The following is a 113,450-nucleotide window of genomic DNA, read 5'->3' as shown; positions in this document are numbered from 1 at the left end:
CCGGTGGTGCGCTGAGGGCACGCGTCACGCTCCGAGGAGGCACTCCCGATGACCCGTCGTCCGTCCCGGCTCGTCCGCGTTCTCTCCCCCGCCCTGGCGGCAGGCACGCTGCTGTGCACGGCCGCCTGCTCGGACGACGGCGGCACGGAGGGTACGGACGTCCAGGGCGTCACCGCGTCACAGGTCGCGGGCCGGCGGCAAACCCCCTCTCCGACCGCCACCCTCTCCACGGACGGCGCCCGGACCGCGCTGATCACCGAGGCGGACATCGAGGACGACTGGACGCAGGTGAAGGACACGGAGGCCGAGAACTGGCACGACAGCCTGCTCATCGGCACCGTCGACGTCTCCGACTTCCTCACCGCCAAGGCCCAGGCCTCCGACTGCCAGCGGCTCCTCGACTCGCTGTTCGACGACGATCTGCTGGGCAGGCCGTCGGGCGCGTCCGAGCTGCGCGGCTTCCAGCAGGGCGACTCCCGCCTGCTGTACCAGGTCGCCTCCTACGACCGCACCGGCCTGCAGGACTCCCTGGACTGGATGGGCACCCTGCCGGAGAAGTGCGACCAGTTCACCGTGACCGACGGCGGCCAGAAGCGCACCGTCCAGGTCATCGAGATCTCCCTGCCCAAGGTCGGCGACGCCCGTCAGGGGCTGCGCGTGACGGTGCAGGGCTCGGCGGGCGGCGACGACGCGACGCTGACCCTGGACGTCGCCGCCGTGCGCGTCGGGGACGACGCCATCACCGTCACGGCGGGCGGGCTCGACGGCGACGAGAACGACTCCGCGCAGCAGGCCGTGCAGCAGGGCACCCAGCGGCTCAAGGACGTCCTGGCCGGGAAGTCACCCGCCCCGAGCCCCAACTGAGCCGTCCGGCACGGCGATCGACTCCCTGCGAGCCGCCGGCGCCGACCGCCGTGCCCGCTCCGCCGATTCCCGGGACAGCGTGATCATCGGAGCGGCACAATGGCGGCGACGACCGGTTCGGGTCGGGCGTGCGAGGAGAGGACGAGTCGTGAGTGATGGCCACACCCCTTCGGGAGGGTCGGCGAGGCTGAACACCGGTGTGGCGCACAACGCGCGCGTGTGGAACTTCTGGATCGGCGGCAAGGACAACTACGAGGTCGACCAGCAGGTCGGCGAGCACGTCGCCGGCATGTTCCCGATCATCAGGGACATCGCCCGCGCGGACCGGGACTTCCTCGGCCGGGCCGTGTCGTTCCTGGCCGGTGAGCGCGGGGTGCGGCAGTTCCTCGACATCGGCACGGGACTGCCGACGGCGGACAACACCCATGAGATCGCCCAGCGGCTCGCGCCCGACTCCCGCATCGTCTACGTCGACAACGACCCCATCGTGCTGGTGCACGCCCGCACCCTGCTCACCGGCACCCACGACGGCGTCACCGCCTACATCGACGCCGATGTGCACGAACCGGACGCCATCCTCGAACGGGCGGGGCAGACCCTCGACTTCACGCAGCCCGTCGCCGTGATGATGCTGGGCATCCTCAACTTCGTCCTCGACGTCGGGAAGGCCCGGGACATCGTGCGCCGGGTCATGGCCGCGGTGCCGTCCGGCAGCTTCCTGGTCCTCACCCACCCCACCTTCGACGACGAGCTCGGCGGCGCGGGCCAGATCCCGGCCATGAAGTTCTGGAACGAGAACGCCACTCCCCCGATCACCGCCCGCAGCGGCGCGGACATCGCCGCGTTCTTCGAGGGCCTCGAGGTGCTCGAACCGGGCATGGTGTCGTGCGGGCAGTGGCGTGCGGAGCCCGGATCGTCCGTGCTGGTGCCGCAGTACGGAGCGGTGGCCGTGAAGCCCTGACGGCTCCGCCTGCGCCGGAGAGGAACCAGGAGAACCGCGGAGGACGTATGACCACCCTGGCCGATCCCGTACCCGGCGGCCGTCCCGGCGATGTCGAGCGGGCCACCGCGCTGAGCGGCGAGCTCGCCGGCCGGGGCGTGCACGGTGTGGTGCTGTCCTACGTCGACACCGCGGGCATCGGCCGGGTGAAGACCGTCCCGACGGCCCGGCTCGCCTCCGCGGCGGCCTGGGGCGTCGGCATGTCGCCGGTGTTCGACACGTTCCTGGCGAACGACTCCATCGTCACCACCGACGTCCTCGGCTCCCCCGACGGCGATCTGCGCCTCTACCCGGACCTGGACCGGCTCGTCGTGCTGGCCGGGCAGCCCGGCTGGGCCTGGGCTCCGGTGGACCGCGTCACACAGGACGGGGAACGGCATCCCGGCTGCACCCGCACGTTCCTGCGCCGGATGGTCACGGAGGCGGCCGGGCGGCACGGCCTCACCTTCAGGTCCGCCATCGAGGTCGAGTGGACCGTGGCCCGGGGAGACGCGCCCGGCGACGCGTTCGTGCCCGCGACGACCGGCCCCGCGTACGGGGCGGCCCGGCAGGTCGAGCTCGGTGACTACACCGCCGACGTGCTGGCGGCGTGCGCGGCCCAGGGCATCGACGTCGAGCAGGTCCATCCCGAGTACGCGGCCGGGCAGTTCGAGATCTCGGTCGGTGCGGTCGACCCGGTGGCGGCGGCCGACCGCAGCGTGCTCGTCCGGCAGACCGTGCGGGCGGTGGCCGGGCGGCACGGGCTGAGGGTGTCCTTCGCCCCGGCCGTCGTGGGCCGGGGCGTCGGCAACGGCGGGCACGTCCACCTGTCCGCCTGGCGTGACGGTGTCAGTCTGCACTCCGGGGGCGAGGGCCGGTACGGCATGACGGCCGAGGCGGAGTCGCTCACGGCCGGCATCCTCGCCCACCTGCCCGCCCTCACGGCCGTCACCGCCCCGAGCCCCGCCAGCTATCTGCGGCTCAGGCCCTCCCAGTGGGCCGGGGTGTTCACCGCGTGGGGCCGTGAGACCCGGGAGACCGCGCTGCGCGTCGTCACCGGCACCGCGGGCCTGCGCGACCGGGCGGCCAACCTGGAGATCAAACCCGTCGACCTGGCCGCCAACCCCTACCTCGCGATCGGCTCCCTGATCGCCGCCGGGCTGGACGGCCTGACGTTGTCCGCCGCCCTGCCGGACGAGACCACCGGCGATCCGGCCGGCCTGGGCGAGGCGGAGGCGGCCGCCCGGGGTGTGCGGCGGCTGCCGGTGTCGCTGGAGCGGGCCGTCGAGGAGTTCCGCGCGGACGACGTCCTGCGGGCGGCCCTCGGCCCGGTCCTGGCCGACGCGGTGATCGCCGTGCGGCAGGGAGAAGCGGCGTCCGTCGCCGGGCTGGACGACGACCGGGTGGCGGCGGCGTACCGCTGGAAGTACTGACGTGAGCGCGGTCCGCGAGGCGCTCGACTCCGTGCGGCTGGTCGACCACCACTGCCACGGCACGGTCACGGCCGATCTCGGCCGTGAGGCCTTCGAGTCCCTCATCACGGAGGGCCAGGCGTGGCCGGGCGTCTCGCCCTTCGACAGCCCCGTGGGCGTGGCCGTACGCCGCCACTGCGCTCCCCTGCTCGGCCTGCCCCGGCACGCTCCTCCCGCGCAGTACCTCGCCCGCCGCTCGGAACTGGGCTGGCGCGAGGTGCAGCGCCGCTTCCTGCGCGCCACGGGCACGGACGTCTTCTGCGTCGACACCGGCTACGTCCCCGGGCAGATCACCACGCCGGGTGACATCGCGGAGGCTGCGGGCGGGACGGCGTACGAGGTCGTACGGCTGGAGGGCGTCGCGGAGTCGGTGGGGACCGCCGGGGTCGAAGCGGACGCGTACGCGGACGCCTTCCGCACGGCCGCGCTGGAGGCCGTGCGGCGGCCCGGCGTGGTGGCCGTGAAGTCGGTGGCGGCCTACCGCACCGGCTTCTGCCTGGACCCGGCCCGCCCCTCGGACGCGGAGGTCACCGAGGCGGCCCGGCACTGGCTCGTACGGGGCGGGCGCCTCGACGACCCGGTCCTCGTACGGCACCTGCTGTGGACGGCCGTCGATCTCGGCCTGCCGCTCCAGCTGCACACCGGGTTCGGCGACGACGACATCCGGCTGCACCGCGCCGACCCGGCCCTCCTCACGGACTGGCTGCACCTCACCGCCGGCACGATCCCCGTCCTGCTCCTGCACTGCTGGCCCTACCAGCGGCAGGCCGCCTACCTGGCGGCGGTCTTCCAGCAGGTGTACCTCGACGTCGGCCTCACCCTGCACTACGTGGGCCCCGCCCGGGCCGGTGCGGTCCTCGCGGAGGCCCTGGAGATCACACCGTTCCGCAAACTCCTGTACAGCTCCGACGCCTATGGTGTGCCCGAGTTCCACCACCTCGGGGCGCTCGCCTTCCGGCAGGGCCTGGCGGGTCTGCTCCAGGAGCGGGTGGACGCCGACGAACTGGCCCTGCCGGACGCGCTGCGGATCGCCCGCTGGGCAGGCCGGGACAACGCCCTGCGGGTCTACCGGCTGCAGACCGACGGGCAGGAGGACGATTGAACAGGCGTGTGGCCGGTCACAGATCTCCAGGAGCGGCTACCCAGGAAGTCCGAACGGCTGAAAGTATGATCAAGCAATGTCTGACATGACCGAAACCACGCCCGGCTGGCTGTCCTCCGACGAACTGGAGATGACACGCGCCCGCATGCCGATCCTCTACGTCGAGGCCGTCCCGGTCCGCGTCGACGACAGCGGCGAAGTCACCAGCGTCGGCCTGCTGCTGCGCATCGGCCCCGACGGTACGGTCAGCCGGACACTCGTCTCCGGCCGCGTGCTGCACCACGAACGCGTCCGCGACGCCCTCCTGCGCCATCTGGAGAAGGACCTCGGCCCGGTCGCGCTGCCCCGGGTCCCGGCGTCGCTCCAGCCGTTCACGGTCGCGGAGTACTTCCCGACGCAGGGCATCACCGCGTACCACGACCCGCGCCAGCACGCGGTGTCCCTCGCCTACATCGTGCCGGTGACGGGTGACTGCCGGCCCCGGCAGGACGCCCTCGACCTGGTGTGGTTCAGCCCGCAGGAGGCCGTCTCGGAGGCGGTGCAGAGCGAGATGCCGGGCGGGCACGGGGTGCTGCTGAAGCAGGCGCTGGCGCATGCGGGCTGCGTGATCTGAGGCCTAAGCTCTATCACGTGACCGACCTCCGGCCGGGAGGCGTACGCGATGGCGGCAGAGCAGGACCCGTTCCCGGGGCAGCCACACCTGCCCGAGCTGCACGTACGCCTGCGCAGCGAGCTGGGCCGGATCGACGAGCAACTGCGCGCCCTCCTGGACGCGATGGACCGCATGCAGGGTCTGCTGGACGCCGTGGTGGCCATCAGCCGTGAGGTGGAGCTGCCCGCGGTACTGCACCGCATCGTGACCACCGCCATGGATCTGGTCGGCGCCCATTACGGGGCCCTCGGCGTGCTCAACGAGACCGGTGATCATCTGGAGCAGTTCATCACCGCCGGCCTGTCCGAGCATGAGCGCGCCGATTTGGCGGGTACCGGCCTGCCGACCGGCCGGGGTGTCCTCGGGCACCTGATCAGCCACCCCGAGCCCCTGCGGATCAGTGACATCCCGGCCCATGCCGCGTCCGTCGGCTTCCCGTCCGGGCATCCGCACCTGCGGACCCTGCTCGGCGTCGCCATCAGCGTCCGCGGCGAGATCTACGGCGACCTGTACCTCTCCGAGCGGCGCGACGGGCAGCCCTTCGACGTCCATGACGAGAACGTCGTGATGGCCCTGGCCAGCGCGGCCGGCATCGCGATCGAGAACGTCCGCCTGTTCGAACAGGTGCGCGTCGGTGCCGAGCAGTTCCAGCGGCTCCTGCTGCCCGCGCTGCCCGACCTGGGACCGTTCACCGCCGCGGCCGTCTACCGGCCTGCCGCGGAACCCAGCAAGCTCGGCGGGGACTGGTACGACGCCGTTCCGCTGCCCGACGATGTCGTGGCGGTCGTCATCGGCGACGTGGTCGGGCACGACCTGCACGCCGCTGCCACGATGGCGTCCACCCGCAACATGCTGCGGGCCCTGCTCTTCGACGGGGGCAGTTCACCGGGGGCGGTCCTGACCCGGCTCGACCGCACGCTCCAAGCCCTCACGGACAACCCCGTCACGACCACCGCTCTGGCCCGGATCGAGCGGGAGGCGCCCGGCTGGCGTCTGCGCTGGAGCACCGCGGGGCATGTCCCGCCCCTGCTGATCACCCCGGAGGGCCGGGTCGAGATCCTGACCGCCGAGCCCGGGCTGCCGCTCGGGGTCGACCCCGGGGAACCCCGCCCCGACCACTCCCGCCTGCTGTTCCCCGGGACCACCCTGGTCTTCTTCACCGACGGCCTGATCGAGCATCCCTCCCACTCCCTCGACGAGAGCCTGGACGACTTGACCGAACTCGCCGCGGTTCACAGCACCCTGCCCTTGAGGGACTTCGTGTGTGCCCTGGCCGATCACCACCCCAGCGACGGTCACGACGACATGGCCATCCTCGCTCTGCGCACCCCGCCCGCCTGACGCCCGCACGCCCGTGAGGACTGATCAAGCGGTTCAGCGGTGTTGTGGAGGATCCCGGGGATCCGGCGGATGATGGTCGGGGGGCTGTCGAAGCGGAGGTCCCCGATGGCTGTCGCGCCGCAGACATGGTCCCGGCGCGGCGGCTGGGCCGTCCTGGAGATCTGCGCCGTCGCCGTGCTGTACTACGGATCTGCCGAGCTGGGGCTGCTCCAGCAGTTGGTCCGTGACCAGATCACTCCGCTGTGGCCACCGAGCGGCATCGCGCTGGCGAGTCTGCTGCTGTTCGGGCCGCGGGTCTGGCCGGGGATCGCCCTCGGCGCGTTCCTGGTCAACGTCACCCTGGGGCCTTCGCTGCCGGCCGTCCTCGCGATCGCGGCGGGCAACACGCTCGCGCCGGTCTGTTCGTACGCCCTGCTGCGCCGTGCCGGGTTCCGCAGCGACCTGAACCGGCTGCGGGACGCACTGGCCCTGATCTTCTTCGGCGCCTTCACCGGGATGCTGGTCAGCGCCACGGTCGGCAGCGGAACGCTGGCCCTCACCGGAGTGCTGGATGCCGGAGACTTCGCGTCGGCCTGGTCGGTCTGGTGGACCGGCGACGCGATGGGCGTCCTGGCGGTCACACCCTTGCTGCTCGTGCTCCGCTCGGCCCGATGGCCCCGGGGTATCTCGCTGTCCCGGTGGGCAGAGGTGGTCTTGCTGGTGGCGGCCACGGTGTGTGTCGGTTTCGTCGAGACCGGCGACACACCGCTGTTGTTCCTCGGCTTCCCGCTGCTGATCTGGGCCGGCTTCCGCTTCGGGCTCGCGGGGTCCGCGCCCTGCGCCCTCGCCGTGTCGATCTTCGCGATCGTCGCGGCCGGGCAGGGGTCCGGCCCGTTCGAAGGTCAGGATCTGCTCACCAGCATGCTCACCCTGCAGGCGTTCAACGCTTCCGCTTCGCTGACCGCGCTTCTGCTCGGAGTGGCCGTCGGTGAGCGCACCCAGACCGAGCGGGAGATCGCGCAGGCGTGCAGGCAGCTCGCCGACATGGCGACCAGGATCGCCACCAGCGACAACCGGCCGGCGCTCCCCGCCCGGAGAAATGATCAAAAGGCCGTATCCGTGGAATCGGATACGGCCTCTGACTCACTGCCTCACAGTCGGGACGACAGGATTTGAACCTGCGACCCCTTGACCCCCAGTCAAGTGCGCTACCAAGCTGCGCCACGTCCCGTTGCCCGTCTGACCTGGGGATTCCCCCGGCCGAACGCGCAGGGAAACAATACCGCACTCGCACCGCTGATCGCGCATCCGTTTCCGGGGGCCCCTTGACCTCAAGTTTGATTGAGGTTGCACGCTCGTCGACATGACCGACGCGACACTGACGCACACGTACACCCATGCCGATCTGCCGGGGCTGATGGGCCTGATGACCGGGGACGAGAAGCACGGCCCGGCCGCGACGTCCACGCTGGACGTGCTGTGGGTCCTCTACGACCGGGTGCTGCGGGTGAGCCCGGAGAGCAGGGAGGACCCGGGACGGGACCGGTTCCTGCTGTCGAAGGGGCACGGGCCGATGGCGTACTACGCCGTGCTGGCCGCCAAGGGCTTCCTGCCGGTGGAGTGGCTGCCCGGCTTCGGCTCCTACGACTCCCCGCTCGGCCACCACCCCGACCGGACGCTCGTGCCGGGGGCCGAGATCGGCAGCGGATCGCTGGGGCACGGGCTGCCGATCGCCGTCGGTACGGCGCTGGGGCTGCGCGCCCAGGGGCTCGACGAGCCGCGGGTGTGGACGCTGGTCGGGGACGCGGAGCTGGACGAGGGCAGCAACCACGAGGCGATCGCCTTCGCCGGGCCCGCCGGGCTCGACCGGCTGCACACCGTCGTCGTCGACAACTCCTCCGCCACATACGCCCGCCCCGGCGGGATCGCCGCCCGTTTCGAGGCGGCGGGCTGGTCCGCGCTGACCGTCGACGGCCGTGACCACGAGGCCCTGTACGCCGCCTTCACCGCGCCGCATCCGGGCCGCCCGCACGTGGTCGTGGCCCGGGTCGAGCCGAAGTCCGCTTGATCTTCCGCTATCGAGACCAAGGAGTCTCCCTTCCATGGACACCATGCGTGACCGTTTCGCCCCTGTCGTCTCCCGGCTGCTCGACGAGGACCCCCGGGTGGCCGTGGTCCTCGCCGCGATCGGCACGGACGGCTTCGCGGGGGCCGCCCGCCGCCATCCTCGCCGGGTCGTCGACGTCGGCATCCGCGAGCAGCTCCTGGTCGGGGCGGCGGCGGGGCTGGCGCTGACGGGGCTGCGGCCCGTCGTGCACACCTTCGCCAGCTTCCTCGTGGAGCGGCCCTTCGAGCAGGTCAAGCTGGACCTCGGGCACCAGGACGCGGGGGCGGTGCTGGTGAGCGCCGCCGCCTCCTTCGACTGGCCGGCCGGCGGCTACACGCACATGGCGCCGGGCGATGTGGCGCTGCTCGACACCCTGGACGACTGGACCGTCCATGTGCCGGGACACCCGGACGAGGCCGAGACACTGCTGCGGCACGCGGTCGCCGCGGGCGACGACAAGGTGTACGTCCGGCTGTCCGTGCAGTCCAACGGACGGGCCCTGCCGGTCGACGGGGAGCGCTTCCGTACCGTCCGGGAGGGGCGCTCCGGGGTCGTGGTCGCCGTCGGGCCGATGCTCGACGCCGTCCTCGCCGCCACCGAGGGGCTGGACGTCACCGTCCTGTACGCGACGACCGTCCGTCCCTTCGACGGCGCCGCCCTGCGGTGGGCCACCGAGACGGCCGGGACGGACGTCGTCCTCGTCGAGCCCTACCTGGCGGGCACCTCGACGGCCGCCGCGAACGACGCGCTGGCGGATGTGCCGCACCGGGTCCTCGGACTGGGCGTGGGCCGTCGAGAGCTGCGGCGGTACGGGCAGTTGGAGGAACATGTCGCCGCCCACGGTCTCGACGCCCGGTCGCTGCGGGAGCGCATCGGGGGCTTCTTCGGAGCGGCCGTCAGGCCGTGAGACCGGGCGGACGTCACTGCGCCGGGAGGCCGAGCCGGGGGTGGGCCTCCAGGAGCCGGGGCGGGGCCGCCTGGCGCCAGGAGTCGGCGAGGATGTCCCGCAACTCGCCCTCGTCCTCGATGGCTTCGAGCCTGGCCCGCACCCAGGCGAACTGGGACTCGTGGTCGGCGATCCAGAACTTCCCCGGCTCGGCGAGCACCAGTTCGTTCCGCTCCTCCTTGGGGCAGCGCACGGCGATGGAGGTCTCGTCCTCCGGCAGCGTTGCGAACATCTTTCCCGCGACCCGGAACGTGGGCATGCTCCAGGCGATCTGCTCCGTCGTGTCCGGCAGGGACAGGGCGATCCGTCGTACGTCTTCGGCATCCGGCATGGCAGGCACGGTATCGGCTCCCACTGACAATCACCTGGTGAGAGCGGTTGCCGGTACGCGCTTGTAGTAGATCGTCGTCGGACGCAGCACCCCGCCGGGGTCGGCCGCGTAGTCCGGGATGGCGCCGATGGGGGTCCAGCCGCTGGAGCGGTACAGCCGCTCGGCGGGGCTGCCGGTCTCGGTGTCCAGGTGCAGGAGGGTGATGCCGGCCGCCTCGGCCGCGGCCTCCGCCGTGGTCAGGAGCCCGCGGCCGAGGCCGCGCCCACGGGCGTCCGGGTGCACCATCAGCTTCACGAGCTCGGCGCGGTGGCGGCTGTTGGGCTTGCCCGGGAAGGCCAGGCTCACCGTGCCGAGGACCCGGTCCCCGTCGAGCGCCGCCCAGACGACGAGCCGGCCCGCGGCGACGTCCGCGGCCCTCTCCTGCCACCAGGCCAGGGCCTGCGCGCGGCCCAGCGGGGCCAGGAAGCCGACCGAGGCACCCCCGTTCACAGTGCCGGCCAGCAGATCCGCCAACTCCTCAGCGTGTTGCAGCAGTTGAGGTGCGTCCAGGCGGATCACGGCCGCACCACCGCCAGCAGGTACCGGACGCCCTCGGGAGCGGCGCACCGGAACCGGGTCGGGCCCCACACCCGCATCCGGAGGCAGTCCCCGGTGCGGAGGTGGTGTCCGGTGTCCTGCTCGGTCACGTCGAGAGCCCCTTCCAGGATCCAGATGTGCTGCTCGAGACCGGCCACGGGCGGACGGTCGTAGGTGATGTCGGCGCCGGGCGCGAGGCGGGCCTCGACCAGTTCGCCGCGCAGGGCGGGGTGCGGGGGTGACACGGCCCGCCGGACGAAGCCGGAGGTCCGGTCCTGCCAGACGGGCTGCCCGGCGGAGCGGACCACGGCCTCCGGTTCCGCCTCGACCTCGCTGAGCAGCTGGGACATGGTGCGCCCGTAGACGGCGCACAGGCGGTTCAGGAGCGAGGCCGTGGGGCTGGTCTCCGCCCGCTCGGCCCGGGACAGGGTGGACCGGCTCACCCCGCTGCGGTCGGCCAACTCGCCCAGGGACCAGCCGTGTTCGGCCCGCAGCTCGGCCAGGCGTGCGCCCAGTCGCGCGTCGACGGGGTCCGCCTCGTCGTTTCTCATATCCGGGACGCTATCCCGGATATGAGACGGGCCTGTTAAGGGCCGCTCACACCCGGGCCGCCGCGCCGAGCGCGTCCAGCACCGGGCGGATGAGGGGGTGTTCCTCGGCTCCCCTGCGGACGGCGGCGAAGACCCGGCGCGTGGGGGCCGTTCCGTCGACGGGGCGTACGACCACCCCGGTCAGGTCCATGCCTCGTAGCGCCGAGCGCGGCACCAGGGCGACTCCCGCGTCGGCCGAGGCGAGGGCGACGACCGCACGGAAGTCGTCCGAGCAGTGCTCCATGCGGGGCTGGAAACCGGCGTTCTCGCAGGCCAGGATCACCACGTCGTGGCAGGGGTTGCCGGGGTACTGGCCGATCCACGGGTCCTTGGCCAGGTCCGCGAGCGGCACCTCGGCCGCGTCGGCCAGGCGGTGGGTGACCGGGACGACCGCGTCGAAGGGCTCGGCGTACAGCGGGACGTGGGTGAGGCGCGGGTCGTCCGCGGGCGGGGCCCCGCGGTACTCGACGGCGACGGCGACGTCGACCTGCCGGTCCAGCACCATCGGCAGGCTGGCGTCGCCCTCGGCGTCCTGGACGCGGATGCGGATCCCGGGCGCCGAGCGGGCGAGACCGGCCACGGCGGGCGCGACGACCAGGGCGATGCCGGTGGCGAAGGAGGCGACCGTGACGGTGCCGGCCGCTCCCGAGCTGTACGCGGCGAGCTCGGCCTCGGCCCGCTCCAGCTGGGCGAGGACCGCGTTGGTGTGGTTGAGCAGGATCTCGCCGGCGGGGGTGAGCCGCACGCCCTTGGCGCCGCGCTCGACGAGCCGATGGCCGGTCTCCTGTTCCAGGGCGGCGAGCTGCTGGGAGACGGCCGACGGGGTGAGGTACAGCGCGGCGGCAGCCGCCGTCACCGTACGGTGGTCGGCCACCGCCCGGAGGATGTGGAGCCGCCGCGCTTCGATCATGCGATCGATTGTCTCAAATGCGTCCCTCAGACCTGCTCGGAGTCCAGCTGGGCCCGTGCCGCCACGAACGCGTCGACCGCGCGGTTGACGTCGTCCGTGGAGTGCGCGGCCGACAGCTGGACGCGGATCCGGGCCTGGCCCTGCGGCACCACCGGGTAGGAAAAGCCGATGACGTAGACGCCGCGCTCCAGCAGCAGCTCCGCCATGCGTCCGGCGACCGCCGCGTCACCGATCATCACCGGGGCGATGGCGTGGTCGCCGGGGAGGACCTCGAAGCCCTCCTCGGTCATGCGGCGGCGGAAGAGGGCCGTGTTCTCGGCGAGCCGGACGCGCAGGTCGTCCGCGGCCTCCAGCAGGTCGAGGACCTTCAGGGAGGCCGCCGCGATGACCGGGGCGAGGGTGTTGGAGAAGAGGTACGGCCGGGAGCGCTGGCGCAGCAGAGCGACGATCTCGGCGCGGGCGGCGACGTAGCCTCCGGAGGCGCCGCCGAGGGCCTTGCCGAGGGTGCCGGTGATGATGTCGACGCGGTCCATGACGCCGTGCAGCTCGGGCGTGCCGCGACCGCCGGGGCCGACGAAGCCGACGGCGTGGGAGTCGTCGACCATGACCATCGCGTCGTAGCGGTCGGCGAGGTCGCAGATCTCGCGCAGCGGGGCGACGTAGCCGTCCATGGAGAAGACGCCGTCGGTGACGATCAGGCGGCGGCGCGCGTCGGAGGCCTCCTTGAGCCGGGTCTCCAGTTCGGCCAGGTCGCGGTTGGCGTAGCGCAGGCGGCGGGCCTTGGACAGGCGGATGCCGTCGATGATGGAGGCGTGGTTGAGGGCGTCGGAGATGACCGCGTCCTCAGAGCCGAGCAGCGTCTCGAACACGCCGCCGTTGGCGTCGAAGCACGAGGAGTAGAGGATCGTGTCCTCCTGGCCCAGGAAGGCGGACAGGCGCGCCTCCAGCTCCTTGTGCACCTCCTGGGTGCCGCAGATGAAGCGGACGGAGGCCATGCCGTAGCCCCAGCGGTCCAGGGCCTCGTGGGCGGCGGCGACGACCTCGGGGTGGTCGGCGAGGCCCAGGTAGTTGTTGGCGCAGAAGTTGAGGACCTCGCCGGGACGGCCGCCCGCGGTGACGTTGACGGTGGCGGACTGCGGACTGCCGATCACGCGCTCGGGCTTGTGCAGGCCGGCGGCGCGGATCTCGTCGAGGGTGGCACGCAGGTCGTCGCGCACGGAGTCGAACATGGGGGAAGCTCCTAAGGTGCTTGCGGTGACAGGGAGTTACGCGGTCCAGTCGAGGATGACCTTGCCGCCGCGGCCGCTCGCCGCGTCCTCGAACGCCGCCTCGAAGTCGCGGTGGCCGTAGCGGCCGGTGATGACGGGCGCGAGGTCCAGGCCGGCCTCCAGCAGGACCGACATGGCGTACCAGGTCTCGAACATCTCGCGGCCGTAGATGCCCTTGATGGTGATCATCGAGGTGACGACGCGGGCCCAGTCGACGGGGAACTCCTGCGCGGGCAGGCCGAGCATCGCAATCCGGCCACCGTGCGTCATGTTGGCGATCATGTCGCGCATCGCCTCGGGGCGGCCGGACATCTCCAGGCCGATGTCGAAGCCCTCGCGCAGTCCGAGCGTGCGCTGCCCGTCGGCGATGGTGGAGCCCGAGACGTCGAGCGCGAGGCTGACACCGATCTTGCGGGCCAGCTCCAGCCGCTCCGGGCTGACGTCGGTGATCACGACGTTGCGGGCGCCGGCGTGCCGGGCCACGGCGGCGGCCATCAGACCGATGGGTCCCGCGCCGGTGATCAGCACATCCTCGCCGACGAGCGGGAAGGACAGCGCGGTGTGCACGGCGTTGCCGAACGGGTCGAAGATCGCGGCCACGTCGAGATCGACCGGCACCCGGTGCACCCAGACGTTGGCGGCGGGCAGGGCGACGTACTCGGCGAACGCCCCGTCGCGGCCCACCCCGAGCCCGACGGTCGCCCGGCACAGGTGCCGGCGCCCGGCCAGGCAGTTGCGGCACTTGCCGCACACCAGGTGGCCCTCGCCGCTGACGCGGTCGCCGATCGCGATGTCGGTGACGTCCCGTCCGGTCTCGACGACCTCGCCGACGAACTCGTGTCCGAGCACGAGCGGGGTGCTGATCGCCTGCTGTGCCCAGCCGTCCCAGGCCCGGATGTGCAGGTCGGTGCCGCAGATTCCGGTGCGCAGCACCTTGATGAGGACGTCGCCGGGCCCGACGGTGGGCTCGGGGACGTCCGCGAGCCACAGCCCGGGTTCCGCCTTCTGCTTGACCAGCGCCTTCACCGCTACGGCTCCTGGGGGTGAGTCCCGGCTCCGGGTATGCCGAAGGAACCCCTGGGCCGGGAGAGGAGTGGGATCGCACTGAAATCTGCCGTACGGCGGGCGCACCGGTCCATCGAGGATTTCTTAAGCGCCGCCGCAGCTTTCCTTCACGCCCCCCGGGTCCCGCGCCGGATTTCAGTAGGGCGGCAGGCCGTCCCGGCTCTCCAGCTCCACGACGAGCAGCGCGGCGTGCTCCTTGATCGCCGTCAGGCCGGGCTTCCCCCAGGGGCGCGGCTCGACGTCCGCGACGCTGACCGTGCCCAGCACCAGTCCGGTGCCGTCGATGAGCGGCGCCCCCAGATAGGAGCGGATGCCGAACTCGTCGACCACCGGGTTGCCCGCGAACCGCGGATAGTCGCCGACGTCCTCCAGGACGAGGGCCTTGCGGCGTGCCACCACATGGGGGCAGAAGCCGTGATCGCGGGGCAGGGCACGGCCGAGGCACGGGCTGGTGCCGTCGCTGCGCACCACCGGCGCGACGGCCGGCACGAACAGGCCCGCGTAGAACTGCCCGTGCTCGTCGGGGAGGTTGACCATGGCGTACGGCGCCCCGGTGAGCTCGGCGAGGCGGTGCGCGAAGGTGTCGAGTGCGGGCTCGGGGCGCTCCCCCAGACCGAGTCGACGCAGACGGCGGGTGCGGGCGGGGGCCTCCTTGTCCTCGGGTGTGAGCAGCAGACGACCGGCCGGGCGCGGCGGGTCGTAGGTCATGGGCGAGCTCCTGGGCAGTGGGCTTGCGTCATATATGAACTCCGTGGCGGTGTGAAGGGGTCACATGTGGGCGCCATACTCCGTCGCGGGGGCCGGGGTATGGGCGATGAGATGGCGTACCAGGGTCAGCAGGGTCTGGACCCCGGAGCTGGAGATCCGCGCGTCGCAGCACACGACGGGCACGTCATCGCACAGGTCGAGGGCACCACGCACCTCCTCGGGGTCGTAGCGGTAGGCGCCGTCGAACTCGTTGACGGCGATGATGAAGCCGAGGCCGCGCTGTTCGAAGAAGTCGACGGCAGCGAAGCACTCCTGCAGCCGGCGGGTGTCGGCGAGGATGACCGCGCCGAGCGCGCCCGCGCACAACTCGTCCCACATGAACCAGAACCGCTCCTGCCCGGGCGTGCCGAACAGGTACAGCACGTGTTCCGGGTCGAGGGTGATGCGGCCGAAGTCCATGGCCACGGTCGTCTCGACCTTGTTCTCGATGCCGTCGAGGTTGTCGGTCGCGGCACTGACGGTGGTGAGCAGCTCCTCCGTGCTGAGCGGCGCGATCTCGCTGACCGCGCCGACGAAGGTCGTCTTGCCGACGCCGAACCCGCCCGCCACCAGGATCTTCAGCGCGGTGGGGAACGGATCGGCGCCGTGGCCCGGTCGGTCGGTGTAGTCAGAGCTGTCGTCGTAGTCCATCGAGCACTGCCTCCAGAAGGGCCCGGTCCGTCGGGTTGTGGTGGAACGCGGGGGGCTTGGTGGTCAGCGCCCCGCAGTCGACGAGGTCCGCCAGCAGCACCTTGGTGACGGCCACCGGCAGTGTGAGATGGGCGGCGACCTCCGCGACGGCGACGGGCACCCGGCACCGTTCGAGCGCCTGCGCGTGTTCGGGGCCGAGATAGCCGAGGGGGGTCGCCCCGGTGGCCATCACCTGCGACACGAGGTCGAGCGCGACGGTCGGACGGGTGCGGCCGTTGCTGACCGTGAACGGCCGTACCAGCCGCCCGGCCGCGTCGTCGAGCCAGGGCCCGTCACCGGCCGCCGTCACGCTCAAGGCCTCATCGCCGGGGATTCGACGGACTGCCGGGGAGCGGTCACCAGGTAGGGGCGGACGCTCTTGACCAGCATGGCCATCTCGTAGCCCAGCACGGCCGCGTCGGCGTCACGGCCGGCGAGCACGGCCAGGCAGGTGCCGGAGCCGGCGGTGGTGACGAACAGCAGGGTTGAGGCGAGTTCGACGACGACCTGCCGCACGTCGCCGCCGTCGCCGAAGCGGACTCCGGCGCTGCGGCCGAGGGAGTACAGGCCGGAGGCCAGGGCGGCCATGTGGTCGGCGCTGTCCGGGTCGAGGCCGTGCACGGATTTCACGAGGCCGTCGCAGGACAGCAGCACCGCGGCGCTCGTGTGCGGTACGCGCTGTACGAGGCCGCTCATCAGCCAGTCGAGATCGGAAACATGGGCGGTCGGCGCATCGCTCGCCATGGTGGATCGACTCCTTGGGGTACGAAGGTCTGCGGGAGCGCTGGGGGTGGGGGTGGGAAGGGGGGTGGTCATCCGGCGGGTGCGCTCCCGTCCTGCCGGGTGGTGGTCGTGCGGTGGTCGGAACGGGCCCCGGGCGTCGGCATGTTCGAGGGGGACAGCTCCGAGGGGAGCGCCTCGACGTGGACCGGGCGGACGGGCATCGGGTCCCTGTGGGTGGAGCCCGTGGCTGCCGGGTCCGTGTGGGCGGAGTCCACGTAGGAGGAGTCCATGCGGGCGACCTCCGTGTGCGCGGAGTCCGTGTAGGAGGAGTCCATGTGGGCGACCTCCGTGTGCGCGGAGTCCGTGTAGGAGGAGTCCATGTGGGCGACCTCCGTGTGCGCGGACGCCATGGGGGCGGACTCCGTGTGGACGGACGACGTGTCGCCCCACTCCGTGCTCCCGGCCTCCATGCTCTGCTGGGCCTCCGCAAGGCTGATGCCGCGCTGGAAGGCCGCCATCAGTCCGGGGTCGTGTCCCACGAGGTGCTCGGGATCCTGGCGTGGCGTCGGGCCGTCACGCAGCTGGGGCACGATGTGCTCCTGGGCGCGGCGGCGGGGCAGTTGGGGCTTGCCCATGGTGCCGCGGACGGTGCCGTTGTGGAGGGTGGGCGGCTCGGTGACGCTCTCGGCGAGGACCCGCCGGTCGTCGGGACTGATACCGGGCCGTGCCTCGGCGGGGGTGGGGCGCTCTCGACGGGCCGCGCGCACGGGCAGGGGCGCGGGCCGGCCGCCCTGCACGCTCCCACCCGGGCCGGCTTCGGATTCCCGGTCCTGCCCTCGGTACGCCGCGGGAGCGGGGAGCGGGGCCGCCGAGGGCCATGCTCCGGACGCGGGCAGCGGCACGGAGGAGACCCCGAAGTCAGCGTCCCCGACCGGGGATCGCCCTCTGGACGCGTCCGGACCGGTGCTGCTGCCGGGACCCCTGTCGGCCCCGTTCGGACCAGGCAGCCCGGCCTGCCCGGCCTGCCCGCCCGGCCGCCGCGGTGCGGCTGGATGCCCCGTACCGGCCGCTCCGGTCGCCGGCTGCCCCGCTCCCCCGGGCGTCCCCGCCCCGGGCTCCGCTCCCAGCAGCGCCTGCGGCACGACGAGCACCGCCTGCACTCCGCCGTAGATGTTGCTCTGGAGGCGGACGGTGATGCCGTGCCGCCGGGCGAGCTGGGAGACGACGAACAGGCCGATGCGGCCGTCCGCGAGGAGCCGGGCGACGTTCACCTGGTCGGGGTCGGCGAGCAGCGCGTTCATCCGCGTCTGCTCCTCCAGGGGCATGCCCAGTCCGCGGTCCTCGACCTCGACGGCGAGTCCGGAGGTGACGAGGTTGGCGCGCAGCAGGACCTGGGTGTGCGGGGCGGAGAACACCGTGGCGTTCTCGACGAGTTCGGCCAGGAGGTGGATGACGTCGGCGACGGCGTGGCCGCGCAGCTGCCCGTCGATCGGCGGCACCAGTTTGACCCGCGAGTACTGCTCGACCTCGGCGATGGCCGAGCGCAGCACCTCGGTCATGGAGACCGGGTTGCTCCACTGGCGGCGGGAGACGGCCCCGCCGAGCACGGCGAGGTTCTCGGCGTGGCGGCGGATGCGGGTGGCGAGGTGGTCGACGTGGAAGAGCCCCTTGAGCAGGTCGGGGTCCTCCATCTCGTTCTCCAGCTCGTCGAGAATGGAGATCTCGCGGTGCACCAGCGACTGCAGGCGCCGGGCGAGGTTGACGAACACCTCCAGCTTCTGTTCGCTGCCGGCCTGGCTGGAGAGCTGGGAGGCCTGCACCACGGCGGTGACGGCGCCCTCGTGCGCGCGGGACAGGTCGGCGGAGAGGAGGTCGAAGTCGTCGGCGTCCTCGGCGGTGCCGTCGGGCCGGCTCTGCGGTGCGAGTGGGGGCGGCCCGTCGCCGCGGCGCAGCGTCTCGACGAGGGTGCGCAGATCGGCTTCGCGCCGGGCGGTGCTGCGGCGCAGCACACCGATGCGGTCGTGCACGGACCGGGCGGCCCGGTTGGCGGCGATCGCGGCGACCGCGATGCCGACGAGGGCCACGAAGACCGCGCCGCCGAGCACGGCCCACAGGGTGAGGCCCGGCCGCGCTCCGGTGGACCGGACGGTGAAGAGGACGGCGGCGCAGCCGCTGAGGGCGACGGCGACCGGCGGCAGCACCGCCAGACGCATCAGCTGGGGCCGTATGTCTGTTTCGGGCAACGCGGTTGCGGTGCGGACGGCGGGCCGTCCGTGCCGCCCGCCCTCACGGCGGTCTGCGCGTGCGGCCGGGGCGCGTAGGTGAGACATCGGTGTCCTCGTGCTGGTCCGTCGGGCCTGGGTGCCAGGGGGGCTCGCGGGGGTGCGTCCGGGTTCACGTGGCCGCTTGCGCGCGCCTCGGCCCGTGCGTCCGGCCTCCCCCCGCTTGCGCACACCACCGGCACCACGGGGGCCGGTGTGCCGTCCCGGGCCGGGGACCCCGGCACCCCCTGGGCTCGAAACCCCAACACCCCCCAGGCCGGAGGCCCCGGCGACACCCGGGCCCGAAACCCCAGCGATCTCTGGGCCGGACGCCCCTGCGACCCCCAGGCCCGAAACCCCAACGCCCCCCGGCCCCGAAACCCCAACTCCCTCCGGGCCGGAGCCTCCTGCGACCCCCGGCGCGGACATTCGAGCGCCTCCCCGGCCGGAAACCCCACCGCCTCCTGGGCTCAAAGCCCCCGCGGCTCCCGCAACGCCCCCGGCCCCGCCCGCACCACCCCCGGCCACGCCCGCGCCACCGCCGGCAGCCCCCCGCGCGCCGGCGACTCCGGCACCCGTGTCGCCGACCGCGCCCGGGCCGGCGTCGGTGGCGCGCGGGCAGCGGGGATCCCCGTCGCGCCGACTCCCGCGTCCACCCTGCGCCTGCACGTGCCGGCCCCCGCTCCCTCGATCCGCCCTGTTTCCCGACGGCCACTGACAGTAGTCGCCACCGCATCATGTGCGGTGGGCAGTTGACAAACTCATACGGTGAGCGTCCCGCTCTGGTATGAGGTCTCGTACGACAGACCGATAACGCCGTCCCACATCCGGCCGCGAACGAAGAAAGTTCGATCCGACCTGGTCAGAAGTGGTCACACAGAGACGGCGAGGGCCGGGGAGCCTCTCGCTCCCCGGCCCTCGCCGCTGGTCTGACGTACGCCCCTGGTCAGCCCGCCGGGAGCGTCTCGGGGTCCTCGGAGCCCTTGCCGGACCGACGATCATCGTCACTCAACGTATCGGCCTGGGCCACGGCTGCCGCCTCCGACGCCGTCTTGATGCCGGCTCCGGTGAGAGCCTGCGCGGCCACGCGTCCCCCCGTCGGGTCGAGCGCCACCCCACGCCACCACGGATCGGACGGGACGTCCTCGGCCGCGGGCTCGAAGGGCTCGCCGGGACGGGGCAGGGCGACGGCGGCGCCCACAGCGCGGGCCGCCTCCAGCGTCCCCTCGCCTGGGTCCGCCCACGGGTGCGTCGCCAGATTGAAGGTCGCCCAGTGGATCGGCAGCATCGGGCCGTGCTCCGGCCCGCCCTGGAGGTCGAGGTGGGCGCGCATGCCCTCCTCGGGGGTCATGTGGATGTCGGGCCAGAAGTCGGAGTACGCCCCGATCTGGATCATCGTGGCGTCGAACGGCCCGTGCTCGGCGCCGATCTCCTTGAAGCCGTCGAAGTAGCCGGTGTCGCCGCTGTGGTAGATCCGGTGCTCGTCCCCGGCGACGACCCAGGAGGCCCACAGGGTGTGCTGGGTGTTGCGCAGCCCGCGGCCGCAGAAGTGCCGGGCCGGGGTGGCGGTGAGGCCGAGCCCGCCGATCTTGGTCGTCTCGTGCCAGTCCAGCTCGCGCAGCCGGCCGCCGGACACGCCCCAGTGCTCCAGATGCGCGCCGACGCCGAGGGGCACGGCGAACAGCGTGTCGGTGTCCGCGAGCGCCTTGATGGTGGGCATGTCCAGATGGTCGTAGTGGTCGTGCGAGATGACCACGACGTCGACCGGGCCGAGGGCGGCCAGCGGCAGGGGCACGGGATGCAGCCGCTTGGGGCCGGCGAAGGAGAAGGGGGAGCAGCGCTCCCCCCACACCGGGTCGAACAGGACACGTCGGCCGTCGATCTCCGCGAGGACGCTGGAGTGCCCCATCCAGGTCAGCCGCAGGCCGGTGGCCGGAGGCCTGGCGATGTCGGCGAGGGTGGTGGAGTGCACCGGAACGGTGCCCTTCGGGGTGCGGCGGGGCCGGGTGTCCTTGTCGAAGAAGACCTTCGCGAAGTCCAGGGCCGAGCCCGAGGGCCGGGTCCGCGCTGGGCCGCCGGGGTTCTGGAAGACCCCGTCCCTGAAATGGGGCGATCTGCGGATGCGCGCCATGCGCTCACCACTCGGGTCCGCGCCGAACGCCCCGGGCTGGAGCGCGCGGAGCCCGGAGCTCAGGGTACGGAAACCGGCCACGGTACCTCCAGGTGGAGTCGGTCAGGCTTTCCATTATGGTCGGCCCCTCCGACAACACCGGATCACAGGGGCCCCACGGGAGTGGATACTGACCGGTGATTCAGTATCCCGGCGGCGAAGGAGCCCGTATGGCCACCCCCCTGCTGTCCCTGACCTGGACCGATCACCTCACGGGACGGCAGGGCTTCCTGGTCGTCGACCGGCTGGTGCGCGGGGTCGCCAGCGGCGGTCTGCGGATGCGCGCGGGCTGCACCCTGGACGAGGTCACCGGCCTGGCCCGTGGCATGACCGTGAAGGAGGCCCTGCACTACGACCCCGCGAGCCGCTACGTCCCGCTCGGCGGCGCCAAGGGCGGCATCGACTGCGATCCCCGGGATCCCGGGGCGTACCCGCTGCTGGTGCGCTACCTGCGCGCGATGCGGCCGTACATAGAGGGCTGCTGGACGACGGGCGAGGACCTGGGGCTCACCCAGGACCTGGTGGACCGGGCCGCCGCCGAAGCGGGGCTGGTCTCGTCGATCCAGGCCGTGTATCCGCTGCTGGACGACGAGGCCGAGGCCCGGCGGCGCCTGCTGGACGCGTTCGCGGTCGAGGTGGACGGCATCGGCCTGGACGAGCTGGTCGGCGGCTGCGGGGTGGCCGAGGCGGCCCTGGCCGCCCTGGACCGGGACGGGGTGCCGTACGCGGGGACGCGGGTCGCGCTCCAGGGGCTGGGCACCATGGGCGGGGCCACCGCCCGCTTCCTCACGCGCGCGGGGCTCACGGTCGTGGCCGTCGCCGACCTCAAGGGCACGATCGCCAACCGGGCGGGCCTCGACGTCGAGGCGCTGCTCGCCGCCCGGGACGCCCACGGCACGGTGGACCGCTCCGCGTTGCGCCCCGGCGACCGCGAACTGCCCGGCGACGCCTGGCTGTCGGCCGATGCGGAGGTGCTGGTGCCGGCTGCCGTGTCGTACGTGATCGACGCAGCGAACCAGGAGCGGATCACCGCCCGCTGGATCGTGGAGGCGGCCAACATGCCGGTACGGCCGGAGGCGGAGCTGCTGCTGTCCGCGCGCGGGGTGAGCGTGCTGCCGGACGTCGTGGTCAACTCGGGGACGAACGCCTGGTGGTGGTGGACGCTGTTCGGGGACATCGGCGCCGACGCCGAGGAGGCGTTCGCGTACACCCGCCGCTCGATGCGGGTCCTGGTCGAGCGGATGCTGGACCGCGCGCGGGCCGAGGGGACGACACCGCGCGCCGCCGCCCACGCGATCGCGGCGGACCGGCTGCCGGTGATCGCCGAGCGGTTCGGCTGGTTCCGGTGAGGCGGCCGCCCTCCGCCACGGCAGCCGTCGCGGGGCCGGCCGGACAGGCCGAAACGCCCCGTCGAGGGGCCGCACGCGCGTGGGTAGGGTGACGGCGTGACGAGAGTCCGGTTGAGTGTGGCCCAGCGGCGCGGGGATCTGCTGCGGGCCGCCATCGAGCAGATCGAGGCGCGGGGTGTGGCGGCGGTCAGGATCGCCGACGTGGCCTCGGCGCTGGGCGTGAGCAACGCACTGGTCCTCTATCACTTCTCGACGAAGGAGCAGCTGGTAGCCGCCGCGTTCCGGCACGCGGCGGAGGGCGACCTGGCGCATTTGCGCAAGCTGCTCGGCCGCCGTTCACCGGCGCTGCGCCGGCTGCGGTCGGCCGTGCGGTGGTACGCCCCGACCGGGCAGGCCAAGGGCTGGCGGCTGTGGATCGAGGGCTGGGCGGCGGCGCTGCGCGATCCCGTGCTGCGGGAGGTCGCCCAGGACCTCGACCGGCAGTGGAAGGCGGCCCTCGCCGAGGTCATCGCGGAGGGCGTGGCGGCCGGCGAGTTCCGCTGCCCGGACCCGGCCGGCACTGCCCTGCGGCTCACCGCCCTCCTCGACGGCCTCGCCGTCCAGCTGACGTCCTACGCCGGCGCGGTGCCGCGAGCGCGGGCGCAGGAGTGGGTGGAGGAGGCGCTCACCCGCGAGCTGGGCCTGGCGGAGGAAGCGCGGCTGACGCCCTAGATGTGCTGTCCGGGCAGGTTGGTGACGCGGCGCGCGGCCGGGACGGCGGGGCCGCCGATGAGCTTGCTCCCACCCATGGCTGCGACGCCTGCGGGCCGCGCCGGTTTCCGGCCGGCGCGGCCCGCAGGCGCAGGAGCCGTTCTCACGCCACCGACGCGATCCGCATCCTGATGTCGTCCGGCGACAGCGCCCCCTTGGCCGTCACATGGTCGCCCGACGACTCCCCGCGCAGCCGGCGCCCGATCCACGGCACGAGGAACTCGCGCGCCCAGGCGACGTTGTCCCGCCGCATGTCGAGGGCGCCGCGCGGGGGCAGCGGGGGCCACGCCTGCTCGGGGTCGGCCGGCACCTCGAGGCCGAGCACCTGGCCCGCTCGGAGCGCCACGCGGGTGTGCCCCTCGGGCGACAGGTGCAACCGGTCGGCGTCCCAGGCCCTGCGGTCCCGCACACTGCGCAGGGACCACAGGTCGAGCACCGGGCAGCCGTACCGGTCGGCGATGGCACGGACGTGTCCGTTGTACGTGGCGATCTTGCCGCGCAGGTGCTTGAGCACGGGAACGCCACGGGTGTCGAAGCCGGTCGTCACCATGACGGTGCCGGACACGGCGGTGAGCCGGGCCAGCGCCCGCTCGAAGCGTTCGGCCACCTCGTCAGGGTCGGTGCCGGGCCGGATGATGTCGTTGCCCCCGGCACAGAACGAGACGAGGTCCGGGGCCATGTCGACGGCCCGCGGAACCTGGTCCGCCACGATCTGGTCGAGGAGCTTTCCGCGTACGGCGAGATTGGTGTACCGGAAGTCGCCCTCGGGCCTGCGGTCGGCGAGCAGGACGGCGAACCGGTCGGCCCAGCCGACGAACGCCCCGTCGGGGCCGGGATCGCCGACGCCCTCGGTGAAGCTGTCCCCCACCGCCACGTACGACCCGATCACTGCTCTGCTGTCACTCTTCGAATCGTCAGCCACAGCAGCTCATGATTCACCTTCGAATGTGGCCTACGCGACCGTAGGAAAGGGTTGACGGGCGGTGAGATAAGCCACTCCCAAAGTGTTCGCAAACTCCGGAATACACCGCTTGTCAGGGGTGTTCCGGAGTGAGTCGCCAGACCCGGAATCCGCTGATCCGGAAATGGCTCCAGACGGTCCGGAAGGCGAAGTGGCCGCCCGTGTAGGGCTGCGGGTCGGTGTGGTCGAAGACGAGCCGCCCGTTGTTCCACCACCGGACCGTCGAGCCGTCGGAGACGATCCGGACCCGGTTGGGCTCGTTCGGGACCAGCAGCGGCTCGGTGTAGTCGAACACCAGGGGGCGGACGCCGGGCTCGCCGACGTAACGGCGCAGCCGGGTCGTGGTGTTGTAGTTGGCCCCGTATCCCGCGTAGTACGTCGTGAGGTGGTCGTACTCGTCGAGGGCGCCGCCGCGCGGAGTCGCGAAGAGGTCGTCCGGGGAGCGTACGTCGGTCGCGTTCCAGAAGTTGTTGAGGTCCGAGACCCGGTCGTTGACCCCGCCCTCGGAGACGGCGGTCGCGGTGTATTCGAGGACGTACGGCCCTTCGAGCCGCTGCCTGAACCACACGGTCGCACCGCTCGGTACATCGATCTCCAGGATGCCGCGGGAGGCGGTGACGGTGCCGCCGCCCTGGAGTTCGGTGGCCCACCGACCGAGGCCGTGACAGAAGTCGTCGCGCGCGACGAGGCGGCGGTGACGGGGCGCGGCGTGCGCGGTGGCCGTGGGGGTGAGGGCCGCCAGGGCGGCTCCGGCGGCCAGGGCTCCGAACGCTCTGCGGGTGGTCGGCACGGGACACAGCTCCTCGGGATCCGCCGGGAAGGCTCTGGAAAGCGCTTGCACTCCGGACGGGATCACTCTGTCCCAACGGCCGCCGCCTGTCGATCCCTTGACGCGGCCGACGGCATGCGCGCACACCGAAGGCCGGACCCGGGGATCGGGGTCCGGCCTTCGGCCGCGTGTCAGGCAGGTGGTCGTGCGGTCGGTCAGCCGACGGAGACGCCGTGCGAGCGCAGGAAGGCGACCGGGTCCACGTCCGAGCCGTAGTCCGGCGTCGTGCGGATCTCGAAGTGCAGGTGCGGTCCGGTCACGTTGCCGGTGGCGCCCGACAGGCCGACCTGCTGCCCGGCGGTCACGGTCTGGCCGGCCGAGACGGAGAGCTGGGACAAGTGGGCGTACTGGGCGTAATGGCCGTCGTTCAGCTTGATGACGACCTGGTTGCCGTACGCGCCGCCCCAGCCGGCGGAGACGACCGTGCCCGCGCCGACGGCCTTGAGGGAGGTGCCGGTCGGGACGACGAAGTCGACACCGGTGTGGTAGCCGCTGGACCACATGCTGCCGGACATGCGGTACGGGGTGCCGACGGTGGCCCCGTCCACCGGGAGGGCGTACCCACTGGCGTTGCCCTCGGCGGCGGGCTTGGCGGCGGCCGGCTTCGCGGCGGTCTCCGCCTTCGGGGCCGACTCGGCGGCGGACGGCTTCGCGGCCGAGGGCTTCGGGGCGGAGGCCTTCGGCGCGGACGGGGCCGAGGACTTCGGCGCGCCCGCGGCCTGCTTGCCGATCGACAGCTTCAGGCCCGGGTGGATCAGCGACGGGTCGGAGCCGACGGCGGCGCGGTTGTCCGCGTAGAGCTTCTTCCAGCCGCCGCTGACGTTCTGGTCGTCGGCGATCTTCGCGAGACAGTCGCCGGCCTCCACGGTGTAGGTGCGAGCACCGGTGGCCTTTTCGGCGGCCTTCTTCTCGGCCGCCGGAGCGGACTGGACCGCCTTTTCCGGTGCCGACTGCGGGGTGGCGGCGTGGGCGCCGGCGGCTCCCATGAGCGGCAGCGCGAGAGCGGCTCCGCCGGTTCCGGCGACGGCGATGGAGCGGGTGAAACGCTGGGTCTTGGGACGGCGGTGCTTACCCTTCGCGGGCATGGCGAATTCCTCTCCGTCGCCTGCGAGGTGAGCTGTCGGGTGCGAGCTGGAGATGCCCGGCCGCGCCGGGGCGCGGCTTAACCCCAAGCCGTTCCGGGAACCGGAACAGGCGTCTTACCTGTGGGTCCCCCGCTCCTGCCGTACGTCGGGTCAGTGTGTGCGGGCTCCGGTCGGCGGCAGGATTAGGCGTCCGTCCGGATTGGTGTGGAACGTAAGCGACCAGGACGCAAACGGACAAGCTTGCGGTTGCCCGTGACGGTGTTTCTCTTGACGCGTCGCCACATCTGCGGTCACCGAGCGTGGATTACCGATCTCCTGCTTTCCCCAACCGCCCTGAATAACGCCAGAATTACGTGAACATGGCAACAGCACATCGTCACGAATATGACGATGGTCACGCACCCCGACCTCATCTCCTTTACGATCGGGGCACGTTATCCCTAAGCGCCTTTAGCGGCCTATTCGGACAGAACGGCTACTTCCGCTTAAGGCGGACGACCGTCGCGTCCAGATCCCCCCGCAGACCGACCCGCAGTCCGTGGTGAAGCAGCACCGCCCCCCGGTGAATTTCGCCTGTTTCGAGGCATTCGTACGATGCGGCCGGGTCGAGGGCACGCAGCCGGAGGGCCGGTACGGGCTCGCCGTAGCGCTGCGCCTGGAGCCAGGCGAGGACGACGGTCTCGTCGCCGAGGACGTACTGCACGGCGCTCAGTCCGCCCCCCGGGGGACGCAGCCGGTACTGGTCGCCGCGTTGCACCACGGGCCGGATCTCCTTGTAGAGCCCCACCCACTCCCGCGCCTCGGCGAGCTCCTCCTCCGTCCACCGCGTGAGGTCGCCGCCGACCCCCAGCACCCCGGCCATGGCGCTGACGAAGCGGAACCGCAAGGAGCTGGCCCGCTGGTTGAGCATGACGTTCGGACTGTCGGTGACCCAGGCGGCCATGACCCGGGCCGGATGGATCTGGCTGAAGCCGTGCTGGATGGCGAGCCGGTCGAGCGGGTCGGTGTTGTCGGAGGTCCACACCTGGTCCGTGCGGCTCAGCACACCGAGGTCGATCCGCCCGCCGCCACCCGAGCAGGACTCGAAGGCCACGCCGGGATGGGCGGCCCGCAACCGGTCCAGCAGGGCGTACAGGCCGTGCACGTGGTCGACCCACAGCCGCTGCGGGTAGGGGTCGTCCGGCCAGCCGGCGTCGGTGAAGCAGCGGTTGAAGTCCCACTTGACGTAGTCGACGGGAGCGCCGGCGAGAAGCCCGTGGAGCCGCTCCCAGAGGTACTCCCGGACGTCCTCGCGGGCGAGATTGAGTACGAGCTGATTGCGGAACTCCGTCCGCTTTCGTCCCGGTTGGTACTGCACCCAGTCGGGGTGCGCGCGGTACAGGTCGCTGTCCGGGTTGACCATCTCGGGCTCGACCCAGATCCCGAACTGCATGCCGAGGCCGTGCACGTGGTCGGCGAGGGGCTTCAGCCCGCCCGGGAAGCGGTCGGGGTTCGGGGTCCAGTCGCCGAGCCCGGCCCGGTCGCTGGTGCGCGCCCCGAACCAGCCGTCGTCGACCACGAACAGCTCTACGCCCATGGCGGCGGCCCGCCCGGCGAGCGCCCGCTGCTGCTCCTCGGAGATGTCGAACTCGGTGGCCTCCCAGGAGTTGAACAGCACCGGCCGGTCCCGGCCGGCGTCCGGGATCACATGCGCCCGCTGATAGGCGTGCCAGGCGCGGCTCGCCCCGCCGAAGCCGCCGTCGCTCCAGAGCCCGGCGAAGACCGGGGTCGTGTACGACTCCCCCGTGCCCAGCGTCAGCAGCCCCGAGTCGTCGTGGCCGGCACCGCCGGTGATCTGCACGCGCGCGTCCGGGAGCTGGGCCACGGCGATGCGCCAGGACCCGGACCAGCCCAGGGCGCAGCCGTAGACCTCGCCGCGCTCCTCGGTGGCGTCGGTGTCCAGGGCGACCCACGGCAGGTGCTGGTGGGAGGTGTGGCCGCGGCGGCTGCCGATGACCTTCTCGCCGTGGGTGAGGGCGGAGCGCGTCAGGCGGGACTCGGCTCCCCAGCGGCCGTGCAGCTGGGACAGCCGCCAGGCGTCGCGGTCGGGCAGGGTCCAGGTCGCGGAGTCGGCCCGCAGAAGTTCGACGGCCGGCCCCCGGTTGTCCACGGTCACCCAGCGCTCGACGACGTCCGACGAGGAACGCATCCGGTAGTGCAGCGTGACGGTCAGGTCGCCGTCACGGAATCGCAGCCGCAGCTCGTCGCCCTCCGTGTCGTGTCCCTCGTAGGCCCACTCGGTGCCGCGCCGCCCGGCCGTGCGCACGGACAGGGCGGGGCGCACGAAACGGGGACCGCCCTCGACCGGGTACTCCTCGCGTCCGTCGAGCGGTGACTCGAAGGGCCAGTAGCCGGGCAGCGGCCGGACGGCGAGGGCCTCGGCGTCGGCGAGGCCGAGCCGGGGGCCCCAGTGCAGGTGCAGCAGCTCGTCCCGGTCGGTGACATGGACGGCGTAGCTGCTGGCCGGCCCGGAGAGCACCCACGTACGACCGTCTTCGGAGATCTCCAGCATCATGCCCTCACAGATTCGAACAAGCCCGACCAGGTGCGACCAGGCGGCAACATCATCAAGGGCCACGGGGGCTCCGGGCAACGCCTGTGGACAACTCATTGCCCCAGGCAGGCATGTCGTATCGTCGAGTGACGCCCGGCGACGAGCCGCGTCGGCGGCGCCGAAGGGGAGGAGCCCTCGTGACACAGCAGGTCCCGTCGACCGAGCCCGAGCTGGCCGGAGTGCGCAACTTCCGTGATGTGGGCGGACTTCCGACCGTGGACGGACGGCGGGTGCGCCAGGGTGTGCTGTTCCGCAGCGGCCACCTCGCCCACGCGACCGGGGAGGACGCCGCCTTCCTGACCACGCTGGGCCTGCACACGATCTTCGACTTCCGCAACGCGGCCGACCAGAAGCTCGAAGGGCCGGACGTCGCGCTGCCGGGCGTGCGCAATGTGAACCTGCCGCTGAGCGACCCCGCCGACGGCGCCGAGTTCTGGAAGATGGTCCGCGACGGCGATCTGGACCAGCTGCGCGAGATCCTCTCGGACGGCAAGGGCGCGGGCCGCATGATCGCCTCATACCGCACGATCATCAAGCACCGCACGGACGAGCACTCCCGGGTGCTGCACGCGCTCGCACAGGACAGCGTCCCCGCGCTGATGCACTGCGCCGCGGGCAAGGACCGCGCGGGTCTGTCCGTCGCGGTGACGCTGCTCGCGGTGGGTGTCGAGCGCGAGGCGATCGTCGACGACTACCTGAAGTCGAACGCCAAGCACCGCCGCTACAAGGTGCACCGCAGCAGCTCCGCCGCCTCGGCCTACTCCCCCGAGGTCATGGAGCTGCTCAGCCCCCTCTTCGACGCGCGCGCCGAGTACCTGACGGCGGCCTTCGACACCATCGAGGAGACCTGGGGCGGCGTCGACACCTACCTGGAGGAGGGGCTCAAGCTCGCCCCGGAGACCCGGGCGCGGCTGCGCGAGCGGCTCGTCGACTGAGGCGCCCGGGCGGGCGCTACTTCGCCCCGACCTCGAACAGCAGGTAGATGAACGCGGCGAAGATGTGACCCGCGATGAGGTAGACGAACAGCCTCACCCACAGGGCGCGGGGGAACTTCTCCTCCATGTCCTTCACGACAGGTCTCCAGGGGTGGGGCCCAGGCACAGGGCGGCCGTGGGGCTCTGCAACAGGGTGTGGACGAAGAGCAGCTCGACGCCGTCGTGGTCCTCGGCGGCGATCCGGTGCGGGGTGAGCGAGTCGAAGTGGGCGCTGTCGCCGGCCGCCAGCCGGTGCGTGGTGTCCCCGAGCCGCAGCCGCAGCCGGCCGCGCAGCACGTGGAGCCATTCCTCGCCGGGGTGGACGCGCACGATGTCGCCCTGGGAGCCGTGGGGGACGTGGACGCGCAGGGCCTGCATCCCGCGGCCGGGGGCGCCGGCCTGCCAGTAGGTCCAGCCGCCGGCCGCGGTGGGTTCCATGTCCGCCGCGCGGATCACGGAGTCCCGCTCGGCGACCGTCTCGCCGAGCAGTTCGGAAACCGTCGTACCGTAGACGCGGGCGAGCGCGAGCAGCATCGGCAGCGAGGGCTGGCGCTGCCCGGTCTCCAGCCGCGAGAGGTGTGCGGGCGACAGCCCGGCGGCGCGGGCCGCGGTCTCCAGGGTGAGGGAGGCCTGGCGCCGCAGGGCTCGCAGCTGGGGCGCGACGGCGGGCAGCGCACCGGGCGCGGGGTCGGCCGACGAGTCGGCCCCGGAGGGCCGCTCGGTCTCGGAGGAGCTCATGCCTCCATTCAGCCGGAGCGTTGCCTCAGCGGCAAATTTCTTGCCTCACAGGCAAAATCCCTGCCTATCGGTTGGCCACTGCCTGCTTGACCAGGGTCTTCCCGAAGTCCCACACCAGCCCGCCGTTGTGCGCGTCGTCCATCACGGCCGTGAAGGCGTCGACGAACCGGTCCACCTCCCGCTCGCCGATGATCAGCGGCGGGATCAGCTTGATCACCTCCATGTGGTCGCCGGAGACCTGGGTGAGGATCCGGTGCCGCTGGAGCAGCGGCACGACGACCATCTGCGCGAAGAGCCCCTTGCGCGCGGCCTGGAGCATGGCCCAGCGGCTGCGCAGCTTCAGCGACTTCGGCCGTCCGAACTCGATGCCGATCATCAGGCCCCGGCCGCGGACCTCGGCGAGCATCTCGTACTTGTCCGTGAGCGCGGCGAGCCGGGAGCTGAGCCGCTCCCCGGTGGCCCGGACGTTCGCGACGATCTGCTCGTTCTCCATCACCGACAGCACCGCGAGGCCCGCCGCCATGGCCTGCGCATTGGATCCGAAGCTCGCCGAATGGACCAGCACCCGGTCCATGGACGAGTAGACCTTCTTGAAGATCCAGTCCTTGCCGATCGTGGCCCCCACCGGTACATAGCCGCCGGAGAGCGCCTTGGCCACGCACACCAGGTCCGGTTCCACGCCAAGCTCGTGCTGATAGGCGTAGAAGTCGCCGGTCCGGCCGAGGCCCGTCTGCACCTCGTCGGCGATGAGCAGGGCCTTGTGCCGGTGCAGCAGCTCCTGCGCGGCCCGCAGCCAGCCGGGCGGCCCTTCCAGCACTCCCTTGCCCTGGATCGGTTCGACGATCAGGGCGGCGACATCGCCCTTCCGCAGCTCCCTCTCCAGCGCGTCGAGGTCGCCGAGCGGTACGGCCGTGTCGGGCAGCAGCGGGGCGAAGCCGTCGCGGAAGCCGGATTCACCGTTCACCGAGAGGGAGCCGGTGGTCAGGCCGTGGAAGGCGTGCGCGCAGTACAGGATCCTGGGCCTGCCGGTGACGAACCGGGCGAACTTCAGGGCGCCCTCGACGGCCTCGGTGCCGCTGTTGCCGAAGAACACCCGGTCCAGGTGCGGACTGTGCGCGAGCAGCTTCTCGGCCAGCAGACCGGGCAGCGGCTGGCAGTCGAAGCGGGTGAGGTCGGCCAGGCCGGCGTCCACCACGTCGTGCAGCGCCTTGCGCACCACGGGATGGTGGCGGCCCAGCCCCATCACCCCGAACCCGGCGAGCATGTCCAGGTAGTCGTTGCCGTCCGCGTCCCAGAAGTAGGCGCCCTCGGCGCGCTCGTAGACCTTGTCGAAGCCGATGGTGTGCAGCATGCGCGGGAGCTGGTGGTTGAGGTACCGGGTGTGCAGTTCGTAGCGCTCGGCTCCGCGCTCGGCCAGCAGCTTGCCGAGGTCGAACTCCCCGGCCTGCGACGACTCCGACGCGGACTCGGCGGTTGTCATTCCTGTGGCTCCTTGGACGGCTCTTCCTTGACGGCCAGGCTCGCGCCGATCCGTCCGGCGACCTCGACGGGTGTCAGGCCGATGTCGGCGAGCACCTCGCCGCGCTTGGCGTGTGCGAGGAACTGCTCGGGGATGCCGAACCGCCGTACCGGCACGTCGACGTCGGCGTCGCCCAGGGCCAGCGCCACGGCCGAACCGACCCCCGCCGCGCGGCTGTTGTCCTCGACGACGGCCACCAGGCGGTGCTCGGCGGCGAGCCCCGGCAGCGCCGGGTCGACGGGCTTGACCCAGCGCGGGTCGACGACGGTGCAGCCGATGCCGCGCGCTTCGAGCAGTTCGGCGGCCTGGAGGCAGACCGGTGCCATCACGCCGACGGCCACCAGGAGCACCTGCGGGTCGGAGGAACGGTGCAGCACGTCCAGCCCTCCCACCCGGTCCACGGCCGGGATCGACGGGCCGACGGACTCCTTCGGGAACCGCACCAGCGTCGGCGCGTCGTCCACGGCGACCGCCTCCCGCAGCTGGGCGCGCAGCTGGTCGGCGTCCCGTGGCGCGGCGATCCTGAGCCCGGGCACGACCTGGAGGACGGACATGTCCCACATGCCGTTGTGGGAGGCCCCGTCGACGCCGGTGACCCCGGCCCGGTCCAGGACGAAGGTGACCCCGCAGCGGTGCAGGGCCACGTCCATGAGCAGCTGGTCGAAGGCGCGGTTGAGGAAGGTGGCGTAGACGGCGACGACCGGGTGCAGGCCGCCCGTCGCGAGGCCCGCTGCGGACACGGCCGCGTGCTGCTCGGCGATGCCGACGTCCCACACCCGGTCCGGGAAGCGCTCGGCGAAGGCGCCCAGACCCACGGGGTGCAGCATGGCGGCGGTTATCGCCACCACGTCCTGGCGCTCCTCTCCGATCCGGACGATCTCCTCACCGAACACCGAGGTCCACGAGGGTCCGCCCGACGGGGAGAGCGGTGCGCAGGTCAGCGGGTCCATGACGCCGACGGTGTGGAAGTGGTCCTCCTCGTGGGCGAGGGCGGGCTCGTAGCCGCGGCCCTTCTCCGTGAGGCAGTGGACCAGCACCGGCCCGTGGAAGCGTTTCGCGCGCCGCAGCGCGGACTCCACGGCCCGGGTGTCGTGCCCGTCGATCGGGCCGACGTACTTCAGACCGAGGTCCTCGAAGAGGCCCTGCGGCGCGAACGCGTCCTTGAAGCCCTTCTTGGCGCCGTGCAGGGCCTCGTAGAGGGTGTTGCCGACCAGAGGTGTGCCCTGGAGGACGTCCTTGCCCCAGGCGAGGACCCGTTCGTAGCCGTCCGTCGTGCGCAGCGTGGCGAGGTGGTTGGCGAGGCCGCCGATGGTCGGGGCGTAGGAGCGTTCGTTGTCGTTGACGACGATGATCAGCGGCCGGTCCTTGGCGGCCGCGATGTTGTTCAGGGCCTCCCAGGCCATGCCGCCGGTGAGCGCCCCGTCGCCGATGACCGCGACGACATGGCCCCTCTCACCCTGCACCCGGCGGGCCTTGGCGAGCCCGTCGGCCCAGCCGAGGGCGGTGGAGGCGTGGCTGTTCTCGATGACGTCGTGCTCGGACTCCTCGCGCGAGGGGTAGCCGGACAGGCCGCCCTTGCCGCGCAGCTTGGAGAAGTCCTGGCGGCCGGTCAGCAGTTTGTGGACGTAGCTCTGGTGGCCGGTGTCCCACAGGATGCGGTCGACCGGCGACTCGAAGACCCGGTGCAGGGCGATGGTCAGCTCCACCACGCCCAGGTTGGGTCCCAGATGGCCGCCGGTCCTGGCGACCGCGTGCACCAGGAACTCCCGGATCTCCTCCGCCAGTTCCCCTACTTCCGCCTCGGACAGCGCCTTCAGGTCGTGTGGTCCCCGGATGCTCTCCAGAATCGTCACGCTCGGGCCCCCTTCGCATTCCGTGCTGCTCAGCTCACGGTGACGGCCGGCTCCCCCGACCCCACGCCGTCCTGCTCCATCTGCTCGGCGATCTTCATCGCCTCTTCGATCAGCGTCTCGACGATCTTGGACTCGGGGACGGTCTTGATGACCTCGCCCTTGACGAAGATCTGCCCCTTGCCGTTGCCGGAGGCCACTCCGAGATCGGCCTCCCGTGCCTCGCCGGGCCCGTTGACCACACACCCCATGACGGCGACCCGCAGCGGCACCTCCATGCCGTCGAGCCCGGCCGTGACCTCCTCGGCCAGCTTGTACACGTCGACCTGTGCGCGCCCGCAGGACGGGCACGACACGATCTCCAGCCGCCGCTCCTTGAGCCCCAGGGACTGGAGGATCTGGATGCCGACCTTGACCTCCTCGGCCGGCGGCGCGGACAGCGACACCCGGATCGTGTCGCCGATGCCCCGCGACAGCAGCGCCCCGAACGCCACCGCCGACTTGATCGTGCCCTGGAAGGCCGGGCCCGCCTCCGTGACGCCCAGGTGCAGCGGGTAGTCGCACTGTTCGGCCAACTGGCTGTACGCCTCGATCATCACGACCGGGTCGTTGTGCTTGACGGAGATCTTGATGTCCCGGAAGCCGTGCTCCTCGAACAGGGACGCCTCCCACAGGGCGCTCTCCACGAGCGCCTCCGGGGTGGCCCTGCCGTACTTCTGGAGCAGGCGCCGGTCCAGCGACCCGGCGTTGACGCCGATGCGGATCGGCGTGCCGTGGTCCTGCGCCGCCTGGGCGATCTCCTTGATCCGGTCGTCGAACTGCTTGATGTTGCCGGGGTTGACGCGGACGGCCGCGCAGCCCGCCTCGATGGCCGCGAACACGTACTTCGGCTGGAAGTGGATGTCCGCGATCACGGGGATCTGTGATTTGCGGGCGATGGTCGCGAGCGCGTCCGCGTCGTCCTGCGTGGGGCAGGCGACCCGGACGATCTGGCAGCCGGACGCGGTCAGCTCCGCGATCTGCTGCAGCGTGGCACCGACGTCCGACGTGCGGGTCGTCGTCATCGACTGCACGGACACCGGGGCCCCGCCCCCGACCGCCACCGGACCGACCTGGATCCGGCGCGAGACGCGCCGCTCGGCGATCGGCCGGAGCGGCACCTCGGGGACGCCCAGCTCAATGGCGGTCACGGCCTCACTCCCGGTTCCCGGAGACCGTCTCGCGCATGGCGCGCAGCGACTCCTTCAGCGATCCCATGGTGGCGAGGACGGCGGTGGGCTCGTAGCCGCAGTGCGCCATGCAGTTGGCGCAGCGCGGGTCCTTGCCGCGGCCGTACTTGTCCCAATCGGTGTCCTCGACCAGCTCGCGGTACGTCGGCACGTACCCGTCGCTCATCAGGTAACAGGGGCGCTGCCAGCCGAAGAGCGAGTAGTTCGGGATCGCCCACGCCGTGCACGGGAAGTCGACCTTGCCCTCCAGGAAGTCCAGGAAGAGCGGGGAGTGGTTGAGCCGCCAGCGCCGCCGGTTGCCGCCGGAGAAGGCCTTCTTGAACAGCTCGCGGGTCTGCTCCACGCCGAGGAAGTGCTCCTGGTCGGGAGCCTTCTCGTAGGCGTAGGCGGGCGAGATCATCATCTCGTCGACCTGGAGGTCGTCGTTGAGGAAGTTCAGCACCTCGATGATGGTCTGCGGGGTGTCGGTGTTGAAGAAGGTCGAGTTGGTGGTGACCCGGAAGCCGCGCCGCTTGGCCTCCTTGATCGCCTCCACGGCCTCGTCGAACACGCCCTCCTTGGCGACCGACTCGTCGTGCCGCTCGCGCAGGCCGTCGATGTGCACCGCGAAGGCGAAGTAGGGCGACGGCGTGAACGTGTCCATCTTCTTGCGCAGCAGCATCGCGTTGGTGCAGAGGAAGACGTACTTCCGCTTGGCCACCAGCTGGCGCACGATCTCGTCGATCTGCGGGTGCATCAGCGGCTCGCCACCGGCGATGGACACCATCGGGGCGCCGGACTCCATGACCGCCCCCACGGCCTGGGCGACGGGCATCCGCTGCTTGAGCACCCCGGCCGGATGCTGGATCTTGCCGCACCCCTCGCATTTGAGGTTGCAGGCGAACAGCGGCTCCAGTTCGACGATCAGCGGGAACTTGTCCCGCCGGCGGATCTTCTGTTCAGCCAAGTATGTAGCGACCTTGATGGACTGTCGGAGCGGCATGGCCATCTGGCTCACCTCCTGGGGAGCAGCAAGGAACGGTGCCATTCGAAGAAAGCGGGAAGGACGGAGCGAAGGACACGGAAAGCTGATATTCCACCGCGCACCGTGCCGATCCGGACGAGTTCATGTTCAGGAGCGTCCACGACCACCCGGACGGCCGCAACCGGGCGCTCGCCCGCACGCACGGCGCTCAGGAGCGTGACGGCGGACTCCATGTCGACCGCGATCGAGCCGGTCGCGCGCAGCGCGGACCGTTCGGGGCCGCGCACGACGTGGTCGGAGCCGGTGAGCGGCCCGGTGTGCACGGTCCGGCCGGGCAGGGCGCGGGCCAGCTCCTTCACCAGCAGCTCGGTCCCGACGCAGGGCGTCGTGCCGCGCGCGTCGCGGGTCTCCTCGGCGACGACCAGATCACCGGGGTGCATGCCCGGCGCGAGCCCCGCGCAGAAGCCGGTGGCCAGGACGGCGGCGTCGCGCAGGGCCGGGTCGGCCAGCATGCGGGTGACGGCCCGCTCGGCGGCCACCGGCCCCATGCCCGTCCGCAGCACCGTGACCGGCCCGCCGGCCCCGCCCCGGCCGCCCGCGCGCAGGGCGAACTGCTCGATGCCGAGCGCGCAGGCGATCAGCAGCGGGACCGGGGCGGGCTGCGCGCTCATCAGCTCCCCTTGAGCCGGTCGGCGAAGGGCTCCCCGTGGACGTACCGGCCGAGTGCCGTGAGCGGGAACACCTGCCGGTAGAGGTGGTAGTTGATCGAGAAGTCCCACGGGAAGCCCGTCCCCGTGAAGTACGGCTCGTCCCAGGAGCCGTCCTCCCGCTGGGTGGCGGCGAGCCACTCGACTCCGCGTTCGACGGCCTTGGAGTCACGCTCCCCCGCCGCGAGCAGGGCCATCAGTGCCCAGGCCGTCTGCGAGGCGGTCGAGGCGCCCCGGCCGCTCCACTGCCGGGCGTCCTTGTAGGAGCGCAGGTCCTCGCCCCAGCCGCCGTCGTCGTTCTGGACCGACTCCAGCCAGGCGACGGCCCGCCGGATCGCCGGGTGCGCGGCGGGAAGACCGGCCGCGGTCAGGGCGGGGACGACGGACCCCGTGCCGTAGACGTAGTTGACGCCCCAGCGCCCGAACCACGAGCCGTCCGGTTCCTGCTCGGCCAGCAGCCACTCGATGCCGCGCCGGGTGCGCGGGTCGTGGGCGAGACCCTCGACGGCGAGCATCTCCACGACGTGCGCGGTGACGTCCGCGGAAGGCGGGTCGATGACCTCGCCGAAGTCGCAGAACGGCAGCCGGTTGGGGAAGGGGCTGGTGTTGTCGACGTCGAAGGCCGCCCACGCGCCGTTCTTCGACTGCATGCCGAGCGTCCAGCGCATGCCGCGGACGATGGCCCGGTCGAGGCGCTCCGGGTCGTGGTGGGCGATCCGGCGCAGCGCGAGGATCACCTCCGCGGTGTCGTCGATGTCGGGGTAGTTGTCGTTGTGGAACTCGAACGCCCAGCCCCCGGGCGGCAGTCCGGGCCGCTTCACGGACCAGTCACCGGGCCGGACGATCTCCTCGCCCAGCATCCAGTCGGCCGCCTTCACCAACTGCGGGTGGTCGGGGGGCAGTCCGGCGTCGACGAGGGCGATGGCGGCCAGGCAGGTGTCCCACACGGGTGACTGGCAGGCCTCGATCATCCGGGCCCCGTCCTCGCGCCACACGGCGAACCGGTCCAGGGACGCCAGCCCCTCGCGCATCACGGGGTGTTCGAGGTCGTAGCCGAGCAGGTGCAGGGCGATGACCGAGTACACGGCCGGGGGCTGGATGCCGCCCCAGCAGCCGTCGTTCTCCTGCCGCTCGATGATCCAGCGGGCGGCGCTGTTCATGGCGGCTCTGCGCAGTCTGCGCGGGGCGACCTTCCGCAGGGCGTGCAGGCCCTTGTCCATCCGCTGGAACGCCCCGTCCCAACTGAACGGCGAAGCCAGGGGCCTCGGCGGGTTGGGAAGGTCCGGGTCGGTGTGCAGCTCGTCGAGCGGGAAGGGTGCGGGGCGTACCGGCCGCTTCGCGGAGACGATCGTCAGCGGGACGATGGTCTGCCGCGCCCAGCAGCCGAAGTCGTAGATGTTGAGCGGCACCCACTTCGGGAAGAAGACGAGCTCCGGCGGGAGTTCGGGCAGGTCCTCCCACTTCCACCAGCCGAACAGGGCCAGCCAGATCCGGGTGAAGACCCGGGCGGCGGCGATGCCGCCCTGCGCGCGGATCCAGGCGGAGGCCTTCGCCATGTGCGGGGCGTCGGGGGCGTCACCGGCCAGGCGGAGGGCGACGTACGCCTCGATGGTGGCGGACAGTTCACTCGGCCCGCCGTAGAAGGTGGCCCAGGTGCCGTCCGCGTTCTGCTCGCCGCGGATGAAGAGGGCGGCGGCCTGCGTGGTCTTCTCGTCGCGGATACCGAGGAACTGACGGAGCAGCAGGTCCTCGGCGTCCATCGTGACGTTGGTCTCGAGGTCGCCCTTCCACCAGCCCTCGGCGTCCTGGAGGGAGAGCAGGAAGTCGGTGGCACGCCGGGCGGCGCGTGCGGCGGCTTCCGGTACCCCGGCCGCCCCGGGGATGTGCGTGTCGGTGTCGCTGGCCGCGGCGGCGCGGGGTGGCAGGGCCCCGGTGCTTCCGTCGGTCGTCGCTGTCATGGCTTCCCCTTCGTGCAGTCCTGCATGGCGTGCATCTGCTGTGGGTCCGCCGTCGGCCGGTGCTCGGTGATGAATCACGGCACCGGCCGGCGACTACGCGAGGGCTATTCGGCCGATAGTGATCATCTCTTTCGTACGACGACGAAGTCCGCGAGGGCCGTGAACCGGTCCCGCACCCGGTCGGGCATGTCGACGGCGTCGAGGGCTTCGATGGCGATGGTGTGCTGACGGCGTGCCTCGTCGGCGGTCCATTCGCGGCCGCCGGCCTCCTCGATGAGGGCGGCGCGGGCCGCGAACTCCTCCTCGGAGAAGTTCTCGAAGTCGTGGGCCTTGGCGTCGGCGGCGAGGATCTCGCCGAGCCGCTCCGAGGCGGAGCCGCCCGCCGCGAGGGCGGCCACGACCGGCAGGGACTTCTTGCGCTGGCGCAGATCGCTCCAGGTCTGCTTGCCGGTGGAGACCGGGTCGCCCCAGATGCCGAGGAGGTCGTCGACGGCCTGGAAGGCGAGGCCCAGGTGGTAGCCGTACTTCTCCAGGGTGTCGGCGGTGTGGTCGTCGGCGCCGCCGAGGACCGCGCCGATGGAGCTGGCGCAGGCGAGCAGGGCGCCGGTCTTGTTGCCCTCCATCTCCAGGCACTCCTCGACGCTGACGCGGTCGCGGTGCTCGTAGGAGATGTCCTGGGCCTGGCCGTCGATCAGCGCACGGGTGGCGGTGGTCAGTCGGCGGGTGGCGCGGCCGGCCTCGACGGTGCCGAGTTCGAGGAGGACCTCGTTGGCGAGGGCGAACAGGGCGTCGCCGACCAGGATGGCCTGGGCGGGGCCGTGCACCTTCCAGACCGTGTCGCGGTGACGGCGCTGCTCGTCGCCGTCCATGAGGTCGTCGTGGAGGAGGGAGAAGTTGTGGACGAGCTCCACGGCGACGGCGCCGGGGATGCCGGTCTCGGGGGTGGCGGACATGACCTCGGCGGACAGCACCGCGAGGGCGGGGCGCACGGCCTTGCCGCCGTCGCCCTCGGCGGGCCTGCCCTGGGCGTCGATCCAGCCGAAGTGGTAGGCGGCAACAGTGTCCATGGGAGGTGCCAGGCGGTCGACGGCCGCCCGCAGTACCGGAGTGGCCAGGGTCCGGCCGCGCTCCAGCAGCGCGGTCACGTCCACCGCCTCGGCAGTCCTAGAGGCCGGGGGCACAGTGGGCACAGTCTCTCCTCTTGTTGCGGTACCGGGGGTGCGGGGGCCGCCTGCCGCGCCGGCCTGGGCCGGCATCATGCCGCCTCCTCGAACTCGAAGAGGGCTTGCGGACGGGGCCGGCCCAGGGCGCCCAGCACGGCGTCCGCCGCGCTCACACCACTGCGGACCGCACTCTCCATGGTCGCGGGCCACCCGGTGGCGGTCCACGCTCCGGCCAGGTACAGGCCGGATGCCTTGGTGCGGGCGCCGGGCCTGAGGCGCCCGACGCCGGGGGTGGGAGCGAACGTCGCGGTGCGCTCCCGGGTGACGAAGAAGTCCCTCACCGCGGCGCCGCGGGCCGGCGGCAGCAGCCGCTCCAGCTCGGGCAGGTACCGCTCGCGCAGCACCGCGACGGGCGCGTCGATCTCGCCCTGCGCCGCCGACTGGGACACCGCGAGGTACTGCCCCTCGCGCAGCCCGGACGCCTCGGTCCGGTCGAAGACCCACTGCACGGGGCTGCCGAGGGCGGTGAAGAACGGCCGGCCGAGGACCTTCCGGTCGTACACCACATGGACGTTGAGGATGGGCGCGGTACCGATCTCCAGGAGCCGTTCGGGCGCGTCGAGGGCGCCCGCGGGCAGCAGATCGTGCGCCTCGCGCTGCGGTACGGCGAGGACCACGGCGTCGGCCCGGAGCGTCTCGCCGGGTACCTCGACGGTCCACTGCCCGTCCCCGTCCGGGGAGACGGAGGTGACGCGGGTGCGGAGCTCGGTGCGTACGCCCGCGGAGTCGAGCGCCTTGCGGGCCAGCCGGTCGTGCAGCTCGCCCAGCGGGACGCGCGCCCAGCCGATGTCGGCGGCGCCGGGGTCGGACAGCAGACCGGTCTTGAACACCATCGCGGCGAGCGCCAGGGAGGCGTCGCCCGCGACCGCGTTGAGCGTGGCGACCCCGACCAGGTCCCACAGGGCCTCGATGGCGCGTGCCGACTGGCCGTGCGCGGCGAGCCAGCTGCCGAAGTCCTGGGTGTCCAGCGCGGGGTCGGCGAGGTCGAGTTTCTGGAGCGCGAGCGCGGCCCGGCCGACCCTGGCCCGGTCGGCGAGCGAGAGGTGCGGATAGGCGGCGAGGCTGCGCCCCAGGTGCAGCGGCACGGGCAGGGCGTCGCGCCGGAGCCTGCCCAGCCGGCGTCCCTCGGGCCGGGCGAGGTCCAGGACGGGTACGTCGAGCCGGTCCTGGAGCGGGGCGAGCGCCGCGCCCTCGATGCGGTCGAGGAACCAGCGGTAAGCGGTGCAGCAACGCAGGTACACGTGCTGGCCGTTGTCGACGGTGAGATCGCCGCGCCGGAAGGAGAAGGCCAGGCCGCCCAGTCTCGGCCTGCCCTCCAGCAGGGTGACGCGCACCCCGGCGTCGGCGAGCGCGAGCGCGGTGGTGACGCCGGCGAGCCCGCCGCCGGCCACGACGGCGTGCCGCGGCTGTGCCGCCGGTCCCCCGGACCGTGTGCCGTGGGTCATCGCGCACCCTCCCCCATGGCCGGAGCGTGCTGCTCGAACGGTGCACGACCGGCCGTCTCCGTCAGGGACGCGGCCCCGCACCGGAGGGTTGCCCGCCGGTTGTCTCCGACGGTTCGGCCGGGAGGCGCGTCGCACCCGCGCCCGGCCTCCCGGGCCGCACCGCCGATGGCGGCCTCTGTGCCGTTCACGCACGCCTCCTGACGGTCCGCCGGGTCACGTGCCGGGCGTCCAGGCCGGACAGGCCGCGCACGGCGACGTACGCCTTCTCCCGGCCGGGCAGGGAAACCCGGCCGCGCAGCACGGCCTCCGGGTCGCGTTCGATGCGGTCGAGGAGGCGGCGGTAGATGCCGGCCATGGCGGCGACACAGGCGCCGCTGCGCCGGTCGAGCATGGGGAGCAGCCGGTAGCCCTCGGCGAACAGGGCGCGGGCCCGTCGCACTTCGAAGTGCACGAGGCCCGCGAAGTCGGAGCCCTCCGGTGGTCGCGGCCCGCTGAAGCCGGCCGAGCAGCCGAACTTGGCGAGGTCGTCGGCGGGCAGATAGGTCCGGCCGCCAACGGCGTCCTCGCGGACGTCTCTGAGGATGTTGGTGAGCTGGAGCGCGAGCCCGAGCGTGTCGGCATATTCCGGCGCGCGGTCCACGCCGCGCGCCCCGGGTTCCGTGCCGAAGACGCCGAGGGAGAGACGCCCGATCGCACCTGCCACACAACGGCAGTAGACCTTCAGATCGTCCCAGGTCTCGTACGTCTCGCCGCGGACGTCCATCAGGACGCCGTCGATGAGTTCGTCCAGTCCTCCGAGCGGGATCGGGAAGGCCCCGGCGGCATGCGCGAGGGCGACGGCGACCGGGTCGGTGTCGTCCTCGGCGACCTCGTCCTCGCGGATCCGGGTGAGCAGCGCCCGGGTCTCCTCCAGCCTGGCCACCTTCACGTCGTCGGCGAGCGCGCCGTCGCCGATGTCGTCGACCCGCCGCGAGAACGCGTACAGCGCCGACATGGCCCGGCGCTGGGGCGTCGGCAGCAACCGGATGCCGTAGGCGAAGTTGCGGGCCTGGCGCCCGGTGACGGCCTCGCAGTAGCTGTAGGCGGCGAGTACCGGTGGGGACGCGTGTGGTTCCGACTCCACGGTCCGGATCACCCCTCTCCTCGCAGAGTCACGCCCACCTCACGCAGCAACCGGACCTTGCCGGGCTTGGGCGGGCCGGGAAGTACGTCGTATTCGGCGGCGGCGATCGCGTGGAGGGCCGCCCTTCCCCCCGCCACGAACCCCGCGAGCAGCAGTTTCAGCCTGCCGTGGACGCTACCCACCAGAGGGGCGCCTTCATTCAGGAGGTCCCGGGCCCTTTGCGCTTCGTACGCAATCAGCGCACGGACCGACGCTCCGGCGGATTTCGTGGCGAGATCCGCTTCCTGGACGTGGAAACGCTTCATGTCGGCCGCGGGCAGGTAGACCCGGTCGCGGGCGAGGTCCTCGGCGACGTCCTGGAGGTGCTCGACGATCTGCAGGGCCGTGCAGATCATGTCGGAGCGGCGGATCCGCTCGGGTGTAGAGGTGCCGGTGACGGCGAGGACGAGGCGCCCGACGGGGTTGGCGGACAGCTCGCAGTAGGCGAGCAGGTCCTCGTAGGTCTCGTAGCGGCCGACCAGCTGGTCCTGGCGATTGGCGGCGATCAGGCCGAGGAACGGCTCGGGGGTCAGCGAGCAGCGGCGCACGGTCGGCTGGAGGCGGCGCAGCAGCGGGTGGCGCGGGGTCGCCTCGAAGACCCGGCGCAGGTCGGCCTCGAAGGCGTCCAGCAGGACCAGCCGGTCCTCGGCCGCCTCGGGGGAGACGCCGAGCAGGCGGGCGTCGGCGCCGCCGGGGGCCAGGTCGCCGTCGCCGATGTCGTCGACCAGACGGGCGAAGCCGTAGACGGCCATGAGGTCGGTGCGCCAGGCCCGGGGCAGGAAGAAGGGGGCCACCGGGAAGTTCTCGCCGGCGGCCTTGTCGAGCGTGCCGCGCTCCGGATCGAGGGGGCGCGCCGTGCCGGTTCCCGTCACCGCCGGCTGCCCGGCGCGGGGACGGCACGTGCTGCGTGGAGCTGGGGAGTTTCCGAAGCCATCGCCGTCACATCTCCCGTTCTACACTGCCGACCCAATACACACTATTTCGGACACGCCGCCCAGCCGCCCGCACGGTGGTCCGACGGGCGGTGTCGCGCATTATTGCCCTGATTGCCGTGTTTCGGGACCGGTACAGCTTACGTTGTACAACGCGACACGGTTCGTCAGGGTGTACCGCACATCACGAGAACACACCGATTGGCCCCAAGATTCCCAAGATGGGCCGGAGTTGACGTTTCCTTTGCAGACGCGGGGCCCCGCCGGAGCAGTTCCGTCGGGGCCCTGGCCGAATCGGGCTACTTGCCCGTGAACTTCTCGTACTCCTTGAGCACCTCGTCGGTGGGGCCGTCCATGCGCAGCTCGCCGCGTTCCAGCCACAGGACGCGGTTGCAGGTGTCGCGGATGGACTTGTTGTTGTGGCTGACCAGAAACACCGTGCCCGCTTCCTTGCGCAGCTCCCGGATGCGGTCCTCGGAGCGCTTCTGGAACTTCCGGTCGCCGGTGGCGAGGGCCTCGTCGATCATCAGGACGTCGTGGTCCTTGGCCGCCGCGATGGAGAAGCGGAGCCGGGCCGCCATGCCCGAGGAGTAGGTGCGCATGGGCAGGGTGATGAAGTCGCCCTTCTCGTTGATGCCGGAGAAGTCGACGATGTCCTGGTAGCGCTCCTTGATCTCCTCACGGGACATGCCCATGGCGAGCCCGCCCAATATGACGTTCCGCTCGCCGGTGAGGTCGTTCATCAGGGCCGCGTTGACGCCGAGCAGTGAGGGCTGGCCGTCGGTGTAGACCTTGCCCTGCTCGGCGGGCAGCAGACCGGCGATGGCCCGCAGCAGGGTCGACTTGCCGGAGCCGTTGGAGCCGATCAGGCCGATGGCCTCGCCGCGGTAGGCCACGAAGGAGACGCCGCGCACGGCGTGCACCTTGCGTACGCCTCGCTCCTCGCCCCGCTTGATGATGCGGCTGAGGGCGGCGGTGGCACTGCCCTTGCCGGTCTTGGCGCCGTTGACGCGGTAGACGATGTGCAGGTCGTCCGCGACGACGGTGGGGATGCGTGCGTCCTGCTTCTGCTCAGCCACGGCCGTACCTCTCCTCCGCCTTCCAGAAGTACACGAAGCCGCCGAGGGCGAAGAGCACGGCCCAGGCGCCCGCGGCCGCCCAGACGTGGTCGGGGAGGAACTCCGAGCCGTAGTCGTCGATGAGGGCGAAGCGCATCAGGTCCATGTAGATCGCGGCCGGGTTCCACTGCAGGACGTTCGCGATCCAGGCCGGCTTGTCCGCCAGGAAGATCGGGATGGAGAACATCACGCCGGAGGCGTACATCCACGTCCGCATCACGAACGGCATCAGCTGCGCGAGGTCCGGGGTCTTGGCGCCCGCCCGGGCCATGATCAGCGCGAGGCCGGTGTTGAAGCAGAACTGCAGGACCAGCACCGGCACGATCAGCAGCCAGGACAGGTCCGGGTAGTGGCCGAAGCCGATCGTGACGGCGAACAGCACGATCATCGAGAACAGCAGCTGCTGGAGCTGCTGGAGCGCGAAGGAGACCGGGAGCGAGGCCCGCGGGAAGTGCAGGGCCCGGACCAGGCCGAGGTTGCCGGAGATCGCGCGCACGCCCGCCATCACGGAGCTCTGCGTGAAGGTGAACACGAACACGCCCGTGACCAGGAACGGGATGTACACCTCACGGGACATGCCCCGGTCGGCCTCCAGCAGCAGGCCGAAGATGAAGAAGTACACGGCCGCGTTCAGCAGCGGCGTGGCCACCTGCCACAGCTGGCCGAGCTTGGCCTGGCTGTACTGGGCGGTCAGCTTCGCGCGGGAGAAGGCGAGGATGAAGTGCCGCCGGTCCCACAGCTGACGGACGTACTCGATGAGGGACGGCCGGGCGCCGCTCACGGTCAGCCCGTGCCTGGCGGCGAGTTCTTTCGCCGTGAGGCCCTCGTCGGGCGCCGCGGGCGCGCTCACCGCGACCGTGGCGTCGTGCGTTGTCTCACTCACTAGTGGAAACTTTCGTCTTCGAGATGCTCGGCCTGTGCCGGGGTCTGGCATGAGCCGGGGCCGGGTACGGCCCGGGGGCTCCCGGGTATCGCCGGATACGAGCTTGTCAGATGACGGGGGGCCGGCCCAGCCGGGTCAGCCGCCACACCGTACGCCACTTCATGGGCCGGCGGGGACCGCACGAGGTGGTCCAGCCTTCGCGGAATCCGCCGAACCAGGCCCGCAGCGCGCTGCGGGAGGGACGGCGCAGCAGGGTGAGCAGCAGCCACACGCCGAGGTAGACCGGGACGAGCGGCGCGGGGAGGTTGCGGCGGGCCAGCCAGACGCGGTTGCGGGCGACCATGCGGTGGTAGACCGCGTGCCGCGAGGGAGCGGTGGTCGGGTGGTACAGCACCATGTCGGACCGGTAGTCGATCATCCAGCCCGCGTCGAGGGCCCGCCAGGCCAGGTCGGTCTCCTCGTGGGCGTAGAAGAACGCGTCCGGGAGGCCGCCGACGTCGGCGAAGACGCGGGTGCGGACGGCGTTGGCGCCGCCGAGGAAGGTCGTCACGCGCGAGGAGCGCATCGGGTCGGCGGCGCGCAGCCGGGGGACGTGGCGGCGCTGGGTGACGCCGGTCTCCGGGTCGGCTATGCGGAAACTCACGATGCCGAGCTTCGGGTCGGCCTCGAACGCCTCGCGGCACAGCTCGGCGGTGTCGTGGCTCGCGAGCAGTCCGTCGTCGTCCAGGAAGAGCAGGACGTCGACGTCCCGGCCGGCCGGGCCGAAGGCCTCGATGCCGACGTTGCGGCCGCCGGGGATGCCGAGGTTCTCGGGCAGCTCGATCGTGCGGACGCCCTCAGGGACGTCCGGGACGGGCGAGCCGTTGCCGACGACCACCACCTCGACCCGGTCGCCGTCCTGCTTGGCGACGGAGTCGAGCAGGGCGCGCAGTTCCTCGGGCCGGTTGCCCATGGTGATGATGACGGCGCCGACCTTCATGCCGCTCACTTCAGCCTGCTGGAGGCGAGGATGGACACGAGGTGCAGCAGGGTCTGCACCAGCGCGATGCCGGCGAGCACGGCGACGCCGAGCCGGGAGAAGAACAGGTCGCCGCGGACCTGGTCGACGATCGCCAGCGCGAGGATCAGCAGGGACGCCTCGATGCCGAGGATGAGGCGGTGGAAGTTCAGGGCGGCGGCGGCCTTGCGGGCCAGCGCCATGCCGGAGGAGCGCATCTCGGCGGCGGCCTCCTTGACCGGGGGCTTGCCGGCCTGGTGCCGGGCGACGCCGACGAGGTCGGTCTCCGCCTTGATCAGGATGGCGCCGAGGGCGGCCAGGGTGCCGAGGAAGGCCCACAGCCAGTCGATGCGGCCACTGCCCCACAGGTCGGCGGCGCGCAGGCCGAAGCCGGTGAGCACCGCGGCGTCGGTGAGGTAGGCGCCGACGCGGTCCAGGTAGACGCCGTTGAGGGAGTACTGCTTCCTCCAGCGCGCGATCTCGCCGTCGACGCAGTCCAGCAGCAGGTACATCTGGACGCACACCACGCCGAGGACGGCGCCCGCGATCCCCGGCACGAGCAGTGCCGGGGCCGCGAGGACACCGAAGACGGTCATCAGGTAGGTGAGCTGGTTGGGCGTGACCCTGGTGTTGACCAGGTAACGGTCGACCCGCAGGGACACCTCACGCATGTAGAGGCGTCCCATCCAGTGCTCACCGCTGCGCCGGTCCTTCACCCCCGCGGGGTGAACGACGGGGCGGAGTTCAGCTACCGATGGCCTTGACATAGTCGGTGTAGGTGTCCTTGATCTGTTCGGTGTTCAGGTCGAGGTGTTCGAGGATGGTGTAGCGACCGGGCCTGGTCTCCGGGGCGAACTCGACGGCCTTGACGAACTCGTCCGTCGTGAAGCCGATCTCGTCCGGCAGCACGGGCAGGCCGTGCCGGCGCAGCACCTCGGCCATGTACGCCGACTCGTCGTGCGCACCGCGCAGCCACATCGCGAAGGCCGCGCCGAGACCGCACTGCTCGCCGTGGGACGCGGCGCGCTTGGGGAACAGCAGGTCGAAGGCGTGGTTGATCTCGTGGCACGACCCCGAGGCCGGCCGCGAGTCGCCCGAGATCGACATCGCGACGCCGGTGAGGACGAGCGCCTCGGCGAGCACCTGGAGGAAGCCGTTGTCGCCGACTCCCGCCGGGTGCCGGAGCACGGCCTCGCCCGCCTGGCGGGCCATGGCGGCGGCGAGCCCGTCGATCTTCTCGCCCTTGACGCGGTTGGCCAGTTCCCAGTCGGCGATCGCGTTGATGTTGGAGATCGCGTCACCGATGCCCGCGCGCACGAAACGCACCGGGGCCTCGCGGATGACGTCCAGGTCGATGACGACCGCGATCGGGTTCGGCACACCGTAGGAGCCGCGGCCCGCGTCGTTGTCGAGGGTGGCGACGGGCGAGCACAGGCCGTCGTGCGCGAGGTTCGTCGGCACGGCGACCAGGGGCAGGCCGACGCGCGCCGCGGCGAACTTGGCACAGTCGATGATCTTGCCGCCGCCGAGGCCGACGACCGCGTCGAAGTGGCCGGCCTTTATGTCGCCGGCCAGCCTGACCGCGTCGTCGAGGGTGCCGCCGCCGACCTCGTACCAGGTGGCGCCGGGCATGCTCGGTGAGATGCGTTCGCGCAGCCTGGCGCCGGAGCCGCCGCTGACGGCGACGGCGAGGCGGCCGGAGTGCGAGATGCGCTCGTCCGCGAGGACGCACGCCAGGTCGTCGAGGGCACCCGGGCGGATGTCGACGACGAGCGGCGAGGGGATGAGCCGGGTCAGTACTGGCACGCGATCTCCCGTCCCCGGGCGAGATCGTCGTGGTTGTCGATCTCCACCCACTTGACGTCGCCGATCGGCGCCACGTCGATACGGAAGCCGCGGTTCACCAGCTCCTGGTAGCCGTGCTCGTAGAACTGCTGCGGGTCGGTCTCCCACACGGCCTTGAGGGCGTCGGCCAGCTCGGGAGCGGCGTCGCCCTCGATCAGCGTCACGCCGATGTACTCGCCGGTGGCCTCGGCGGGGTCCATCAGCTTGGTGATCTTCGTCATGCCCTTCTCGGGGTCGACGACGACCTTCATCTCCTCGTCCGCGAGGTCCTTGACCGTGTCGAGGGCGAGGATGATCTTCTTGCCGTCGCCGCGGGCGGCGAGCAGCGTCTTCTCGACGGAGACCGGGTGGACGGTGTCGCCGTTGGCGAGGATCACCCCGTCCTTGAGGGCGTCACGCCCGCACCACAGGGAGTAGGCGTTGTTCCACTCCTCGGCCTTGTCGTTGTCGATGAGGGTGAGCTTGAGGCCGTACTTGGCCTCCAGCGCCTCCTTGCGCGCGTACACGGCTTCCTTGCGGTAGCCGACGATGATCGCGACCTCGGTGAGACCGATCTCGGCGAAGTTGCCGAGGGTCAGGTCGAGGACCGTGGGTTCGCCTTCTATGCCCGCGGGGCCCACCGGCACCAGTGCCTTGGGCAGGGTGTCGGTGTAGGGGCGCAGACGCCGGCCGGCGCCGGCCGCGAGCACGAGGCCGATCATGCGGTTTCTCCTTCATCGTGTACGGCGGGTGCGCCGCCCTTGTGGGCGCCGACCCAGAAGCGGATGCTCTCGACGAGCACCACCAGGGCCACGGCCACGGCCAGTGCCGTGAGCGCGACCGTGAACTGCGAGGCGGTGAGCAGCGCGGCGAGGACGGTGACGAGCAGCGTCCGCCCTTCGTGCCCTCCGATGGAGCGCACCAGCCAGGCGGGAGGCGCTCCGGCGTCGCCGCGGATGCGGTAGACCGTGTCGTAGTGATGGTAGGCGACCGCGGCGACCAGCCCGAAGGCCGCCGGAAGGGCTCCGTCCACGTCGGCTTTGACTGCCAGGACGAGGACGGTGCCGTACTCGGCGGCGCGCAGGAACGGGGGGACCAGCCAGTCGAGGGCGCCCTTGAGGGGGCGGGCGACGGCGAGGCCGGAGGTGAGGGCGTAGACGACGGCGGCGACGATCGGCCAGGGACCGCCGAAGCCGGTGAAGGCGGCCGTGAGGACGACGGCGAGGCCGCCCAGGAGGGCGACGGCGGGGGCGGTGAAGCCCGGCAGCCCGCGGGCGGGCTTCTTGAGCGCCTCCGCGAGGCCCTGGGCGAGCGGGCCGCTGTCCGCGAGGTCGGCCAGGGCCGCGGCGGCCCGGTCGGTCCGCCGGGCCTTGCGCGTCAGGGAGCGCAGCACCCGGCCGGCCGTGGTGTAGGTGGCCGCGAAGGCGCAGCCGATGAGCAGCGCGTAGAAGGCGATGCGGGGGGTGGTGACCGCCGTGAGCACGGCGATCATCGCCCAGCGCTCGCCGATGGGCAGGACGATCATCCGCCGCACCCAGACCGTCCAGCCGACGCTGTCGAGCTTGTCGGAGAGGGCGGCGGTGGGGCTCGTGTTTGCGGTGGCGTCGTGGTTGGCCTCGTTGAAGGAGAAGTCCACGACGTGCCGGCAGGTCTGCAGGACCATGGCGCCGAGGGCCAGCGCCCAGACGTCGTCGCCGCCGCGGGCGGCTCCCAGCGCGAGGCCCGCGTAGTAGGCGTACTCCTTGGCCCGGTCGAAGGTGGCGTCCAGCCAGGCGCCGAGCGTGGAGTACTGCAGGGAGTAGCGGGCGAGCTGGCCGTCGGTGCAGTCCAGCACGAAGGACGCGATCAGCAGGACGCCGGCCGCGACGAAGCCGCCGCGGGTGCCGGTGGCCGCGCAGGCCGCCGCTATGAGGGCGGTGAGCAGGGAGGCGGTGGTGACCTGGTTCGGGGTCAGGCCGCGGCGGGCGCACCAGCGGGCGATGTACCGGGAGTACGGGCTGATGCAGTAGGTGGTGAAGAAGCCGTCGCGGGACTTCACGGCCGACTTCAGGCGTACGGCCTCGTCGTCGACGTCCGTCACCGCCTGCCGGGCCTCGTTGCGGGCCTGCGGGTCGGGGGGGACGGCGGCGACGAGACTGCCCAGTTCGGGGCGGTGCACGGCGGTGCCGTCGGCGTCCAGGGCGGTGAGGATGCGGTCGGCGAGGCTGCTGCCGACCAGCATGGTGCCGCCGCCCGCGGAGTTCTCGCGGGCCATGGCCCGGGTCAGGGCCTGGCGGCCGGCGGGCTGGGCCGTGACGGCGCCGGGGATCGCGGCGAGCGGGAAGCGGGGGTCGGTGAGGCCGAGGCGCAGCGCGTGCACGTGCCCCACGAAGCGGGCGTCGACCAGGGCGACCCGTTCGTCGCCCGGCACCTCGGCGAGGAGGGTCTCGGCCTCGGTGGCGTCGGCCGCGATCCGGAGGTCGAACCCGAGGGACCGCAGGTCGGCCTCGATCGACGATCCGGGGACCGGCTGGCCGGTGAGGATGGCGGTCGACAACCGAATTCACTCCCTGGGTACCGACGCGTCCACGCCGGTGATGTACATGGTGGGGGCGCCCTCTCCGGTGGCTCCCGGGCGGCATGTCGGCAGAGGCTATCGGATGCCGGGGCGGCCACGTTCACCGCCCGTTCGGCGGATGGATCGACGTGGTTCGCACAAGCCTTTGCCGCGATCATCATCGTGGATCCGGGGCCCGCCCCACAAACCGCGCCCCCTAAGCAGGCATTAGGGACATTGCAGGGTCGGCCGTCGTCGCCGCATAGGGTGGGCGACCATGACGTGGCTGATCACCGGCGGTGCCGGCTATATCGGAGCACATGTGGCCAGGGCCATGGCCGAGGCCGGGGAGCGCGTCCTCGCGCTGGACGACCTCTCGGCCGGGGTGCCCGCGCGGCTCCCTGCCGAGGTCCCGCTCGTACGGGGCTCCTCGCTGGACGGGGAGTTGCTGAAGCGGGTCTTCGCCGAGCACGGTGTGACGGGTGTGGTGCATCTCGCGGCGCGCAAGCAGGTCGCCGAGTCCGTCGCGCAGCCGACGCGGTACTACCGGGAGAACGTCGGCGGCCTGGTGACCCTGCTGGAGGCGGTGGCCGAAGCGGGGATCGAGCGGTTCGTGTTCTCGTCGTCGGCCGCGGTGTACGGCGACCCGGGTGTGGACCTCATCACGGAGGACACGCCCTGCGCGCCGGTGAACCCCTACGGCGAGACCAAGCTCGCCGGGGAGTGGCTGGTGCGGGCGGCGGGGCAGGCGCACGGGATCTCCACCGTATGTCTGCGCTATTTCAACGTGGCGGGCGCCGCCGCGCCGGAACTGGCGGACACGGGCGTCTTCAACATCGTCCCGATGGTCTTCGACCGGCTGACCCGGGACGAGGCGCCCAGGATCTTCGGCGACGACTACCCGACACCGGACGGCACCTGCATCCGTGACTACATCCATGTCGCCGACCTGGCCGAGGCCCATCTGGCGGCGGCGCGGCGCCTGGCCGCCGGCGGCGGCTCGGGTGACCTGACGGTCAACATCGGCCGCGGCGAGGGCGTCTCGGTCCGCGAACTCGTCACGGTCATCGGCGAGGTCACCGGCGACCGCCGGCCGCCGGTCGTCGAGGAGCGCCGCCCCGGGGACGCCCCCCGGGCGGTCGCCTCGGCCGCACGGGCGGCCGACGAGCTCGGATGGACGGCCCGGCGCGGCGTGCGCGAGATGACCGAGTCGGCCTGGCGGGGCTGGCTGCTGCACCACGGCTCCTGAACCGCTGAGGGTGCCCTGACCTGCATATCGTTTCCGCAGGTCAGGGCACATGACAACGGTGTTCAATGCCGCGTTGCACATACCCCCCACCCGTAGTTCACTGGGCCCCCCGAGCACGATCAGGTGGACACAGGGAGGCTGACTTCTCATGGGGGCTGGGCACGATCACGGGCACGCGCACGGCGCGGCGGCCGGCGGTACGGCGACCTCGGCGTACCGCGGCAGGCTGCGCATCGCGCTGGCGATCACGCTCGGCATCGTGGTGGTGCAGATCGTCGGCGGCGCCCTCGCCGACTCGCTCGCGCTCGTCGCGGACTCCGCGCACATGGCGACGGACGCCCTGGGCCTCGGCATGGCGCTGCTCGCGATCCACTTCGCGAACCGCCCGCCCAGCGACCAGGCCACCTTCGGCTACGCCCGCGCCGAGATCCTCGCGGCCCTGGCCAACTGCCTGCTGCTGCTCGGGGCCGGCGGGTACGTCGTGTACGAGTCGGTCCAGCGCTTCATCACCCCCGCGGAGACCGAGGGCCGGCTGGCCCTGCTGTTCGGTGCGATCGGTCTGGTCGCGAACCTGGTGTCGCTGGCGCTGCTGATGCGCGGCCAGAAGGAGAGCCTGAACGTGCGCGGCGCGTTCCTGGAGGTCGCGGCCGATGCCCTCGGCTCCGTGACGGTGATCGTCTCGTCCTTGGTGATCATGCTCACGGGCTGGCAGGCGGCCGACCCGATCGCCTCGCTCGTCATCGCGCTGATGATCGCCCCGCGGACGTGGAAGCTGCTGCGCGAGACGCTCTCCGTGCTGCTGGAGACGGCCCCCAAGGGCGTCGACATGACGGAGGTGCGCTCGCACATACTCGCCACGGACGGGGTGGAGGACGTCCACGACCTGCACGCCTGGACGATCACCTCGGGCATGCCGGTGCTGTCGGCGCACGTGGTCGTCAGCCCGGAGGCCCTGAACGCGATAGGCCACGAGAAGATGCTGCACGAGCTCCAGGGGTGCCTCGGTGACCACTTCGACGTGGAGCACTGCACCTTCCAGCTGGAACCGAGCGGGCACGCCGAGCACGAGGCACGGCTCTGCCACTGACGCCGTGCCTCACGAGGTGCGTGAGGCAGGTGGGGCGCACTCCTCGGTGAGTGCGCCGGGGACCCTCCGTCGTGCGCCCGCGTCCTGAGCTCCACAGCTCCGGCATGGACGATTTTCCGCCTGCCCGGCCGGGCACGATCATCTACCGGGTCCCTTTCCCGGCCTCGGACCGGTGCCGGCCGCGGTCCGCGCCGCCGCGCGGGACATGCGGGCGTGCCGCGAAGTGCCGGGAGTGCCGGATTCGTACGGCAGACTTGGGGCGCGAAGACCGATGTGAAGGATGGGTATGCCGATCACACCTGCCACCGCGACGCACAGCCCGTCGAACGGCACCGCAGACGCGATTTTGCTGGAACTGGTCGACGAGGACGGCGTGACGATCGGCACCGCGGAGAAGCTCGCCGCCCACCAGCCGCCGGGGCAGCTGCACCGCGCGTTCTCGGTGTTCCTCTTCGACGAGTACGGCCGGCTGCTGCTCCAGCAGCGCGCGCTGGGCAAGTACCACTCCCCCGGTGTGTGGTCCAACAGCTGCTGCGGTCACCCCTACCCCGGCGAGGCGCCCTTCGCGGCGGCTGCGCGGCGCACGTTCGAGGAGCTCGGCGCCTCCCCGTCCCTGCTGGCCGAGGCGGGCACGGTCCGCTACAACCACCCGGACCCGGAGTCCGGTCTGGTGGAGCAGGAGTACAACCACCTCTTCGTCGGCATGGTGCAGGCCGTGGTGCGGCCGGACGCGGAGGAGGTGGCGTCGACGGTGTTCGTGACGCCGCCGGAGCTGGCGGAACGGCACGCCAAGGACACCTTCTCGTCCTGGTTCATGACCGTCCTGGACGCGGCCCGGCCGGCGATCAGGGAACTGACGGGCCCGTCGGCCGGCTGGTGACCCGGGCCCCGGCGGGACGGGGCTCAGGCGAAGCGCGCGGGTTTGAGCGGCAGGGCGGCCCAGATCACCTTGCCGCCGCTCGCGGTGTACTCGACCTCGCACACGCCGCCCGCCTCCCGGGTGACCTCGCGCACCAGGAGCAGTCCGCGCCCGCCGGTCCGGCCGTGGTCGGCCTCCAGGGCGGTGGGCCGGTACGGGTGGTTGTCCTCGACGGACACGCGGAGCCACTCGGCGCCGACGGCCAGCTCGACGGCGATCGTCGGTGACAGCACCGCCGCGTGCTTCACGGCGTTGGTCACCAGCTCCGAGACGATCAGCAGCAGTCCCTGGGCCAGGTCGTCCGAGACCGGTACGCCCTGATGCAGCAGCAGGTCCCGTACGGCGTGCCGCGCCTGGGGGACCGAGGCCTCGACCGCCGGTGCGGTGAACCGCCAGACCCCCTCGTACGGCAGCGGATCCGCGGGCCCGGGACCGAGGGGCGCCGCGCCGCCCTCTGGGCGCGGACCGAACCCACGCCCGTCGTCGTCCATCGTCCGGTCGCCACCCTCGCGCTCGATTGTCGCCACACCCAGAGTGTTGGTAACGATGCGCCTCATACCCCCGGACTGAACAGAAGTCAGCAACTATCGAGCGCTTCTGACCGTTGGCGTATGACACGGTCAGTTGTGGGACTGGTCCTGTCCCTGTTGTGCCGTCTCGGCGAACTATTCGGGTTGTACGGGTTTGGCATCCGGATAGCATCCGGCGCATGGAGCCACAGCTGGAGCACCGCGTGACCGACTCGGTCGCGACGGTCGTCATACGCCATCCCGAGAAGCGCAACGCCATGACGGCCTCGATGTGGCGCTCCCTTCCCGTCCTGCTGGAGGAGCTCGCGGGGGATCCGGCCGTACGGGCGCTCGTGCTCACCGGTGAGGGCGGCACGTTCTGCGCCGGGGCCGACATCTCGACGCTGCGAGGCTCGCCCGAGGAGGCGCAGGGGCTGGCCGTGCGGGCCGAGGAGGCGCTGGCCGCGTTCCCGAAGCCGACACTGGCCGCGATCCGGGGTCACTGCGTGGGCGGCGGGTCACAGCTGGCGGCGGCCTGTGATCTGCGGTTCGCCGAGGAGGGGGCGCTGTTCGGGGTGACGCCCGCGAAGCTCGGCATCGTCTACCCGGCCTCCTCGACCCGGCGGCTGGTGTCCCTGGTGGGGCCGGCCACCGCCAAGTACCTGCTGTTCTCCGGTGAGCTGATCGCGGCGGAGCGTGCGCTGCGCACCGGGCTAGTCGACGAGGTGCTGCCCGAGGGTGAACTCGGCAAGCGGGTCGCCGAGTTCACCCGGGTCCTGGTGTCCCGTTCACAGCTGACCCAGGCGGCTGCCAAGGAGTTCGCGGACGGGCGTACGGACCGCGACGCGCACTGGGCCGGGCAGGCACGCGCGAGCGGCGACACCGCGGAGGGTGTCGCCGCCTTCCTGGAGCGCCGGCAGCCGCGGTTCGCCTGGAGCGTGCCTACGTCAGGATGACGCCGGAGTGCGTCCGGAACAGTTCGACGAGATGCGCGGGGGCCTTCTCGGGCGATCCGGCGTCGTAGGGCGGCTGCGGGTCGTACTCGGCGGCGAGCTGGACGAGCTGCGCGTGGTCGTCGCCCGCGATCCGGCCGAGCAGGGTGAGGCCCATGTCGATGCCGGAGGAGACGCCGGCCGCGGTGACGTACTTGCCGTCGGTGACGACCCGCTCCCCCGTCGGCTCGGCACCGTGGCGCTTCAGCTCCTCCAGGGCCAGCCAGTGGGAGGTCGCCCGGCGGCCCTTGAGGAGTCCGGCGGCGGCGAGCAGCAGGGAGCCGGTGCACACGGACGTCGTCCAGGTGCTGGTGGCGTCGGCTGTGCGCAGCCAGGTGAGCAGGGGTCCGTCGGGCGCCAGTGGGAGGGGGCCCGGGCCGCCGGGGACCACGATGATGTCGGGGTGGGGGACGTCGGCCAGGGTCCGGTCGGCGGTGAGAGCGAGGTTTCCGGAGTCGTTCCGCACGGGGCCCGTCCGCTCGGCGACGAAGACGGTTTCCGCGTCCGGGACCCGGCCGAGGGTCTCGTAGGGTCCGACGGCGTCGAGGGCGGTGAAGCGGTCGTAGAGGACGATGGCGATCTGCATGGGGTCCCTTCGGTCGGCTGATGTCGATGGGGTTCAGGCCGTGGTGGCGGGGCGGAAGCGGCGGCGGTACTCGGCCGGGGGCGTTCCCAGGGTCCTGACGAAGGCCCGGCGCATGGCCTCGGGCGTGCCGTAGCCGCTGGTGCGGGCAATCTCCTCGACGCCGCCGGCGGTGTCCTCCAGGAGGCGTCTGGCGTGTTCGAGGCGGACGCGGTCCACGTAGCGGCCCGGCGTCATGCCGGTCTCGGCCCGGAAGGCGCGGGCGAAGTGGCGGGGCGAGAGACGGGCGCGGGCGGCGAGGGTGTCGACGCAGAGGTCCGCGTCCGGGTGGTCGGTGATCCACCGCTGGACGTCCCGCAGGGGCTCTCGTTGTGCGGTCTGGGCCGCGAGCTGGGCGCTGAACTGGGCTTGGTTGCCGGGCCTGCGCAGGAACACCACCAGGTGGCGGGCGATGGTGAGGGCGGCGTCCCGGCCCAGGTCCTCCTCGACCAGGGCGAGCGCGAGGTCGATGCCGGCGGTGACACCGGCCGAGGTGGCGATGTGCCCGTCGCGCACGAAGACGGGGTCGGGGTCGATCTCGACGGCCGGGTGCTCGTGGGCGAGCCGGTCGCAGTACGCCCAGTGGGTCGTGGCGCGACGCCCGTCCAGCAGGCCCGCCGCGGCCAGCACGGCCGCCCCGGTGCACACGGAGACCAGGCGGCCGGCGCGCGGGCCCCGTTCGCGCACCCAGGTCACCAGACGCGGGTCGGGCCGCAGGCTGCCCGTCCCGCCGGGGACGAGGAGGATGTCCGGGTCCGGTGCGGTGGTCAGGGACTCGTCGGGGACGAGGGTCAGGCCGCTGGTGGTCCGCACGGGCGCGCCGTCCAGGGACGCCGTGCGGATCCGGTAAGCGCCCGGGGAGAGCAGCTCCGCGCCCGCGAAGACCTCCACGGGCCCGGTGACGTCGAGACTCTGCAGGCCGTCGAAGAGGACGGCGAGAACCGTGCGCTGGACCATGCCGTCGATTCTTCGCGGGAGCGGAGGATGGCGGCAAGGACGAGTACCCCACCTTTCCTGCCAGGAGGCCCGGGGCCATGGAGGACATACCAAGCGGTTGGTAACCTGCCGGGCATGACGACTGCCGCCCTGGAGCCGCGCGCCGGCCGACGCTGCCACAACGTGCTCAACTCCCTGCACGCCACCCACTACTTCTCGCCCGACCTCGGGCGGGAGCTGGGCGCCGTCGGGGTCACCGACCCGCGTGCCGTGAACTTCGCCGTGCGAGCCGCCGCCCTCGGACCGGTCGGGGCCGGGGCCGTCACGGCGGCCTTCTACAACTACAAGTACGAGCTCGTGGCCCGGCACGTGCCGGCGGTGTGGGAGACCGCCGCACCCGCGCAGGTCCTGGTGGCACGCGCGCGTGCGGTCGACGCGACCCTGCGCCGGCTGCTCGGCGAGGAGGCCCTGGCGTCGGCGGAGATGGCCGAGGCCGCGCGGCTCGCCCTGCGCGCCGCCGAGGCCTGCTCGCGCGCGGCCCGCCCGCTGTACGCCGCGCACGCCGATCTGCCCGTCCCCGAGGAGCCGCACCTCGCCTACTGGCACGCGGCGACCCTGCTGCGTGAGCACCGGGGCGACGGGCACCTGGCCGCCCTGATGTCCGCGGGACTGGACGGGCTGGAGGCGCTGGTGACCCACACGGCGACGGGCAAGGGCATGAACCCGAAGTGGGTGCGCGCCACCCGGGGCTGGAGCCGGGAGGAGTGGGACGCGGCGGCGGAACGGCTGCGCGGGCGGGGGCTGCTGGCGGCGTCCGGCGATCTCACCGACCAGGGCGTCGCACTGCGGCGGGACGTCGAGCACGAGACCGACCGTCTGGACCGCGCCCCGTACGAGCACCTCGGCCCGGAGGGCGTGGCCCGGCTGACCGAGCTGGGCGGGGTGTTCGCGCACGCGGCGCTCGTGGCCGGGGCGTTCCCCGCGGATCTGATCGGAAAGGGTGACGCATAGTGACGCGTCGGTGAGGTACCCGCTCTCCACCGGCCGGCGCGGCCGGGAGTGAGAAAGGGGAATTCCGTGTTCCGTGCTATCGCAGACGTGCTGCGCCAGATCGGCGGCGCCATCGCCACCGTCGTTACGCTGCCCTTCCGTGCGCTCGCCCGCCTCTTCGGCGGGGCCTCGTCCTCCACGCGCAGGGCCTGACCGGAACCCCGGCCCGCCGGGTGCCGCCCTGATCCCCGGGTGTCGGTGACACCTGCCACAATTGCCGCGCAACCTCAGTGGAGAAGGCGGTACGGGATCGTGACGACACCCGGGTCCATCGGGTCCATCAGCGCAGTGTCCATCGAAGGCAGGATCGCCGAGGAGCTCGGCGTACGGGAGCGGCAGGTCAGGGCCGCCGTGGAACTGCTCGACGGCGGTTCCACGGTGCCCTTCATCGCCCGCTACCGCAAGGAAGCGACCGAGATGCTCGACGATGCGCAGCTGCGCACCGTCGAGGAGCGGCTGCGCTATCTGCGGGAGCTGGAGGAGCGGCGGACGGCCATCCTGGAATCGGTGCGCGAGCAGGGCAAGCTCACCGAGGAGCTGGAGGCGAGCATCCGGGGCGCCGAGACGAAGGCGCGCCTGGAGGACATCTATCTGCCGTACAAGCCCAAGCGGCGCACCAAGGCGCAGATCGCGCGCGAGGCGGGGCTCGAGCCGCTGGCGGAGGGGCTGCTCGGTGACCCGGGTGTCGAGCCCCTCGCCGCGGCCGCCGCGTTCGTCGACGCCGACAAGGGCGTCGCCGATCCGCAGGCCGCCCTCGACGGCGCCCGGGCGATCCTCACCGAGCGGTTCTCGGAGGACGCCGACCTGATCGGCGAACTGCGCGAGCGCATGTGGGTGCGCGGGCGGCTGGCCGCCAAGGTGCGGGACGGCAAGGAGGAGGCGGGGGCGAAGTTCTCCGACTACTTCGACTTCGCCGAGCCGTTCACCGACCTGCCCTCGCACCGCATCCTCGCGATGCTGCGCGGCGAGAAGGAGGAGGTCCTCGACCTCGTCCTGGAGCCCGAGGAGCAGACGGACGGCCCCTCCTCGTACGAGGGGATCGTCGCCCACAAGTTCGGGATCACCGACCGGGGCCGCCCCGGCGACAAGTGGCTGAAGGACACGGTCCGCTGGGCGTGGCGCACCCGCATCCTCGTCCACCTCGGCATCGACCTGAGGCTGCGGCTGCGCACGGCCGCCGAGGACGAGGCGGTGCGGGTCTTCGCCGCGAACCTGCGCGACCTGCTGCTCGCCGCCCCGGCGGGCACGCGCGCGACGCTGGGCCTGGACCCCGGATTCCGCACGGGTGTGAAGGTCGCCGTGGTCGACGCGACCGGCAAGGTCGTCGCCACGGACGTCATCCACCCGCACGTCCCGGCCAACCGCTGGGACGAGGCCATCGCCAAGCTGGCCCGCCTCGCGAAGGAGCACGCGGTCGAGCTGGTCGCCATCGGCAACGGCACGGCGTCCCGTGAGACGGACAAGCTCGCCGGGGAGCTGATCACCAAGCACCCGGAGCTGAAGCTCACGAAGGTGATGGTGTCCGAGGCCGGCGCGTCGGTGTACTCGGCGTCCGCGTTCGCCTCGCAGGAGCTGCCCGACATGGACGTGTCGCTGCGCGGCGCCGTGTCGATCGCCCGCCGGCTCCAGGACCCGCTGGCCGAGCTGGTGAAGATCGACCCGAAGTCGATCGGCGTCGGCCAGTACCAGCACGACCTGTCCGAGGTGAAGCTGTCGCGTTCGCTGGACGCGGTGGTGGAGGACTGTGTGAACGGCGTGGGCGTGGACGTCAACACGGCGTCGGCCCCGCTGCTCGCCCGGGTCTCCGGCATCACCTCCGGCCTCGCCGAGAACATCGTGGCGCACCGCGACCAGAACGGGCCGTTCAAGGCCCGCGGTGAGCTGAAGAAGGTGGCGCGGCTCGGCCCGAAGGCGTACGAGCAGTGCGCGGGCTTCCTGCGGATCCGCGGCGACGACCCGCTGGACGCGTCGAGCGTGCACCCCGAGGCCTACCCGGTGGTCCGGCGCATGGTGAAGACCACGGGGCAGGACGTCGCCTCGCTCGTGGGCAACACCGGGGTGCTGCGCTCGCTGAAGCCGCAGGACTTCGTGGACGAGACGTTCGGTCTGCCGACGGTCACCGACATCCTGAAGGAGCTGGAGAAGCCCGGCCGCGACCCGCGTCCGGCCTTCAAGACGGCCGCCTTCAAGGAGGGTGTGGAGAAGATCTCCGACCTGTCGTCCGGGATGATCCTGGAGGGCGTCGTGACGAACGTGGCCGCGTTCGGGGCGTTCGTCGACGTTGGTGTCCACCAGGACGGTCTGGTGCACGTCTCCGCGATGTCGAAGACGTTCGTGAAGGACCCGCGGGACGTCGTGAAGCCCGGCGACATCGTCAAGGTGAAGGTGCTCGACGTCGACATTCCGCGCAAGCGGATCTCGCTGACGCTGCGCCTTGAGGACGAGGCGGCCCAGCAGGGGCAGCAGGGCGGCGGCGGCTCGGGTGAGCGCCGGCAGCGCGGCGGGCGTCCGCCGCAGCAGCGGCAGGGCGGTGGCCGTGGGGGCCAGGGCGGCGGTCGTGGCGGTCAGCGGCAGGCTCCGCCGCCGGCCAACAGTGCGATGGCTGACGCGTTGCGCCGGGCCGGTCTGGCCGATCCGAAGGACGGGCGTCGCTGACGGCAGCACCGAGGTGATCCTGTCGTGGGGAGCTGCGGGTCCGCCGTGGCTGGTCGCGCAGCTCCCCGCGCCCCTGGGAAAGAGGCGCTTCGCGCCCTTTCCGTTCTAGGCTTGCCGAATGCGTGCCATCACCTGGGAAGTCTCCGGCAGCCAGGGGTTCGAGACCGCCTGGGTCCAGCTCGGAGCAGGCGCGCTGCGGGCGCGCGGGCGGGTCGTCGGTACCGTTCCGGAGCCGTACTGGATCTCGTACGAGCTGGAGACCGCCGAAGGATTCGTGACCGGACGGTTGACTGTCACGGCGGAGACCGAGGCCCGGACCCGCTCGCTCGATCTGCTCCACGACGGGCACGGCCGGTGGACCGCGAACGGTGAGCCGCTCCCGGACGTCGACGGGGCTCTCGACTGCGACCTCGGGCTCTGCCCGCTCACCAACACCATGCCCGTGCTCCGGCACCGACTCCACCGGGCCCCCGGCGAGCGGGAGTTCCTGATGGCCTGGGTGTCGGTGCCGGACCTGGCGGTGCGGCCGTCGCGGCAGACCTACACGCATCTCGGGCCCGGGCGGGTCCGTTTCACCTCCGGCGACTTCCGGAGCGACCTGGCGTTCGACGACGAGGGGTACGTCGTCGACTACCCGCAGCTGGCCGCCCGCCTGACGGCCCGTTAGCGTTCGGTCACCTTGCCGTCCGCCACCTCCAGGCGGCGGGTGACGTGCACGGCGTCCAGCATGCGGCGATCGTGGGTGACCAGCAGGAGGGTGCCCTCGTAGGCGTCGAGGGCGGACTCCAGTTGCTCGATGGCGGGCAGGTCGAGGTGGTTGGTCGGCTCGTCGAGGACCAGGAGGTTGACGCCCCTGCCCTGGAGCAGCGCGAGGGCGGCGCGGGTGCGCTCGCCCGGAGAGAGACTCGCCGCGGGGCGCAGGACGTGGTCCGTCTTGAGGCCGAACTTGGCCAGGAGGGTGCGGATCTCGACCGGTTCGGTGTCCGGGACGGCCGTGCGGAAGGCGTCGAGCAGGGACTCCTGGCCGTGGAACAGCTTGCGGGCCTGGTCGACCTCGCCGAGCAGGACGCCCGAGCCGAGCGCCGCGTGCCCGGCGTCCAGCGGGACGCGGCCGAGGAGGGCGGCCAGCAGCGTGGATTTGCCGGCGCCGTTCGCGCCCGTCACCGCCACCCGGTCCGCCCAGTCGATCTGCAGGGAGACGGGGCCGAGGACGAAGCCGCCGCGGCGCACCTCGGCGTCCCGCAGCGTTGCGACGACGGCGCCCGAGCGCGGGGCCGACGCGATCTCCATGCGCAGCTCCCACTCCTTACGGGGCTCCTCGACGACGTCGAGGCGCTCGATCATGCGCTGGGTCTGGCGGGCCTTCGCGGCCTGCTTCTCGCTGGCCTCGCTGCGGAACTTGCGGCCGATCTTGTCGTTGTCGCTGTTCGCCTTGCGGCGCGCGTTCTTCACGCCCTTGTCCATCCAGGAGCGCTGCATCTGGGCGCGGTCCTGGAGGGCGTTCTTCTTGTCGGCGTACTCCTCGAACTCGTCGCGGGCGTGCCGGCGGGCGACCTCCCGCTCCTCCAGGTAGGCCTCGTAGCCACCGCCGAAGAGGTTGATCTGCCGCTGGGCGAGGTCGAGTTCGAGGACCTTGGTGACGGTGCGGGTGAGGAACTCGCGGTCGTGGCTGACGACCACCGTCCCGGCGCGCAGGCCGCTCACGAAGCGTTCGAGGCGCTCCAGGCCGTCCAGGTCGAGGTCGTTGGTCGGCTCGTCGAGGAGGAAGACGTCGTAGCGGGACAGCAGCAGGGAGGCGAGTCCGGCGCGGGCCGCCTGGCCGCCGGACAGGGACGTCATCGGCTGGTCCAGGCCGACGGCGAGACCGAGGGTGTCGGCGACCTCCTCGGCGCGTTCGTCGAGGTCGGCGCCGCCGAGGCCGAGCCAGCGCTCCAGGCTGGTGGCGTAGGCGTCGTCCGCGCCGGGCGCCCCGTCGACCAGGGCCTGGGTCGCCTCGTCCATGGTGCGCTGGGCCTCGGCGACGCCGGTGCGGCGGGCCAGGAACGCCCGTACGGTCTCGCCGGGCCGGCGGTCCGGCTCCTGCGGGAGGTGGCCGACGGTGGCGGCCGGCGGGGACAGGCGCAGTTCGCCCTGCTCGGGTGCGGTGAGCCCGGCGAGCATCCTGAGCAGGGTGGACTTGCCCGCGCCGTTGGCCCCGACCAGGCCGATCACGTCGCCGGGCGCGACGACCAGGTCGAGGCCGGTGAACAGGGAGCGGTCGCCGTGGCCGGCGGCGAGGTTCTTGGCGACGAGGGTGGCAGTCATCAGAGCGCCGATCCTAACCGCCGGGCCGCTCAGGGGTTCACGGCCGCCACCAGGACGCTCCCGGCGGTGCGGGCCACGACGAACGACCGCCCCCGGACCGCTTTCGCGTCGAGGGCGACGCGGTGGCGGCCCGCTTCGAGGACGCCGTCGAAGATCTCGTGGGTGTGGGTGCGGGAGAGCCGGTCGATGCGGTAGGCGGTGAGCGTGACGCGGCAGGCGGAGGTGACCTCGACGTCCGCGCCGCCGTCGGCGGCGGTGAGGCGGGTGAGGCGGCGCCGGTCGGCCGGGCTGCGGTCCAGGGCGTGTTCGATCTGGGCGACGAGGAGCGGGACGATCGGGGCGAGGCCGTCGACGTGGGTGACCGGTACCCCGGCCCGCTCGAAGGCGCGGCGGACGGCGGCACGTTCCTGCTCGCCGGCCGCGTGGCCGAAGGCGACGGCGCCGTAGCCGCGGAGTTCGTCCGCGGGGACGCCGTCGGCGTCATGGGCGATGTCGGCGCCGACACCGATGGTGCGCAATGCCGCGGCGAGCTTGGCGAGGACGGCGACGCGGGCGCCGATCAGCAGCACGCGACGCCGGGGATCGGGCGCGGAGCCGTTCAGCAGGGCGCCCAGCGCCGTGCGGTACTCGGCGCCGCGGAACCGGAACGGGCCGATGCCGTGGTAGCCGTTGAGCTCCAGATCGGCGTGTTCGCCGGTCTGCCAGGCGAAGTCGCGCCAGATGAAGTCCTCGCCGTCGCTCTGGATGACCGCGGTGACGGCTCCGCAGGCCAGGTCCTCGCACTCGGGGCAGCCGTAGACGACGTACCGGCCGCCCGGTAACGGGGCGGGGCTCTCCAGGAGCAGGCTGCGGACCTGCGCGGTGAAGATCGCGGGAGGGACGTCGGAGGCGAGCGGGGAGACCGCGTCGAGGTCGGAGAGCTGGAACAGCAGCGGGCGTCCGTCGACGATGAAGTCCACGAAATCCCGGTGGACCTGGTAACCACCGTCGTTGAGGACTCCCCCGGCCCGCATCGCGGGAGCCAGGCCGAAGGTCGCGTACTCGGCACACATGCTGTGAGTATCCCCACACTGCGCGTGATGTGAGCACGGCATGACACATTCCGCTACGGTCCGGGCATGGCGAGTGAGTCGAGTGGCGAGATCGTGGTGGTCGGCGGCGGGGTGGTCGGGTTGACGACGGCCCTGGCTCTCGTCGAGCGCGGGCGGCGGGTGCGGGTGTGGACGCGGGACGCCGTCGAGGCGACCACCTCAGCCGTTGCGGGTGCGCTGTGGTGGCCGTACCGGATCGAGCCGGCCGCGACGGCGCGGACGTGGGCGCTGCGGTCGCTGGAGGTCTACGAGGAGCTGGCCGCACGGGGCGAGCCGGCCGGCGTACGCATGGTCGAAGGGGTACAGGGCGAGACCGGTCTCGACGAGGCCGACGCGTGGCTGGCGGGCCGGGTGCCGGGGCTGCGGGCGGCCACGGCCGGCGAGTACGAGGGCACCGGCGTCTGGGCACGGCTGCCGCTGATCGACATGCCGGCCCATCTGCGGTGGCTGCGGGAGCGGTTCGTCGCGGCGGGGGGTGTGGTCGAGACGCACGCGGTGACCGGGTTCGCGGAGGTGGACGGGGACGTCGTGGTCAACTGCACGGGCCTAGCCGCGCGGGAGCTCGTGCCGGACCCCTCCGTGCGGCCCGTGCGGGGCCAGCTGGTCGTCGTGGAGAACCCCGGGATCGACACCTGGCTGGTCTCCACCGACGCCGCCGGGGAGCACGCGTACCTGTTCCCGCAGCCGGGCGGGCTCGTCCTCGGCGGTACCTCCGAGGAGGACGCCTGGTCGCTGGAGCCCGACCCCGCGACGGCCGAGGCGATCATCGACCGCTGTGCGGCCCTCAGGCCGGAGATCGCCGGGGCCCGTGTGCTGGAGCACCGGGTCGGTCTGCGGCCCACCCGGCCGGCGGTCCGGCTGGAGCGGGACACCCTGCCGGACGGGCGGCTCCTGGTGCACAACTACGGCCACGGCGGCGCGGGCGTCACCGTGGCCTGGGGGTGTGCGCGGGAGGCGGCGCGACTGGCCTCCGGCTGAGGACGCGCGACGCCGTGCGCAGCGCAAGGGCGGCCCGGGTTCGGTGAACCCGGGCCGCCCTTCGCCGTGCGGATCAGTGCTTGCCGATCGGGTCGCCCTCCACGTCCGGGCCGCGGCCCGGGCCGACGCGGAACTCGAACTCGCCGTCGTACTTCTTGTGTCCTTCCATGACGGCCATCTCGACGGCCTCGGAGCCCATCTGCTCACGCACGATCACCGGGTCGCGGCGAAGGTCGCGCATCAGGGCGACGCACATGAAGATCATCACGATGACGAACGGTGCCGCCGCGAGGATCGTGAGGTTCTGCAGACCGGTCAGGGCGTCGCCCTGACCGCTGCCGACGAGCAGCATGATCGCGGCCACGGCACCGGTGACCACGCCCCAGAACACCACCACGAAGCGGCCGGGTTCGAGGGCGCCCTTCTGCGACAGGGTGCCCATGACGATCGAGGCCGCGTCGGCGCCGGAGACGAAGAAGATGCCGACGAGGATCATCACGAGCAGGCTCGTGACCGTGGCGATGGGGAACTGCTGGAGCACGCCGAAGAGCTGGCCCTCCGGAGTCGCCTCCTTGGCGAGCTGCCCCTCCTCCTGCATCTTCATCGCCGAGCCGCCGAAGATCGCGAACCAGATCAGGCTGACCGTGCTGGGCACGAGGATGACACCGCCGACGAACTGGCGGATCGTGCGGCCGCGGCTGATGCGGGCGATGAACATGCCGACGAACGGCGTCCAGGAGATCCACCACGCCCAGTAGAAGACCGTCCAGCTGCCCAGCCAGTCGGCGACGCCCTCGCCGCCGCTCGCCTCGGTCCGGCCGGCCAGCTGGGGCAGGTCGCCGAGGTAGGCGAAGACGGAGGTGGGCAGCAGGTCGAGGACGATGATGGTGGGGCCCGCCACGAACACGAACAGGGCGAGCACCAGCGCCAGCACCATGTTGGTGTTGGACAGCCACTGGATGCCCTTCTCCACACCGGAGATCGCGGACGCGACGAAGGCCAGGGTCAGCACCGCGATGATCGTGACGAGCAGCCCGGTGCTCACCTCGTCCATCCACTTCAGCTCCTGCACACCGGAGCCGATCTGGAGCGCGCCCAGTCCCAGGGAGGCGGCGGAGCCGAAGACGGTCGCGATGATCGCGAGGATGTCGATGGCCCGGCCGATGCCGCCGTTGGCGTTCTTCTTGCCGATCAGCGGGGTGAAGACGGCGCTGATGGTCTGCCTGCGGCGCCTGCGGAAGGTGCTGTAGGCGATGGCGAGGCCCACCACGGCGTAGATCGCCCAGGGGTGGAGCGTCCAGTGGAACAGGGTGGTGGCCATGGCCGTCTCCATGCGATCGCCGGAGTCGGCCGGGTCGGTACCCGGCGGGGGCGTGCCGTAGTGCGACAGCGGCTCGCTGACGCCGTAGAACATCAGGCCGATGCCCATGCCCGCGCTGAACATCATCGCGACCCAGGACACCGTGCGGAACTCGGGTTCCTCGCCCTCCGCACCGAGGTGGATACGGCCGTAGCGGCTGATCGCGAGCCACAGGGCGAAGACCACGAAGCCGGAGGCGGCGAGCATGAACGCCCAGCCGCCGTTGTGCATCAGGCCGCTGAGCAAGCTGGTGGAGACGTCTTCGAGCGAATCGGTCGCCGCCGCGCCCCAGACCACGAAGGCGAGGGTGAGCACCGCCGTGACGCCGAAGACGATGCGGTCGGTCTGCGGCCGGTCCTGACCGGGCAGGCCCGCTTCCGACCCCGGCAGCGCGACTCCGTCCGGGGAGTCCTTGTCGCTTGGTCGTTCTTGCGTCACAGGCGGCACCTTTCATCTGGGAAAGCAGGGGAGGACGCAGGCCCTCCGTAACGCTGCTACCACGTGTGGCGGAATTTCACCCCTCTCAACATGCGGTTTCGGATGAACCTCCGGTCAGGTGGTACTCGGCCCGGTCGTCCAGCAGCAGCGGCACGAGCGCCCGCAGGGACTGACGCAGGGGGACGAGCACGCCTGCGCGGTCCTTGCGCACGTGCACGCCGTGCAGGGCGAGTTCGTCGCCGACCTCGGCGTACTGGGCGGCGGTGAGCCGGTAGCCGCAGGGTGGATTCTGGATGATTTCGGCCGGTTCGGGCGGGTCGTTGTCGGCGCCGCCGACGTAGACCGGCCCGGTCTCGGTGCGGCCGGCGAGCCGGGCCCCGGTCGTCGCCGTCTCGATCCGGCCGCGGCGCTGGTCGGTGTATCCGACCAGGCCCTTCAGGGCGTCGAGCTGGGAGGTCACCCGGCGCCGGTTGTTCAAAGCCTCGTCCGCCTTCTCCGCCTCGGTGAGCGGGTCCACGCGGCTTTCGATGAGCAAGCCGACGGAGTGCTTCACACCGGACATGTTGCGCAGAATGCGCTCCTGTCCGTCGCCGGCGACCTGTTTGACCGGCTCACCGGTCTCCGGGTCGGTCCAGATGCCGTAGGTGCCGGTCGAGTGTCCGGCCCGCCGGGCGGCGGGCCGGACGTACGCCTCGGACAGGGTCCTGGCCTCGTCGTGGACCGCCTCGTCGGTGTTGAGGTTGCGCGGCCACAGGTCGAAGAGGTCCTTGTCGTAGTACGGCGGGGTGGCGCCGTACTCGTGCAGGTCGTAGACGACGTCGGGGCGCTGGTCGCGGATGAGGGCGGCCAGGGCGCGGCCCTCGGCGGTCTTCAGGGCGAGGTGGTCGCGGTTGATGTCGACGCCGTCGCCGTTGCCGCGGGTGTTCGCGGCCCGGCCGTCCGGGTTGGCGGTGGGCACGACCAGGACCGTGGTGCGGTCCAGGAAGCGCCGGGTGCGGCTGTCGCGGGCGTAGGCGAGGTCGCGGACGGTGGTCAGACAGGCCTCGCGGCCGGAGGGTTCGTCGCCGTGCTGGCTGCAGACGAGCAGCACCTTGCTGGGGCTCGGGCGGGTGCCGATGCGGACCAGCTGGAGCGGGCGGTCCTGCTTCGTCGTGCCGATGCGGGTCAGGGAGACGCGGCCACTGGAGCGGTCCACCGCGTTGAGGAAGTCCTGCTCCTCGGGCTGGGTGGTCCAGCGTGCGCCGTCCGACTGCTCGAAGCCGGTGCGCGGCGGGGTGTCGGGGGCCGCCTGAGCCGGGGGTGCGGCGACCAGGGAGGCCGTGAGGGCGGCGGCGGTCAGGGCGATGGCGCCGGCGCGGATCACCGGTTTCCCCCGGGGACGCGGTACGTGGCGCGCGGCTCCCGTACGCCGTCCAGGAACGTGGCGTCGGGGGTGGCGGACGCGGTCCCCGCGGTGGCGCGGGCGAAGGCGGTGGTCCCGCCGACGAACGGGACGCGCGCCGAGGTGCGGGACAGGTCGAGCGTGAGCTTCGGCCGGTCGGAGGGAGGGTCGATGAGGTCCTTGTCCGTGCCCGCGACGATCAGCGCCAGGCGGTGGCCCTTCGGTACGACGTGGTCGGTGGCCGCCAGGTCGAGGGTGATCGTGTACCGCTTGCCCGGGGTGAGCGGGGAGCCCTTGTGGTCGGAGGCGTGGTTGCCGAGGTCGGCCCAGCCGCGGCTGACGACGGTGTAGTCGACGTCGGCGGTCTTCGCCTTCGTCTCCTTGAAGCAGGGGCTGTCGCCGGCGGTGATCGCGCCCCAGCAGGTGCGGTCGGTGAGGGTGGTGATGCCTTCGCCGGCGTCGGCGTAATCGCGGATGACGGCCGGGCCGATGTCCACGAGGACGGCGGAGAGGTGGGCCGTCGGGGTGGAGGGCGTTGCGGTGACGGTGACCTCGGAGGAGCCGGACAGGCGCAGGTCGCGGGTGAGCGGTCCGGTGACGAAGCCGGCCTTCTCCGGTGTCGGCTGGTCGATCCGGGCGGCCCAGTCGGTCTCGCTCAGCTTCGGGTCGTCGGTGAAGCTCTCGGTGCCGTGGCCGCGCCGCAGGCCGAGGGTGCCGACGCCGGCCTGGGCGCCGAGGTCGGGGCGCAGGGTGGCGGCCCGGGTGCCGCTCGGCGGCCAGACCCGGGAGGTGTCCCATCGGTCGGGCGCGCGTTCGATGTCGGCCATGGGCTCGCGGTCGATGCCGTTGTCGATGCCCATGAGTTCGTGGTCGAACCAGCGGTGCAGCGTCGTGACCCAGGCGCCGCGCCGGAAGTCGAAGGGGTCGACGTGCCCGGTCTGGGAGAGCCAGATCTTGCGCTCGACGCCGTTCTTCGCTAGGGCGTCCCACCACGGACCGACGTGCTTCATGCGGACGTTGAGGTCCTGCATGCCGTGGACGAGGAAGACGCTGGCCTTGACCTTGCGCGCGGCCTTCACGTAGTCGCGCTCGGTCCACAGCGGGGTCCAGTCGCCGGTGCGCGGGGCGCCCTCGGTGAGCTTCTGCTGGACGGCTGCGCACTTGGCGCGGGCGTCGGGGCTGTTGACGTAGTCCGACAGCCACTCCGGGCCGGAGTCGTAGAGGGGGGCGCCCTGCTGGAAGTAGTAGTCGTACCAGGTGGAGATGGCGCTGATGGGGACGATGGTCTTCAGGCCCTTGACGCCGGTGGCGGCCACGCCGTTGGCGATGGTGCCGTCCCAGCTCTTGCCGATCATGCCGGTGCGGCCGTTGGTCCAGCCGGCCTGGGCTCGGGTGACGCCCGTGCGGCTCGTGTAGGCCTTGGCGCGGCCGTTCAGCCAGTCGACGACGGCCTTGGCGGACTGGACGTCCGAGCGGCCGCCGACGTCGACGCAGCCGTCGGAGCGATTGGTTCCGGCCAGGTCGACGCCGACGAAGGCGTAGCCGCGCGGGACGAAGTAGTTGTCGTAGTACAGCGGCATCTGTGCGACACGGCCCTGCGCGTCGTACGTCTTCTTCTGGCTCTCGTTGCCGCGCCCGCAGCAGGAGTAGTAGGGGCTGGCGTCCATGATGACGGGGATCTTGCGGCCCTGCCGGGCGGTTTCCCGGGGGCGGACGATGTCGACGGCGACCCGGTCGTTCTTTCCGTCCCGGTCTCCGTCGAGACCGGTGTCCACCCAGACGGCCTCGCGGATGGCGTTCTCGTAGGAGTAGACGGGTTCGCTCCCGCGCGGGGTGGCCGGTGCGGCCGGTGCGGCCTGTACGGCCGCCGGGGTGATCAGGGTGGCCAAGAGGGCGGCCGTGGCCGCCGTCGCGAGCGGTCTCCAGGTCGTGAAGCGCGTGCGTTTCGGCATGCGCCGGACGGTACATCGGTGAACTGCCGTGCAGAAGAGGGCAGCTGACGGATCGGCGTGTCCCGGGGGCCTTCGGGGCGGGTGTCTCATGTCGGCCGAATGGCGATCGTGTGACAGCAGGGGCCATGGACATGATCAGGGACACAGGGAGTCAATAGGCTCCGGACAGATCCCGGAAGAGACCCCGGACAGACCTCTGACAGACCTCGGCACCCTACGACTTGGAGCCTTGCGTGCACCGCAGAATCATCGCGCCGGGAGCCCTGGCAGCGACCGTTCTCCTGCTGGCGATCCCGGCATCGGCCGCGCCCCACTCCCCCGGCGCGCCGGGCATCGGCGACCCCTACTACCCGGACCACGGCAACGGCGGCTACGACGTCTCCCACTACGACCTCCGGCTGAAGTACCAGCCGGCCACGGACGAACTGGAGGGCACGGCGACCCTCGTGGCCCGCGCCACGCAGGACCTGTCGAGCTTCAACCTGGACTTCCTGCTGGACGTGAGCGAGGTGCGGGTCAACGGAGCGAAGGCCACGTTCCGGACCTCGGGCGAGCAGGAGCTGGAGATCACGCCGAAGACCCCCCTGGCCCAGGGTGCGCCCGTCACGGTCGTCGTGCGCTATCGCGGGGTGCCGTCGTCGAAGCAGGCCCACGGCTTCACCAGCTGGCACCGCACCCCGGACGGCGGTGTCGCGGCCAACGAGCCCGAGGCGGCCGCGTGGTGGTTCCCGGCCAACGACCACCCGCTGGACAAGGCGACCTACGACGTCTCCGTGCTGGTCCCGGACGGCACGCAGGCCATCTCCAACGGCACGCTCCAGTCGAAGAGTTCGAAACTCGGCTGGACCCGCTGGAACTGGCGGTCCGACAAGCCGCAGGCCACCTACCTCGCCACGCTCGCGGTCGGGAAGTTCGACATCACGACCGGCACGACCGAGGGCGGTATTCCGGTTCTCAACGCCTACAGCAAGGATCTCGGCGCCCATGCCGGGGCGGCGCGGGCGAGCCTCGAACGGACCGGGGAGATCGCGGACTGGCTCGCCGGGTACTTCGGGCCGTACCCGTACAACGCGCTCGGCGGGTACGTGCCCAACACGAACACCGGGTACGCCCTGGAGACCCAGACCCGGCCGTTCTACAGCCCCCGGCAGTTCGCCAACGGGTCCAACGTGTCGGTCGTCGTCCATGAACTGGCCCACCAGTGGTACGGCGACGAGGTGTCGCTGAAGCGCTGGAAGGACATCTGGATCAACGAGGGGTTCGCGCGCTACGCGCAGTGGCTGTGGTCCGAACACGAGGGCGAGGGCACGGCGCAGGAACTCGCCGACTACGTCTACGCCTCCCATCCGGCCGACGACCCGTTCTGGACGGTGAAGCCCGGGGACCCCGGCCCTGAGAACCAGTTCGACATCGCGGTCTACGACCGTGGCGCGCTGGCCGTCCAGGCACTGCGCAACCAGATCGGCGACGAGGCGTTCTTCACGATCCTCAAGGGCTGGCCGGCGAAGTACGCCCACGGCAACGCGTCGGTGTCGGACTTCCGGCGGTACGCGGAGGAGGTGTCGGGCAAACCGCTGGCCGCACTGTTCGACACGTGGCTGTTCCAGCCGTCGAAGCCGGGGGTGCCGGCGGCTCGGGCCGCGGCGGTGGCCCAGGGGGCGCCGGGAACGAAGGTCGTTTCCCAGCCCAGGTCGTGGAAGCGGATCGCTGCGACGAACGGGGTGCACGGGCACGGGGAGCACGGGGGCGGGTAGCACGGGGCCGGGCGCCGCTGAGGGGCTTTTGGCTTGGCCGAGGATTGGCATACGGGTGGATGGCTGTGGCCGGGGCGGCGTTCGGGGCCGGGCGCGGTGGGTCCGCTCGGGGTTGGGCATGGCGGATCCGCCTGGGCTGGGCAGGCCGGACCCCCCGCGGTTGGGCGGGGCGGATCCGCCGGGGTGGTGCAGGCCGGGCCCGCCGGGGTTGGGCAGGCCAGACCCCCCCAGGCCGGGCAGGCCGGACCCGCCGGGGCCAGGCGGGTGGGTCCGCTCAGGGCCGGGCAGGCCGGCGCTGGGGCGGCACAACCCGGCGGGGCGCGGCGACGCCCCGCCGCGCCGGGTTGTGCAACGCCCCCGCCGGCCGCCGGGCAACGCGCTTCCTCCCGCCCCGCGGTCTACGGTTGAGCTCACGCACCGGGCGCGTCCGCCCGGCGGCGCTGCCGGGCTGAACGAGGAGCCGGACGTGCGGAATGTGGCGATCGTCGAGGCACCGTCCGTGCTCGGGCTGCGCCCCACCGGTGTCGAGGAGCTGCCCGCGGCGCTCCTGGGGGCCGGGCTGGCCGAGGGGCTCGGGGCAGTGCGCACGGGCCGGGTCGATCCGCCGCCTTACGAGCCGCAGCGGGACCCGGAGACGGGGCTCCTCAACCCGGGCGGCATCGCCGCGTACTCCGGCGCGCTGGCCGACGCGGTGGGCGGTGTCCTTGACCGGGGCCGGTTCCCCGTCGTACTGGGCGGGGACTGCAGCGTGCTGCTGGGCATCCTGCTCGCGCTGCGCCGCCGCGACCGGCACGGTCTGCTCTTCCTGGACGGGCACAGCGACTTCTACCAGCCGTCGGCGGAGCCCGCCGGTGAGGTGGCCTCCATGGAACTCGCCCTGGCCACCGGGCGTGGGCCGCGTGTGCTGGCCGACCTGGAGGGCCGGGGCCCGCTCGTGCGGGACGAGGACGTCGTCGCCCTGGGGTTCCGGGACGCCGAGGAGTCCGCGTCGTACGGGATGCAGCCGCTGCCGTCCGCGCTGCACGCGATGGGGCTGGACACCGTGCGCGCCCTGGGAGCGGCCGAGGCGGCCCGGCGCGCGGTCGGACTGCTGACCGGCGGCGGCGCGGACGCCGGGTACTGGGTCCATCTCGACGCCGACGTGCTGGACGACGCGATCATGCCCGCCGTCGACTACCGGCAGCCGGACGGGCTGACCTGGCAGGAGCTGGAGACCGTCCTGCGCACGGCCCTGACCGGCGGCGGTGCCGTCGGCCTCACCGTCGCGATCTTCAACCCCCGCCTGGACCCCGACGGCACCATCGCGCAGCGCCTCGCCGCCTGCCTGGTACGGGCCTTCGACAGCCAGGGCTGAACCGGCCGGTTCATGCCGGTGTCTCCCGCCTCGTACGGGACGAAGCCCCTGCCCGAGCTCCGGACAGGGACCCGTCTGCTACTTCGTCAGCTGCGACAGCTCCTGGTCCGCCGTCCGGGACACCCGGCGGCGGATGCCGAACCAGCCCGCGACCAGCATGGCCGCGATCAGCGGGATCAGCAGGAGGGTCTTGCGGCCGACCTCGGGGTCGTTCCACATCATGCCGAGGCAGGCCAGCAGGAAGACGATCGTGGTGATCTCCGTGACCGGGCTGAAGGGGAGGCGGAAGGACGGGCGGGTGACCAGGCCCGCATCGGCGCGGCGGACGAAGACCAGGTGGCAGACCATGATGATCACCCAGGTGCTGATGATGCCGAGGGAGGCGACGTTCAGCACGATCTCGAAGGCCTGGGCCGGCACGAGGAAGTTCAGGCCGACGCCGAGCACGCACACCGCGCAGGTCAGCAGGATGCCGCCGTAGGGGACCTGGCTGCGGTTCATGCGCGCGGTGAACTTCGGGGCGGAGCCCGCCATGGCCATGGAGCGCAGGATACGGCCGGTGGAGTACAGGCCGGAGTTGAGGGAGGACATGGCGGCCGTGAGGACCACCAGATTCATCACGTCGCCCGCGGCCGGGACGCCGATCTTCGACAGCACCGTGACGAAGGGGCTCTGGTCGGCGGAGTAGACCGATCCCGGCAGCAGCAGGGCCAGCAGGACGACCGAGCCGACGTAGAAGAGACCGACCCGCCACATGATCGAGTTCACCGCGCGCGGGACGACCTTCTCCGGCTCGGCGGTCTCGCCCGCGGCGACGCCGACCAGCTCCAGTGCGGCGTACGCGAAGATCACGCCCTGCATGACGAGGACGACCGGCATCATGCCGTGCGGGAAGACGCCGCCGTTGTCGGTGATGACGCTCAGGCCCGGGGTCTGGCCGCCCACCTCGTGCTGCGTGGCGAGCAGGAAGATGCCGATGAGCATGAAGCCGACGAGCGTGGCGACCTTGATGATCGCGAACCAGAACTCCATCTCGCCGAAGATCTTCACCGAGATCAGGTTCACCGCCAGGACGACCGCGAGGGCGACCAGTGCGAGCACCCACTGCGGGATGTCGGTGAACAGGCTCCAGTAGTGCGTGTAGAGCGCGATCGCGGTGATGTCGGCGATGCCGGTGGTCGACCAGTTGAGGAAGTACATCCAGCCGGCGACGTACGCGCCCTTCTCACCGAGGAACTCGCGCGCGTACGACACGAAGGAACCCGAGGACGGGCGGTAGAGCACGAGCTCACCGAGGGCCCGGACCACGAAGAAGGCGAAGATGCCGCAGACCAGGTAGGCGATCGCCAGCGCCGGGCCGGCGTTGTGGAGGCGTCCGCCCGCGCCCAGGAAGAGCCCGGTGCCGATCGCGCCTCCGATGGCGATCATGTTGACGTGGCGGGCCTTGAGGTCCTTGCTGTAGCCGGCGTCGCCCGCATCCGCGGGCACCTGCGCCGCGTCTCTGGGGGATGCGGCTGCTGCCGTGTTCACGGCGTCCTTGCTCACGGTGGATCCACTCTCTGGTGCGCCCGAGCGGGTCGCGCTCGGCTTCCGGACGTACATAAGGTCTGCGCCCTCGGTAAAGGCACAGACCAAGGGGCCACCTTCCCCCACGCCGCGCGGCTCACGCGGTGGCATGCGTCACAGAGCGCTCCTTCTCACACACCGGTCACCTGGGTCGCCGGAGGTTTCACAGCACTGGTGAGACAGCGATACTGCTGCACATGACGACGACCGACACCGAGGAGCCGACTCTCACGATCGACGAGCTGGCCGCCCGGGCCGGTGTCACGGTGCGCACGGTCCGCTTCTACGGCACGAAGGGGCTGCTGCCCCCGCCGGTGCTCGGTCCGCGGCGCGTGGGCCACTACGGGCGCGAGCATCTGGCCCGGCTCGCGCTGATCGAGGAGTTGCGGCAGCAGGGCATGACGCTGGCCGGCATCGAACGCTACCTGCGGCAGCTGCCGCCGGACCTGAGCGCGCACGACCTCGCCATCCACCGGGCGGTGGTGGCCTCCTGGGCGCCGGAGAGCGTCGAGACGGTCACCCCGGCGGAGCTGGAGCGGCGGGCCGGCCGGCCGCTGGGCGAGGAAGACGTCGAGCGGCTCGTCGCGATGGGCGTGGTCCGGCCCGCGGACGGCGGGTACGAGGCCGACCTCGGTCTGCTGCGGCTGGGCGCCGGGCTGCTGGACGTGCCGCTCTCGCAGGAGGCGATCCTCGCGGCGCGCAAGGTGCTCGTGGAGCACGCGCGCGCCGCGGCCCGGGAGCTGTCCCAGCTCTTCCGCGGTGAGGTGGCGGAGCGTGACGCCCGGGACGTGCGGTCCCTGTCGGCGCACATGCACCCGCTGGTGGTGCAGGCGCTCCTCACCGCGTTTCAGCGGTCGCTGAAGGAAGAGCTGGGCGAATGGCTCACCGGGCCGTCGGGCTCCGGCGGGTCAGCCGCGGGCTGAGTCGCTGAACCGCTCCCCCTTCTCCGCCTTGTCCACCAGCAGCGCGGGCGGGGCGAAGCGCTCCCCGTACTGCTCGGCGAGTTCCCGCGCGCGGGCCACGAAGCCGGGCAGGCCGCCCTCGTAGCCGTTGATGTACTGGAGCACGCCGCCGGTCCAGCCGGGGAAGCCGATGCCGAAGATGGAGCCGATGTTGGCGTCGGCGACGGAGGTCAGCACGCCCTCCTCCAGCAGCCGGACGGTGTCCAGCGCCTCGGAGAACAGCATGCGCTCCTGCATGTCCCGGAACGGGATCTGATGGCCGGGCTTGGTGTAGTGCTCGCGCAGGCCGGGCCACAGGCCGGTGCGCTTGCCGTCGTCGCCGTAGTCGTAGAAGCCGGCGCCGCCGCTGCGGCCGGTGCGGCCGAACTCGTCGACCATGCGGTCGATGACGGCCTCGGCCGGGTGGGCCGTCCAGGTGCCGCCCGCCTCCTCGACCGCCCGCTTCGACTCGGCCCGGATCTTGCGGGGCAGGGTCAGCGTCAGTTCGTCCATCAGGGACAGCACCTTGGCCGGGTAGCCGGCCTGGGCCGCGGCCTGCTCGACCGAGGCGGGCTCGATGCCCTCGCCGACCATGGCGACGCCCTCGTTGATGAAGTGGCCGATGACGCGGGAGGTGAAGAAGCCGCGCGAGTCGTTGACGACGATGGGTGTCTTGTTGATCTGCCGCACCAGGTCGAAGGCGCGGGCCAGGGCCTCCTCGCCGGTGCGCTCGCCCTTGATGATCTCGACGAGCGGCATCTTGTCGACGGGCGAGAAGAAGTGCAGGCCGATGAAGTCGCCCTGGCGCTCCACGCCTTCGGCGAGGGCGGTGATGGGCAGGGTGGAGGTGTTGGAGCAGAGCAGCGCGTCGGGCTCCACGACGTGCTGGATCTCCTGGAACACCTTGTGCTTGAGGGAGGTGTCCTCGAAGACGGCCTCGATGACGGCGTCGCAGCCGGCCAGGTCCTGGACCTCGGCGGTGGCGGTGATGCGGGCGAGCAGCGCGTCGGCCTTCTCCTGGGACGTACGGCCCTTGGCGACGGCCTTGGCGCACAGCTTCTCGGAGTAGCCCTTGCCCTTGAGGGCCGCCTCCAGGGAGACGTCCTTCAGGACGACGTCGATGCCGGCGCGGGCGCAGGAGTAGGCGATGCCGGCGCCCATCATGCCGGCGCCGAGGACGGCGACCTTGCGGACCTGGCGCCGTTCGACGCCCTTGGGGCGGTTCGCGCCGGAGTTGACGGCCTGGAGGTCGAAGAAGAACGCCTGGATCATGTTCTTCGAGGTCTGCCCGGCCGCGAGGTCCACGAAGTAGCGGGCCTCGATGATCTGCGCGGTCTCGAAGTCGACCTGGGAGCCCTCGACGGCGGCGGCCAGGATGTTGCGCGGGGCCGGGTAGGGGGCGCCGTTGGTCTGCTTGCGCAGGGTGGCCGGGAAGGCGGGCAGGTTCGCGGCGAACTTGGGGTTGGCCGGTGTGCCGCCCGGGATCCGGTAGCCCGGCTTGTCCCAGGGCTGCTGGGACTCGGGGTTGGCGTCGATGAAGGCGCGGGCCTTGGCGAGCATGTCCTCGGGGCTGTCGGCCACCTCGTCGACGAGGCCGTTCTCCTGGGCGCGGCGGGGGTTGTACTGGGTGCCCTGGAGGAGCACCTTCAGCAGCGCGTCGGCGATGCCGAGCAGGCGGACCGTGCGGACGACGCCGCCACCGCCGGGAAGCAGGCCGAGGGTGACCTCGGGGCAGCCGATCTTGGAGCCGGGCGCGTCCAGGGCGACGCGGTGGTGGCAGGCCAGGGCGATCTCGTAACCGCCGCCGAGCGCGGCGCCGTTGAGCGCGGCGACGACCGGCTTGCCGAGGGTCTCGATGCGGCGCAGGTTCCGCTTGATCGCCATGCCGCCGTCGAACAGCTCCTGGGCCGTCTCGGGGGTGACGCGGATGAGGTCGCGCAGGTCGCCGCCGGCGAAGAAGGTCTTCTTCGCGGAGGTGATGATGACGCCCCGGACGGAGTCCTTCTCGGCTTCCAGGCGGTCGGTGACGGCGGCGAGGGAGTCGCGGAACGCCTGGTTCATGGTGTTCGCGGACTGGTTCGGGTCGTCGATGACGAGGGTGACGAGGCCGGTGCGGTCCTGTTCCCAGCGGATGGTCGTGGACTCAGTGCTCATGTGGAGATGCTCCGTGTGATCCGTCGGGAGGGGGTCAGATGCGCTCGACGATGGTGGCGACGCCCATGCCGCCGCCGACGCACAGCGTGGCGAGGCCGTAGCGCTTGTCCTGGCGCTCCAGTTCGTCGACGAGGGTGCCGAGGATCATCGCGCCGGTGGCGCCGAGGGGATGGCCGAGGGCGATCGCGCCGCCGTTGACGTTGACCTTGTCCAGGGACAGGCCCATGTCCTTCACGAAGCGCAGCACGACCGCCGCGAACGCCTCGTTGATCTCGACGAGGTCGATGTCGTCGATGGTCAGTCCGGCCTTGGCGAGGGCCTTGCGGGTGGCCGGGGCGGGGCCGGTGAGCATGATGGTCGGCTCGGAGCCGGAGACGGCGGCGGAGACGATCCGGGCGCGGGGGGTGAGGCCGTAGCGCTCGCCGACCTCCTTGGAGCCGATCGCGACGAGCGAGGCGCCGTCGACGATTCCGGAGGAGTTGCCCGCGTGGTGGACGTGGTCGATCTTCTCCACCCAGTGGTACTGCTGGAGCGCCACCGCGTCGAAGCCGCCCAGGTCGCCGATGTCCGCGAAGGACGGCTTGAGCTTGGCCAGGGAGTCGGCAGTGGTGCCGGGGCGGGGGAACTCGTCGTGGTCGAGGACGACGAGGCCGCTGCGGTCCTTCACCGGGACGACGGACCTGTCGAAGCGGCCGTCCTTCATGGCGGTGGCGGCCCGCTCCTGGGAGAGAGCGGCGTACTCGTCGACGTCGCGCCGGGAGAAGCCCTCGATGGTGGCGATGAGGTCGGCGCCGATGCCCTGGGGCACGAAGTTGACCTGGAGGTTGGTCATCGGGTCGTTGAACCAGGCGCCCCCGTCGGAGGCCATCGGCACCCGGGACATGGACTCGACGCCGCCCGCGAGGACGAGGTCCTCCCAGCCGGAACGGACCTTGGCGGCGGCCAGGTTGACGGCCTCCAGGCCCGAGGCACAGAAGCGGTTCTCCTGCACACCGGCGACCGTGTCGGGCAGGCCCGCGGCGATGGCGGCGATACGGGCGATGTCGGAACCCTGGTCGCCGACGGGGCCGACGACGCCGAGGACGATGTCGTCGACGGCGGCCGGGTCGAGGTCCGGGAACCGGGCACGGATCTCGTGGATGAGCCCGACGACCAGGTCGATGGGCTTGGTGCCGTGCAGGGCGCCGTTCGCCTTGCCGCGGCCGCGCGGGGTGCGGATCGCGTCGTACACATACGCTTCGGTGCTCACGAGGAGGCCTTTCACTGAGGGTTGCGGAGCGCGGGGAGCAGCCCGGGGACGTCCCAGTCCCGGGCGACGTCCGCGGTGTCGGCGCCCGGCCGGGCCGGGCCGGTGCGGACGGAGGTCGGGGTCGCGGAGAAGCGGGGGGCCGGGGCGGGCTGGGTGATGCCGCCGTGGTCGGTGAAGGTGCCGCGGGCGGCGAGGTGCGGGTGGTGCGGGGCCTCGCGCAGTGACAGCACGGGCGCCACGCAGGCGTCGGTGCCGTCGAAGACGGCCGTCCACTCGTCCCTGGTGCGGCTCTTGAAGCGGGCGGCGACTTCCTCGCGCAGTTCACCCCACCGGGTGACGTCCTTGCGCGCCGCGGCCCGGTCCCCGACGCCGAGGAGGGTGAGGAACTCCGCGTAGAACTGCGGTTCCAGGGCGCCGACGGCCATGTACCGGCCGTCGGCCGTCTCGTACGTGCCGTAGTAGGGGCAGCCGCCGTCCAGGAGGTTGGCGCCGCGGCGGTCCTGCCAGCCGCCGGCGGCGAGCATGCCGTGGATCATCGTCGAGAGATGGGCGGTGCCGTCGACGATGGCGGCGTCCACGACCTGGCCGGTGCCGCTCGCGCGGGCGTGGTGGAGGGCGGCGAGGACACCGACGACGAGGTAGAGGGAGCCGCCCGCGTAGTCGCCGAGCAGGTTGGCCGGGACCGCGGGCGGCTCGTCAGGACGGCCGATCATGCCGAGGGTGCCGGTGGGGGCGATGTACGCGATGTCGTGCCCGGCGCGCTGCGCGAGCGGGCCCTCCTGGCCCCAGCCGGTCATCCTGCCGTAGACGAGACGGGGGTTGCGGGCGTGGCAGGGCCCGGGGCCCACGCCGAGTCGCTCGGCGACGCCGGGGCGGTAGCCCTCGACGAGGATGTCGGCGCGGGCCGCGAGGCCGAGCACCTGCTCCGGGCCGTCGGGGGCCTTCAGGTCGACGACCACCGAGCGCTTGTTGCGGTTGGTGACGTCGTGAGCCGGGTCGATCGCCAGCCCGGGGCCGCCCGGCCGGTCCACGCGCACGACGTCGGCCCCGAGATCGGCCAGGAGCATGGCGGCGAACGGGCCGGGTCCGATGCCGGCCAGCTCGACGACGCGCACGCCGGAGAGCGGGCCGTGTCCTGGCGTCCTTGCCGTGGTCATCCAGCCCCCAGTGCTGTGACACATCTGATGTAACACCAGTGATGCTAAGAACGTGTTCCACTCGGCACAAGCCCTGAACGAGCAAGCGCTTAGCAATCTGCCGGACGAGGTCAGTGCCCGTCCAGCACGACGATCAGCCGCTTCGGGGCGATCACCCGGTAGCTCTCCTCCACCCAGTCACAGAGCACCTCGGCGGCCGGGGCGCCCTGCTGCTCCAGAGGGACGTACACCCACCCCGCCTTGCCCAGGCCGTATCCGGCGGGCTCGGCGCCGGGGCAGGCCAGCGCGTGGGCATGCGCCGTCTCGTCCTTGAGCTTCACCGTCACCCCCAGGGGGTAACCGCCGTCCTGGACGCCGAGGAAGACGAACACCTTCTTGTTGACCTTCGCGACGGACTCGCCCCAGGGGAACTCCTCGACGGCATCCGGCAGCCCCAGTGCGAACGCGCGCACTTTCTCCCACTTCTTCAGGGCATTCCTGGGCACGGCCATCGTGGTCCTCCGGGCTCGTCGTCGGGCTCCGCACTCCTCACGCTAGCCTCGGCCACCGACAGCGGCACGGGCTGCACGACCGAGGGGTGTCATGAGCAGGCAAAGCAGGACGGACCGTCCGTACGACATCGTGCTCTTCGGAGCGACCAGTTTCGCCGGGGTACTCACCGCGGAGTATCTGGCCGCCCACGCGCCCGAGGGGCTGCGCTGGGCCATCGCGGGCCGCAACGCCGGGAAGCTGGAGCGGCTGCGGGAGCGGCTGCCCGCCGACGCCGAAGTGGGAGTGCTGAAGGCGGACGTCTCCGATCCGGCCTCGCTGCGCGACCTCGCGGAGCACGCGCGCGTGGTGGCCACGACCGTCGGCCCGTACGTGACCTACGGCGAGGAACTCGTCGCCGCCTGCGCGGACGCCGGAACCGACTACCTGGACCTGTGCGGCGAGCCGGAGTTCGTGGACCTGATGTACGTCCGGCACGACGCCCGCGCCCGGGAGACCGGGGCGCGGCTGGTGCACGCCGCCGGGTTCGACTCGATCCCGCACGACCTGGGCGTGTACTTCACCGTGCAGCAGCTGCCGGAGGACGTGCCGCTGAGCGTCGAGGGCTTCGTGACCGCCGACGCGGCGTTCTCGGGCGGGACCTTCGCCTCCGCGCTGGGCCAGTTCGCGCGGCAGCGGGAGATGGCGGCCGCGGCCCGGGACCGGCGGCGGCACGAACCGCGGCTGGTGGGCCGGCGGACGTCGGCCCCGCTGGGCGGTCCCCGGTTCGCCAGGGAGGTCGGCGCGTGGGCGCTGCCGATGCCGACCATCGACCCGCAGATCGTGCGGCGCTCGGCGTCGGCCCTCGACCGGTACGGGCCCGACTTCCGCTACCGGCAGTACGCGGCCGTCCGGCACCTGCCGGTCGCCGTGGGCGGGGTCGCGGCGGTCGGCGCGCTGGTCGCGGCGGCCCAGGTGCCGCCCGCGCGGCGCTGGTTGTCGGACCGGCTGAAGCCCGGGGACGGGCCGAGCCCCGAGAAGCGGGCGAAGAGCTGGTTCTCCGTGCGGTTCGTGGGCGAAGGCGGCGGCAAGCGGGTGTACACGGAGGTCTCGGGCGGCGACCCGGGCTATGACGAGACGGCCAAGATGTTCGCCGAGTCCGCGCTGTGCCTGGCCTTCGACGACCTGCCGAAGACAGCGGGCCAGGTCACCACGGCGGCGGCGATGGGCAACGCGCTGATCGACCGGCTGCGCGCGGCGGGCATCCGGTTCCGCGTCGCCTCGGCCCGCTGAAGCTTCTACAGCGGCCACTCGGCGATGGTGTAGATCATCCCGGCGATCCAGCCGAGCCCGGCCAGCACGGCGAGGATCAGCCCTATGGTGACGGCCCGCTCGACGGTCTGGGTCGGGCCGGCAACTGGCTTGGGGGCACGGTGCGTCGTCATGCGCCCCAGCCTGCCGACGGGGGTGGTGGGCGGGCATCCGTACGGGTACTCAGAGCCGGTACTCAGATCGCGCCGCCCCGCCCCGCCCGGCCGGCTCCCCGACTTGAGGCTTTGCGCACTCCGGCCTCGGCACAAGCGCCAGAAGTGCCGACAACGACTTCAATGAAACCATTGAAGGCATGAAGTTCCTTCTCGAAGTCACCATGGACGACGCGGCGTTGGTGAAGGATCCGGCCGGCGAGCTGGGCCGGATCCTGAGGTACTGGGGCGGCAATGTCCGGCACTACGCGCTCAGCCCCGGGGACGGGGCGGCCATCTACGACTCGGAGTACCGGGAGGTGGGCCGCTGGCACGTGGCCGATCAGACGGAGTAGGCCTCCCGCAGCGCCTTCCGACACAACGCGTCCGCCCTGCGCGTGGTCTCCGGGAGGCGGTAGGCGGGGGTCAGCGCCAGGGTGTGGGCGCAGGCGTTCGGCAGGGTCACGCGGTGGCCGACGGAGACGAAGACCGGTTTGACACCGTCCCTGGTGCGCAGGGCCCTGCCGACCTCCTCGGAGCCGGCGAGCAGCGCGGAGGAGCTGCCGCGCGGGGTGTCCGGGTCGTCGTAGGTGAAGGTGAAGGGGTTCTTGGCGACGCCGATCGTGGGCAGGCCGGTGAGGACGCCGAGGTGGCTGGCGAGGCCGAAGCGGCGCGGGTGGGCGAGGCCGTAGCCGTCGCAGACGACCAGGCCGGGCGGGCACGGCAGGGCGGCGAGGACGGCGAGGACGGTGGGGATCTCGCGGAACGCGAGCAGTCCGGGCACGTACGGGAAGGAGACCCGGCCCACGGCCGTGGCCTCGGCGACGACTTCGAGGCTCGACGCGTCCAGCACGACCGCCGCCGCGGCGACGACGTCCCGTTCGTCGTCGTACGCGACGTCGACCCCGGTCACCCGGCCCGAGCCGGGCGGCGGCCCCGGTTCGCCGAGGATCACGCCTGCGCGCAGTTCGTCCTGGACGGCGCGCGCCTGCTCCTCGGTCGTGGGCCAGTCTTCGGGGATGCGTACGGTCGTCATGGTGGCCCGAGCTTACGGGCTCCCCGGCTGCGGGGCGGATGCCCGGGGGTTCCACCTGCTGGTCCTCGAAGTGGGGTAAGTGAGCGTAACCATGTACGAGTGAGTGTCGTTGTCAGAGCGTGAATCTGACGGAATGGGCGAAGACACAAGGCGTGCATCCGCAGACCGCGTATCGCTGGTTCCGTGAGGGGACGTTGCCGGTACCGGCTCAGCGGGTCGGGCCACGCACAATCCTGGTGAACATCGACGCGAACACCACACCCGAGGCCATCGGCGGTCTGGGCCTGTATGCCCGCGTGTCCTCGCCCGATCACAAGACCGATCTGGAACGCCAGGTCGCCCGGCTGTCGGCGTGGGCAGCGAAGGCAGGTCACCGAGTCGCCCGTGTCGAGGCGGAGATCGCTTCCGGGATGCACGGCCGCCGCTCCAAAGCCCGGCGTCTGCTGGCCGACCCGAACGTGACCTGTGTGGTGGTGGAGCACAAGGACCGGCTCGGCCGGATGAACGTCGAGCTCGTCGAGGCCGCCCTGTCCGCGACGGGCCGTCGGCTGCTGGTGCTGGAGGACGGCGAGATCGCAGACGACCTGGTGCGGGACATGGTGGAGGTACTGACCTCGTTCTGCGCCCGACACTACGGGCGCAGGTCGGCGAAGAACCGCGCCCTCAAGGCACTGCAAGCCTGCGAACATGGCTGACCTCCCCCCGATCGCCGCGCCGTTCGTCGTTCTCGGCCCGTCCGGTGTGGTGGTACGCACCAGGCTGAGGGACCTCACGCCCGAGGATGAGAAGGTGCTGCGTTCGGTGGGGGCGCACCTGGGCTCGCTCGCTTCGAAGGACCTCAAAGCGCGTTGCATGGACGGCCTGGAGCACTCCACCGAGTCTTGGGCGGCCCGTAAGAGGGACCTGACGGCCCAGTCGTCGTCCAGGTGGGCCGGGTCGATCACGAAGGCCACGCATGACCAGTGGGCGCTCGCCCGGCGGGGCCAGGCCGCACACGTGCAGTCCCTCCAAGCCGGTATCACGACGATCCGGCACCGGCTGTCGCTGCCGATCGGACACAAGGGCACCAAGCGGGCTCCGGGCGGCTACCGCTCGGCGCACGAGTGGTTCCATAAGACGCGACGGCTGCGTGTGCTTGAGGATCGACTCAAGCAGGTTCGGGCCGACCGGGAAGCGGGCCGGGTGCATGTCGTGCGTGGCGGCAAGCGTCTGCTCGGCCCCCGCCACAACCTCGGTAAGGGGCAGCTCACCGAGGCCGAGTGGCGTGAGCGGTGGGAAGCGGGGCGCTGGTTCCTGAAGGCGGACGGCGAGTCGGGTAAAAGGTTCGGCAACGAGACGATCCGCATAACGCCCGAGGGCGAACTGTCGATCAAGCTCCCGGGCCCGCTCGCCGACCTGGCCAACGCCAGGCACGGCCGGTACGTACTGGCTGCGAAGGTGCGCTTCCCTCACCAGGGGCACGAGTGGGCCGACCGTGTGGAGGCCAACCGGGCCGTGGCCTACCGCATCCACTACGACACAGGGCGCGGGCACTGGTATGCGGACGCCTCCTGGCAGATCCCGCCCACCCAGACCATCCCACTCAAAGCCGCCCTCGCCGATGGCGTGATCGGCGTGGACACCAATGCCGAACACCTCGCCGCCTGGCGCCTGGACACTCACGGCAACCCGATCGGCCACCCGCGCCGGTTCTTCTACGACCTGTCCGGCACAGCCCAGCACCGCGACGCCCAGGTACGGCACGCCCTCACACGGCTGCTGAACTGGGCCAAGACCTGCGGCGCCAAGGCCATCGCGGTGGAAGACCTCGACTTTCAGGCCGAGAAAACCAGAGAGAAGCACGGGCGCAAGCGCCGATTCCGGCAACTCATCTCCGGTATGCCGACCGGCAAGCTCCGTGCCCGGCTGACCTCCATGGCCGACGCCACAGGTATCGCGATCATCGCCGTGGACCCGGCCTACACCAGCAAGTGGGGCGCCCAGCACTGGCAAAAGCCGATGACCGGCCCCACCCGTAAGACCACCCGGCACGATGCTGCAAGCATCGCGATCGGACGACGCGCTCAAGGGCACCCGATCCGGCGACGGACGACACCGCCCCGTGCACACCAGAGCGATGTGCACGGGCATCGGACCGTCCAGGCCGACCGGCGTTCCCCTGAGCGTGAGGGACCCCGCCCCCGCATCCCCGGACCACGGACACGATCCGTGCCGCCGGACGCGGCGAGTACGCGGGCGACCAGGACATCCACAACCGTTCGGGATGTCCGCAGTGACCAGGCACGGGTCCAAGACCCACTCCTGCTCACTGAATAGGAACGGTAGGCTCCCGGTCATGTTCGTGCTGGAGCTGGCGTACACCGCCCCGCTGGAAGCCGTCGACGCCGTGCTGGAGCAGCATGTGGCCTGGCTCGACGAGCAGTACCGGCAGGGGGTGTTCCTCGCGTCCGGGCGCAAGAACCCCCGCGACGGCGGGGTGATCCTCGCCGTCGCGGGGGATCGCGCGCGGATCGAGGAGATCACCGCACAGGACCCGTTCGTCACCGCGGGCGTGTGCGCCTACCGCGTCACCGAGTTCACGGCGACGAAGACGGCTCCCGCCCTGGAGGCCTACCGGGAGAGCCTCTGAGGCATCCGCCTCACTTGCCCAGGGCGCGCTGCAGCTGGCTCTTGTTCATGCTGGAACGGCCCTCGACGCCCTTGCGCTTGGCCTCCTGGTACAGCTGGTCGTAGGTGGGGCCCTGGGAGCCCTGCCCCGACCGCTGGCCGCCGCGCTTGCCGGAGGACATGTCCTTCGTGGAGGTGCGGCTGGCCGTCTTCGACTCCCCTGCGCGGGCGCGTTCCTTGTTCACCGTCCGCGCGGCGATCTCCTTGGCGCGGCCGGTGCTCTCGCCCCGGTCCTTCGCGCTTTCCTTGATGTGTTCGTACTGGCGCTCCCGCTTGGAGCTCGAACCGCGTGGCATTCTCGCTCACTTCCTTTCACGATCAGTGAACGAGTACCCACCCTGCCAACGATCAGGGCACCCCGCATGCTCAGTGCTCCAGGCGGGCAACCCGGCCCTTCTCACCGGCGGCCCAGCACCCGTGGTCCGGGGTGCAGTCGACGGTGTCGTAGGAACCGGTGCCGACGGTCCGCCAGGTGCGGCCGGCGTCCGTGGTGAGGTCGGTGCCGGTGGGGCCGACGGCGAGGGCGGCGGTGCGGCTGTGCGGGAGCCAGGCGACGCCGGAGCGGTAGGCGGGCGGAGGCGTGGCCGCCGGGCGCCAGGTGCGGCCGCCGTCGAAGGTGCGCGCGGCGGCGCGCGGCGAGGGCTGGTCGGGCCGGTAGTCGCCGCCGACGGCGAGGCCCCGGGTGCGGTCGCGGAAGGCGAGCGCGAAGACGCCGCGGGCCGGGTCGCCCGCCGGGAGGGGCGTGTCGGTGGCCGTCCAGGTGCGTCCCCGGTCGGCGGAGTGCAGCACGCGCGCGCGTGCTGCCCCGCCGGTGGCGAGCCAGACGTCCTTCGGCCCGGACGTCACCAGGCACTGGCCGCTCGCCGCGAAACCCGCCTCGCCCTCCTGCGCGGCCGGCATGCCCTCGTCCGGCAGCACCTTCCAGGTACGGCCTCCGTCGCCGGTCGACAGGATGCGGAACCTGCCGTCCACCGGGTCGCTCATCGCGAGGCCGTGGCGGTGGTCGAAGAAGGCGAGGCAGTCGTAGAAGGCCTGGGGGTCGGTGTTGCGGAAGGACTCCGTCCAGGTGGCTCCGCCGTCGTTTGTTCGGTAGATCCGGGACGCCTCGCCCTCGCCGATGGCCAGGACCACGGCGCGGCGCGCGTCGAACGCCTCGACGTCCCGGAACTGCAACTCCCCCGCGCCGGGCGGGGAGACGTTGCGCCAGGTCGCCCCGGCGTCGGTGGTGCGCAGGACGGTGCCGCCGGTCCCGGCGACCCAGGCTGTGGTCCGGCTGACTGCGGCGAGGCCCCGGAACCGTGCCTGTGGGGTGCCGGTGTCCTTGAGTTCCCAGTGCGGCACCCGGCGCTCCGGTTCGTGCGCCTGTGCCGGTACGGCGGTCAGGGCTGCCAGTGCCGCCGCGCAGGCCGCCATCGCGGTCGCCCTGCCCCGTGTCCGTCCCGTCCGTCGCGTGCTCCCCATGCGCCTCATGGCGGGGGAAGCTAGCCCAGCTCCCGGGTGCCGTCCAGATGGCCTCACCGGCCTTCCGGGTGGTGCGGGAGGTGCCACAAGTGCCCTTCGGGGCACACGAGGAGAGTCACGTCACTCTGGTGCATGAAGGCGGTGACAGAGGTCACTCGCATTTCGTGTGCACGGATTGGCTGATTCCGTCGTCTCTTCCAATGCCCGGCCTCATCCGCCCGGAAGTGTCCGTCCAGCCGTCACAAGGGAGCAAGGCGTTGTCCATCGTCATCGAGCAGCCCGTGGAGGCCCGCCTCGTCGCCGCCGCGCCGCGTATGCCGAGCATTCCCGCGACGCTGCACTACGACCGGCGTGATCCTTTCGCCGTCCGTATGACCTTCCCCGCCCCGGCCACTCTGGAGGGCGTCGAGGTCTGCTGGACCTTCTCCCGCGAGCTGCTCGCCGCGGGCCAGAAGAGCGCCGAGGGGCACGGCGACGTGCGCGTGCGGCCCTACGGCTACGACCGCACCGTGCTGGAGTTCCACGCCCCCGAGGGCACCGCCGTGGTCCACGTCCGCTCCAGCGAGATCCGCCGGTTCCTGGAGGCCACGAGCGAGCTCGTGCCCGTCGGTCTCGAGCACCTCCAGCTGGACCTGGACCACGGTCTCGCCGAGCTGATGCGGGACGCTTGCTGAACTAACGAGCCTGTTCGAGAAGGGCGTTGACCTCACCGTAGGCGAGCGCGTCGGTCAGCGACCCGTAGGTCCCCCGGTCCAGCAGCTCCCTGGCGGCCCGGCGGACCAGGGCGTGGGCGGCCTGGGCGATTCCCGAGCCGACGCTGATGCGGGCGACGCCCAGGGCGGCCAGTTCGGCGACCGGGGGTGCGCCGGGGCCGGCCATGACGTTCAGCGGTCCGTCGACACCGTTCACGAGTTCCTTCACGGTTCCCGGGTCGACGGCCCCGGGGACGAAGATCCCGTCGGCGCCCGCGGCGCGGAAGGCGGCGGCCCGCGCCAGGGTGAGGTCCACTCCCCCGGCCCCGCTCAGGAAGGTGTCGATCCGGGCGTTGACGAACAGCGGCACTCCCGCGGCGTCGGCCGCCTCACGCGCGGCGGCGATCCGCTCCGCCTGCTCGGCGACGTCCCGCAGCGGGCCGCCGGTTCCGGTTCCGTACAGCGCGTCCTCGATGTTCACGCCCACCGCTCCGGCGGCGATGACCGCCCGGACCGTGCCGGCGACGCCCTCGGCGTCCTCGGCGTAGCCGCTCTCGATGTCCGCGGTCACGGGGACGGTCACGGCGCGCGCCATCCTGGCGACGGCGGCGACCGCCGCATCACGGTCCACCCGCTCGCCGTCCGGCGCGCCCAGCGCCCAGACGAGCCCGGCGCTGGTCGTCGCCACGGCGGCGGCACCCGCGTCCTCGACGATGCGCGCGCTCACGGCGTCCCAGGCGTTGGGCAGGACCAGCGGGGTCCCGGGGAGGTGGAGGTCATGGAAGGCGGAGGCGCGGTCGCTCTGGTTCGTCATGCGGGCAACTGAACCAGCGGGACGGGGTGCCGGTCTGGCAGGAATCCGACAGGGTGGTCGGCCAGAGCAGGCCGGGCCTCCGCCCCGGCCCGGCGGGCGTCAGGGCGAAGTCGCCGCACCCCGACCCCGGCGGGCGTCAGGACGAAGTCGCCACCGCGGCCCCGGCCGTCACCGCCGAGGTCAGCTCGCGCACGATCCCGCGCAGCCCGGGCGTTGCCGCTCCGGCCCGTTCGGCCAGTTCCCCGACGCGCCGGCCGGGAGTGCTCTCGCCGAAGAGGCCCGCCGCGGCGGCGAGGACGGCGAGCGCGGCGTCCCGCTCGGAGATCTCCGCGACCGGCAGCGGCCCGCGCAGGACCTGCCGGGTCTCCTCCCGCAGCACCTCCACGGCGGCCGGGCGCTCCAGCGCGTACTCGACGGACGGGAACACGCCGAGGACCCGTCTCTTCTCGGCCCGCAGATACCCCTCCGCCACCAGCTGCTCCCGTACGGCGTCGAGGGTCACCCGCGCCCGCAGCGTCACCCAGGTCCGCCAGGGGTGCGGGCACGACTCGCGGACGAGTTCGAGCAGTCCGTCGAGGACCGCGTCACCCGTGCTCGTGTCCAGGTCGGCCGGTGTGACGATGCCGTCGTCGTCGGTGAGCAGGCCGCGACGGGCCAGCTCGACGAGGGCGCCGGCCCGCACCGGCCCGGGCCGGTGGGCGGCGCTTCCGGCAGCCGGCCGCGCGGCGTCCCAGGCCAGCAGGCAGAGCCGGGCCGGCAGCGTGAGCGGGCCGTTGGGCACGGGGCCTCCTCGGGGCGGCAGATCGGGTTTCACGTTAATTCGTTGACAGGCTCAGAGGCCCCTCGTACGGTGTAAAGCGTCCCTGTTGCCGCCGATTGGAGAAGGACGTTGCTCGTCTGAGGTCCTGAGACACCGCGTCACACCCGACTGGTGTGCGCTGCGTGCGACCTCGGCGTTCGAGCCGTCCTCCGGTACAGGGCATTTCTCATGCCCGTGGTGTGCCATGGAGCCTCCCCCCTGGTCGCAGGTGTCTCGACACGCGTTTGCCCCCGACCGCTTCGAGCAACCGCGAGTGAGGCCGCATGTCTACCTCCATCACCGTCACATCCCTCTCGTTCACCTGGCCCGACGGCAGCCCCGTCTTCGAGGGCCTGGACGTCGCGTTCGGCCCCGGCCGGACCGGCCTGGTCGGCATCAACGGGTCCGGGAAATCAACCCTGTTGAGGCTCATCGCCGGTGAACTCGCACCGGCCGACGGCACCGTCCGCGTGGCCGGCGAGGTCGGCTACCTCCCGCAGAACGTCACGCTCGACACCACCCTGCGCGTGGACGAGGCCCTCGGCATCGCCGAACAGCGCGCCGCCCTGCACGCCATCGAGGCCGGCGACGTCTCCGAGGCGCACTTCGAGACCGTCGGCGACGACTGGGACGTCGAGGAACGCGCCCTCGCCACCCTCGGCGAACTCGGGCTCGGACACGTCGAGCTGGACCGCACCATCGGCGAGGTGTCGGGCGGCGAGTCGGTGCTGCTGCGCCTGGCCGCCCTGCTGCTGCGCCGCCCCGACGTGCTGCTGCTGGACGAGCCGACCAACAACCTCGACCTGTACGCCCGCAGACGGCTGTACGCGGCCGTCCAGTCCTGGCCGGGCGTGATGGTCGTCGTCAGCCACGACCGTGAACTACTGGACCTCGTCGACCAGATCGCCGATCTGCGCTCCGGCCGGGTCACCTGGTACGGCGGCAACTACTCCGACTACGAGGAGGCCCTGGAGATCGAGCAGGAGGCGGCCGAGCGCATGGTGCGCGTCGCCGAGGCCGACTTCCGCAAACAGAAACGCGAACTGACCGACGCCCAGGTCAAGCTGGCCCGCCGCAAGCGGTACGGGCAGAAGATGTGGGACAGCAAGCGCGAGCCGAAGATCGTCATGGGGGCACGCAAGCGCGCGGCGCAGGAGTCCGCGGGCAAGCACCGCATCATGCACGAGGAGAAGCTCGCCGAGGCCAAGGAGCGGCTGGACGACGCGGTGGAGGCGGTCCGGGACGACGACGAGATCCGCGTCGACCTGCCGTACACGGCCGTGCCGCCGGGGCGTACCGTCCTCACGCTGCAGGATCTCGGGCTCCGCTACGGAGCCCGGGTGAAGGGCGGCCTGGAACTGCGCGGTCCCGAGCGGGTCGCGCTCATCGGGCGCAACGGCGCGGGCAAGACCACACTGCTGCGCACGATCGCCGGGGAGCTCGCCCCGGAGTCGGGCGAGGTGCGGGCGCACGTCCCGCTGCGGTTCCTGCCGCAGCGGCTCGACGTCCTCGACGGCGAGCGGACCGTCGCCGAGAACGTGGCCCGGTTCGCGCCGGGCGCCACCAACAACCGGGTCCGGGCACGGCTGGCGCGCTTCCTGTTCCGGGGCGCCCGCGCCGACCAGAAGGCGGCGACGCTGTCCGGCGGCGAACGCTTCCGGGCGGCGCTGGCCGCGCTGATGCTGGCGGAGCCCGCGCCGCAGCTGCTCATGCTCGACGAGCCGACCAACAACCTCGACATGGCGAGCGTCCGGCAGCTCACCACGGCCCTGGAGTCGTACGAGGGGGCGCTGATCGTGGCCAGTCACGACCTGCCGTTCCTGGAGTCGATCGGCATCACACGATGGCTGTTGCTGGAGGAGGGAGAACTCAAGGAAATCACGCCAGAGGCTGTCTGGTTTTCCGCCTAGCGTCGGTGGCATGACCGACTTCGCGCACGATGCCATCACCCTGACCGGAGCACGCGAGAACAACCTCAAGGACGTCACCCTGCGCATCCCGAAAGGCCGGCTGACCGTGTTCACCGGCGTTTCGGGGTCGGGGAAGTCGTCCGTCGTCTTCGACACGATCGCGGTGGAGTCGCAGCGCCAGCTGAACGAGACGTACCCCTGGTTCGTCCGCAACCGGCTGCCCAAGTTCGAGCGGCCCCACGCGGACGGTCTGGAGGACCTCACCCCGGCGATCGTCGTCGACCAGCGGCAGGTCGGCGGCCACTCCCGGTCGACCGTCGGCACCATGACCGACGTCTACTCGGTGATCCGGGTGCTGTTCTCCCGGTACGGCACCCCGAGCGCCGGAGGGGCGACGGCGTACTCCTTCAACGACCCGTCGGGCATGTGCCCCGGGTGCGACGGTCTCGGCCGGGCGGTACGGCCCGACTGGGACCGCATCCTGGACCCGGACCGTTCCCTCGCCGACGGGGCGGTCCGCTTCCCGCCCTTCGCCGCCGGGACCTGGCAGGGGCAGGCGTACACGAACAGCGCCGACCTCGACCCGCACAAGCCGGTGGGCCGGTTCACGGCCGCCGAGCGGGAGTTCCTGATGCGCGGGCGGCCCGGCAGCCAGGTCACCGTCAACGGCGCGGGCGGCACCTGGACCACGGACTACGAGGGGCTGGCCGTCCGCTTCGAGCGGCTGTACCTGAAGCGGGACCTGTCGGCCATGAGCCAGAAGACCCGGGACCTGGTGAGCGCGTTCCTGGTGGAGGGCACCTGCCCGGACTGCCGCGGAGCGCGTCTGAACGCGGCGGCCCTGGCGACCCGGATCAACGGCCGGTCGATCGCCGACTGCACCCGTATGCAGGTCACCGACCTGATCGCCGTGCTGAAGGAGATCGACGACGCGGTGGCCGGGCCGATCGCCTCCGCCGCCGTGGCCGCGCTGGAGCGCATCGAGGCGATCGGCCTGGGCTACCTCAGCCTCGACCGGGAGACGGCCACGCTCAGCGGCGGGGAGGGACAGCGGCTGAAGACGGTGCGGCACCTCGGCTCCAGCCTGACCGGCGTGACGTACATCTTCGACGAGCCGAGCGTCGGCCTGCACCCGCGTGACGTGGGCCGTCTCGGCGACCTGCTGCTGCGGCTGCGCGACAAGGGGAACACGGTGCTGGTCGTCGAGCACGACCCGGACGTGATTGCGCTGGCCGACCACGTCGTCGACATGGGCCCGGGCGCCGGCGCCGGGGGCGGCACGGTGGTGTTCGAGGGGACGCCGGAGGAACTGGCCGTGTCCGGCACGCTCACCGGGCGGTGCCTGCGCACCCGTACGGCGGTCAAGGACGAGGTGCGGGAGCCCACGGGCGAGCTGTGGGTCAAGGGCGCGGACCGGCACAACCTGCGGGACGTGACCGTACGGTTCCCGGCCGGTGTGCTCACGGCCGTGACCGGCGTCGCGGGGTCGGGAAAGAGCACCCTGGCCGGAGAGTTCACCGCGGCACACGAGGAGGCCGTGGTCGTCGACCAGTCGTCGATCGGCATCTCGGGCCGCTCCACCCCGGCGACCTACCTGGGGATCATGGACACGGTCCGGAAGATCTTCGCCCGTGAGACGGGGGCCGTGGCGGGCCTGTTCAGCTTCAACTCCGGCGGGGCCTGCGGCACCTGCGAGGGGCGGGGCGTCGTATTCGCCGATCTCGCCTTCATGGACCCGGTGACGACGACCTGTCACGACTGCGAGGGGCGGCGCTTCAAGGAGGAGGTGCTGCGGCTGACCGTGCGGGGGCATTCCGTCGCGGACGTCCTGGCGATGACGGCCGAGCAGGCACTCGGGTTCTTCGACGACACGGGCGTACGGCGCCGGCTGCGCGCCCTGCGGGACGTCGGACTGACCTACCTCACCCTCGGCCAGCCCCTCTCCACGCTCTCCGGCGGCGAGCGGCAGCGCATCAAGCTGGCCACGCGACTGCACCGGACGGGCGCGGTCTACGTGCTCGACGAGCCGACGACCGGCCTGCACATGGCGGATGTGGAGGGCCTCGTCGCCCTGCTGGACCGGCTGGTCGACGCGGGCAACACGGTCGTCGTCGTCGAGCACAACCTCGACGTGATCGCCCGGGCCGACTGGGTGATCGACCTCGGCCCGGACGGCGGCCGGGACGGCGGCGAGATCGTCTTCGAGGGCACGCCCCGGCAGCTTCTGGAGGCGCAGGGCTCCTTCACCGGGGAGCATCTGCGGCGGGCGGTGCGGCACCGCCCGTGAAGCCGGGGGCGCCGGAGCAGGCCGGGCCGGTGGGCCGAGTTCGACGGTGCGGGAGCGGGGTACCCGGCGGGCGGTTGATCAGCGCCCAGCCTCTCCGCCCCGCCCCGGGGCTGTCCTCTCCCCCGTTCGCCCTGCATGATGGCGGCCGACGCCCGATGGGTTCCGGTCGATCCCGGAGGCCCCGTCGGTGCGGTCCAGACACGTCCATCCGATACGGAGTCACGCTCGTGCCCAGCAAGAAGGCCCTCGTCCGCCGCCCCAGCCCGCGCCTCGCCGAGGGGCTGGTGACCCACATCGAGCGGGAGAAGGTCGACGTCGACCTCGCCGTCGAGCAGTGGGAGGCGTACGTGGAGGCCCTGCGCACGCACGGCTGGGAGACCATCGAGGTGGACCCGGCCGACGACTGCCCGGACTCGGTGTTCGTCGAGGACACGGTCGTGATGTACCGGAACGTCGCGCTGATCGCCCGCCCGGGCGCCGACTCCCGGCGTGCGGAGACCGCCGGGGTCGAGGAGGCCGTGGCCGGTCTGGGCTGCTCGGTGAACTGGATCTGGGACCCCGGCACGCTGGAGGGCGGCGACGTCCTGAAGATCGGCGACACCGTCTACGTGGGCCGGGGCGGACGCACCAACGCCGCCGGCGTCCAGCAGCTGCGCGCCGCGTTCGAGCCGCTCGGCGCGCGGGTCGTCTCCGCGCCGGTGAGCAAGGTGCTGCACCTGAAGTCGGCGGTCACCGCACTGCCGGACGGTACGGTCATCGGACACATCCCCAAGATGGACACGCCCTCACTGTTCGCGCGCTTCCTGCCCGTCCCTGAGGAAGCGGGGTCCCACGTCGTCCTGCTCGGCGGCGACAAGCTGCTGATGGCGGCGAGCGCGCCGAAGACAGCCGAGCTGTTCGCCGACCTCGGGTACGAACCGGTCGTCGTGGACATCAGCGAGTTCGAGAAGCTGGAGGGATGTGTGACGTGCCTCTCGGTGCGGCTGCGGGAGCTGTACGTCTGACCGGAGTCGCACGTTCCCCCCTCGGTCCCTCGACCTGCGGGGTCCGGGGAGTTGACGCGCGGACGAGCGACCCCGCTGATCAGCGGCCTTTACAGCACTCTTAACCTACGGCCTCGTAACCTACGGAAACGTAGCCTACGATGCCGTAGGTTCACTGCACACCGCTCATACGTTTGTCCCCTGGAGAGTCCATGACGATCACCACTCCCCACCTCGGCAGCCCGGCCGGCGCCTGGACCGACGCTCAGCTGCTGTACGCCCTGGAGGAAGTGGTCGAGAAGGAGCTCAACCGGCATCTGAAGGTAGCCAAGGACTGGATGCCGCACGAGTACGTGCCGTGGAGCGACGGACGCAACTTCCCCGGCATCTTCGAGGACGGCGAGGCCTGGGGCAAGGAGCAGTCCAAGGTCACCGAGATCGGCCGCATCGCGCTCGTCGTCAACCTTCTCACCGAGGACAACCTGCCCAGCTACCACCACGAGATCGCCTCGCTGTTCGGCCGCGACGGCGCCTGGGGGACCTGGGTGCACCGCTGGACCGCCGAGGAGGGCCGGCACGGCATCGTCATGCGGGACTACCTGCTCACCTCGCGCGCGGTGGACCCGGACAAGCTGGAAGAGTTCCGGATGTCCCACATGGCCGAGGGCTTCGAGTCGGACAACCGGCACTCGATGCTGCACTCGGTCGCCTACGTAGCCTTCCAGGAACTCGCGACCCGCGTCTCGCACCGCAACACCGGCCACCAGTCCGGGGACCCGGTCTGCGACCGCATGCTGGCGCGCATCGCCACCGACGAGAACCTGCACATGGTCTTCTACCGGAACCTGCTGAAGGCGGCCTTCGAGCTGGCGCCCGACCTGACGATGATGGCGGTGCGCGACGTCATCGTGAACTTCCGGATGCCCGGCCACGGCATGCCCGGCTTCGAGCGGGCCGCCGCGCAGATGGCGATCGGCGAGATCTACAACATGCGCATCCACCACGACGACGTGCTCCAGCCGGTGCTGCGCTTCCTGAAGATCATGGAGATCGACGGGCTGGGCCCCGAGGGCCGCAAGGCGCAGGAGGAACTCGGTCTGTTCATGGGCGGCCTGGACTCCGAGGCGTCGAAGTTCGACGAGAAGCTGGCCGCCCGCAAGGCCCGCATGGCGGCCCGGGCCGGCGCCTGACACGCCCCGCCACCCACTGCCACGAGGCCCCGGCCGCCACGAGCGGCCGGGGCCTCGTGCGTACCGGCAGTGGACGTGAGAGGACCGGGAGGTCCCGGCCCCGCGTGGCCTCTACCGCGACACCCGCCGCAGCTCCAGCCGCTCCTTCTCCGAGAGGCCGCCCCAGACGCCGAAGCGCTCGTCGTTGTCCAGCGCGTACGCGAGGCAGGCCGCACGGATCGGGCACATACCGCAGATCCGCTTCGCCTCCCGCACCGAACTGCCCGGTTCGGGGAAGAAGAAGTCCGCCCCCGTCTGCGCGCACAACGCCTCTTGCTGCCATTCGAGTTCGGGCGAGGTGATCGTGTCGATGTGCATGACCGGAAGCGTCGCGGGCGGCGCAAAACGTTCGATCAACGCGCGATCAACACCGCGTTCCCGGGCCCCCGGCCGCCTCGATGGTGGCCCGCCGGACCGGCCGGCGCACGGCGGCGCGCGGAAGCACCGCGCAACCCGCCGCGGCGGTGTTCCGGCGGCGGATGTCACCCGGCGGTGAAAGACTCGGCAGTGCGGACGACGGGCCCCTGTGCGAGGAGGGCGACGATGCTCACCACCCGTTATATCAGCGGCGCTCCGAACTGGATCGACCTCGGCACCCCCGACATCGACGGCGCCGCCGCCTTCTACGGCGGGCTGTTCGACTGGCGGTTCCAGCCGGGCGGTCCGGAGGTCGGAGGGTACGGCCTGTTCCAGCTCGGCGGCAGGACGGCCGCCGGGGGGATGCAGACCACCGCCGAGCAGGGCCCGCCGTCCTGGACGGTGTACTTCCAGGCGCCGGACGCCGACGCCACGGCGCGCGCGGCCGAGCAGGCGCGCGGCTCGGTGGCGGTGCAGCCGATGGACGTCCAGGACCTGGGCCGGATGGCGATCCTCGCCGACCAGGCAGGAGTGACCTTCGGCCTGTGGCAGCCGGGCCGCAACGAGGGCCTGGAGGTGGTCCGGGAGCCCGGCTCGCTGTGCTGGGTCGAGCTGTACACGGCGGACGTCCCGGCCGCGGCCGCCTTCTACCACTCCGTACTGGGTCTGGAGACCTTCGGCGCCGACTTCGCCGGCGGCACGTACACCACGTTCAGTCCCGCCGGGCAAAGCGAGGACGCCATGTTCGGCGGAGTCGTCCCGCTGGCCGACGACCCGGCCGAGGAGGAGGCCTACTGGCTGCCGTACTTCGAGGTCGCCGACCCGGACGCCACCGTCGCCAGGGCCGGGGAACTGGGCGGCACGGTCCGCCTCCCCGCCACGGACCTCCCGTCCGTCGGCCGCCTGGCGAAACTCGCCGACCCGTACGGCGCCCGCTTCGCGGTGATCCGAAGCGAGCCACAGCAGGGGTGAGGCGGGCCCGGGCCCGTCACGAGAGCGGCGCCTGCCGCTGCGGCCCCCGGCGCGTCGCGCCCCGGCCTCTCCTCCCTTCCGACCCGCACGCGCTCACCGCTTCACCGCGCGGCCGGGCGGCCACGCCCACGCGACCGCAGCGGGGTCAGGGCACCGAGCGGCGGGGCGGCGACAGCACGAGCGGGACCGGGCCGGCTGCGGGCGCGGCGCCGGACGGGGCGATGCCGTGCCCGGCCGGCACCACGGCGGGCCCTGCCCGCCGGCCCGGCTTTGCGGGCGCGGGGCTCACGAGCGCCGGGCCGAGCACCCACCGGCACGGGGCTCCCAGCCACCGGGCCAAGCACCCACCAGCGCGACCCCCAGCCACCAGGCCGAGTGCCCACCGGCGCAAGGACCCCCAGCCACCGGGCCAAGCACCCACCAGCGCGACCCCCAGCCACCAGGCCGAGTGCCCACCGGCGCAAGGACCCCCAGCCACCGGGCCAAGCACCCACCAGCGCGACCCCCAGCCACCAGGCCGAGCACCCGCCGACGCGAGGACCCCCAGCCACCGACCCAAGCACCTACCAGCGCGACCCCCAGCCACCAGGCCGAGCACCCGCCGACGCGAGGACCCCCAGCCACCGACCCAAGCACCCACCAGCGCGACCCCCAGCCACCGCCCGGAACCCCCGCACCGGAAGTCCGCTGCCGCCCCCATCAACGTCGCCGCCCCGGCAGGCGCTAGGCCGACCCCCTCCGCACCAGCGTCGTGGGCAGCACCACGCTGGAGGGCGTCGCCCCGACGCCCTCCCGGGGGGCGCCCGGGTCGATGCCACGCAGCAGCAGGCGGGCCATCAGGCGGCCCATCTCCTCTATGTCCTGACGGACCGTCGTGAGGGGCGGATCGGTCTGTTCCGCCACGGGCCGCATGTCGTCGAACCCGATCACGGCCACGTCGCCGGGGACCCGGCGGCCCGACTCGCGCAGGACGCGCAGCGCCCCGGAGGCCATGAGGTCGTTGGCGGCGAACACCGCGTCCACGTCCGGGCAGCGCTCCAGGAGGTCGCGCATCGCCCGCTCGCCCCCGGCCGGGGTGAAGTCGGCCTCGGCGATCAGCCGTGGGTCGGCGTCCACCATGACGTCCCGGTAGCCGTCGAGGCGGTCCGCGGCGGAGGTCTGGTCGAGGGCGCCGGTGATGTGCGCGATGCGGGTGCGGCCGAGCCCTGCCAGGTGGCGGACGGCGTCGCGGGCACCGCCGCGGTTGTCGCTGTCGACGTAGACCACCTCGCGCCGGTCGCCGCTCCAGCCGGGCCGACCGCCGAAGACCGTCGGGACACCGGCCCGCTGGATCAGCTCCGGCAGCGGGTCGTCGAGGTGCAGGGAGAAGACGAGGGCGCCGTCGACATGTCCGCCGGCGAGGTACCTGGCGACCCGGGCGTGGTCGTCCCGGCCCTCCGTGAGCAGCAGCACGAGCTGGTTGTCGTGGGCGGTGAGTTCCTTGCTGATGCCGCGCAGCTGGAGCGCGAAGAACGGGTCGGCGAAGACCCGGGTCTCCGGTTCGGCGACGACGACCGCGACCGCGTCGTGCCGTCGGGTCACCAGGGAGCGTGCGGCCTGGTTGGGTACGTACCCGAGCTCGTCCACGGCCTTGCGGACCCGCTCCACCAGGATGTCCCGCACCCCGTCGCCGCCGTTGACCACGCGGGACACGGTGGCCCGCGAGACGCCGGCCCGGGCGGCCACGGCCTCCAGGGTGGGACGCGGGGCTGTGTCGGTCACTTCGGGGCTCCTCACCTGCGGCTGCGGATCAGGATAGCCCTGGGGCCGCAGGGTGGTGAGAGCGCTCTCGCGTGCCGCGCGGAACGGTCGCCCGTCAGTGCTCGTGGCCGCCGCCCGGCGGCTCCTCCCCGTGCTCGTGGCCGCCGCCGGCCGGTTCGTGGCCGTGCTCGTGCGGGTCGTACCCCGGAATGGTGCCGTCCGGCTTCTTCACCAGGAACAGTCCCACCATCCCCATGTCGGAGTGGCTCTGCACGTGGCAGTGGTACATCCAGGCGCCCGCGCCGACGCCCTCCCCCGCGATCACCTGGAAGCCGAACGAGTCGGCCGGGCCCGTGATCTTGTTGTCGATGACCTGACTGGGGTCCTCGGGGCCGGTCAGCATGCCGGTGCGGTTGTCCGCCCAGCGGTGACCGTGCATGTGGAACGTGTGGTAGAACTCGCCGTGCGTGATCACGACGAACTCCACGCGGTCCCCCACCGTGGCCTCGAAGTCCGGCCCCGAGTGCGGCGGCTTGTTGTTGATCCGCATGTCGTTGAAGACGACCGTGTGCGTCCGGTCCGGCAGGACGTCGCCCTTGCGGCGGACGACGACCGGGCCGAACAGGCCCTTCTGCAACCCCACCGTGCCGTGCTCGGTACCGACCACGTGGTCGTGGTAGTGCCAGTAGCCCGCGCTGCCAGCCCGCCAGGTGCCGTCCTTGCGGCGGCCGGGGGCGTGGGTGCGCCAGGTGTAGGTGCGGGTGCCGCCCGGCTCGACATGACTGCGGTTCATCTTCGTGCCGTCGCTGGTGATTTCGTAGTCGAGGCCGTGGACGTGCAGGCTCACCGCCACGTCCATGGTGTTCTCGAACTCGATGTGCAGTGTGTCGCCTTCGTTGAGTTCGATCAGGGGGCCCGGGACGGACGCCTTGCCCTTCTCCAGGCCGTAGCCCATCTGCCCGTCGGCGAGCTTCTCGGCGTACAGCTTGATGCGCTTCACCTCGCCTCCGGCGGGCGCCGTCTTCGCCGGTCCGGCGGCGCTGATGGCCTCCGGAGCCACGGACAACGATGTCGCGACGGCCGCGCCGCCCAGCAGGACCCGCCGGTTGAAGCTGCGTCTGTCCATGCGGAACTCCCCACCCTGGTAAGGCATTTACGGAGGCGTACCTGTGATGAACCTGTGCGACGGTACCGGCCGCGCTCCCGTTTATCCACACTCAAGACAAAGTTGGCGCCATCCCGGTCATAGGTATTGGCGAGCTGCGCAAAGGGGTTTAGCTTCCTTGGCGGTGTTGCTGTGACCGAGGAGGTGCCCATGCACTTACGAGGGTTGAGCAAGTCAAGACGCGTCTGGGCGGCGTCCGTCGCCGCCGGGATCGTGACCGCCGGGCTGCTGTCCGGCCCGGCCGCGAACGCGCGCCCTTACCCCGAACCCCCGTTGACAACGATGTCGATCAAGTCGCCGCCGGGCGGCGAGAACGTACGGGTGCTGATCTTCCACGGTTCCGCGGCGGCCGGGGAGGAGTCGCCGGTGGTGAACGCCGGGATCGAGGCCATCGAGGACATCGGCCTGACCGGCCCGGCGAACCGCCGTTTCAAGGTGCAGGCCACCGGTGACGCCTCGGTGTTCACCGACTCCACGAGGCTCGGCCGCTTCAACGCGATCGTGTTCCTGACCGGCGGGGGCGATGTCCTCGACGCGGAGCAGGAGGCGGGCCTGGAGGCGTACATGGAGGCCGGCGGCGGGTTCGTCGGCATCCATGACGCGGCGCGCGCGGAGCCGTACTCGGACTGGTTCACCGGTCTGGTGGGTGCCCGTCCGGCCGCCTCCAGCCCGACGGCCGTGCAGCGCGCGACCGTCGAGGTCGGCGACCGCGGGCACGTCGCCACCAAGGACCTGCCGGTGCAGTGGAAGCGCCCGGACCGGTGGCTGAACTGGGCGAAGAACCCCTCGGGCGACGTCCACACGGTGGCCCGGGTCCGCGAGTCGACCTACCAGCCGGGCTCGGGATCGAACGGCTGGGACCATCCGGTCAGCTGGTGCCGCGACTACGACGGCGGCCGTTCCTTCTACACGGGCATGGGCGGGACGGTGTCGTCGTACGACGAGACCGACTTCCGCGACCATCTGCGCGGCGCGCTGATGTGGACGACCCGTCTGGAGCAGGCCGACTGCAAGGCGACCATCAACGCCCACTACGCGGCGGAGCGGCTGACCAAGCCCAACCAGCCCGGGCAGAACGACCAGATCGGCGAGCCGCACGGGATGGTCACCGCGCCCGACGGCCGGGTGTTCTACATCGGCCGGGGCGGCGCGGACTCCTCGCAGCCCGTGATCACGGACTGGAACAACCCCGACATCGGCAAGGGCAAGGGCGAGATCCACGTCTACGATCCGAAGACCAAGCAGGTCACCCTGGCCGGCGCGCTCACCGTCTTCGGCAACAAGGGCGGCGGCGACGAACTGGTCAAGGTCGAGGAGGGGCTCCTCGGCATCGAGCTGGACCCCGGGTTCGCGCAGAACGGCTGGGTGTATCTGCACTACACGCCGCACGAGCGGATCAACCGCGAGACGCGGATGGCGGAGCGGCGGGTCTCCCGGTTCACGCTCGACCGGGCCACGAACAGGCTGGACCTCTCCAGTGAGAAGGTCCTGCTGAAGTGGCCGGTGCAGATCCACAGTTGCTGCCACGCGGGCGGCGGGATGGCCTGGGACTCCAAGGGCAACCTGTACATCGCCACGGGTGACAACAACTCCAGCGGGTTCACCAGCGGCTACTCGGGCAACAATCCGCAGCCGAACTACAAGGGCGTCTCCTTCGCGGACGCGCGCCGCACCGCGGGCAACACCAACAACCTCAACGGCAAGATCCTGCGCATCCACCCGGAGCCGGACGGGACGTACACGCTCCCCGCCGGCAATCTCTTCACCGGGAAGGAGCCCGACGAGGGCGGTGGCAAGACGCGCGGCGAGATCTATGTGATGGGCGTGCGCAACCCGGCGCGCATCTCCGTCGACAAGTCGACCGACGTGCTCTACGCGGGCTGGGTCGGCCCGGACGCGAGCGCGCCCTCGACGACCTGGGGCCCGGCGAAGTACGACACGTTCGCCGCCATCACCGGGGCGGGCAACCGCGGCTGGCCGTACTGCATGGGCAACAAGCAGCCCTACCGGGACCGCAATCTGCCGGACCCGTCCAAGCCGCTGGGCTGGTACGACTGCGACCACCCGAAGAACGAGTCGCCGAACAACGACGGCCTGGTCAACCTGCCGCCGGTGACCGGCAACAACATCTGGTACTCGCCCTCGGGCGGCGGCCCCGACTACCCGCGCGACGCGAACGGCGTCCCGTCGTACAAGCCGGCGGAGGCCACGTACCGGCTGCCCTGGCTGAAGGGCGGCGGGCAGGCCGCGATGAACGGGCCGGTCTACCGCTACGGCACGGTCGCGGCGGACAGCGCCGTGAAGTGGCCGGCGTACTGGGACGGCAAGTGGTTCGTCGGTGACTTCTACGACGCCGACCAGCCGCGCAACGCGGTGCTCATGGACCCGAAGACGCAAGGCGACGGCGGTCTGCCGGTGCACGCGGAGTCGCTGAAGAAGATCGTGCCGGTCGGCAACGACGGCATCAAGAACCTCATGGACTGGAGGTTCGGTCCGGACGGCGCGCTGTACGTCCTCGACTACGGGCGCGGCTTCTTCACCTCGGACTCCAAGTCGGCCCTGTGGCGGGTCACCTACAAGGGCGGCGGGCCCACCCCGGCCGCCGGTCAGCTGGCGAGGGGGAGCGAGTGATCCGGCACCGAAGAGTCTGGGCCGCCCTGCTGGCCGCCCTGCTGATGCTGCTCGGCGTGCAGGCGCTGCCCGCCGCCGGGCAGCCCGACGGAGAAGCCCCCGACCAGGTGCTCACCTGGACGGCCGGCAACGACATCGACAAGTACCTCTCGGCGCCGAAGACCGCGGTCGCCGGCACGGCCACGATCGTCTTCGAGAACAGCGCGGCCACCGGCAACACCACGGGCATGCCGCACACGCTGACGTTCGTGACCAGCGACCCCGAGTTCAACGACGACGTGCAGCTCAACATCCTGGCCAACCCGAACGACGCCCAGGGCGGCAAGCACACCGCCCAGGTCACGCTCACGCCCGGCCGGTACTTCTACCACTGCACGATCCCCGGCCACGGCCAGATGCAGGGCATCCTGACGGTGACCGAGGGCACCGGCGAGGACACCACGGCGCCCGAGGCGTCGGCGCACGTGAGCGGCACGCAGAACACACAGGGCCAGTACGTCGGTTCGGCGAGCGTGACGCTGCACGCCACCGACGAGGGCGGCTCCGGCGTCGACCGGATCGAGTACGCGATCGGCGAGGCGGGTGCCTGGCAGCCGTACACCACGCCGGTCGTCGTCGACCAGGTCGGCAGCCATCAGGTCCGCTACCGGGCGTTCGACAAGGCGGGGAACGTCTCCGCGGAGAAGAGCGCCGCGTTCACGGTCGTCGCTCCCCAGTCGGACGACACAACCGCGCCGGAGACCTCGGCGACGGTGAGCGGTGAGCGCGACGCCGACGGGGCGTACATCGACATGGCGACGGTCACCGTCTCGGCCTCCGACACGGGCTCCGGGGTCAACACCATCGAGTACGCGGTCGGTTCGGGTGCCTGGCAGCCGTACACCGCACCCGTGATGGTGCACCAGGTGGGCGAGCACACCGTCCGCTACCGCGCCACCGACAAGGCGGGCAACGTGGCGGCGGAGAAGAGTGTGCGGTTCACGGTGGCCGCCGCGCCGCCGCAGGACACCACACCCCCGGTGACGGGTGTGACCGTGGAGGGCACGAAGAACTCCGCCGGGGCGTACGTCAACAGCGCCCGGGTGACCGTCACGGCGACCGACGCGCACGGCTCGGGCGTCGAGAGGATCGAGTACTCGCTGGACGGCGGGCCGTACCTCGCCTACTCGGCACCGGTGGTGGTCGACCGGGCGGGTGCGCACACCGTGGCCTACCGGGCGACGGACAAGGCCGGGAACACCGCGGCGGCCCGTACGGTGACCTTCACGGTCGTCTCCGGGCAGGTCCCGGCGCCGGACTGCCCCGAGTACGACGAGCGGCTGACGGTGTTCGTCGGCACGGCCGACTCCGGGGTGCGCAACCGGGTGACCGACAACCGGTGCCGGATCGGCGAGCTGATCGAGGACGAGAAGGAGTGGACGTCCCAGGCGCTGTTCCTCAAGCACGTGACGTCCGTTCTCGACGCATTGCTGAAGGAAGGCGTGCTCGACCAGCGGGAGACCAGGGCCATCCGGAAGGCGGCCCGCGAGTCGGGCATCGGCAGGCCGGGGCAGACCGAGGGCTACCGGGCGCTGTTCGACGGCACCGCGGGGTCCCTCGCCCAGTGGCAGCAGGTGGGCGGCGGTTCGTTCGGGCTGAACCCGGACGGGACGATCACCTCCAGCACCACGACGCCCGGCATGGGCATGCTGTGGTTCCCGCAGCGCAAGTACGGCGACTTCTCGCTGAAGCTCCAGTGGCGTGACGACGCACCCGGCACCGGCAACGCCAACTCCGGTGTCTTCGTGCGCTTCCCGTGGGTCCACGACCACCCCGAGGAGTCCCGCCCGGAGTGGGTCGCCATCAAGTACGGGCACGAGGTGCAGGTGCTCGACCGGCCCGACGGCGACATGTACAAGACGGGGTCGGTCTACGGCTTCGACCGGGTCGGTCTCGCCGGCGCGGGCGTGACGCAGAAGGGCACCTGGAACGACTACGAGATCCGTGTGGAGGGCCAGCACTACTCGGTGTTCCGCAACGGTGTGCTGATCAACGAGTTCGACAACACCGGCGGCCAGGAGTTCAGCCCGCCGCGCTCGGACGACCCGGGCACGGACGGGCGGCGGTTCGCCTCCGGCTACATCGGGCTCCAGGTGCACGGCACGACGGATGTCGTCTCGTACCGGGACATCCGGATCAAGGAGCTGTAGGAGGCTCCTTCTCCTTGCGGGCCCTGCTCGGCTGTACCCGCCTGGGCTCCCCCGGCATCTTCGGATACTCGGGCGGGTACGGCAGATCGCCCAGCCCGTGGTCGTGCTCGTCGCGGCGGGCGAGGTCGAGCAGGGCTTCCAGGGAGTAGCGCTTGTCGTCCATGTCCGCGTGCACGTCGCCGAGTTCGGCGAAGCGCGCGGGCATGGTCGCGAGGTCGAAGTCCTGGGGGTGCGCGACGCCGACCTCGTCCCAGCTCAGGGGTGCGGAGACGGGGGCGTGCGGGCGGGGGCGCACGGAGTAGGCGGAGGCGATCGTGCGGTCGCGTGCCGTCTGGTTGTAGTCGATGAAGATGCGTCTGCCCCGCTCCTCCTTCCACCACTTGATGGTCACGTGCTCGGGCATCCGCCGTTCCATCTCCCGGCCGACGGCGATGGCGGCGCGGCGGACCTGGGTGAAGGTCCAGCGCGGCTCGATAGGCACGAAGACGTGCAGGCCGCGGCCTCCCGAGGTCTTGGGGAAGCCGCGCAGGCCGCCGAACTCGTCGAGCACCGCGCGCAGTTCGTGGGCGGCGCGGGCGGCGTCGTCGTAGTCGGTGCCGGGCTGCGGGTCGAGGTCGATGCGGAGTTCGTCCGGGTGGTCGACGTCGTCGCGGCGTACCGGCCAGGGGTGGAAGGTGAGGGTGCCGAACTGGGCGGCCCACACCACGGCACCGGCCTCGGTGGGGCACATCTCGTCGGCGCTGCGGCCGCTGGGGAAGGTGATGTGCGCGGTCGGGATCCAGTCGGGCATGTTCTTCGGCGCCCGCTTCTGGAAGAAGTTCTCGCCGTTCACCCCCTCGGGGTAGCGCTCCAGGGTGGTCGGCCGGTCGCGCAGGGCGCGCAGGATGCCGGGGCCGACGGCGATGTAGTAGCGCGCCAGGTCCAGCTTGGTGAAGCCGCGCTCGGGAAAAAACATCTTGTCCGGGCTGGACAGCCGTACCGTCCGGCCGTCCACCTCCAGCTCCACCGCGTCACCCATGCCGCCACCGTAGGCGTCGCCCGCATACCTCGCACATCGGGCATTCGGTTGGATGCCGGCGCAGAATCGATCCATGGATCTGCCGGTGATGCCCCCCGTCCTGCCGATGCTCGCCAAGTCCGTGGCGGCGATCCCCGCGGGCATGCAGTACGAGGCGAAGTGGGACGGGTTCCGGGCGATCGTTTTCCGCGACGGGGACGAGGTCGAGCTGGGCAGCCGCACCGGGAAGCCTCTGACCAGGTACTTTCCCGAGCTGGTGGCGGCTGCGCGGGAGCGGTTGCCGGAGCGGTGCGTGGTGGACGGGGAGATCGTGATCGCGCGGGAAGGGCATCTGGACTTCGACGCGCTGACGGAGCGGATCCACCCGGCGGACTCGCGGGTGCGGATGCTGGCGGAGCGGACCCCGGCGTCGCTCGTCGTGTTCGATGTGCTGGCGCTGGGGGACGAGTCGCTGATGGACACGCCGCTGACCGAGCGGCGGGAGCGGCTGGCCGGGGCGCTGTCCGGGGTGCGGGCCCCGGTGCACCTGGCACCGGCGACCACCGACATCGAGGTGGCGCGGCAGTGGTTCGAGGAGTACGAGGGGGCGGGACTGGACGGGGTCATCGCCAAGCCGCTGACCGTGCGCTACCGGCCGGACCAGCGCGCCATGTTCAAGATCAAGCACGAGCGGACGGCGGACGTCGTGGTCGCCGGGTACCGGCTGCACAAGAGCGGCCCGGTCGTCGGTTCGCTCCTGCTCGGCCTGTACGACGACCGCGGGACCCTCCAGCACGTGGGTGTCTCCGCCGCCTTCACGATGAAGCGGCGTGCCGAGCTGGTGGAGGAGCTGGAGCCGCTGCGCCTGGACGACGTGACGGGGCATCCGTGGGCGGCCTGGTCCGAGGAGGCCGCCCACGAGACGGCCCGGCTGCCGGGGGCACCGAGCCGCTGGTCGGGCCGCAAGGACCTGTCGTGGGTGCCGCTCAGGCCGGACCGGGTGGCCGAGGTGGCGTACGACCACATGGAGAACGGGCAGCGCTTCCGGCACACCGCCCGTTTCCGCCGCTGGCGCCCGGACCGGACCCCCCGGAGCTGCACGTACGCGCAGTTGGAGGAGCCGGTCCGCTACGACCTGGCGGAGATCCTCGGCGGCTAGCAGCGCCTCACGGCTGCATCAGGACCTTGACCGCGCCGTCCTGCTTGCGCTGGAACATCTCGTACGCGTGCGGGGCCTCGGACAGCGACACCCGGTGGGTGGCGAAGTCGTCCACGCCGAGGGGGTCCTCGTCGGTGAGGTACGGGAGGATGTCGTCGCTCCAGCGGCGGACGTTGGCCTGGCCCATCCTCATCTGGATCTGCTTGTCGAACAGGGTGAGCAGCGGCAGCGGGTCCGCCATGCCGCCGTAGACGCCGGACAGCGAGATGGTGCCGCCGCGGCGCACCAGGTCGATGGCGGTGTAGAGCGCGGCGAGGCGGTCGACGCTGAAGCGCTCGGCGATGGGGGCGCCGATCTTGCGGGGCAGGATCGCCGCGGCGTTCTGCACCATGCGCGCGGCCGCACTGCCGTGGGCCTCGGTGCCGACGGCGTCGATCACGGCGTCGGGTCCGCGGCCGTCGGTCTGGTCGCGGATCGCCTCGACGAGTTCCTTCTCGTCGTCGAAGGACCTCAGGTCGAAGGTCTCCACGCCCCGTGCCTTCGCCCGGCGCAGCCGCTCCGGGACGAGGTCGACGCCGAACACCCGGCCGGCGCCCTGCACCTGGGCGACGCGGCAGGCCATGTCGCCGATGGGGCCGAGGCCGAGCACGGCGACGCTGCCGCCCTGCGGGACGCCGGCGTAGGCGACCGCCTGCCAGGCGGTGGGCAGGACGTCGGAGAGATAGACGAAACGGTCGTCGGGCGGGCCCTCGGGGACCTTGATCGGGCCGAACTGTGCCTGCGGTACGCGCAGGTACTCGGCCTGGGCGCCCGGCACCGCGCCGTACAGGCGGGTGTAGCCGAACAGGGCGGCGCCCATGCCCTCGCCCTGCACCTGGGTGGTCTCGCACTGCGTGGGCAGGCCGGTCAGGCACATCCAGCAGTTGCCGCAGGCGATCTGGAACGGCACCACGACCCGGTCCCCCACCTGCAGGTCCGGGACACCGGCGCCGACCTCCTCGACGATGCCCATCGGTTCGTGGCCGAGGATGTCGCCCGGGGTCATGAACGGGGTGAGCACTTCGTACAGGTGCAGGTCGGACCCGCACAGCCCGGTGGAGGTGATGCGGATGACCGCGTCCGTCGGCTCCTGGATCGTCGGATCGGGCACGTTCTCCACCCGCACGTCCCGCTTGCCCTGCCAGGTCACTGCCCTCATCGCCTCGCGCTCCCTCCGTCAGCGTGCGCGTCGGTCGTACGGCGGGGCCCGGGTACCCGGACGCCCGGCGCTGAACCTTGGGCCGATCGACGGACGCCCCTGAGACACTTCCTCGCCAAGACGATCAGCTATGGCCATCACTGTTCAGATAAGCGCACAATCAAGGTAGATCGATGACATAAGGCGCGGTGTCGACGGTGGGCATGGGACGAGGGACGCGTGGACGGCACGCCGCGACGACGGTGGCACTGCTGGCCGCCACGGTGACGGTCGCCCTGACGGCGGGCTGCACGAGCGAGGGCGGACCGGGCGACGACGGACGGGCACCGGAGGAGTCGAAACAAGGAACGTCCCCCTCGGCGACCGGCCCCTCCGCCCTCGCCGTCAAGATCGACAACGCCGCCGCCGCCCGTCCGCACACGGGCCTGGACGCCGCGGACGTGGTCTACGCCGAGCAGGTCGAGGGCGGGCTGAGCCGGCTGATGGCGGTGTACGCGACCCGGCTGCCGGAGACGGTCGGGCCGGTGCGCAGCGCACGCGAGTCGGATCTGGAACTCCTGCGCCAGTTCGACAGCCCCACGCTCGCCTTCTCCGGCGCGCAGAAGAAGCTCCTGCCGCTGATCGACAAGGCACCCCTGCGGGCGGAGACGCCCGGCAGCTCCGCCGACGCCTTCTTCCGGGGCTCCGGAAAGCCCGCCCCGCACAACCTCTACCTGCGGCCCGGGCAGATCCTGTCCGAGACCCCCGGCCAGGCCGCCCTGACCACCGGTTTCCGCTACGGCCCGGCACCCGAGGGCGGCACGGCGACGGATTCCCGGGCGGTGCGCTACCCGGCGGCCCGGTTCACCTTCACCTGGTCCGACTCCCGCGACCGGTGGCTGGTCGGCATGGACGGCGCGCCCGCGACGACGGCCGACGGGAAGCGGATGACGGCCGCGACGGTCGTCGTGCAGTACGTGAACGTGCGCGAGTCCGCCTTCCAGGACTTCCTCGGCAACAACACGCCGTACACCGAGACGGTCGGCTCGGGCAAGGCGACGGTGCTGCGCGACGGGCGGGCCTGGGACGTGGACTGGAAGCGGGAGAAGGCCCCGGACGGCACCTCGTTCACCACCGGCGACGGCACTCCGGTGAACTTCGCGAAGGGCCAGGTATGGGTGGTGTACTCCAAGACGCCCTGACGGCCCGCCCGGGCCGCGTCCGTCAGCGGGGCGCCACCAGGGGCTCCTCGGGATTGCGCAGCCCCTCGGCCGCGTCCGCGACCCGCCGTATGAGATCGAAGAACACCGTCCGCTCGTCGGCCGTCAGCGGGGCGAGGAACACCTGGTTCATCCGGGCGGTGCGCACGGTCAGCCTGCGGTGCGTGCGCTCCCCCTCGTCCGTGAGGTGCAGCAGGGAGCGGCGGCCGTCCTGCGGGTCGCGGACCTTGTCGAGCAGGCCGCGCCGGCTGAGCCGGCTGATCACCTCGGCGATGGTGGACCGGTCGAGCCCCACCCGCTCCCCCACCGTGCGCTGGTCCAGGCCGGGCTCCGCGACGAGGGTGTTGAGGACCGCGAACTGGGGTGAGGTGATCTCCTCCGAGACCATCGCGTTCCACAGCAGGTAGTGCGCCTGCTGAAGCCGCCGGGCCAGGTGCCCGGGGTGGGTGGTGAGGTCAGCGGCCGCCATGTGCACCCCTCGGTTGTTTTCGTTGGTGCACTGAACAATACTCACTGCGCGGGACACTGTCTGCTGCGTGCACAAAGGTTCGCAGACGCATCTGCCGAGGTCTTGACGCCCCTCGATCCCGATGGCAGCGTGAGGGTCAGCTCGCGGAAATACTCAGTGCCCTGATTAATTTGGTCAGGTCGCTCGGAAGAGATGGGGCTCCTCGGATGGACAAGGTGGTCGCCACAGCCCTGGAGGCGGTGGCCGACGTGCCGGACGGCGCGTCGCTCGCGGTGGGTGGTTTCGGGCTGAGCGGTGTGCCGAACGTGCTGATCGGGGCGCTGTACGAGCGCGGCGTTGCCGGGCTGTCGGTGGTGTCCAACAACTGCGGGGCGATGGAGTCGGGCCTCGCGGTGCTGCTGGCCGCCGGCCGGATCGCCCGGGTCACCGGGTCCTACATCGGCGCCAACAAGGAGTTCGCCCGGCAGTACCTGGCCGGGGAGCTGGAGGTCGAGCTGATCCCGCAGGGCACGCTGGCCGAGCGGCTGCGGGCCGGCGGCGCCGGGATCCCCGCCTTCTACACCCCGGCCGGCGTCGGCACCCAGGTCGCCGACGGCGGGCTGCCCTGGCGCTACGACGGTGAGGGCGGCGTCGCGCTCGCCTCGCCGCCGAAGGAGGTCAGGGAGTTCGACGGCACGGAGTACGTGCTGGAGCGGGGCATCCGCACGGACTTCGCCCTGGTCCGGGCCGCCAAGGGCGACCGGCACGGCAACCTCGTCTTCAACAAGTCCTCCCGGAACTTCAACCCGCTGGCCGCGATGGCCGGGCGGGTCACGGTCGCCGAGGTGGAGGAGCTGGTGGAGCCCGGCGAGATCGACCCGGACGCGGTGCACCTGCCGGGCATCTTCGTGCAGCGGGTGCTCGCGCTCACCCCGGAGCAGGCGGCGGACAAGAAGATCGAGCAGCGGACGGTGAGGTCCTGATGGCCTGGACGCGCGAGGAGATGGCCGCACGGGCGGCGCGGGAGCTGCGGGACGGCCAGTACGTCAATCTCGGCATCGGCCTGCCCACGCTCATCCCCAACTACCTCCCCGAGGGCGTCGAAGTCGTCCTCGAATCGGAGAACGGCATCCTGGGCACCGGCCCCTACCCCACCGAGGACGCCGTCGACCCCGACCTGATCAACGCCGGGAAGGAGACGGTGACGGTCCTGCCGGGCGCGTCCTTCTTCGACTCGGCGCTGTCGTTCTCGATGATCCGGGGCGGGCACATCGACGTCGCCGTGCTCGGCGCCATGCAGGTGTCCGAGCGGGGCGACCTGGCCAACTGGGCCGTCCCCGGCAAGCTGATCACCGGCATCGGCGGGGCGATGGACCTGGTGCACGGCGCCCGCACGGTCATCGTGGTGATGACGCACACCGCCAAGGACGGCTCCCCCAAGATCCTCACCGAGTGCGCCCTGCCGCTGACCGGCAAGGGGTGCGTGAACCGGATCATCACCGACCTGGGCGTCCTCGACGTCACCGACGGCGGCCTCGTCCTGGTCGAGACCGCGCCGGGCGTGACCGCCGAGGAGATCGTCACCAGGACCGATGCCGAACTGACCGTGCCGGAGGGCCTGAAGTGAAGGACGTCTACATCGTCGACGCGGTCCGCACGCCCGTCGGCCGCTACAACGGAAGCCTCGCGAGCGTGCGTCCGGACGACCTGGCCGCGCACGCCGTCCGCGAACTCCTCGCCCGCACACCGGAACTGGACCCGGCCCGGGTCGAGGACGTGTACTTCGGCAACGCCAACGGGGCCGGCGAGGAGAACCGCAACGTCGGCCGGATGGCCGCGCTGCTCGCCGGTCTGCCCACGTCCGTGCCGGGCATGACGGTCAACCGGCTCTGCGCGTCCGGCCTGGAGGCCGTGATCCAGGCGGCCCGGGCCATCGCCCTCGGCGACGCGTCCGTCGTGCTGGCCGGCGGCGTCGAGTCCATGACCCGCGCGCCGTACGTCCTGCCGAAGAGCGACAAGGCCTTCCCGGCCGGGCACACCGAGCTGTACTCGACGACGCTCGGCTGGCGGATGGTCAACCCGCGCATGGAGCCGCAGTGGACGATCCCGCTGGGCGAGTCGGCCGAACTCATCGCGGACAAGCACAAGATCGGCCGGGAGCAGCAGGACGAGTTCGCCCTGCGCAGCCACGAGAAGGCGGCGCGGGCGCAGGCCGAGGGCCTGTTCGACGCCGAGCTGGCGTCCGTGGCGATCCCGCAGCGCAAGGGCGAGCCGGTGGTCTTCGCCACCGACGAGTGCGTCCGTCCGGACGCCTCCCTGGCGGCGATGGCCAGGCTGAAGCCGTCCTTCCGCGCGGAGGGCGGCACGGTGACGGCGGGCAACGCCTCGCCCCTGAACGACGGCGCGTCGGCACTGCTGCTCGTCGACGAGGAGGGGCTGAGGGCGACGGGCCGCGAGCCGCTCGCCCGCGTCCGTGCGCCGGGTGTCTCGGCGACCGACCCGCACTACTTCGGGTTGGCGCCCGTGGAGGCGGTCAACCGGGCGCTGGTCAAGGCGGGCAGGGGGTTCGACGACCTGTCCGTGCTGGAGCTGAACGAGGCGTTCGCGGCTCAGGTGCTGGGGTGTGTGGCCGAGTGGCCCGAGTTCGACCCGTCGATCCTCAATCCGCAGGGCGGAGCGATCGCGCTGGGGCATCCGCTCGGTGCGTCCGGGGCCCGGCTCGCCGGGACGGTCGCCCATCAGCTCGCTCGGCGGGGCAGCGGCGTCGGTGTCGCCACGCTGTGCATCGGGGTGGGCCAGGGGCTCGCCCTCGTCCTCGAACGCTAGACGTTCGGCTGCGGGCCGCATGTGGCTGGTCGCGCCCGCGCGGCGGAGCCGCATATCGATCCAGCCCCGCGCCCCTTTCGGGGCGCGCCCCTCAAGCACTCCCAGGGACCCCCATGACTCTCACGCAACACGACATCGACCAGGAGATCGCAGCCAAGCACGCCGCGTACGGGAAGCGCCTCGCCGACGGCGGGCCCGTCGAGCACCAGCCGCGCCGCGACTACGCGCCGTACCGGTCCTCGGTGCTCCGGCACCCCAAGCAGCCGCCGGTCACGATCGACGCCGGCAAGGACCCCGAGCTGGTGGAGCTGTTCTCCCCCGCCTTCGGGGAGCGGGACATCACCGACATCGACAACGACCTCACCCGGCAGCACGCCGGGGAGCCCATCGGTGAGCGCATCACCGTCTCCGGCCGGCTCCTGGACCGCGACGGCCGCCCGGTGCGCGGCCAGCTCGTGGAGATCTGGCAGGCCAACTCGGCGGGCCGCTACGCCCATCAGCGCGAGCAGCACGACGCGCCGCTGGACCCCAACTTCACCGGTGTGGGGCGCACGCTCACCGACGACGACGGCCGGTACCGCTTCACCACCGTCCAGCCGGGCCCGTACCCGTGGCGCCAGCACGTCAACGCCTGGCGGCCCGCGCACATCCACTTCTCGCTGT

General features: G+C 71.9%; 104 protein-coding genes, 1 tRNA gene and 1 riboswitch (1 of these 106 running past the window's edge). Of the genes, 43 read left to right on the top strand and 62 right to left on the bottom strand.

Annotated features, from left to right (window positions below; all coding sequences use genetic code 11):
* Positions 1–48 precede the first annotated feature (48 nt).
* From RFN52_RS34750 to RFN52_RS34720, 7 genes are all read left to right on the top strand, one after another.
* Entirely contained in the window at positions 49–864 is an 816-nt protein-coding gene (locus tag RFN52_RS34750; RefSeq protein ID WP_184852388.1) for a hypothetical protein, read from the top strand.
* A gap of 148 nt (positions 865–1,012) precedes the next feature.
* A complete protein-coding gene (locus RFN52_RS34745; protein WP_184852385.1) occupies positions 1,013–1,825 on the top strand; it encodes an SAM-dependent methyltransferase in 813 nt (270 codons plus the stop codon).
* 47 nt (positions 1,826–1,872) lie between these two features.
* Positions 1,873–3,276: a type I glutamate--ammonia ligase gene (locus RFN52_RS34740; RefSeq protein WP_184852382.1), complete on the top strand. Its 1,404-nt coding sequence runs from the start codon at positions 1,873–1,875 to the stop codon at positions 3,274–3,276.
* Position 3,277: 1 nt separating this feature from the next.
* On the top strand, positions 3,278–4,417 hold the full coding sequence (locus RFN52_RS34735) for an amidohydrolase family protein (protein WP_184852379.1): 1,140 nt from the start codon (positions 3,278–3,280) through the stop codon (positions 4,415–4,417).
* An 85-nt stretch (positions 4,418–4,502) separates the two neighbouring features.
* The gene (locus RFN52_RS34730) at positions 4,503–5,030 is read left to right on the top strand and encodes an NUDIX hydrolase family protein (protein WP_184854143.1); all 528 of its coding nucleotides are present in this window, start codon (positions 4,503–4,505) and stop codon (positions 5,028–5,030) included.
* A 48-nt stretch (positions 5,031–5,078) separates the two neighbouring features.
* Entirely contained in the window at positions 5,079–6,410 is a 1,332-nt protein-coding gene (locus tag RFN52_RS34725; RefSeq protein WP_184852376.1) for a PP2C family protein-serine/threonine phosphatase, read from the top strand.
* Between the two features lie 105 nt (positions 6,411–6,515).
* Positions 6,516–7,565 carry an MASE1 domain-containing protein gene (locus tag RFN52_RS34720; RefSeq protein WP_184852373.1) on the top strand — a complete coding sequence of 350 codons (1,050 nt, stop codon included), beginning with the start codon at positions 6,516–6,518 and terminating at the stop codon, positions 7,563–7,565.
* Here the strand turns inward: RFN52_RS34720 and RFN52_RS34715 are convergent.
* Positions 7,547–7,620 (bottom strand) — tRNA-Pro (locus RFN52_RS34715). The genes RFN52_RS34720 and RFN52_RS34715 overlap by 19 nt on opposite strands.
* 132 nt (positions 7,621–7,752) lie before the next feature.
* Between RFN52_RS34715 and RFN52_RS34710 the strand changes: the two genes are divergently transcribed.
* Together RFN52_RS34710 and RFN52_RS34705 are read left to right on the top strand one after the other, a co-directional pair.
* Positions 7,753–8,457 (top strand): thiamine pyrophosphate-binding protein, encoded by a 705-nt coding sequence (locus RFN52_RS34710; RefSeq protein ID WP_184852370.1) that lies wholly within the window; start codon positions 7,753–7,755, stop codon positions 8,455–8,457.
* A 34-nt stretch (positions 8,458–8,491) separates the two neighbouring features.
* Complete coding sequence (locus tag RFN52_RS34705) at positions 8,492–9,403, top strand: transketolase family protein (RefSeq protein WP_184852365.1); 912 nt, start codon at positions 8,492–8,494, stop codon at positions 9,401–9,403.
* Between the two features lie 13 nt (positions 9,404–9,416).
* On the opposite strand, the gene RFN52_RS34700 is transcribed toward RFN52_RS34705, so the two are convergent.
* The 12 genes from RFN52_RS34700 to RFN52_RS34645 form a co-directional block, all read right to left on the bottom strand.
* A complete protein-coding gene (locus RFN52_RS34700) occupies positions 9,417–9,773 on the bottom strand; it encodes an MmcQ/YjbR family DNA-binding protein (RefSeq protein ID WP_184852363.1) in 357 nt (118 codons plus the stop codon).
* A 30-nt stretch (positions 9,774–9,803) separates the two neighbouring features.
* A complete protein-coding gene (locus RFN52_RS34695) occupies positions 9,804–10,331 on the bottom strand; it encodes a GNAT family N-acetyltransferase (RefSeq protein WP_184852361.1) in 528 nt (175 codons plus the stop codon).
* Complete coding sequence (locus RFN52_RS34690; RefSeq protein ID WP_184852359.1) at positions 10,328–10,900, bottom strand: helix-turn-helix domain-containing protein; 573 nt, start codon at positions 10,898–10,900, stop codon at positions 10,328–10,330. Before RFN52_RS34690 ends, RFN52_RS34695 begins: the two co-directional genes overlap by 4 nt.
* 46 nt (positions 10,901–10,946) lie before the next feature.
* Positions 10,947–11,849 carry a LysR family transcriptional regulator gene (locus RFN52_RS34685; protein WP_184852357.1) on the bottom strand — a complete coding sequence of 301 codons (903 nt, stop codon included), beginning with the start codon at positions 11,847–11,849 and terminating at the stop codon, positions 10,947–10,949.
* Positions 11,850–11,875: 26 nt separating this feature from the next.
* Positions 11,876–13,078, bottom strand: a complete 1,203-nt coding sequence (locus tag RFN52_RS34680) for a glycine C-acetyltransferase (RefSeq protein WP_184852355.1) — start codon at positions 13,076–13,078, stop codon at positions 11,876–11,878.
* Between the two features lie 36 nt (positions 13,079–13,114).
* Positions 13,115–14,143, bottom strand: coding sequence for an L-threonine 3-dehydrogenase (gene tdh / locus RFN52_RS34675; RefSeq protein WP_184852353.1), 1,029 nt, complete (start codon positions 14,141–14,143; stop codon positions 13,115–13,117).
* A 174-nt stretch (positions 14,144–14,317) separates the two neighbouring features.
* Complete coding sequence (locus tag RFN52_RS34670) at positions 14,318–14,890, bottom strand: GAF domain-containing protein (protein WP_184852351.1); 573 nt, start codon at positions 14,888–14,890, stop codon at positions 14,318–14,320.
* Between the two features lie 60 nt (positions 14,891–14,950).
* On the bottom strand, positions 14,951–15,580 hold the full coding sequence (locus RFN52_RS34665) for a GTP-binding protein (RefSeq protein WP_184852349.1): 630 nt from the start codon (positions 15,578–15,580) through the stop codon (positions 14,951–14,953).
* Positions 15,558–15,929, bottom strand: a complete 372-nt coding sequence (locus RFN52_RS34660) for a DUF742 domain-containing protein (RefSeq protein WP_142166483.1) — start codon at positions 15,927–15,929, stop codon at positions 15,558–15,560. The genes RFN52_RS34665 and RFN52_RS34660 overlap by 23 nt, the downstream gene beginning before the upstream one ends.
* A 2-nt stretch (positions 15,930–15,931) precedes the next feature.
* Entirely contained in the window at positions 15,932–16,363 is a 432-nt protein-coding gene (locus RFN52_RS34655; RefSeq protein ID WP_184852346.1) for a roadblock/LC7 domain-containing protein, read from the bottom strand.
* A gap of 68 nt (positions 16,364–16,431) precedes the next feature.
* Positions 16,432–18,672 carry an ATP-binding protein gene (locus RFN52_RS34650; RefSeq protein WP_184852343.1) on the bottom strand — a complete coding sequence of 747 codons (2,241 nt, stop codon included), beginning with the start codon at positions 18,670–18,672 and terminating at the stop codon, positions 16,432–16,434.
* A gap of 877 nt (positions 18,673–19,549) precedes the next feature.
* Positions 19,550–20,815 carry an MBL fold metallo-hydrolase gene (locus RFN52_RS34645; RefSeq protein WP_184852340.1) on the bottom strand — a complete coding sequence of 422 codons (1,266 nt, stop codon included), beginning with the start codon at positions 20,813–20,815 and terminating at the stop codon, positions 19,550–19,552.
* 128 nt (positions 20,816–20,943) lie between these two features.
* Here RFN52_RS34645 and RFN52_RS34640 point away from each other — a divergent pair, with 128 nt between their 5' ends.
* Both RFN52_RS34640 and RFN52_RS34635 read left to right on the top strand, forming a co-directional pair.
* The gene (locus RFN52_RS34640; RefSeq protein WP_184852337.1) at positions 20,944–22,122 is read left to right on the top strand and encodes a Glu/Leu/Phe/Val dehydrogenase dimerization domain-containing protein; all 1,179 of its coding nucleotides are present in this window, start codon (positions 20,944–20,946) and stop codon (positions 22,120–22,122) included.
* 96 nt (positions 22,123–22,218) lie between these two features.
* Positions 22,219–22,833: a TetR/AcrR family transcriptional regulator gene (locus RFN52_RS34635; RefSeq protein ID WP_184852334.1), complete on the top strand. Its 615-nt coding sequence runs from the start codon at positions 22,219–22,221 to the stop codon at positions 22,831–22,833.
* A gap of 142 nt (positions 22,834–22,975) precedes the next feature.
* Here RFN52_RS34635 and RFN52_RS34630 read toward each other — a convergent pair whose 3' ends face one another.
* From RFN52_RS34630 to RFN52_RS34615, 4 genes are all read right to left on the bottom strand, one after another.
* On the bottom strand, positions 22,976–23,761 hold the full coding sequence (locus tag RFN52_RS34630) for an SGNH/GDSL hydrolase family protein (protein WP_184854142.1): 786 nt from the start codon (positions 23,759–23,761) through the stop codon (positions 22,976–22,978).
* A gap of 145 nt (positions 23,762–23,906) precedes the next feature.
* Complete coding sequence (locus RFN52_RS34625) at positions 23,907–24,623, bottom strand: DUF6250 domain-containing protein (protein WP_184852330.1); 717 nt, start codon at positions 24,621–24,623, stop codon at positions 23,907–23,909.
* 194 nt (positions 24,624–24,817) lie between these two features.
* Positions 24,818–25,747, bottom strand: coding sequence for a M23 family metallopeptidase (locus RFN52_RS34620; protein ID WP_184852327.1), 930 nt, complete (start codon positions 25,745–25,747; stop codon positions 24,818–24,820).
* Between the two features lie 4 nt (positions 25,748–25,751).
* Positions 25,752–25,906: riboswitch (cyclic di-AMP (ydaO/yuaA leader) on the bottom strand.
* A gap of 316 nt (positions 25,907–26,222) precedes the next feature.
* The gene (locus RFN52_RS34615; RefSeq protein WP_184854141.1) at positions 26,223–28,298 is read right to left on the bottom strand and encodes an alpha-galactosidase; all 2,076 of its coding nucleotides are present in this window, start codon (positions 28,296–28,298) and stop codon (positions 26,223–26,225) included.
* A gap of 179 nt (positions 28,299–28,477) precedes the next feature.
* On the opposite strand from RFN52_RS34615, the gene RFN52_RS34610 reads away from it, so the two are divergent.
* Complete coding sequence (locus tag RFN52_RS34610; protein WP_184852324.1) at positions 28,478–29,275, top strand: tyrosine-protein phosphatase; 798 nt, start codon at positions 28,478–28,480, stop codon at positions 29,273–29,275.
* 16 nt (positions 29,276–29,291) lie between these two features.
* Here the strand turns inward: RFN52_RS34610 and RFN52_RS34605 are convergent, their stop codons facing one another.
* The 20 genes from RFN52_RS34605 to RFN52_RS34515 all read right to left on the bottom strand — a co-directional run bounded on the left by RFN52_RS34605 (position 29,292) and on the right by RFN52_RS34515 (position 50,399).
* Positions 29,292–29,411: a DUF6126 family protein gene (locus tag RFN52_RS34605; RefSeq protein WP_184554742.1), complete on the bottom strand. Its 120-nt coding sequence runs from the start codon at positions 29,409–29,411 to the stop codon at positions 29,292–29,294.
* The gene (locus RFN52_RS34600; protein WP_184852321.1) at positions 29,408–30,052 is read right to left on the bottom strand and encodes a helix-turn-helix domain-containing protein; all 645 of its coding nucleotides are present in this window, start codon (positions 30,050–30,052) and stop codon (positions 29,408–29,410) included. Before RFN52_RS34600 ends, RFN52_RS34605 begins: the two co-directional genes overlap by 4 nt.
* Before the next feature lie 64 nt (positions 30,053–30,116).
* Positions 30,117–31,532: an aspartate aminotransferase family protein gene (locus RFN52_RS34595; protein WP_184852318.1), complete on the bottom strand. Its 1,416-nt coding sequence runs from the start codon at positions 31,530–31,532 to the stop codon at positions 30,117–30,119.
* Positions 31,529–33,424, bottom strand: a complete 1,896-nt coding sequence (gene dxs, locus RFN52_RS34590) for a 1-deoxy-D-xylulose-5-phosphate synthase (RefSeq protein ID WP_184852316.1) — start codon at positions 33,422–33,424, stop codon at positions 31,529–31,531. Before dxs ends, RFN52_RS34595 begins: the two co-directional genes overlap by 4 nt.
* Positions 33,425–33,453: 29 nt before the next feature.
* Positions 33,454–34,611, bottom strand: coding sequence for a flavodoxin-dependent (E)-4-hydroxy-3-methylbut-2-enyl-diphosphate synthase (ispG, locus tag RFN52_RS34585; protein WP_184852312.1), 1,158 nt, complete (start codon positions 34,609–34,611; stop codon positions 33,454–33,456).
* Positions 34,612–34,615: 4 nt separating this feature from the next.
* Positions 34,616–35,638, bottom strand: a complete 1,023-nt coding sequence (gene hpnH / locus RFN52_RS34580; protein ID WP_030840883.1) for an adenosyl-hopene transferase HpnH — start codon at positions 35,636–35,638, stop codon at positions 34,616–34,618.
* A 5-nt stretch (positions 35,639–35,643) separates the two neighbouring features.
* Positions 35,644–36,285 (bottom strand): phosphorylase family protein, encoded by a 642-nt coding sequence (locus tag RFN52_RS34575; RefSeq protein WP_184852309.1) that lies wholly within the window; start codon positions 36,283–36,285, stop codon positions 35,644–35,646.
* Positions 36,285–38,279 carry a squalene--hopene cyclase gene (gene shc / locus RFN52_RS34570; protein WP_184852306.1) on the bottom strand — a complete coding sequence of 665 codons (1,995 nt, stop codon included), beginning with the start codon at positions 38,277–38,279 and terminating at the stop codon, positions 36,285–36,287. The genes RFN52_RS34575 and shc overlap by 1 nt, the downstream gene beginning before the upstream one ends.
* 122 nt (positions 38,280–38,401) lie before the next feature.
* Positions 38,402–39,535, bottom strand: coding sequence for a polyprenyl synthetase family protein (locus tag RFN52_RS34565; protein ID WP_184854140.1), 1,134 nt, complete (start codon positions 39,533–39,535; stop codon positions 38,402–38,404).
* Entirely contained in the window at positions 39,535–40,947 is a 1,413-nt protein-coding gene (hpnE, locus tag RFN52_RS34560) for a hydroxysqualene dehydroxylase HpnE (protein ID WP_184852304.1), read from the bottom strand. The genes RFN52_RS34565 and hpnE overlap by 1 nt, the downstream gene beginning before the upstream one ends.
* Complete coding sequence (locus RFN52_RS40145) at positions 40,944–41,135, bottom strand: DUF6380 family protein (RefSeq protein WP_374050191.1); 192 nt, start codon at positions 41,133–41,135, stop codon at positions 40,944–40,946. Before RFN52_RS40145 ends, hpnE begins: the two co-directional genes overlap by 4 nt.
* Complete coding sequence (gene hpnD / locus RFN52_RS34555) at positions 41,132–42,082, bottom strand: presqualene diphosphate synthase HpnD (RefSeq protein ID WP_184852302.1); 951 nt, start codon at positions 42,080–42,082, stop codon at positions 41,132–41,134. The genes RFN52_RS40145 and hpnD overlap by 4 nt, the downstream gene beginning before the upstream one ends.
* Entirely contained in the window at positions 42,079–42,981 is a 903-nt protein-coding gene (gene hpnC, locus RFN52_RS34550; protein WP_184852300.1) for a squalene synthase HpnC, read from the bottom strand. The genes hpnD and hpnC overlap by 4 nt, the downstream gene beginning before the upstream one ends.
* A gap of 359 nt (positions 42,982–43,340) precedes the next feature.
* Positions 43,341–44,120: an ABC transporter ATP-binding protein gene (locus RFN52_RS34545; protein WP_107454001.1), complete on the bottom strand. Its 780-nt coding sequence runs from the start codon at positions 44,118–44,120 to the stop codon at positions 43,341–43,343.
* A complete protein-coding gene (locus RFN52_RS34540) occupies positions 44,113–45,042 on the bottom strand; it encodes an ABC transporter permease (RefSeq protein ID WP_184852297.1) in 930 nt (309 codons plus the stop codon). The genes RFN52_RS34545 and RFN52_RS34540 overlap by 8 nt, the downstream gene beginning before the upstream one ends.
* A 106-nt stretch (positions 45,043–45,148) precedes the next feature.
* Positions 45,149–46,021 (bottom strand): glycosyltransferase family 2 protein, encoded by an 873-nt coding sequence (locus RFN52_RS34535; protein ID WP_184854139.1) that lies wholly within the window; start codon positions 46,019–46,021, stop codon positions 45,149–45,151.
* 5 nt (positions 46,022–46,026) lie between these two features.
* Positions 46,027–46,806, bottom strand: coding sequence for a CDP-alcohol phosphatidyltransferase family protein (locus RFN52_RS34530; protein WP_184852295.1), 780 nt, complete (start codon positions 46,804–46,806; stop codon positions 46,027–46,029).
* The gene (locus RFN52_RS34525; RefSeq protein ID WP_184852294.1) at positions 46,784–47,845 is read right to left on the bottom strand and encodes an iron-containing alcohol dehydrogenase family protein; all 1,062 of its coding nucleotides are present in this window, start codon (positions 47,843–47,845) and stop codon (positions 46,784–46,786) included. Before RFN52_RS34525 ends, RFN52_RS34530 begins: the two co-directional genes overlap by 23 nt.
* Positions 47,833–48,585, bottom strand: coding sequence for a phosphocholine cytidylyltransferase family protein (locus RFN52_RS34520; protein WP_184852292.1), 753 nt, complete (start codon positions 48,583–48,585; stop codon positions 47,833–47,835). Before RFN52_RS34520 ends, RFN52_RS34525 begins: the two co-directional genes overlap by 13 nt.
* Entirely contained in the window at positions 48,582–50,399 is a 1,818-nt protein-coding gene (locus RFN52_RS34515; protein ID WP_184852289.1) for a DUF5941 domain-containing protein, read from the bottom strand. Before RFN52_RS34515 ends, RFN52_RS34520 begins: the two co-directional genes overlap by 4 nt.
* A 277-nt stretch (positions 50,400–50,676) precedes the next feature.
* Here RFN52_RS34515 and galE point away from each other — a divergent pair, with 277 nt between their 5' ends.
* The 3 genes from galE (at position 50,677) to idi (ending at position 53,615) form a co-directional block, all read left to right on the top strand.
* On the top strand, positions 50,677–51,648 hold the full coding sequence (gene galE, locus RFN52_RS34510) for a UDP-glucose 4-epimerase GalE (RefSeq protein ID WP_184852286.1): 972 nt from the start codon (positions 50,677–50,679) through the stop codon (positions 51,646–51,648).
* 148 nt (positions 51,649–51,796) lie between these two features.
* Positions 51,797–52,735 (top strand): cation diffusion facilitator family transporter, encoded by a 939-nt coding sequence (locus tag RFN52_RS34505; protein WP_184852283.1) that lies wholly within the window; start codon positions 51,797–51,799, stop codon positions 52,733–52,735.
* Between the two features lie 286 nt (positions 52,736–53,021).
* A complete protein-coding gene (gene idi / locus RFN52_RS34500; protein ID WP_062930338.1) occupies positions 53,022–53,615 on the top strand; it encodes an isopentenyl-diphosphate Delta-isomerase in 594 nt (197 codons plus the stop codon).
* Between the two features lie 23 nt (positions 53,616–53,638).
* Here the strand turns inward: idi and RFN52_RS34495 are convergent, their stop codons facing one another.
* The gene (locus tag RFN52_RS34495; RefSeq protein ID WP_184854138.1) at positions 53,639–54,145 is read right to left on the bottom strand and encodes an ATP-binding protein; all 507 of its coding nucleotides are present in this window, start codon (positions 54,143–54,145) and stop codon (positions 53,639–53,641) included.
* A 218-nt stretch (positions 54,146–54,363) separates the two neighbouring features.
* Between RFN52_RS34495 and RFN52_RS34490 the strand changes: the two genes are divergently transcribed.
* Positions 54,364–55,119 (top strand): enoyl-CoA hydratase/isomerase family protein, encoded by a 756-nt coding sequence (locus RFN52_RS34490; protein WP_184852281.1) that lies wholly within the window; start codon positions 54,364–54,366, stop codon positions 55,117–55,119.
* Here the strand turns inward: RFN52_RS34490 and RFN52_RS34485 are convergent.
* Both RFN52_RS34485 and RFN52_RS34480 read right to left on the bottom strand, forming a co-directional pair.
* On the bottom strand, positions 55,106–55,741 hold the full coding sequence (locus RFN52_RS34485) for a DJ-1/PfpI family protein (RefSeq protein WP_184852278.1): 636 nt from the start codon (positions 55,739–55,741) through the stop codon (positions 55,106–55,108). The two genes, RFN52_RS34490 and RFN52_RS34485, sit on opposite strands and share 14 nt — an antisense overlap.
* Positions 55,742–55,774: 33 nt before the next feature.
* The gene (locus tag RFN52_RS34480) at positions 55,775–56,734 is read right to left on the bottom strand and encodes a GlxA family transcriptional regulator (RefSeq protein WP_184852276.1); all 960 of its coding nucleotides are present in this window, start codon (positions 56,732–56,734) and stop codon (positions 55,775–55,777) included.
* A gap of 114 nt (positions 56,735–56,848) precedes the next feature.
* Here RFN52_RS34480 and RFN52_RS34475 point away from each other — a divergent pair, with 114 nt between their 5' ends.
* From RFN52_RS34475 to RFN52_RS34460, 4 genes are all read left to right on the top strand, one after another.
* Positions 56,849–57,724, top strand: coding sequence for an SCO6745 family protein (locus RFN52_RS34475; protein ID WP_184852274.1), 876 nt, complete (start codon positions 56,849–56,851; stop codon positions 57,722–57,724).
* A gap of 66 nt (positions 57,725–57,790) precedes the next feature.
* Complete coding sequence (locus RFN52_RS34470; RefSeq protein ID WP_267889763.1) at positions 57,791–57,916, top strand: LPFR motif small protein; 126 nt, start codon at positions 57,791–57,793, stop codon at positions 57,914–57,916.
* Between the two features lie 99 nt (positions 57,917–58,015).
* A complete protein-coding gene (locus tag RFN52_RS34465) occupies positions 58,016–60,418 on the top strand; it encodes a Tex family protein (RefSeq protein ID WP_184852272.1) in 2,403 nt (800 codons plus the stop codon).
* 118 nt (positions 60,419–60,536) lie between these two features.
* Entirely contained in the window at positions 60,537–61,085 is a 549-nt protein-coding gene (locus tag RFN52_RS34460) for a putative glycolipid-binding domain-containing protein (protein WP_184852270.1), read from the top strand.
* Here the strand turns inward: RFN52_RS34460 and RFN52_RS34455 are convergent.
* Positions 61,082–62,722 (bottom strand): ABC-F family ATP-binding cassette domain-containing protein, encoded by a 1,641-nt coding sequence (locus tag RFN52_RS34455; RefSeq protein ID WP_184852268.1) that lies wholly within the window; start codon positions 62,720–62,722, stop codon positions 61,082–61,084. The genes RFN52_RS34460 and RFN52_RS34455 overlap by 4 nt on opposite strands.
* A 29-nt stretch (positions 62,723–62,751) precedes the next feature.
* Positions 62,752–63,774 (bottom strand): oxidoreductase, encoded by a 1,023-nt coding sequence (locus RFN52_RS34450; RefSeq protein WP_184852259.1) that lies wholly within the window; start codon positions 63,772–63,774, stop codon positions 62,752–62,754.
* A 66-nt stretch (positions 63,775–63,840) separates the two neighbouring features.
* Between RFN52_RS34450 and RFN52_RS34445 the strand changes: the two genes are divergently transcribed.
* The gene (locus RFN52_RS34445; protein ID WP_184852257.1) at positions 63,841–64,791 is read left to right on the top strand and encodes an NAD(P)/FAD-dependent oxidoreductase; all 951 of its coding nucleotides are present in this window, start codon (positions 63,841–63,843) and stop codon (positions 64,789–64,791) included.
* Between the two features lie 73 nt (positions 64,792–64,864).
* Here the strand turns inward: RFN52_RS34445 and RFN52_RS34440 are convergent, their stop codons facing one another.
* From RFN52_RS34440 to RFN52_RS34430, 3 genes are all read right to left on the bottom strand, one after another.
* Complete coding sequence (locus RFN52_RS34440) at positions 64,865–66,589, bottom strand: BCCT family transporter (protein WP_184852255.1); 1,725 nt, start codon at positions 66,587–66,589, stop codon at positions 64,865–64,867.
* Positions 66,590–66,674: 85 nt separating this feature from the next.
* On the bottom strand, positions 66,675–67,952 hold the full coding sequence (locus RFN52_RS34435) for a M14 family metallopeptidase (protein ID WP_184852253.1): 1,278 nt from the start codon (positions 67,950–67,952) through the stop codon (positions 66,675–66,677).
* Complete coding sequence (locus RFN52_RS34430; protein WP_184852251.1) at positions 67,949–69,922, bottom strand: Xaa-Pro dipeptidyl-peptidase; 1,974 nt, start codon at positions 69,920–69,922, stop codon at positions 67,949–67,951. The genes RFN52_RS34435 and RFN52_RS34430 overlap by 4 nt, the downstream gene beginning before the upstream one ends.
* Positions 69,923–70,155: 233 nt before the next feature.
* Between RFN52_RS34430 and RFN52_RS34425 the strand changes: the two genes are divergently transcribed.
* Positions 70,156–71,676 (top strand): M1 family metallopeptidase, encoded by a 1,521-nt coding sequence (locus RFN52_RS34425; RefSeq protein WP_184852249.1) that lies wholly within the window; start codon positions 70,156–70,158, stop codon positions 71,674–71,676.
* Positions 71,677–72,142: 466 nt separating this feature from the next.
* Positions 72,143–73,030: an arginase family protein gene (locus tag RFN52_RS34420; protein WP_184852247.1), complete on the top strand. Its 888-nt coding sequence runs from the start codon at positions 72,143–72,145 to the stop codon at positions 73,028–73,030.
* 78 nt (positions 73,031–73,108) lie between these two features.
* Here RFN52_RS34420 and RFN52_RS34415 read toward each other — a convergent pair whose 3' ends face one another.
* Positions 73,109–74,575, bottom strand: coding sequence for an amino acid permease (locus tag RFN52_RS34415; RefSeq protein ID WP_184852245.1), 1,467 nt, complete (start codon positions 74,573–74,575; stop codon positions 73,109–73,111).
* 218 nt (positions 74,576–74,793) lie between these two features.
* Between RFN52_RS34415 and RFN52_RS34410 the strand changes: the two genes are divergently transcribed.
* Complete coding sequence (locus RFN52_RS34410) at positions 74,794–75,519, top strand: MerR family transcriptional regulator (RefSeq protein ID WP_184852243.1); 726 nt, start codon at positions 74,794–74,796, stop codon at positions 75,517–75,519.
* Here the strand turns inward: RFN52_RS34410 and RFN52_RS34405 are convergent.
* The 4 genes from RFN52_RS34405 to RFN52_RS34390 all read right to left on the bottom strand — a co-directional run bounded on the left by RFN52_RS34405 (position 75,505) and on the right by RFN52_RS34390 (position 80,588).
* The gene (locus tag RFN52_RS34405; RefSeq protein WP_184852240.1) at positions 75,505–77,691 is read right to left on the bottom strand and encodes a 3-hydroxyacyl-CoA dehydrogenase NAD-binding domain-containing protein; all 2,187 of its coding nucleotides are present in this window, start codon (positions 77,689–77,691) and stop codon (positions 75,505–75,507) included. The genes RFN52_RS34410 and RFN52_RS34405 overlap by 15 nt on opposite strands.
* A 34-nt stretch (positions 77,692–77,725) precedes the next feature.
* Positions 77,726–78,940 (bottom strand): acetyl-CoA C-acetyltransferase, encoded by a 1,215-nt coding sequence (locus RFN52_RS34400; protein WP_184852238.1) that lies wholly within the window; start codon positions 78,938–78,940, stop codon positions 77,726–77,728.
* Positions 78,941–78,951: 11 nt separating this feature from the next.
* On the bottom strand, positions 78,952–80,097 hold the full coding sequence (locus RFN52_RS34395; protein ID WP_184852236.1) for a CaiB/BaiF CoA transferase family protein: 1,146 nt from the start codon (positions 80,095–80,097) through the stop codon (positions 78,952–78,954).
* Positions 80,098–80,207: 110 nt separating this feature from the next.
* Complete coding sequence (locus RFN52_RS34390) at positions 80,208–80,588, bottom strand: MmcQ/YjbR family DNA-binding protein (protein ID WP_062930317.1); 381 nt, start codon at positions 80,586–80,588, stop codon at positions 80,208–80,210.
* 91 nt (positions 80,589–80,679) lie between these two features.
* Between RFN52_RS34390 and RFN52_RS34385 the strand changes: the two genes are divergently transcribed.
* On the top strand, positions 80,680–81,858 hold the full coding sequence (locus tag RFN52_RS34385; RefSeq protein WP_184852234.1) for a saccharopine dehydrogenase family protein: 1,179 nt from the start codon (positions 80,680–80,682) through the stop codon (positions 81,856–81,858).
* A gap of 5 nt (positions 81,859–81,863) precedes the next feature.
* Here RFN52_RS34385 and mmpA read toward each other — a convergent pair whose 3' ends face one another.
* Positions 81,864–82,010 carry a morphogenic membrane protein MmpA gene (gene mmpA / locus RFN52_RS34380; protein ID WP_010042861.1) on the bottom strand — a complete coding sequence of 49 codons (147 nt, stop codon included), beginning with the start codon at positions 82,008–82,010 and terminating at the stop codon, positions 81,864–81,866.
* Positions 82,011–82,189: 179 nt separating this feature from the next.
* On the opposite strand from mmpA, the gene RFN52_RS34375 reads away from it, so the two are divergent.
* Positions 82,190–82,384: a hypothetical protein gene (locus tag RFN52_RS34375; protein ID WP_184852232.1), complete on the top strand. Its 195-nt coding sequence runs from the start codon at positions 82,190–82,192 to the stop codon at positions 82,382–82,384.
* Here RFN52_RS34375 and RFN52_RS34370 read toward each other — a convergent pair.
* Positions 82,372–83,064, bottom strand: coding sequence for an endonuclease V (locus tag RFN52_RS34370; RefSeq protein ID WP_184852230.1), 693 nt, complete (start codon positions 83,062–83,064; stop codon positions 82,372–82,374). The two genes, RFN52_RS34375 and RFN52_RS34370, sit on opposite strands and share 13 nt — an antisense overlap.
* 119 nt (positions 83,065–83,183) lie before the next feature.
* Here RFN52_RS34370 and RFN52_RS34365 point away from each other — a divergent pair, with 119 nt between their 5' ends.
* The 3 genes from RFN52_RS34365 to RFN52_RS34355 are packed head-to-tail and all read left to right on the top strand — an operon-like array spanning position 83,184 to position 85,693.
* Positions 83,184–83,759, top strand: coding sequence for an IS607 family transposase (locus RFN52_RS34365; protein WP_184852228.1), 576 nt, complete (start codon positions 83,184–83,186; stop codon positions 83,757–83,759).
* Positions 83,752–85,380 (top strand): transposase, encoded by a 1,629-nt coding sequence (locus RFN52_RS34360; RefSeq protein WP_184852226.1) that lies wholly within the window; start codon positions 83,752–83,754, stop codon positions 85,378–85,380. Before RFN52_RS34365 ends, RFN52_RS34360 begins: the two co-directional genes overlap by 8 nt.
* A 19-nt stretch (positions 85,381–85,399) precedes the next feature.
* A complete protein-coding gene (locus RFN52_RS34355; protein WP_184852225.1) occupies positions 85,400–85,693 on the top strand; it encodes a YciI family protein in 294 nt (97 codons plus the stop codon).
* 10 nt (positions 85,694–85,703) lie between these two features.
* On the opposite strand, the gene RFN52_RS34350 is transcribed toward RFN52_RS34355, so the two are convergent.
* Together RFN52_RS34350 and RFN52_RS34345 are read right to left on the bottom strand one after the other, a co-directional pair.
* The gene (locus RFN52_RS34350; RefSeq protein WP_184852223.1) at positions 85,704–86,027 is read right to left on the bottom strand and encodes a plasmid stabilization protein; all 324 of its coding nucleotides are present in this window, start codon (positions 86,025–86,027) and stop codon (positions 85,704–85,706) included.
* 70 nt (positions 86,028–86,097) lie between these two features.
* Positions 86,098–87,192 (bottom strand): WD40/YVTN/BNR-like repeat-containing protein, encoded by a 1,095-nt coding sequence (locus RFN52_RS34345; RefSeq protein WP_311241126.1) that lies wholly within the window; start codon positions 87,190–87,192, stop codon positions 86,098–86,100.
* 257 nt (positions 87,193–87,449) lie between these two features.
* On the opposite strand from RFN52_RS34345, the gene ssgD reads away from it, so the two are divergent.
* Positions 87,450–87,866 carry a spore wall synthesis regulator SsgD gene (gene ssgD / locus RFN52_RS34340; protein ID WP_053674905.1) on the top strand — a complete coding sequence of 139 codons (417 nt, stop codon included), beginning with the start codon at positions 87,450–87,452 and terminating at the stop codon, positions 87,864–87,866.
* Position 87,867: 1 nt separating this feature from the next.
* Here ssgD and RFN52_RS34335 read toward each other — a convergent pair whose 3' ends face one another.
* Complete coding sequence (locus RFN52_RS34335) at positions 87,868–88,698, bottom strand: isocitrate lyase/PEP mutase family protein (RefSeq protein WP_184852221.1); 831 nt, start codon at positions 88,696–88,698, stop codon at positions 87,868–87,870.
* Between the two features lie 136 nt (positions 88,699–88,834).
* On the bottom strand, positions 88,835–89,479 hold the full coding sequence (locus RFN52_RS34330; RefSeq protein ID WP_184852219.1) for a GOLPH3/VPS74 family protein: 645 nt from the start codon (positions 89,477–89,479) through the stop codon (positions 88,835–88,837).
* A 302-nt stretch (positions 89,480–89,781) separates the two neighbouring features.
* On the opposite strand from RFN52_RS34330, the gene RFN52_RS34325 reads away from it, so the two are divergent.
* The 4 genes from RFN52_RS34325 (at position 89,782) to RFN52_RS34310 (ending at position 95,867) form a co-directional block, all read left to right on the top strand.
* A complete protein-coding gene (locus RFN52_RS34325) occupies positions 89,782–91,407 on the top strand; it encodes an ABC-F family ATP-binding cassette domain-containing protein (protein ID WP_184852217.1) in 1,626 nt (541 codons plus the stop codon).
* 10 nt (positions 91,408–91,417) lie between these two features.
* On the top strand, positions 91,418–93,694 hold the full coding sequence (locus RFN52_RS34320) for an ATP-binding cassette domain-containing protein (protein ID WP_184852215.1): 2,277 nt from the start codon (positions 91,418–91,420) through the stop codon (positions 93,692–93,694).
* Positions 93,695–93,921: 227 nt separating this feature from the next.
* A complete protein-coding gene (ddaH, locus tag RFN52_RS34315; RefSeq protein WP_184852213.1) occupies positions 93,922–94,698 on the top strand; it encodes a dimethylargininase in 777 nt (258 codons plus the stop codon).
* A gap of 191 nt (positions 94,699–94,889) precedes the next feature.
* A complete protein-coding gene (locus RFN52_RS34310; RefSeq protein ID WP_184852211.1) occupies positions 94,890–95,867 on the top strand; it encodes an acyl-ACP desaturase in 978 nt (325 codons plus the stop codon).
* Positions 95,868–95,978: 111 nt separating this feature from the next.
* Here the strand turns inward: RFN52_RS34310 and RFN52_RS34305 are convergent, their stop codons facing one another.
* Positions 95,979–96,224, bottom strand: coding sequence for a WhiB family transcriptional regulator (locus RFN52_RS34305; RefSeq protein WP_180989751.1), 246 nt, complete (start codon positions 96,222–96,224; stop codon positions 95,979–95,981).
* A gap of 225 nt (positions 96,225–96,449) precedes the next feature.
* Here RFN52_RS34305 and RFN52_RS34300 point away from each other — a divergent pair, with 225 nt between their 5' ends.
* Positions 96,450–97,235, top strand: a complete 786-nt coding sequence (locus tag RFN52_RS34300) for a VOC family protein (RefSeq protein ID WP_184852209.1) — start codon at positions 96,450–96,452, stop codon at positions 97,233–97,235.
* 723 nt (positions 97,236–97,958) lie between these two features.
* Here the strand turns inward: RFN52_RS34300 and RFN52_RS34295 are convergent.
* Together RFN52_RS34295 and RFN52_RS34290 are read right to left on the bottom strand one after the other, a co-directional pair.
* A complete protein-coding gene (locus RFN52_RS34295; RefSeq protein ID WP_184852207.1) occupies positions 97,959–98,996 on the bottom strand; it encodes a LacI family DNA-binding transcriptional regulator in 1,038 nt (345 codons plus the stop codon).
* Between the two features lie 94 nt (positions 98,997–99,090).
* The gene (locus RFN52_RS34290; protein WP_184852205.1) at positions 99,091–100,101 is read right to left on the bottom strand and encodes a multicopper oxidase domain-containing protein; all 1,011 of its coding nucleotides are present in this window, start codon (positions 100,099–100,101) and stop codon (positions 99,091–99,093) included.
* Positions 100,102–100,290: 189 nt separating this feature from the next.
* Between RFN52_RS34290 and RFN52_RS34285 the strand changes: the two genes are divergently transcribed.
* Both RFN52_RS34285 and RFN52_RS34280 read left to right on the top strand, forming a co-directional pair.
* The gene (locus RFN52_RS34285; protein ID WP_184852204.1) at positions 100,291–102,771 is read left to right on the top strand and encodes a ThuA domain-containing protein; all 2,481 of its coding nucleotides are present in this window, start codon (positions 100,291–100,293) and stop codon (positions 102,769–102,771) included.
* 44 nt (positions 102,772–102,815) lie between these two features.
* Positions 102,816–104,960 carry an OmpL47-type beta-barrel domain-containing protein gene (locus tag RFN52_RS34280; protein ID WP_184854136.1) on the top strand — a complete coding sequence of 715 codons (2,145 nt, stop codon included), beginning with the start codon at positions 102,816–102,818 and terminating at the stop codon, positions 104,958–104,960.
* On the opposite strand, the gene ligD is transcribed toward RFN52_RS34280, so the two are convergent.
* Entirely contained in the window at positions 104,947–105,978 is a 1,032-nt protein-coding gene (gene ligD, locus RFN52_RS34275; protein ID WP_184852202.1) for a non-homologous end-joining DNA ligase, read from the bottom strand. The two genes, RFN52_RS34280 and ligD, sit on opposite strands and share 14 nt — an antisense overlap.
* Positions 105,979–106,051: 73 nt before the next feature.
* Between ligD and RFN52_RS34270 the strand changes: the two genes are divergently transcribed.
* Positions 106,052–107,116: an ATP-dependent DNA ligase gene (locus RFN52_RS34270; RefSeq protein WP_184852199.1), complete on the top strand. Its 1,065-nt coding sequence runs from the start codon at positions 106,052–106,054 to the stop codon at positions 107,114–107,116.
* Positions 107,117–107,123: 7 nt separating this feature from the next.
* Here RFN52_RS34270 and RFN52_RS34265 read toward each other — a convergent pair whose 3' ends face one another.
* Positions 107,124–108,314 carry a zinc-dependent alcohol dehydrogenase gene (locus RFN52_RS34265; RefSeq protein WP_184852197.1) on the bottom strand — a complete coding sequence of 397 codons (1,191 nt, stop codon included), beginning with the start codon at positions 108,312–108,314 and terminating at the stop codon, positions 107,124–107,126.
* Positions 108,315–108,517: 203 nt separating this feature from the next.
* Here RFN52_RS34265 and RFN52_RS34260 point away from each other — a divergent pair, with 203 nt between their 5' ends.
* A complete protein-coding gene (locus tag RFN52_RS34260; protein WP_184852195.1) occupies positions 108,518–109,495 on the top strand; it encodes a DUF3048 domain-containing protein in 978 nt (325 codons plus the stop codon).
* Positions 109,496–109,517: 22 nt separating this feature from the next.
* Here the strand turns inward: RFN52_RS34260 and RFN52_RS34255 are convergent, their stop codons facing one another.
* On the bottom strand, positions 109,518–109,982 hold the full coding sequence (locus tag RFN52_RS34255; protein WP_184852193.1) for a MarR family winged helix-turn-helix transcriptional regulator: 465 nt from the start codon (positions 109,980–109,982) through the stop codon (positions 109,518–109,520).
* A gap of 206 nt (positions 109,983–110,188) precedes the next feature.
* Between RFN52_RS34255 and RFN52_RS34250 the strand changes: the two genes are divergently transcribed.
* The 4 genes from RFN52_RS34250 to pcaH form a co-directional block, all read left to right on the top strand.
* Entirely contained in the window at positions 110,189–110,944 is a 756-nt protein-coding gene (locus RFN52_RS34250; protein ID WP_184852191.1) for a CoA transferase subunit A, read from the top strand.
* Complete coding sequence (locus tag RFN52_RS34245) at positions 110,944–111,588, top strand: CoA transferase subunit B (protein ID WP_184852190.1); 645 nt, start codon at positions 110,944–110,946, stop codon at positions 111,586–111,588. The genes RFN52_RS34250 and RFN52_RS34245 overlap by 1 nt, the downstream gene beginning before the upstream one ends.
* The gene (locus RFN52_RS34240; RefSeq protein WP_184852188.1) at positions 111,585–112,787 is read left to right on the top strand and encodes a thiolase family protein; all 1,203 of its coding nucleotides are present in this window, start codon (positions 111,585–111,587) and stop codon (positions 112,785–112,787) included. The genes RFN52_RS34245 and RFN52_RS34240 overlap by 4 nt, the downstream gene beginning before the upstream one ends.
* A gap of 113 nt (positions 112,788–112,900) precedes the next feature.
* Positions 112,901–113,450, top strand: partial view of a protocatechuate 3,4-dioxygenase subunit beta gene (pcaH, locus tag RFN52_RS34235; protein ID WP_184852186.1) — the 5' portion only. The gene runs 224 nt beyond the window's last position; 550 of the gene's 774 nt are visible here — the first part of the coding sequence; it begins with the start codon at positions 112,901–112,903; its stop codon lies beyond the right edge, outside the window.

Origin of the sequence: Streptomyces collinus (genome assembly GCF_031348265.1) — a bacterium.
Classification (GTDB): Bacteria; Actinomycetota; Actinomycetes; order Streptomycetales; family Streptomycetaceae; genus Streptomyces; species Streptomyces collinus.
Note: the sequence above shows the minus strand (reverse complement) of the source record. Positions and strands in the feature narration are given on the sequence as shown.

Excerpts from the sequence above, each read along its gene's own strand:
- RFN52_RS34750 (WP_184852388.1), top strand. The coding sequence starts at position 49 with ATGACCCGTCGTCCGTCCCGGCTCGTCCGCGTTCTCTCCCCCGCCCTG.
- RFN52_RS34740 (WP_184852382.1), top strand. The coding sequence starts at position 1,873 with ATGACCACCCTGGCCGATCCCGTACCCGGCGGCCGTCCCGGCGATGTC.
- RFN52_RS34730 (WP_184854143.1), top strand. The coding sequence starts at position 4,503 with ATGACCGAAACCACGCCCGGCTGGCTGTCCTCCGACGAACTGGAGATG.
- RFN52_RS34725 (WP_184852376.1), top strand. The coding sequence starts at position 5,079 with ATGGCGGCAGAGCAGGACCCGTTCCCGGGGCAGCCACACCTGCCCGAG.
- RFN52_RS34720 (WP_184852373.1), top strand. The coding sequence starts at position 6,516 with ATGGCTGTCGCGCCGCAGACATGGTCCCGGCGCGGCGGCTGGGCCGTC.
- RFN52_RS34710 (WP_184852370.1), top strand. The coding sequence starts at position 7,753 with ATGACCGACGCGACACTGACGCACACGTACACCCATGCCGATCTGCCG.
- RFN52_RS34705 (WP_184852365.1), top strand. The coding sequence starts at position 8,492 with ATGGACACCATGCGTGACCGTTTCGCCCCTGTCGTCTCCCGGCTGCTC.
- RFN52_RS34700 (WP_184852363.1), bottom strand. The coding sequence starts at position 9,773 with ATGCCGGATGCCGAAGACGTACGACGGATCGCCCTGTCCCTGCCGGAC.
- RFN52_RS34690 (WP_184852359.1), bottom strand. The coding sequence starts at position 10,900 with ATGAGAAACGACGAGGCGGACCCCGTCGACGCGCGACTGGGCGCACGC.
- RFN52_RS34685 (WP_184852357.1), bottom strand. The coding sequence starts at position 11,849 with ATGATCGAAGCGCGGCGGCTCCACATCCTCCGGGCGGTGGCCGACCAC.
- RFN52_RS34680 (WP_184852355.1), bottom strand. The coding sequence starts at position 13,078 with ATGTTCGACTCCGTGCGCGACGACCTGCGTGCCACCCTCGACGAGATC.
- RFN52_RS34670 (WP_184852351.1), bottom strand. The coding sequence starts at position 14,890 with ATGACCTACGACCCGCCGCGCCCGGCCGGTCGTCTGCTGCTCACACCC.
- RFN52_RS34665 (WP_184852349.1), bottom strand. The coding sequence starts at position 15,580 with ATGGACTACGACGACAGCTCTGACTACACCGACCGACCGGGCCACGGC.
- RFN52_RS34655 (WP_184852346.1), bottom strand. The coding sequence starts at position 16,363 with ATGGCGAGCGATGCGCCGACCGCCCATGTTTCCGATCTCGACTGGCTG.
- RFN52_RS34650 (WP_184852343.1), bottom strand. The coding sequence starts at position 18,672 with ATGTCTCACCTACGCGCCCCGGCCGCACGCGCAGACCGCCGTGAGGGC.
- RFN52_RS34640 (WP_184852337.1), top strand. The coding sequence starts at position 20,944 with ATGGCCACCCCCCTGCTGTCCCTGACCTGGACCGATCACCTCACGGGA.
- RFN52_RS34620 (WP_184852327.1), bottom strand. The coding sequence starts at position 25,747 with ATGCCCGCGAAGGGTAAGCACCGCCGTCCCAAGACCCAGCGTTTCACC.
- RFN52_RS34615 (WP_184854141.1), bottom strand. The coding sequence starts at position 28,298 with ATGCTGGAGATCTCCGAAGACGGTCGTACGTGGGTGCTCTCCGGGCCG.
- RFN52_RS34600 (WP_184852321.1), bottom strand. The coding sequence starts at position 30,052 with ATGAGCTCCTCCGAGACCGAGCGGCCCTCCGGGGCCGACTCGTCGGCC.
- RFN52_RS34595 (WP_184852318.1), bottom strand. The coding sequence starts at position 31,532 with ATGACAACCGCCGAGTCCGCGTCGGAGTCGTCGCAGGCCGGGGAGTTC.
- hpnH (WP_030840883.1), bottom strand. The coding sequence starts at position 35,638 with ATGGCCATGCCGCTCCGACAGTCCATCAAGGTCGCTACATACTTGGCT.
- RFN52_RS34575 (WP_184852309.1), bottom strand. The coding sequence starts at position 36,285 with ATGAGCGCGCAGCCCGCCCCGGTCCCGCTGCTGATCGCCTGCGCGCTC.
- shc (WP_184852306.1), bottom strand. The coding sequence starts at position 38,279 with ATGACAGCGACGACCGACGGAAGCACCGGGGCCCTGCCACCCCGCGCC.
- RFN52_RS34565 (WP_184854140.1), bottom strand. The coding sequence starts at position 39,535 with ATGCCGGCCCAGGCCGGCGCGGCAGGCGGCCCCCGCACCCCCGGTACC.
- hpnE (WP_184852304.1), bottom strand. The coding sequence starts at position 40,947 with ATGACCCACGGCACACGGTCCGGGGGACCGGCGGCACAGCCGCGGCAC.
- RFN52_RS34535 (WP_184854139.1), bottom strand. The coding sequence starts at position 46,021 with ATGAAGGTCGGCGCCGTCATCATCACCATGGGCAACCGGCCCGAGGAA.
- RFN52_RS34530 (WP_184852295.1), bottom strand. The coding sequence starts at position 46,806 with ATGTCAAGGCCATCGGTAGCTGAACTCCGCCCCGTCGTTCACCCCGCG.
- RFN52_RS34520 (WP_184852292.1), bottom strand. The coding sequence starts at position 48,585 with ATGATCGGCCTCGTGCTCGCGGCCGGCGCCGGCCGGCGTCTGCGCCCC.
- galE (WP_184852286.1), top strand. The coding sequence starts at position 50,677 with ATGACGTGGCTGATCACCGGCGGTGCCGGCTATATCGGAGCACATGTG.
- RFN52_RS34505 (WP_184852283.1), top strand. The coding sequence starts at position 51,797 with ATGGGGGCTGGGCACGATCACGGGCACGCGCACGGCGCGGCGGCCGGC.
- idi (WP_062930338.1), top strand. The coding sequence starts at position 53,022 with ATGCCGATCACACCTGCCACCGCGACGCACAGCCCGTCGAACGGCACC.
- RFN52_RS34495 (WP_184854138.1), bottom strand. The coding sequence starts at position 54,145 with ATGGACGACGACGGGCGTGGGTTCGGTCCGCGCCCAGAGGGCGGCGCG.
- RFN52_RS34490 (WP_184852281.1), top strand. The coding sequence starts at position 54,364 with ATGGAGCCACAGCTGGAGCACCGCGTGACCGACTCGGTCGCGACGGTC.
- RFN52_RS34485 (WP_184852278.1), bottom strand. The coding sequence starts at position 55,741 with ATGCAGATCGCCATCGTCCTCTACGACCGCTTCACCGCCCTCGACGCC.
- RFN52_RS34480 (WP_184852276.1), bottom strand. The coding sequence starts at position 56,734 with ATGGTCCAGCGCACGGTTCTCGCCGTCCTCTTCGACGGCCTGCAGAGT.
- RFN52_RS34475 (WP_184852274.1), top strand. The coding sequence starts at position 56,849 with ATGACGACTGCCGCCCTGGAGCCGCGCGCCGGCCGACGCTGCCACAAC.
- RFN52_RS34460 (WP_184852270.1), top strand. The coding sequence starts at position 60,537 with ATGCGTGCCATCACCTGGGAAGTCTCCGGCAGCCAGGGGTTCGAGACC.
- RFN52_RS34455 (WP_184852268.1), bottom strand. The coding sequence starts at position 62,722 with ATGACTGCCACCCTCGTCGCCAAGAACCTCGCCGCCGGCCACGGCGAC.
- RFN52_RS34450 (WP_184852259.1), bottom strand. The coding sequence starts at position 63,774 with ATGTGTGCCGAGTACGCGACCTTCGGCCTGGCTCCCGCGATGCGGGCC.
- RFN52_RS34445 (WP_184852257.1), top strand. The coding sequence starts at position 63,841 with ATGGCGAGTGAGTCGAGTGGCGAGATCGTGGTGGTCGGCGGCGGGGTG.
- RFN52_RS34430 (WP_184852251.1), bottom strand. The coding sequence starts at position 69,922 with ATGCCGAAACGCACGCGCTTCACGACCTGGAGACCGCTCGCGACGGCG.
- RFN52_RS34410 (WP_184852243.1), top strand. The coding sequence starts at position 74,794 with ATGACGACGACCGACACCGAGGAGCCGACTCTCACGATCGACGAGCTG.
- RFN52_RS34405 (WP_184852240.1), bottom strand. The coding sequence starts at position 77,691 with ATGAGCACTGAGTCCACGACCATCCGCTGGGAACAGGACCGCACCGGC.
- RFN52_RS34395 (WP_184852236.1), bottom strand. The coding sequence starts at position 80,097 with ATGACCACGGCAAGGACGCCAGGACACGGCCCGCTCTCCGGCGTGCGC.
- RFN52_RS34390 (WP_062930317.1), bottom strand. The coding sequence starts at position 80,588 with ATGGCCGTGCCCAGGAATGCCCTGAAGAAGTGGGAGAAAGTGCGCGCG.
- RFN52_RS34385 (WP_184852234.1), top strand. The coding sequence starts at position 80,680 with ATGAGCAGGCAAAGCAGGACGGACCGTCCGTACGACATCGTGCTCTTC.
- mmpA (WP_010042861.1), bottom strand. The coding sequence starts at position 82,010 with ATGACGACGCACCGTGCCCCCAAGCCAGTTGCCGGCCCGACCCAGACC.
- RFN52_RS34375 (WP_184852232.1), top strand. The coding sequence starts at position 82,190 with ATGAAGTTCCTTCTCGAAGTCACCATGGACGACGCGGCGTTGGTGAAG.
- RFN52_RS34370 (WP_184852230.1), bottom strand. The coding sequence starts at position 83,064 with ATGACGACCGTACGCATCCCCGAAGACTGGCCCACGACCGAGGAGCAG.
- RFN52_RS34360 (WP_184852226.1), top strand. The coding sequence starts at position 83,752 with ATGGCTGACCTCCCCCCGATCGCCGCGCCGTTCGTCGTTCTCGGCCCG.
- RFN52_RS34355 (WP_184852225.1), top strand. The coding sequence starts at position 85,400 with ATGTTCGTGCTGGAGCTGGCGTACACCGCCCCGCTGGAAGCCGTCGAC.
- RFN52_RS34350 (WP_184852223.1), bottom strand. The coding sequence starts at position 86,027 with ATGCCACGCGGTTCGAGCTCCAAGCGGGAGCGCCAGTACGAACACATC.
- RFN52_RS34345 (WP_311241126.1), bottom strand. The coding sequence starts at position 87,192 with ATGGGGAGCACGCGACGGACGGGACGGACACGGGGCAGGGCGACCGCG.
- RFN52_RS34335 (WP_184852221.1), bottom strand. The coding sequence starts at position 88,698 with ATGACGAACCAGAGCGACCGCGCCTCCGCCTTCCATGACCTCCACCTC.
- RFN52_RS34325 (WP_184852217.1), top strand. The coding sequence starts at position 89,782 with ATGTCTACCTCCATCACCGTCACATCCCTCTCGTTCACCTGGCCCGAC.
- RFN52_RS34320 (WP_184852215.1), top strand. The coding sequence starts at position 91,418 with ATGACCGACTTCGCGCACGATGCCATCACCCTGACCGGAGCACGCGAG.
- RFN52_RS34310 (WP_184852211.1), top strand. The coding sequence starts at position 94,890 with ATGACGATCACCACTCCCCACCTCGGCAGCCCGGCCGGCGCCTGGACC.
- RFN52_RS34305 (WP_180989751.1), bottom strand. The coding sequence starts at position 96,224 with ATGCACATCGACACGATCACCTCGCCCGAACTCGAATGGCAGCAAGAG.
- RFN52_RS34300 (WP_184852209.1), top strand. The coding sequence starts at position 96,450 with ATGCTCACCACCCGTTATATCAGCGGCGCTCCGAACTGGATCGACCTC.
- RFN52_RS34290 (WP_184852205.1), bottom strand. The coding sequence starts at position 100,101 with ATGGACAGACGCAGCTTCAACCGGCGGGTCCTGCTGGGCGGCGCGGCC.
- RFN52_RS34285 (WP_184852204.1), top strand. The coding sequence starts at position 100,291 with ATGCACTTACGAGGGTTGAGCAAGTCAAGACGCGTCTGGGCGGCGTCC.
- RFN52_RS34280 (WP_184854136.1), top strand. The coding sequence starts at position 102,816 with ATGCTGCTCGGCGTGCAGGCGCTGCCCGCCGCCGGGCAGCCCGACGGA.
- ligD (WP_184852202.1), bottom strand. The coding sequence starts at position 105,978 with ATGGGTGACGCGGTGGAGCTGGAGGTGGACGGCCGGACGGTACGGCTG.
- RFN52_RS34270 (WP_184852199.1), top strand. The coding sequence starts at position 106,052 with ATGGATCTGCCGGTGATGCCCCCCGTCCTGCCGATGCTCGCCAAGTCC.
- RFN52_RS34265 (WP_184852197.1), bottom strand. The coding sequence starts at position 108,314 with ATGAGGGCAGTGACCTGGCAGGGCAAGCGGGACGTGCGGGTGGAGAAC.
- RFN52_RS34260 (WP_184852195.1), top strand. The coding sequence starts at position 108,518 with ATGGGACGAGGGACGCGTGGACGGCACGCCGCGACGACGGTGGCACTG.
- RFN52_RS34255 (WP_184852193.1), bottom strand. The coding sequence starts at position 109,982 with ATGGCGGCCGCTGACCTCACCACCCACCCCGGGCACCTGGCCCGGCGG.
- RFN52_RS34250 (WP_184852191.1), top strand. The coding sequence starts at position 110,189 with ATGGACAAGGTGGTCGCCACAGCCCTGGAGGCGGTGGCCGACGTGCCG.
- RFN52_RS34245 (WP_184852190.1), top strand. The coding sequence starts at position 110,944 with ATGGCCTGGACGCGCGAGGAGATGGCCGCACGGGCGGCGCGGGAGCTG.